At 71.4% G+C, this 113,935-nt stretch carries 93 protein-coding genes and 10 pseudogenes (1 of these 103 cut by a window edge); 52 read left to right on the forward strand and 51 right to left on the reverse strand.

Annotated elements, in window-relative coordinates; genetic code table 11:
• On the forward strand, positions 1-723 hold the 3' portion of the coding sequence (locus tag ACZ60Q_RS11225; RefSeq protein ID WP_469631675.1) for a DUF1206 domain-containing protein. The gene continues 120 nt to the left of window position 1, outside the view; only the last 723 of its 843 coding nucleotides appear in the window; the start codon falls outside the window, past its left edge; its stop codon occupies positions 721-723.
• Positions 724-887: 164 nt separating this feature from the next.
• Here the strand turns inward: ACZ60Q_RS11225 and ACZ60Q_RS11230 are convergent.
• Positions 888-1,539: pseudogene (locus ACZ60Q_RS11230) on the reverse strand (aminotransferase class V-fold PLP-dependent enzyme); the annotation flags it as partial.
• Positions 1,540-2,133: 594 nt separating this feature from the next.
• Between ACZ60Q_RS11230 and ACZ60Q_RS11235 the strand changes: the two are divergent.
• Genes ACZ60Q_RS11235 through ACZ60Q_RS11260 form a run of 6 tightly spaced genes read left to right on the forward strand, consistent with a single transcriptional unit; the run spans position 2,134 to position 18,255 of the window.
• Entirely contained in the window at positions 2,134-3,075 is a 942-nt protein-coding gene (locus ACZ60Q_RS11235; protein ID WP_469631678.1) for a sterol desaturase family protein, read from the forward strand.
• A 42-nt stretch (positions 3,076-3,117) separates the two neighbouring features.
• A complete protein-coding gene (locus ACZ60Q_RS11240) occupies positions 3,118-12,570 on the forward strand; it encodes a non-ribosomal peptide synthetase/type I polyketide synthase (protein ID WP_469631681.1) in 9,453 nt (3,150 codons plus the stop codon).
• A complete protein-coding gene (locus ACZ60Q_RS11245) occupies positions 12,560-14,242 on the forward strand; it encodes a phytoene desaturase family protein (protein WP_469631683.1) in 1,683 nt (560 codons plus the stop codon). The genes ACZ60Q_RS11240 and ACZ60Q_RS11245 overlap by 11 nt, the downstream gene beginning before the upstream one ends.
• Positions 14,239-15,963, forward strand: a complete 1,725-nt coding sequence (locus ACZ60Q_RS11250; RefSeq protein WP_469631685.1) for a phytoene desaturase family protein — start codon at positions 14,239-14,241, stop codon at positions 15,961-15,963. The genes ACZ60Q_RS11245 and ACZ60Q_RS11250 overlap by 4 nt, the downstream gene beginning before the upstream one ends.
• Positions 15,960-17,015, forward strand: a complete 1,056-nt coding sequence (locus ACZ60Q_RS11255; protein ID WP_469631688.1) for an MDR family NADP-dependent oxidoreductase — start codon at positions 15,960-15,962, stop codon at positions 17,013-17,015. Before ACZ60Q_RS11250 ends, ACZ60Q_RS11255 begins: the two co-directional genes overlap by 4 nt.
• A gap of 46 nt (positions 17,016-17,061) precedes the next feature.
• The gene (locus tag ACZ60Q_RS11260; protein ID WP_469631690.1) at positions 17,062-18,255 is read left to right on the forward strand and encodes a cytochrome P450; all 1,194 of its coding nucleotides are present in this window, start codon (positions 17,062-17,064) and stop codon (positions 18,253-18,255) included.
• On the opposite strand, the gene ACZ60Q_RS11265 is transcribed toward ACZ60Q_RS11260, so the two are convergent.
• On the reverse strand, positions 18,245-19,207 hold the full coding sequence (locus ACZ60Q_RS11265; protein WP_469631692.1) for an alpha/beta hydrolase: 963 nt from the start codon (positions 19,205-19,207) through the stop codon (positions 18,245-18,247). The two genes, ACZ60Q_RS11260 and ACZ60Q_RS11265, sit on opposite strands and share 11 nt — an antisense overlap.
• A 466-nt stretch (positions 19,208-19,673) precedes the next feature.
• On the opposite strand from ACZ60Q_RS11265, the gene ACZ60Q_RS11270 reads away from it, so the two are divergent.
• The gene (locus tag ACZ60Q_RS11270) at positions 19,674-20,951 is read left to right on the forward strand and encodes a pyroglutamyl-peptidase I (RefSeq protein ID WP_469631695.1); all 1,278 of its coding nucleotides are present in this window, start codon (positions 19,674-19,676) and stop codon (positions 20,949-20,951) included.
• Between the two features lie 646 nt (positions 20,952-21,597).
• Positions 21,598-21,945 (forward strand): annotated as a pseudogene (locus tag ACZ60Q_RS11275) (transposase family protein); the annotation flags it as partial.
• A 173-nt stretch (positions 21,946-22,118) separates the two neighbouring features.
• Here ACZ60Q_RS11275 and ACZ60Q_RS11280 read toward each other — a convergent pair.
• The 6 genes from ACZ60Q_RS11280 to ACZ60Q_RS11305 all read right to left on the reverse strand — a co-directional run bounded on the left by ACZ60Q_RS11280 (position 22,119) and on the right by ACZ60Q_RS11305 (position 28,235).
• Positions 22,119-22,469, reverse strand: a complete 351-nt coding sequence (locus ACZ60Q_RS11280; RefSeq protein WP_469631697.1) for a MerR family transcriptional regulator — start codon at positions 22,467-22,469, stop codon at positions 22,119-22,121.
• Positions 22,470-22,491: 22 nt separating this feature from the next.
• Positions 22,492-23,445, reverse strand: a complete 954-nt coding sequence (locus ACZ60Q_RS11285; RefSeq protein WP_469631700.1) for an aldo/keto reductase — start codon at positions 23,443-23,445, stop codon at positions 22,492-22,494.
• A gap of 415 nt (positions 23,446-23,860) precedes the next feature.
• Positions 23,861-24,415 carry a 2OG-Fe(II) oxygenase family protein gene (locus ACZ60Q_RS11290; protein ID WP_469631701.1) on the reverse strand — a complete coding sequence of 185 codons (555 nt, stop codon included), beginning with the start codon at positions 24,413-24,415 and terminating at the stop codon, positions 23,861-23,863.
• 111 nt (positions 24,416-24,526) lie between these two features.
• A complete protein-coding gene (locus ACZ60Q_RS11295; RefSeq protein WP_469631704.1) occupies positions 24,527-25,594 on the reverse strand; it encodes an ABC transporter ATP-binding protein in 1,068 nt (355 codons plus the stop codon).
• Positions 25,591-27,156 (reverse strand): ABC transporter permease, encoded by a 1,566-nt coding sequence (locus tag ACZ60Q_RS11300; protein ID WP_469631707.1) that lies wholly within the window; start codon positions 27,154-27,156, stop codon positions 25,591-25,593. Before ACZ60Q_RS11300 ends, ACZ60Q_RS11295 begins: the two co-directional genes overlap by 4 nt.
• A 20-nt stretch (positions 27,157-27,176) precedes the next feature.
• On the reverse strand, positions 27,177-28,235 hold the full coding sequence (locus ACZ60Q_RS11305) for an iron ABC transporter substrate-binding protein (RefSeq protein ID WP_469631710.1): 1,059 nt from the start codon (positions 28,233-28,235) through the stop codon (positions 27,177-27,179).
• Positions 28,236-29,251: 1,016 nt separating this feature from the next.
• Here ACZ60Q_RS11305 and panD point away from each other — a divergent pair.
• Positions 29,252-29,677: an aspartate 1-decarboxylase gene (gene panD / locus ACZ60Q_RS11310; protein ID WP_469631712.1), complete on the forward strand. Its 426-nt coding sequence runs from the start codon at positions 29,252-29,254 to the stop codon at positions 29,675-29,677.
• A 659-nt stretch (positions 29,678-30,336) separates the two neighbouring features.
• Here the strand turns inward: panD and ACZ60Q_RS11315 are convergent.
• The 5 genes from ACZ60Q_RS11315 to ACZ60Q_RS11335 form a co-directional block, all read right to left on the reverse strand.
• On the reverse strand, positions 30,337-31,734 hold the full coding sequence (locus tag ACZ60Q_RS11315; protein ID WP_469631715.1) for a type III PLP-dependent enzyme domain-containing protein: 1,398 nt from the start codon (positions 31,732-31,734) through the stop codon (positions 30,337-30,339).
• A gap of 93 nt (positions 31,735-31,827) precedes the next feature.
• Positions 31,828-32,625 carry a family 1 encapsulin nanocompartment shell protein gene (locus tag ACZ60Q_RS11320; RefSeq protein ID WP_469631718.1) on the reverse strand — a complete coding sequence of 266 codons (798 nt, stop codon included), beginning with the start codon at positions 32,623-32,625 and terminating at the stop codon, positions 31,828-31,830.
• Entirely contained in the window at positions 32,625-33,698 is a 1,074-nt protein-coding gene (locus ACZ60Q_RS11325) for a Dyp-type peroxidase (protein WP_469631721.1), read from the reverse strand. The genes ACZ60Q_RS11320 and ACZ60Q_RS11325 overlap by 1 nt, the downstream gene beginning before the upstream one ends.
• 355 nt (positions 33,699-34,053) lie before the next feature.
• On the reverse strand, positions 34,054-35,493 hold the full coding sequence (gene gndA / locus ACZ60Q_RS11330) for an NADP-dependent phosphogluconate dehydrogenase (protein ID WP_469631723.1): 1,440 nt from the start codon (positions 35,491-35,493) through the stop codon (positions 34,054-34,056).
• A gap of 128 nt (positions 35,494-35,621) precedes the next feature.
• Positions 35,622-36,155, reverse strand: coding sequence for a DUF5709 domain-containing protein (locus tag ACZ60Q_RS11335; protein WP_469631725.1), 534 nt, complete (start codon positions 36,153-36,155; stop codon positions 35,622-35,624).
• Positions 36,156-36,538: 383 nt separating this feature from the next.
• On the opposite strand from ACZ60Q_RS11335, the pseudogene ACZ60Q_RS11340 reads away from it, so the two are divergent.
• The 3 genes and pseudogenes from ACZ60Q_RS11340 to ACZ60Q_RS11350 form a co-directional block, all read left to right on the forward strand.
• Positions 36,539-36,616: pseudogene (locus ACZ60Q_RS11340) on the forward strand (hypothetical protein); the annotation flags it as partial.
• 49 nt (positions 36,617-36,665) lie between these two features.
• Entirely contained in the window at positions 36,666-36,809 is a 144-nt protein-coding gene (locus tag ACZ60Q_RS11345) for a hypothetical protein (RefSeq protein WP_469631728.1), read from the forward strand.
• Positions 36,810-36,898: 89 nt separating this feature from the next.
• Positions 36,899-38,482, forward strand: coding sequence for a carboxylesterase/lipase family protein (locus tag ACZ60Q_RS11350; protein ID WP_469631731.1), 1,584 nt, complete (start codon positions 36,899-36,901; stop codon positions 38,480-38,482).
• A 228-nt stretch (positions 38,483-38,710) separates the two neighbouring features.
• Here ACZ60Q_RS11350 and ACZ60Q_RS11355 read toward each other — a convergent pair whose 3' ends face one another.
• Positions 38,711-39,073, reverse strand: a complete 363-nt coding sequence (locus ACZ60Q_RS11355; protein ID WP_469631734.1) for a hypothetical protein — start codon at positions 39,071-39,073, stop codon at positions 38,711-38,713.
• Between the two features lie 95 nt (positions 39,074-39,168).
• Here ACZ60Q_RS11355 and sigJ point away from each other — a divergent pair, with 95 nt between their 5' ends.
• Positions 39,169-40,119, forward strand: coding sequence for an RNA polymerase sigma factor SigJ (sigJ, locus tag ACZ60Q_RS11360; RefSeq protein ID WP_469631736.1), 951 nt, complete (start codon positions 39,169-39,171; stop codon positions 40,117-40,119).
• Here the strand turns inward: sigJ and ACZ60Q_RS11365 are convergent.
• A complete protein-coding gene (locus ACZ60Q_RS11365) occupies positions 40,080-40,655 on the reverse strand; it encodes a GNAT family N-acetyltransferase (RefSeq protein ID WP_469631738.1) in 576 nt (191 codons plus the stop codon). The two genes, sigJ and ACZ60Q_RS11365, sit on opposite strands and share 40 nt — an antisense overlap.
• 570 nt (positions 40,656-41,225) lie before the next feature.
• Here ACZ60Q_RS11365 and ACZ60Q_RS11370 point away from each other — a divergent pair.
• From ACZ60Q_RS11370 to ACZ60Q_RS11385, 4 genes and pseudogenes are all read left to right on the forward strand, one after another.
• Positions 41,226-42,371 (forward strand): S1 family peptidase, encoded by a 1,146-nt coding sequence (locus tag ACZ60Q_RS11370; RefSeq protein WP_469631741.1) that lies wholly within the window; start codon positions 41,226-41,228, stop codon positions 42,369-42,371.
• Between the two features lie 218 nt (positions 42,372-42,589).
• Positions 42,590-42,823 (forward strand): annotated as a pseudogene (locus tag ACZ60Q_RS11375) (discoidin domain-containing protein); the annotation flags it as partial.
• 213 nt (positions 42,824-43,036) lie between these two features.
• Positions 43,037-43,798, forward strand: coding sequence for an isocitrate lyase/PEP mutase family protein (locus tag ACZ60Q_RS11380; protein ID WP_469631744.1), 762 nt, complete (start codon positions 43,037-43,039; stop codon positions 43,796-43,798).
• Positions 43,799-44,113: 315 nt separating this feature from the next.
• Positions 44,114-45,460 carry a transglycosylase family protein gene (locus ACZ60Q_RS11385; RefSeq protein ID WP_469631746.1) on the forward strand — a complete coding sequence of 449 codons (1,347 nt, stop codon included), beginning with the start codon at positions 44,114-44,116 and terminating at the stop codon, positions 45,458-45,460.
• Here ACZ60Q_RS11385 and ACZ60Q_RS11390 read toward each other — a convergent pair.
• Positions 45,430-46,626, reverse strand: coding sequence for a DMT family transporter (locus ACZ60Q_RS11390; protein ID WP_469631748.1), 1,197 nt, complete (start codon positions 46,624-46,626; stop codon positions 45,430-45,432). The genes ACZ60Q_RS11385 and ACZ60Q_RS11390 overlap by 31 nt on opposite strands.
• A gap of 244 nt (positions 46,627-46,870) precedes the next feature.
• Here ACZ60Q_RS11390 and ACZ60Q_RS11395 point away from each other — a divergent pair, with 244 nt between their 5' ends.
• Entirely contained in the window at positions 46,871-47,575 is a 705-nt protein-coding gene (locus tag ACZ60Q_RS11395; protein ID WP_469631751.1) for a (2Fe-2S)-binding protein, read from the forward strand.
• A gap of 36 nt (positions 47,576-47,611) precedes the next feature.
• Here ACZ60Q_RS11395 and ACZ60Q_RS11400 read toward each other — a convergent pair whose 3' ends face one another.
• Both ACZ60Q_RS11400 and ACZ60Q_RS11405 read right to left on the reverse strand, forming a co-directional pair.
• On the reverse strand, positions 47,612-47,974 hold the full coding sequence (locus tag ACZ60Q_RS11400) for an STAS domain-containing protein (RefSeq protein WP_469631754.1): 363 nt from the start codon (positions 47,972-47,974) through the stop codon (positions 47,612-47,614).
• A gap of 221 nt (positions 47,975-48,195) precedes the next feature.
• Positions 48,196-48,711 (reverse strand): MarR family winged helix-turn-helix transcriptional regulator, encoded by a 516-nt coding sequence (locus tag ACZ60Q_RS11405; protein ID WP_469631756.1) that lies wholly within the window; start codon positions 48,709-48,711, stop codon positions 48,196-48,198.
• An 86-nt stretch (positions 48,712-48,797) separates the two neighbouring features.
• Here ACZ60Q_RS11405 and ACZ60Q_RS11410 point away from each other — a divergent pair, with 86 nt between their 5' ends.
• Entirely contained in the window at positions 48,798-49,973 is a 1,176-nt protein-coding gene (locus ACZ60Q_RS11410; RefSeq protein ID WP_469631758.1) for a PP2C family protein-serine/threonine phosphatase, read from the forward strand.
• A gap of 25 nt (positions 49,974-49,998) precedes the next feature.
• On the opposite strand, the pseudogene ACZ60Q_RS11415 reads toward ACZ60Q_RS11410, so the two are convergent.
• A pseudogene (locus tag ACZ60Q_RS11415) lies at positions 49,999-50,172 on the reverse strand (winged helix-turn-helix transcriptional regulator); the annotation flags it as partial.
• Between ACZ60Q_RS11415 and ACZ60Q_RS11420 the strand changes: the two are divergent.
• The 3 genes and pseudogenes from ACZ60Q_RS11420 to ACZ60Q_RS11430 all read left to right on the forward strand — a co-directional run.
• A pseudogene (locus ACZ60Q_RS11420) lies at positions 50,166-50,453 on the forward strand (RidA family protein); the annotation flags it as partial. The pseudogenes ACZ60Q_RS11415 and ACZ60Q_RS11420 sit on opposite strands and share 7 nt — an antisense overlap.
• 124 nt (positions 50,454-50,577) lie before the next feature.
• Positions 50,578-50,763 (forward strand): hypothetical protein, encoded by a 186-nt coding sequence (locus ACZ60Q_RS11425; protein WP_469631761.1) that lies wholly within the window; start codon positions 50,578-50,580, stop codon positions 50,761-50,763.
• Positions 50,764-50,960: 197 nt separating this feature from the next.
• Entirely contained in the window at positions 50,961-51,944 is a 984-nt protein-coding gene (locus ACZ60Q_RS11430; RefSeq protein WP_469631764.1) for a hypothetical protein, read from the forward strand.
• A gap of 90 nt (positions 51,945-52,034) precedes the next feature.
• On the opposite strand, the gene ACZ60Q_RS11435 is transcribed toward ACZ60Q_RS11430, so the two are convergent.
• From ACZ60Q_RS11435 to ACZ60Q_RS11445, 3 genes are read right to left on the reverse strand one after another with little or no spacing between them, the layout of a single operon-like run.
• Positions 52,035-52,613: a GerMN domain-containing protein gene (locus ACZ60Q_RS11435; protein ID WP_469631765.1), complete on the reverse strand. Its 579-nt coding sequence runs from the start codon at positions 52,611-52,613 to the stop codon at positions 52,035-52,037.
• Complete coding sequence (locus ACZ60Q_RS11440) at positions 52,610-54,082, reverse strand: sensor histidine kinase (protein WP_469631768.1); 1,473 nt, start codon at positions 54,080-54,082, stop codon at positions 52,610-52,612. Before ACZ60Q_RS11440 ends, ACZ60Q_RS11435 begins: the two co-directional genes overlap by 4 nt.
• Positions 54,079-54,783 carry a response regulator transcription factor gene (locus ACZ60Q_RS11445; RefSeq protein WP_469631770.1) on the reverse strand — a complete coding sequence of 235 codons (705 nt, stop codon included), beginning with the start codon at positions 54,781-54,783 and terminating at the stop codon, positions 54,079-54,081. Before ACZ60Q_RS11445 ends, ACZ60Q_RS11440 begins: the two co-directional genes overlap by 4 nt.
• 155 nt (positions 54,784-54,938) lie before the next feature.
• Here ACZ60Q_RS11445 and ACZ60Q_RS11450 point away from each other — a divergent pair, with 155 nt between their 5' ends.
• The 4 genes from ACZ60Q_RS11450 (at position 54,939) to ACZ60Q_RS11465 (ending at position 58,786) form a co-directional block, all read left to right on the forward strand.
• Positions 54,939-55,754 (forward strand): polysaccharide deacetylase family protein, encoded by an 816-nt coding sequence (locus ACZ60Q_RS11450; protein ID WP_469631773.1) that lies wholly within the window; start codon positions 54,939-54,941, stop codon positions 55,752-55,754.
• Positions 55,755-55,898: 144 nt separating this feature from the next.
• A complete protein-coding gene (locus ACZ60Q_RS11455) occupies positions 55,899-56,747 on the forward strand; it encodes an SGNH/GDSL hydrolase family protein (protein WP_469631776.1) in 849 nt (282 codons plus the stop codon).
• A gap of 125 nt (positions 56,748-56,872) precedes the next feature.
• Positions 56,873-58,114, forward strand: a complete 1,242-nt coding sequence (locus tag ACZ60Q_RS11460) for an acyltransferase family protein (RefSeq protein ID WP_469631777.1) — start codon at positions 56,873-56,875, stop codon at positions 58,112-58,114.
• 309 nt (positions 58,115-58,423) lie between these two features.
• Positions 58,424-58,786, forward strand: coding sequence for a hypothetical protein (locus ACZ60Q_RS11465; protein ID WP_469631780.1), 363 nt, complete (start codon positions 58,424-58,426; stop codon positions 58,784-58,786).
• A 266-nt stretch (positions 58,787-59,052) separates the two neighbouring features.
• Here ACZ60Q_RS11465 and ACZ60Q_RS11470 read toward each other — a convergent pair whose 3' ends face one another.
• The 5 genes from ACZ60Q_RS11470 to ACZ60Q_RS11490 form a co-directional block, all read right to left on the reverse strand.
• Positions 59,053-59,526, reverse strand: a complete 474-nt coding sequence (locus ACZ60Q_RS11470; protein ID WP_469631783.1) for an ATP-binding protein — start codon at positions 59,524-59,526, stop codon at positions 59,053-59,055.
• A 96-nt stretch (positions 59,527-59,622) separates the two neighbouring features.
• The gene (locus tag ACZ60Q_RS11475; protein ID WP_030089012.1) at positions 59,623-60,066 is read right to left on the reverse strand and encodes a response regulator; all 444 of its coding nucleotides are present in this window, start codon (positions 60,064-60,066) and stop codon (positions 59,623-59,625) included.
• Entirely contained in the window at positions 60,063-61,682 is a 1,620-nt protein-coding gene (locus ACZ60Q_RS11480; RefSeq protein ID WP_469631785.1) for a sensor histidine kinase, read from the reverse strand. Before ACZ60Q_RS11480 ends, ACZ60Q_RS11475 begins: the two co-directional genes overlap by 4 nt.
• A gap of 1 nt (position 61,683) precedes the next feature.
• Positions 61,684-62,919 (reverse strand): PP2C family protein-serine/threonine phosphatase, encoded by a 1,236-nt coding sequence (locus ACZ60Q_RS11485; RefSeq protein WP_469632727.1) that lies wholly within the window; start codon positions 62,917-62,919, stop codon positions 61,684-61,686.
• 116 nt (positions 62,920-63,035) lie between these two features.
• A complete protein-coding gene (locus tag ACZ60Q_RS11490) occupies positions 63,036-63,938 on the reverse strand; it encodes an RNA polymerase sigma factor SigF (RefSeq protein ID WP_469631787.1) in 903 nt (300 codons plus the stop codon).
• Positions 63,939-64,192: 254 nt separating this feature from the next.
• Here ACZ60Q_RS11490 and ACZ60Q_RS11495 point away from each other — a divergent pair, with 254 nt between their 5' ends.
• Positions 64,193-65,680 carry an SDR family NAD(P)-dependent oxidoreductase gene (locus tag ACZ60Q_RS11495; protein WP_469631790.1) on the forward strand — a complete coding sequence of 496 codons (1,488 nt, stop codon included), beginning with the start codon at positions 64,193-64,195 and terminating at the stop codon, positions 65,678-65,680.
• A gap of 358 nt (positions 65,681-66,038) precedes the next feature.
• Complete coding sequence (locus tag ACZ60Q_RS11500; protein ID WP_469632793.1) at positions 66,039-66,215, forward strand: hypothetical protein; 177 nt, start codon at positions 66,039-66,041, stop codon at positions 66,213-66,215.
• Positions 66,216-66,231: 16 nt separating this feature from the next.
• On the opposite strand, the gene ACZ60Q_RS11505 is transcribed toward ACZ60Q_RS11500, so the two are convergent.
• Genes ACZ60Q_RS11505 through ACZ60Q_RS11515 form a run of 3 tightly spaced genes read right to left on the reverse strand, consistent with a single transcriptional unit; the run spans position 66,232 to position 68,694 of the window.
• The gene (locus ACZ60Q_RS11505; protein WP_469631793.1) at positions 66,232-67,686 is read right to left on the reverse strand and encodes a lipase maturation factor family protein; all 1,455 of its coding nucleotides are present in this window, start codon (positions 67,684-67,686) and stop codon (positions 66,232-66,234) included.
• A gap of 22 nt (positions 67,687-67,708) precedes the next feature.
• The gene (locus ACZ60Q_RS11510; protein ID WP_469631796.1) at positions 67,709-68,221 is read right to left on the reverse strand and encodes a DUF1990 family protein; all 513 of its coding nucleotides are present in this window, start codon (positions 68,219-68,221) and stop codon (positions 67,709-67,711) included.
• Complete coding sequence (locus ACZ60Q_RS11515; protein ID WP_469631798.1) at positions 68,218-68,694, reverse strand: YndJ family transporter; 477 nt, start codon at positions 68,692-68,694, stop codon at positions 68,218-68,220. Before ACZ60Q_RS11515 ends, ACZ60Q_RS11510 begins: the two co-directional genes overlap by 4 nt.
• Before the next feature lie 167 nt (positions 68,695-68,861).
• Here ACZ60Q_RS11515 and ACZ60Q_RS11520 point away from each other — a divergent pair, with 167 nt between their 5' ends.
• From ACZ60Q_RS11520 to ACZ60Q_RS11555, 8 genes are all read left to right on the forward strand, one after another.
• Entirely contained in the window at positions 68,862-69,989 is a 1,128-nt protein-coding gene (locus ACZ60Q_RS11520) for a DUF6777 domain-containing protein (protein ID WP_469631801.1), read from the forward strand.
• A 124-nt stretch (positions 69,990-70,113) separates the two neighbouring features.
• Positions 70,114-72,213 carry a SpoIIE family protein phosphatase gene (locus tag ACZ60Q_RS11525; protein ID WP_469631804.1) on the forward strand — a complete coding sequence of 700 codons (2,100 nt, stop codon included), beginning with the start codon at positions 70,114-70,116 and terminating at the stop codon, positions 72,211-72,213.
• 105 nt (positions 72,214-72,318) lie between these two features.
• Entirely contained in the window at positions 72,319-73,686 is a 1,368-nt protein-coding gene (locus tag ACZ60Q_RS11530) for a wax ester/triacylglycerol synthase family O-acyltransferase (protein WP_469631805.1), read from the forward strand.
• Between the two features lie 36 nt (positions 73,687-73,722).
• Positions 73,723-74,583, forward strand: a complete 861-nt coding sequence (locus ACZ60Q_RS11535; RefSeq protein ID WP_469631808.1) for an Fpg/Nei family DNA glycosylase — start codon at positions 73,723-73,725, stop codon at positions 74,581-74,583.
• Between the two features lie 73 nt (positions 74,584-74,656).
• The gene (locus ACZ60Q_RS11540) at positions 74,657-75,409 is read left to right on the forward strand and encodes a LytR/AlgR family response regulator transcription factor (protein ID WP_469631810.1); all 753 of its coding nucleotides are present in this window, start codon (positions 74,657-74,659) and stop codon (positions 75,407-75,409) included.
• Between the two features lie 86 nt (positions 75,410-75,495).
• The gene (locus ACZ60Q_RS11545; protein WP_047180039.1) at positions 75,496-75,858 is read left to right on the forward strand and encodes a hypothetical protein; all 363 of its coding nucleotides are present in this window, start codon (positions 75,496-75,498) and stop codon (positions 75,856-75,858) included.
• Positions 75,855-77,360, forward strand: a complete 1,506-nt coding sequence (locus tag ACZ60Q_RS11550) for a sodium/solute symporter (protein WP_469631813.1) — start codon at positions 75,855-75,857, stop codon at positions 77,358-77,360. Before ACZ60Q_RS11545 ends, ACZ60Q_RS11550 begins: the two co-directional genes overlap by 4 nt.
• Complete coding sequence (locus ACZ60Q_RS11555) at positions 77,357-78,547, forward strand: sensor histidine kinase (protein WP_469631815.1); 1,191 nt, start codon at positions 77,357-77,359, stop codon at positions 78,545-78,547. The genes ACZ60Q_RS11550 and ACZ60Q_RS11555 overlap by 4 nt, the downstream gene beginning before the upstream one ends.
• A 9-nt stretch (positions 78,548-78,556) precedes the next feature.
• Here the strand turns inward: ACZ60Q_RS11555 and ACZ60Q_RS11560 are convergent, their stop codons facing one another.
• Entirely contained in the window at positions 78,557-79,078 is a 522-nt protein-coding gene (locus ACZ60Q_RS11560; RefSeq protein ID WP_469631817.1) for a hypothetical protein, read from the reverse strand.
• 112 nt (positions 79,079-79,190) lie between these two features.
• On the opposite strand from ACZ60Q_RS11560, the gene ACZ60Q_RS11565 reads away from it, so the two are divergent.
• Complete coding sequence (locus tag ACZ60Q_RS11565; protein WP_469631820.1) at positions 79,191-79,388, forward strand: zf-HC2 domain-containing protein; 198 nt, start codon at positions 79,191-79,193, stop codon at positions 79,386-79,388.
• Here ACZ60Q_RS11565 and ACZ60Q_RS11570 read toward each other — a convergent pair.
• The gene (locus ACZ60Q_RS11570) at positions 79,322-79,894 is read right to left on the reverse strand and encodes a sigma-70 family RNA polymerase sigma factor (RefSeq protein ID WP_469631823.1); all 573 of its coding nucleotides are present in this window, start codon (positions 79,892-79,894) and stop codon (positions 79,322-79,324) included. The two genes, ACZ60Q_RS11565 and ACZ60Q_RS11570, sit on opposite strands and share 67 nt — an antisense overlap.
• A 267-nt stretch (positions 79,895-80,161) precedes the next feature.
• Between ACZ60Q_RS11570 and ACZ60Q_RS11575 the strand changes: the two genes are divergently transcribed.
• Entirely contained in the window at positions 80,162-81,361 is a 1,200-nt protein-coding gene (locus tag ACZ60Q_RS11575) for a CapA family protein (RefSeq protein ID WP_469631825.1), read from the forward strand.
• 14 nt (positions 81,362-81,375) lie between these two features.
• Here the strand turns inward: ACZ60Q_RS11575 and ACZ60Q_RS11580 are convergent.
• Positions 81,376-81,759: pseudogene (locus tag ACZ60Q_RS11580) on the reverse strand (universal stress protein); the annotation flags it as partial.
• 94 nt (positions 81,760-81,853) lie between these two features.
• Between ACZ60Q_RS11580 and ACZ60Q_RS11585 the strand changes: the two are divergent.
• Entirely contained in the window at positions 81,854-82,705 is an 852-nt protein-coding gene (locus tag ACZ60Q_RS11585) for a polysaccharide deacetylase family protein (RefSeq protein WP_469631827.1), read from the forward strand.
• Between the two features lie 55 nt (positions 82,706-82,760).
• Here ACZ60Q_RS11585 and ACZ60Q_RS11590 read toward each other — a convergent pair whose 3' ends face one another.
• Positions 82,761-83,423 carry a class F sortase gene (locus ACZ60Q_RS11590; protein ID WP_469631830.1) on the reverse strand — a complete coding sequence of 221 codons (663 nt, stop codon included), beginning with the start codon at positions 83,421-83,423 and terminating at the stop codon, positions 82,761-82,763.
• A gap of 325 nt (positions 83,424-83,748) precedes the next feature.
• Between ACZ60Q_RS11590 and ACZ60Q_RS11595 the strand changes: the two genes are divergently transcribed.
• Positions 83,749-84,231, forward strand: coding sequence for a hypothetical protein (locus ACZ60Q_RS11595; protein ID WP_469631833.1), 483 nt, complete (start codon positions 83,749-83,751; stop codon positions 84,229-84,231).
• Between the two features lie 91 nt (positions 84,232-84,322).
• On the opposite strand, the gene ACZ60Q_RS11600 is transcribed toward ACZ60Q_RS11595, so the two are convergent.
• Positions 84,323-84,880, reverse strand: coding sequence for a hypothetical protein (locus ACZ60Q_RS11600; protein WP_469631835.1), 558 nt, complete (start codon positions 84,878-84,880; stop codon positions 84,323-84,325).
• 171 nt (positions 84,881-85,051) lie between these two features.
• A complete protein-coding gene (locus ACZ60Q_RS11605; RefSeq protein ID WP_469631837.1) occupies positions 85,052-85,816 on the reverse strand; it encodes a bestrophin-like domain in 765 nt (254 codons plus the stop codon).
• A 969-nt stretch (positions 85,817-86,785) separates the two neighbouring features.
• Between ACZ60Q_RS11605 and ACZ60Q_RS11610 the strand changes: the two genes are divergently transcribed.
• Positions 86,786-87,604 carry an SAM-dependent methyltransferase gene (locus tag ACZ60Q_RS11610; protein WP_469631839.1) on the forward strand — a complete coding sequence of 273 codons (819 nt, stop codon included), beginning with the start codon at positions 86,786-86,788 and terminating at the stop codon, positions 87,602-87,604.
• Entirely contained in the window at positions 87,601-89,775 is a 2,175-nt protein-coding gene (locus tag ACZ60Q_RS11615; protein ID WP_469631841.1) for a putative bifunctional diguanylate cyclase/phosphodiesterase, read from the forward strand. The genes ACZ60Q_RS11610 and ACZ60Q_RS11615 overlap by 4 nt, the downstream gene beginning before the upstream one ends.
• Positions 89,776-89,814: 39 nt before the next feature.
• Here the strand turns inward: ACZ60Q_RS11615 and ACZ60Q_RS11620 are convergent, their stop codons facing one another.
• On the reverse strand, positions 89,815-90,711 hold the full coding sequence (locus tag ACZ60Q_RS11620; protein WP_469631843.1) for a LysR family transcriptional regulator: 897 nt from the start codon (positions 90,709-90,711) through the stop codon (positions 89,815-89,817).
• 132 nt (positions 90,712-90,843) lie between these two features.
• On the opposite strand from ACZ60Q_RS11620, the gene ACZ60Q_RS11625 reads away from it, so the two are divergent.
• Genes ACZ60Q_RS11625 through ACZ60Q_RS11635 form a run of 3 tightly spaced genes read left to right on the forward strand, consistent with a single transcriptional unit; the run spans position 90,844 to position 94,206 of the window.
• The gene (locus ACZ60Q_RS11625; RefSeq protein ID WP_469632730.1) at positions 90,844-91,512 is read left to right on the forward strand and encodes a succinate dehydrogenase; all 669 of its coding nucleotides are present in this window, start codon (positions 90,844-90,846) and stop codon (positions 91,510-91,512) included.
• A 1-nt stretch (position 91,513) separates the two neighbouring features.
• A complete protein-coding gene (locus tag ACZ60Q_RS11630) occupies positions 91,514-93,463 on the forward strand; it encodes a fumarate reductase/succinate dehydrogenase flavoprotein subunit (RefSeq protein WP_469631846.1) in 1,950 nt (649 codons plus the stop codon).
• Positions 93,460-94,206 carry a succinate dehydrogenase/fumarate reductase iron-sulfur subunit gene (locus ACZ60Q_RS11635; RefSeq protein ID WP_469631848.1) on the forward strand — a complete coding sequence of 249 codons (747 nt, stop codon included), beginning with the start codon at positions 93,460-93,462 and terminating at the stop codon, positions 94,204-94,206. The genes ACZ60Q_RS11630 and ACZ60Q_RS11635 overlap by 4 nt, the downstream gene beginning before the upstream one ends.
• A gap of 87 nt (positions 94,207-94,293) precedes the next feature.
• Here the strand turns inward: ACZ60Q_RS11635 and uvrA are convergent, their stop codons facing one another.
• The 3 genes from uvrA to ACZ60Q_RS11650 all read right to left on the reverse strand — a co-directional run bounded on the left by uvrA (position 94,294) and on the right by ACZ60Q_RS11650 (position 98,340).
• Positions 94,294-96,708: an excinuclease ABC subunit UvrA gene (uvrA, locus tag ACZ60Q_RS11640; RefSeq protein ID WP_469631851.1), complete on the reverse strand. Its 2,415-nt coding sequence runs from the start codon at positions 96,706-96,708 to the stop codon at positions 94,294-94,296.
• Positions 96,709-96,812: 104 nt separating this feature from the next.
• On the reverse strand, positions 96,813-97,247 hold the full coding sequence (locus ACZ60Q_RS11645) for a nuclear transport factor 2 family protein (protein ID WP_469631852.1): 435 nt from the start codon (positions 97,245-97,247) through the stop codon (positions 96,813-96,815).
• A 40-nt stretch (positions 97,248-97,287) separates the two neighbouring features.
• Positions 97,288-98,340 carry an MsnO8 family LLM class oxidoreductase gene (locus tag ACZ60Q_RS11650; protein ID WP_469631855.1) on the reverse strand — a complete coding sequence of 351 codons (1,053 nt, stop codon included), beginning with the start codon at positions 98,338-98,340 and terminating at the stop codon, positions 97,288-97,290.
• 69 nt (positions 98,341-98,409) lie between these two features.
• Between ACZ60Q_RS11650 and ACZ60Q_RS11655 the strand changes: the two genes are divergently transcribed.
• Positions 98,410-98,898 carry a phosphatase domain-containing protein gene (locus ACZ60Q_RS11655; protein ID WP_469631857.1) on the forward strand — a complete coding sequence of 163 codons (489 nt, stop codon included), beginning with the start codon at positions 98,410-98,412 and terminating at the stop codon, positions 98,896-98,898.
• Here the strand turns inward: ACZ60Q_RS11655 and ACZ60Q_RS11660 are convergent, their stop codons facing one another.
• Positions 98,899-99,114, reverse strand: coding sequence for a dodecin (locus ACZ60Q_RS11660; protein ID WP_469631860.1), 216 nt, complete (start codon positions 99,112-99,114; stop codon positions 98,899-98,901).
• 203 nt (positions 99,115-99,317) lie between these two features.
• Between ACZ60Q_RS11660 and ACZ60Q_RS11665 the strand changes: the two genes are divergently transcribed.
• Entirely contained in the window at positions 99,318-100,574 is a 1,257-nt protein-coding gene (locus ACZ60Q_RS11665) for an extracellular solute-binding protein (RefSeq protein WP_469631863.1), read from the forward strand.
• Positions 100,575-100,865: 291 nt separating this feature from the next.
• On the opposite strand, the gene egtD is transcribed toward ACZ60Q_RS11665, so the two are convergent.
• From egtD to egtA, 4 genes are read right to left on the reverse strand one after another with little or no spacing between them, the layout of a single operon-like run.
• A complete protein-coding gene (gene egtD, locus ACZ60Q_RS11670; RefSeq protein ID WP_469631866.1) occupies positions 100,866-101,828 on the reverse strand; it encodes an L-histidine N(alpha)-methyltransferase in 963 nt (320 codons plus the stop codon).
• Positions 101,825-102,580 (reverse strand): ergothioneine biosynthesis protein EgtC, encoded by a 756-nt coding sequence (gene egtC / locus ACZ60Q_RS11675; protein ID WP_469631868.1) that lies wholly within the window; start codon positions 102,578-102,580, stop codon positions 101,825-101,827. Before egtC ends, egtD begins: the two co-directional genes overlap by 4 nt.
• Positions 102,580-103,983: an ergothioneine biosynthesis protein EgtB gene (gene egtB, locus ACZ60Q_RS11680; protein WP_469631871.1), complete on the reverse strand. Its 1,404-nt coding sequence runs from the start codon at positions 103,981-103,983 to the stop codon at positions 102,580-102,582. Before egtB ends, egtC begins: the two co-directional genes overlap by 1 nt.
• On the reverse strand, positions 103,980-105,443 hold the full coding sequence (gene egtA, locus ACZ60Q_RS11685) for an ergothioneine biosynthesis glutamate--cysteine ligase EgtA (protein ID WP_469631873.1): 1,464 nt from the start codon (positions 105,441-105,443) through the stop codon (positions 103,980-103,982). Before egtA ends, egtB begins: the two co-directional genes overlap by 4 nt.
• 146 nt (positions 105,444-105,589) lie before the next feature.
• On the opposite strand from egtA, the gene ACZ60Q_RS11690 reads away from it, so the two are divergent.
• On the forward strand, positions 105,590-106,411 hold the full coding sequence (locus tag ACZ60Q_RS11690) for a TIGR02452 family protein (RefSeq protein ID WP_469631876.1): 822 nt from the start codon (positions 105,590-105,592) through the stop codon (positions 106,409-106,411).
• A gap of 61 nt (positions 106,412-106,472) precedes the next feature.
• On the opposite strand, the gene ACZ60Q_RS11695 is transcribed toward ACZ60Q_RS11690, so the two are convergent.
• Positions 106,473-106,940, reverse strand: a complete 468-nt coding sequence (locus ACZ60Q_RS11695; RefSeq protein ID WP_469631878.1) for a type II toxin-antitoxin system PemK/MazF family toxin — start codon at positions 106,938-106,940, stop codon at positions 106,473-106,475.
• 145 nt (positions 106,941-107,085) lie between these two features.
• On the opposite strand from ACZ60Q_RS11695, the gene ACZ60Q_RS11700 reads away from it, so the two are divergent.
• Both ACZ60Q_RS11700 and ACZ60Q_RS11705 read left to right on the forward strand, forming a co-directional pair.
• Positions 107,086-108,108, forward strand: coding sequence for a LacI family DNA-binding transcriptional regulator (locus ACZ60Q_RS11700; protein WP_469631881.1), 1,023 nt, complete (start codon positions 107,086-107,088; stop codon positions 108,106-108,108).
• A 55-nt stretch (positions 108,109-108,163) separates the two neighbouring features.
• Positions 108,164-108,436 (forward strand): hypothetical protein, encoded by a 273-nt coding sequence (locus ACZ60Q_RS11705; RefSeq protein ID WP_469631884.1) that lies wholly within the window; start codon positions 108,164-108,166, stop codon positions 108,434-108,436.
• A 132-nt stretch (positions 108,437-108,568) separates the two neighbouring features.
• On the opposite strand, the gene trxA is transcribed toward ACZ60Q_RS11705, so the two are convergent.
• A complete protein-coding gene (gene trxA, locus ACZ60Q_RS11710) occupies positions 108,569-108,967 on the reverse strand; it encodes a thioredoxin (protein ID WP_469631887.1) in 399 nt (132 codons plus the stop codon).
• A gap of 126 nt (positions 108,968-109,093) precedes the next feature.
• Between trxA and ACZ60Q_RS11715 the strand changes: the two genes are divergently transcribed.
• On the forward strand, positions 109,094-110,539 hold the full coding sequence (locus ACZ60Q_RS11715; RefSeq protein ID WP_469631889.1) for a dihydrolipoyl dehydrogenase family protein: 1,446 nt from the start codon (positions 109,094-109,096) through the stop codon (positions 110,537-110,539).
• Between the two features lie 709 nt (positions 110,540-111,248).
• Here ACZ60Q_RS11715 and ACZ60Q_RS11720 read toward each other — a convergent pair.
• The 4 genes and pseudogenes from ACZ60Q_RS11720 to ACZ60Q_RS11735 all read right to left on the reverse strand — a co-directional run.
• Positions 111,249-111,473 (reverse strand): annotated as a pseudogene (locus tag ACZ60Q_RS11720) (IS701 family transposase); the annotation flags it as partial.
• Between the two features lie 146 nt (positions 111,474-111,619).
• A pseudogene (locus tag ACZ60Q_RS11725) lies at positions 111,620-113,067 on the reverse strand (ISAzo13 family transposase).
• A 52-nt stretch (positions 113,068-113,119) separates the two neighbouring features.
• A pseudogene (locus tag ACZ60Q_RS11730) lies at positions 113,120-113,724 on the reverse strand (helix-turn-helix domain-containing protein); the annotation flags it as partial.
• Positions 113,725-113,777: 53 nt separating this feature from the next.
• Entirely contained in the window at positions 113,778-113,921 is a 144-nt protein-coding gene (locus ACZ60Q_RS11735) for a hypothetical protein (protein ID WP_469631891.1), read from the reverse strand.
• Positions 113,922-113,935: the final 14 nt, after the last annotated feature.

Consider the following 113,935-nt stretch of genomic DNA (forward strand, 5'->3'; position numbering starts at 1 on the left):
GTGGGTGCCCTGGCCCTGCGGATCGCGTTGCCCGGAGGCGATGGGAAGCAGGCCGATCGGGGCGGCGCGATCGGAGAGATAGCTGAGAAGCCCTTCGGGGAGATCCTGTTGTGGGCGCTGGGCATCGCCCTGGTGGGGATGGCGCTCTGGCGGCTGTCCGAGGCACTGTTCGGCGCGGCCGGTCCCGACGGCCGACAGGCCACCAAGAGGGCCATGGCGGCGGGCCGTTCCGTCTTCTACGGGTTCGTCGCCTACTCCGTACTGTCCTTCGCCGCCGGTGATCCGGGAAGTGGGGGCGGATCGTCCGACCAGCAGTCGAAGGACATCACCGCCAAGGCGCTCGGCTGGCCCGGGGGCCAGTGGATCGTCGGGATCGCCGGTGTGGGAGTGGCCTGCGCCGGTGTCTGGATCGCGGTCCGAGCGCTCCTGCGGAAGTACCGCAAGCATCTGAAGATGTCCGAGACGTCCCAGTGGGTCCGCCGGGCGGTCGCCTTCACCGGAGTCTTCGGCGGAACGGCGCGCGGCATCGTGTTCGCCACAGCGGGAGGATTCGCGGTGGCCGCCGCGATCGAGCACCAGCCGGACAAGTCCAAGGGCATGGACGACACCCTGCGCTCCTTCGCCGACACCCCCGTCGGCCCGTGGCTCCTGGTGGCCATCGCCCTCGGCCTGGTCGCCTTCGGTGTCTTCTCCTGGTTCAACGCCCGCTACCGCAAGGTCTGAGCGCCTCCCCGTCCGAACTGTCCGCCCGCCGCCGCGGATACACCGTCGCCGGCCGGTGATCGGCTGGGAGTACGCCGCCTAGTCGCCCGCCCCCGGCGCACCGGACCCGACGTGGTGGACGCACTGGCGAACCCGGTGCGCGGTGACCGCAGCCGCCCGGGCCGTCACCGCAGCCAGGCCGACCATCCCGTCACAAGGCGCTCCACGTCGTCCGTGTCGTTGTACGCGCAGAGCCCGACGCGCAGGCCGCCGCTGTCACCGAGTCCCAGGTGGCGGGAGGCCTCCAGGGTGTAGAAGGAGCCGGCGGGCGCGTGCACCCCCGAGGGAGCGGTAGGCGTCGGCCGCGTCCCGGCCGTCGAAGGGGAGCAGCAGGGCGGGGGTGCGTTCGGCGGCACGGGAGTGGACCGTCACCCCGCCCAGTTCGCCCACAGCATCCTCGATGCTCTTCCGCAGCTCCCTCTCGTGGGCGCCGATCGCCGCGTACGCCGACCGCAGCCGCATCCGGCGCCCGCCCGCCGCAGCCACGCCGGCGCCCAGCCCCGCGAGGAAGTCCACCGCCGCGCGCCCCCGCCCGCTCGGCCGCGCACACCCAGGGGCGGATGTTGGCCTCGCGGTCCAGTCGGCTGACCACCACCTCGTCCCCCGGGCTCCAGGCCCTGGACAGGGTGCGCGAGAAGTCGTAGGTGAGCTGGGTGGCGCTGCGGCCGAACACGATCCCGCGCGGTCCGCGCCCAGCAGATCCGCCATCGCCTGCCGGAACCCGCGGACGATCTCCTCCGCGTTCACCTCCCCGGGCAGGGCGGCGCCCCTGATCGACAGGGGCCCGCACGTCATCGCTGTCATCATCGCAGGGCGGTGCCCCGCGGTGGAAGGAGCGGGAGCCCTCGGGAGGATCAGGAATCCTGGGAGGAGCGGTAGTCCTCGGGAGGGGCGGGAGCCTTCCGGCGGAGAACCGCTTCGGGGGGAGCTTTCGGGGGTGCTGGTTCCGCGCCCGGCGCACCGACCTTCACCGAATGCGCGCCCGGGCGTGTGCCGGTGTCCGGCGCGCCGGAATGCGCCGTCTTCAAGCGTCGCGATGATCCTACGAAGAAATTGTTCGCACAAGTGAACTCGCCTCGGTTGTGCGATCACTCTCGCATTCTCTCCTGGATGAATGCGCCGGACCATTTCTGTGAGCCGGTCGCGATTAAAGCCGTGGGAACGGGAAATAGATGATCTGGGCTGATGGGTCGGGGGCATCGGTTCACGCCACGGCCGAATTCCATGAGGGTCGGGTGTCTGAAAGTCGCCAGTGCGGGGGCCGTGGCCGCCGCCCGGAGTTTCCTGTCACGTCCCAGGGTCTGCCCTGGCCTGCTCTGATGCGATGTGAAGGTCTCTCTCCCCGTTGCTGTCACTTGTGGAGGGTCACGGATGGACGAGCATGAGAGCTCTGCCGATGGCGAAATCTATTCGCCCGCCTTTTCGGTTGGCCGGAAGGCGAGGGGCGGTATTTCCCCCGTCCGGATCCTCCGTGTCCTCGCCTACCCGGTCCTTCTCCTCTCGGTCATATCCGTGGGTATGGCCTCGCTGTCGCTGCGGTGGGATCCCGCGTGGGTCAGTTCGCTTTTCCTGATCGGGGTCATCGCCTATCTGGCCCTCCTGGAGCGGCTGATTCCTTATGACCGGAACTGGCACCCCGGTAAGGCTGAATGGCGCTGGTACGGCGTCTACTTCCTGCTCACCATGGCCGGAAGCGGACTGGCGCAACTACTGGTCGCGCTGGTCGTCGGCCTGATCTCGCCGGAGGAACCGCTCCGCAGCCTCTGGATCGAGATCCCGGGCGCGCTCCTCGCCGGATCGCTCGTCAGCTATCTGGTGCACCGACTGGGTCACCGGAACGCACTGCTGTGGCGACTGCACGGAGTGCATCACGTGCCGGACAAGGTCAACGTCGCCAACAACGGCGTCAACCACGTGCTGGACATCGTCCTGGCACAGAGCCTCGTCCAACTGACGCTGGCCCTCGTCGGATTCTCCCGCCCCGCGGTGCTGGTGGTCGGGCTCTTCGTCGCCGCCCAGGGCTACTTCGTCCACGCCAACATCGACGTCCGCATCGGACCGCTCAACCATCTGCTGGCCAGTCCCGAGCAGCACCGCCTGCACCACAGCACCGATCTGTCCGAAGCCGGCCACTACGGCTCCGACCTGTCGTGCTGGGACCGCCTCTTCGGCAGCTTCACCTGGTACCCGGGCCGTGAACCCGCCTCCGTCGGCCTGCACGACCCCACGTCCTTCCCCGGCACCGGCGAGATTCTCGCCGCCCTCCTGCACCCCTGGCGACGCCGACCGGCACCGGGCCGCCCGCCGGAGTGACCACCGCCCCCTGACGCTCCACCACGACTTGAGGAGTTCGACATGGCCGACGCGAACAACCGGGCGTTACGGAACAAGGTGGCGATCATCGGGATGGGCTGCCGCCTGCCCGGCGGCGCCTCGGACCACCGCACGTACTGGCGCAACCTGGTGGAGGGCAAGGACTGCATCACACCCACACCGCCCGACCGGTACGACGTCAGAACGCTCGGCAGCCGGTTCCGGGACAAGCCAGGGCGCCTCGTCGGCGGCCGCGGTGGATATATCGACGGCTTCGACGAGTTCGACCCCGCGTTCTTCGGCATCAGCCCCCGCGAGGCCGATCACATGGATCCGCAGCAGCGCAAACTGCTCGAAGTGGCCTGGGAGGCCCTGGAGGACGGCGGCCAGCGGCCCGCCGACCTCGCCGGAGGCAACGTCGCCGTCTACGTCGGCGCGTTCACCCTGGACTACAAGATCCTGCAGTTCGCCGACCTGGGCTTCACCTCGCTGGCCGCCCACACCGCGACCGGGACCATGATGACGATGGTGTCGAACCGCATCTCGTACTGCTTCGACTTCCGTGGCCCCAGCCTGTCCATCGACACCGCGTGCAGTTCCTCCCTGGTCGCCGTCCACCTGGCGTGCCAGGCGCTGAACAACGGCGAGAGCGACCTCGCGCTGGCCGGCGGCACCCTGCTCCACATGGCCCCGCAGTACACCATCGCGGAGACGAAGGGCGGGTTCCTGTCGCCCGAGGGCCGCTCCCGTACGTTCGACGCCGCCGCCGACGGCTACGTACGGGCCGAAGGCGTCGGGCTGGTCGCGCTGAAGCGGCTGGACGACGCCGTACGGGACGGGGACCGGATCCACGCCGTGATCCTCGGCAGTGGCGTCAACCAGGACGGCCACACCAACGGCATCACCGTGCCCAACCCCGACGCCCAGGTCGACCTCATCCGCCGGGTCTGCGCCGAGGCCGGTATCACCCCCGGGGCGCTCCAGTACATGGAGGCGCACGGCACCTCGACCCCGGTCGGCGACCCGATCGAGGCGAGCGCCCTGGCTCGCGCGCTGGCCATCGGGCGGGCCCCGGGCGCCCCCGCCTACGTCGGCTCGGTCAAGACGAACATCGGCCACACCGAATCCGCCGCCGGGATCGCCGGGCTGATCAAGACCGTCCTGAGCATCAAACACCGCACGATCCCGCCCCACATCAACCTGGAGAACCTCAACCCCGCCATCGACCCGGCTACCCTGCCCTACGAGATCCCCACCCGGCCCACGGCATGGCCCGAACACGAAGGGCCCGCCCGCGCCGGGGTCAACTCCTTCGGATTCGGCGGCACCAACGCCCATGTCGTCCTGGAGGAGGCCCCGAGGACCCTGCCGGACATCCGCCCCGCCCCGCCCGCCGGGCGACGCTGGAGCATCCTGCCCCTCAGCGCCCGCAACCCCGACGCCCTGACGGAGATGGCGGCCGGCATCCGCGGCGAACTGGCGGGCGACAACGGCCCGGTCGTGGACCTCGACGACCTCGGCCATACGCTGGCCCACCGCCGCCAGCACCTCCCCGAGCGGCTGTCCGTCGCCTACACCTCCCGCGAATCCCTCGACGAGGCCCTGGCCGCACATGCGCGCGGCGAGGCCCACCCCCGGGTCGTCCATGGCCGTGCCCGGGACGGCGCCGACCGGCGGCTGGTCCAGGTCTTCACCGGCATGGGCCCCCAGTGGTGGGGCATGGGACGCCAACTGCTGGAGGAGGAGCCGGTCTTCCGGGACGCCGTCGCCGCATGCGACCTGGCGCTGCGGGAGTTCGCCGACTGGTCCCTGATCGAGGAGATGACCGCCGACGAGTCCGTCTCCCGGATGGGGGAGACCTGGCTCGCGCAGCCCGCGAACTTCGCCGTGCAGGTCGGCCTCGCCGCCCTGTGGCGGTCCCACGGGGTGGTCCCCGACGCTGTGGTCGGCCACAGCACCGGAGAGATCGCCGCCTTCCACGCGGCGGGCGTCTACTCCCTGCGGGACGCGGCCAGGATCGTCGTGCACCGCAGCCGCCTCCAGCAGACCCTGGCCGGCACGGGCGCCATGCTCGCCGTCAGCCTCTCGGAGGACGAGGCGGAGCGCCGGGTGCGCCCCTACAGCGACCGGGTCTCCATCGCCGCCGTCAACAGCCCCACCGCGATCACCCTGGCCGGGGACGAGGCCGCGCTGACCCTGCTGGCCGAGGAGTTGCGGGCCGAGCAGCAGTTCGCGAAGTTCCTCACCGTCGAAGTGCCTTACCACAGCTTCGTGATGGAGCGGATCAAGGACGAACTGCTCGCCGAACTCGCACCGTTGGAGCCGCGCCCGGCCCAGCTGCCGCTGTATCTCACGGGCGTCGAGGGAACCGCCCGGGGCGAGGAACTGGACGCCGCGTACTGGTGGAAGAACGTCCGCGAGCGGGTGCGCTTCCGCGCCGCGGTCGACCGCATCGCCGACGACGGCCACCAGGTGTTCCTGGAGATCGGCCCACACCCGGTTCTCGGCCACGCGATCCGCGAATGCCTCGACGCGGGCGGTACGAGCGGACTCACCCTGCCCTCGATCCGCCGCCGGGAGAACGAGAGCGAGCGCTTCGCCGTCTCCCTCGGCTCGCTCCACAACCTGGGCGTCGCCATCGACTGGAGCGTCCTCCAACCGGCCGGCCGGCCGGTCACCCTGCCCCGCCACCCCTTCCGGCGCGACCGCCACTGGACCGAACCCCGGCCCGTCGCCCAGGTCCGGCTCGGCCACCGGGACCACCCCCTCCTGGGCCGCCGCACCGACCGTACCGAGCCCACCTGGCAGGCCCGCCTGGACACCGAGGACCTGCCGTACCTCGCCGACCACCGCATCCAGGACACCGTGGTCTTCCCCGCCGCCGGCTATCTGGAAATGGCAGCCCAGGCCGTCCTGCGGCTCACCGGCGGCACCACCGCCGTCCTGGCCGACATCGATCTGCGCAAGGCGCTCTTCCTGCCCGACGGCGAGGACCGGACCGTGGAGGTGTCGCTCTCCCTGGAGAACGCCGCCTTCACCATCGCCTCCCCGACCGGGGAGGACGGGGAGAGGGCCGTGCACGCCGGCGGGATCGTCCGCACCGGGCAACGCCGCCGCACCGCCCCGCCGCTCGACGCCCCCGCGATCCGCGCCAGGTCCCTCCGACGGCTCGAAGGCCCCGACTGCTACACCGCCCTGGCCGCCCTCGGCTACCACTACGGCCCCGCCTTCCAGGCCATCGAAGAGGTCTGGATCGGCGCCGGAGAGGTACTGGCCCGGATCCGCCCACCCCGGGCGATCGGCGACGACGCCGCCGGCCACCACCTCCACCCCGTCCTCCTCGACGCCTGCTTCCAGGCCCTGCTGACCCCGATGATCCTGGAAGGACCCGCACCGGACACCGGGATCAGGCTGCCGCTCTCGTTGGACGAGGTCGCCCTCGAACCCATCGGCGACCAGCCCTTCTGGGCCCACGCCACCCTGCTCCCCGGCGACGCCGACACCACCATCGGGAACATCGCCCTGTACGCCGACGACGGCGCACCGCTCGGCCGAGTCCTCGGCTTCCGAGCCGCCGACGTGGAGAAGGCGGCCACCGCCGTCGCCCGGACCACGATCGACTCCTGGCTCGCCGAACCCGTCTGGACCGACTGCCCCGCACTACCCGCCGAGGACGCCGAGGACCTGACGAGGGACGTCAACGACGATGACGTACGCGGCGAATGGGCGGAGAGCGCGACCGATCGCCGGCCGGTACCCGCCACAGCGGCACGGGACCACGACTGGCTGGTCCTCGCCGACACCGGGGGCGTCGCGGACGCCTTCGCCGCCCTGGCCGCCGCCCGGGGCGAACGCTGCCGCCTGGTGCGCCGGGGCGCGGCCTACACCGCGTCCGCCGACGGCGCCACGTTCACCGTCGACCCCGCGTCCGACGCCGATCTGCGCCGCCTCCTCGCCGACCTGGACCGCGACCGAGGCCCCTTCCGGGGTGCCGTCCTGCACCTGTGGAACCTCGACGCGCCCGCCCTCGCCGGGTGCGACCGGACCTCCCTCCACGACCACACCGGCGCGGGAGCGTACTCACTGATCGCCCTCGCCCGGCTCCTTCTCGCCCGGGACACCGGAGGCCGCCTGCACATCGTCACCCGCGGCGCCCAGCCCGCCCTGCCCGGCGAGGGTCCCGAACCCCTCGGGGCACCCGCCTGGGGCATCGGCCGTGTACTGCGGCACCAGGAACTGATCGAACACCCCGGCAAACTCATCGACCTCGACCCCCGGCGACAGCCGGGCCCCGACGGCGACCGGGCCGAGGCCCAAGCGCTCCTCGGCGAAGTGCTCAGCGACGACGAGGAGGAGATCGCCCTGCGCGACGGAGGTCGCCGCACCAGCCGCCTGCGCCCCGCCGAGAACCTGACCCGGCCCCTGCCGCTGCGTCTGCGGGCCGACGGAAGCTATCTGGTCACCGGCGCGTTCGGCGCGCTCGGCCGACTGCTGTGCCGCACCCTCGTACGCCGCGGGGCCCGTCGGATCGTCCTGGTCGGGCGCACCCCCGTCCCGGCCCGGGAGAAGTGGGCCGGGACCGACCCCGCCACCGCCGAGGGCCGGGCCGTGGCCCTCCTCCGTGAACTGGAGGCGCTCGGCGCACAGCCCGTCCTCGCCACCCTCGACATCACCGACGAGGACGCCCTGGCCGGCTGGCTCGACGCCCACCGGCGCAGCGGGGCGCCACCCGTACGCGGGGTGTTCCACCTCGCGGGACAGGTCCGCGACACGCTCGTCGCCGACCTGGACCGGGCCGCCTTCGACGCCGTGCACGACCCCAAGACCGTCGGCGCCCACCTCCTGCACCGGCACCTTCGGGACGAACCCCTCGAACACTTTGTGCTCTTCGCCTCGATCGCCTCGCTGCTGACCACGGCGGGTCAGACCAACTACGCGGCGGGCAACGCCTTCCTGGACGCGCTCGCCCATCACCGCCGCGCCCAGGGACTGCCCGCGCTCAGCCTGGACTGGGGCCCCTGGGCCACCGGAATGATCGAGGAACTCGGCCTGGTCGACCACTATCTGCACAGCCGCGGCATGAGCTCACTGTCCCCGGACGCCGGCATGGCCGTGCTCGAACGTGTCATCGGTCAGGACCACGCCCAACTGGTCGTCGCCACCGTCGTCGACTGGCCCGTCTTCCTCGCCTGGTACCCGTCCCCGCCGCCGCTGGTCGCCGACCTCGCGGCAGCCGCCGCCCCGTCGGCGGACGCCGCCTCGGGCAACGGATTCCTGGACACCTTCCGCGCCGCCGACGAGGAGGCCCGCCGCGCCCTGGTCGCCGAGCGGTTCGCGGCGCTCTCCGCCACCGTGCTGCGCACCGGCACGGACCGTATCGACCCCGCCACCGGACTCGGCGAACTCGGGCTCGACTCGCTCCTCGCCATGGAGCTACGGGCCCGGATCCACGCCGAACTCGGCGTCGCCCTCCCCGTGGTCGCCCTGCTCAGCGGCACCTCGGCCGGGGAGCTCGCCGCCCAGCTCCACGACGGCCTCACCGCCCTGGCCTCGGCCGACGCCCCCGACGGGGCCCCAGGAGCGGTCGAACTCCACAGCGACGAGCGGCAGTACCCGCTGACGCAGAACCAGAAAGCGCTCTGGTTCCTCAAACACCTCAACCCGGACGGCTACGCGTACAACATCGGCGGGGCCGTCGAGGTGAACGTCACGCTCGAACCGGACCTGATGTTCGAGGCCGTCCGGCGGCTCATCGCCCGGCACCCCGCGCTGCGCACCAACTTCCTCCTGGTGGACGGGCAGGCCGTGCAGCGGGTCTCCGAGGGCGCCGCGACGGACCTCGCCCTCTTCGACGTCCAGGGCGAGGACTGGGAGTCCATCCACGCGACGATCATCCAGGAGTACCGCAAGCCCTACGACCTCGCCCACGACCCACTGGTCCGCTTCCGGCTCTTCAAGCGGGGCCCGGACCGCTGGATCATCATGAAGGCCGTCCACCACATCGTCTCCGACGCCATCTCCACCTTCACCTTCATCGAGGAACTCCTCGCGGTCTACGAGGCGTTGCGCCGCAACCAGGAACCCCATCTCCCACCGATCGAGGCCCGCTACCTCGACTTCCTCAACCAGCAGAACGCCTTCCTGGCCGGCCCCGGGGCGGCCGGCATGCTCGACTACTGGCGCGCCCACCTGCCGGCCGAGGTCCCGCTCCTGGACCTGCCCGTCGACAAGCCGCGTCCGGCGGTCCAGACCCACAACGGGGCCTCCGAGTTCTTCGTCCTGGACGACGCCCTCAGCGCCCGCGTCCACGCCCTGGCCCGCGCCCACGGCGTCACGCCGTTCATGGTGCTGCTGAGCGCGTACTACCTCCTGCTGCACCGCTACTCCGGGCAGGACCACATCGTCGTCGGCAGCCCGGTGACCGGCCGCACCCGGCAGGACTTCGCCGCCGTCTACGGCTACTTCGTCAACCCGCTGCCCCTGCACGCCGACCTGTCCGAGGACCCGACCGTCGCCGAACTGCTGCAACAGGTCCGCCGGACCGTGCTCGGCGGCCTGGACAACCAGGAGTACCCCTTCGTCCTCCTCGTCGAGGAGCTGGGCCTCCAGCACGACCCCAGCCGCTCCGCCGTCTTCCAGGCGATGTTCATCCTCCTCACCCACAAGGTGGCCACCGAGCAGTACGGCTACCGCCTGGAGTACATCGAACTACCGGAGGAGGAAGGGCAGTTCGACATAACGCTGTCCGCCTACGAGGACGAGGCCGAGGGCCGTTTCCACTGCGTGTTCAAGTACAACACCGACCTCTTCCTCCCCGAGACCATGCGTCGTATGGCCGCCCACTACACCCGGCTCCTCGACCGGATGACCCGGGTACCGGGCGAGCAGCCCGCCTCCCGGCTGCGGATGCTCGGCGACCGGGAGCGGGAACGGCTCGTCGGGGAGTGGAGCCGCCCCGCCCCACTGCCCGCCGGACCCGGCGAGGAGCCGTACATCCCGGTCCAGGCGCTGATCCGCCGCATCGCCGCCGAACACCCCGCGGCCGTCGCCGTCACCATGCCCACCGCGCACGGCGGGGCGCACCGGCTGACCTACGCGGAGCTGGACCGTCGGGCGGCCGACACCGCCGCCCGGCTGCGGGCGCTCGGCCTCGGCGAGGGCTCGGTGGTCGTGCTGTGCCTGGACAAGTCTCCCGAGCTGATCGTCGCCCTGCTCGGTGTGCTCAAGGCCGGCGCCGCCTACCTCCCGCTCCGGCCCGACCAGCCCGCCGACCGGCTCGCCCGCCTCGTGACGAGCACCGGCGCGGGACTCGTCCTCGTCGCGGACGACGCCGCTCCGGAGCAGACCGGGGCCCTGACCGTCCCGACACTGACCCTCGCCGCCCTCGCGCACACCGAACCGCACCCGGACGGACCGCCACCCGGGACCGACCCGGACGCACCCGCCTACATCATCACCACCTCCGGATCCACCGGCCGCCCCAAGGCAGTACGCGTCAGCCACCGCAACCTCGCCTCCGCCCAGGCCGCGTGGCGCGCGGAGTACCGGCTGGATACGGACGTCCGCGTGCACCTCCAGATGGCCGAACCGTCCTTCGACGTGTTCACCGGCGACCTGGTGCGCGCCCTGTGCTCGGGCGGCACCCTCGTCCTGGCCGACCGCGACCTCCTCTTCGACACCACCCGGCTCTACCGCACGATGCGACAGGAACGCGTCGACTGCGCGGAGTTCGTGCCCGCCGTCGTCCGCGGACTGATGGACCACTGCGACCGGGACGGGCTGCGGCTGGACTTCCTGCGGCTGCTGGTGGTCGGCTCGGACGTCTGGAGCGTGGGGGAGTACCGCCGGCTCGCCGAGCTCTGCGGACCCGGCACCCGCCTCGTCAACTCCTACGGCCTCACCGAGGCCACCATCGACAGCGCGTTCTTCGAGGGGCCCGTCGACGACCTGGAGCCCGGGGCGATGGTCCCGATCGGCCGGCCCCTGCCGGGCAGCACCCTCCACGTCCTCGACATCCACGGCGAACCCGTCCCGCCCGGCGTGCCCGGCGAACTCTGGATCGGTGGCGACGGTGTCGCCCTCGGCTACGCCGGGGACCCCGAGCAGACCGAGGAGCGCTTCGTCACCCGGACGCTCGGCCGGGCCGCCGACGCCCGGCCCGAACGGCTCTACCGAACCGGCGACATCGCCCGCTGGGACGCGCACGGCCGGGTCCATCTGCTCGGCCGCACCGACGGCCAGGTCAAACTGCGCGGTCACCGTATCGAGATCGGCGAGATCGAGGCGCAGCTCGCCCAGTGGCCCCCGCTCGCCCGTGCCGTCGTCACCGTACGCACCGACACCGGGGGAGACGCGGCGCTCTGCGCCTACTGCGTACCGGCGCCCGGCGCCGCCCTGGACGTCCGGGCCCTGCGCCGCCACCTGGCGCGCTCGCTGCCCTCGTACATGATCCCGTCCCACTTCACCGAGGTGCCCGCCCTGCCGCTGACGGCCAACGGCAAGGTCGACACGGCCGCCCTGCCCGCCCCCCGCGCCGAGGCGGGGAACCGGCCGCACGAGGAACCCGTGACGCTGTACGAGGTCAGCGTCGCCCGCCACTGGAAGACCCTGCTCGGACGCGAACAGGTCGGCCTGGAGGACGACTTCTTCGAACTCGGCGGCAGCTCGATCAAGCTCATCGAACTCCTCCACCACCTGCGCACCGAGTTCGGCGTCGGCGTCCCCGTCAGCAGGCTCTACCAGGTCACCACCCTGCACGGCATGGCCGCGACCGTGGAGGACGTCCTGCTCGGTACGACCGCCGACGAACTCCCGAGCCTCACCTTCAACGCCGGACAGGCCCCCGCTCTCTTCTGCTTCCCGCCCGCCGGCGGCCACGGGCTCGTCTACCGGGGGCTGGCCGCACAGCTCCCCGACTACTCCGTCACCGGCTTCAACTACCTCCCCGGCGACGACAAGGTCACCCGGTACGCCGACCTGATCGAGGCAGACCGGCCCGACGGCCCCTACCTGCTTCTGGGTTACTCCCTCGGCGGCAACCTCGCCTTCGAGACGGCCAAGGAGCTGGAGCGGCGCGGCCGCCACGTCGCCCACGTCGTCATCCTCGACTCCCGCCGCATCCTCACCGCCTACGAACCGGACGCCTCGGGCATCGCGGCCTTCGAGACCGAACTCGCCGAGCACGTCCGCAAACACACCGGATCCGAGGCCGTCGCCCGCGAGACCCTCGCCCACGCCGCCGAGTACCTCGCCTTCAGCGGTCGCACCCCCAACACCGGCACGGTCGCCGCGACGGTCAGCGTGATCACCGACGAGGAGAAGGCCGCCCTCTACGCCGCCGGCGAGCACGGCACCTGGCACGGCAGCTCCACCGACGCCACCGCCGTACTGCGCGGCTCCGGCATCCACGCCGACATGCTCGACGCCAAACACCTGCCCCGCAACGCCGAGCTGGTGCGCTCCGTCCTGAGGGGAGACGCGGCCCATGGCGGATGACGACTCCACCGACTGGACCAGCAGGGAACGCGCCCCGGGCACCCCGCCCCGCGTCATCGTCATCGGCGCGGGCGTGGCCGGCCTCTCCACCGGCGTCTACGCCCAGATGAGCGGAGCCAGGACCCGCATCTTCGAGAAGCACGTGCTGCCCGGCGGCTGCTGCACCGCCTGGTCCCGCGACGGGTATCTCTTCGACTACTGCATCGAGTGGCTCATCGGCACCGCCCCGGGCAACGACGCCCACCGGGTGTGGAGCGAACTCGGCGCGCTCGACGGCAAGACGGTCACCAACTTCGAGCTGTTCAACAAGGTCGAGGACGCGTCGGGCCGGTCGGTGACGTTCTACAACGACCCCGACCGCCTGGAGGCCCACCTGCTGGAGGTCTCACCCGCCGACGCCCCGCTCATCCGGGCCTTCGTCCGGGACCTGCGGCGCTTCATCGACATCGAGCTGTACCCGTTCCTGACCGCGCCCGCGCTGCGGACCGTACGGGAACGGGCCCAGACCCTGCGCACGGTGCTCCCCGCGTTCCGGCTGTTCTGGCGGACCGCGGCCACCCCGATGCACGTGTTCGCCGACCGGTTCCAGGACCCGCTGCTGCGCAAGGCGTTCCGCAACATCTTCTTCCAGGACCCCGAGGGCTTCCCGATGTTGCCGTACCTCTTCAACATGGCGGCCGCCCATCACGGCAACGCGGGCTTCCCGCAGGGTGGTTCGCTCGGCCTCGCCCGCTCCGTCGAGGAGCGCTACCGGAGCCTGGGCGGAACGATCACCTACCGGGCCCGCACCGAACGGATCCTGGTCGAGAACGACCGGGCGATCGGCATCGAACTCCGCGGCGGAAGGAAGTACTTCGCCGAGCACGTGGTCTCCGCCTGCGACGGCCACACCACCGTCTACGGACTCCTGGGCGGCCGGTACACCGGCCCCCGGATCGACAAGCTCTACACCGACCTCCTCCACCGCCCGGGCACCCTCTTCCCCGCCGTCGTCTCCGCCTTCGTCGGCCTGCGCGGCGAACTGGACCCTGCCGAGGCGCACAGCACCACGCACCTCCTCGGCCCGGACGACGCGGCCCACCTCCCCGGAGCCCTCCAGGACAGCCTCGTCGTGCAGGCACGCTCCCGCTACTCCGGCGGCTTCGCGCCGCCGGGCCACTCCGTCCTGCACTGCACCTACTTCAGTGACTACGCCCACTGGAAGAACCTGCGCACCAGAGACCGCAAGGAGTACCGCCGGCGCAAGCGCGAAGTCGCCCACTTCGTGCGCGACTTCCTGGAACGCCGAACCCCCGGCATCGCGGAGCGCATCGACATCGTCGAGGTCGCCACGCCCGCCACGACCCACCGCTACACCGGCAACCTCAACGGCTCCATCCTCGCCTGGAAGGCGTTCTCCGACGCCGACGACGTCGCGGCACGCCTCGTCGGCAAGGACCGGATGCGGCTGCCGGGACTGAGCGGCTTCTCCATGGCCGGACAGTGGGTCGGCATGGGCGGCCTGATCCGCGCCGCCTCCACCGGCCGCTTCGCCGTCCAGTACCTCTGCCGTGAACTGGGCCTGGAGTTCCGGGCCTGGGAGAGCAAGGGCGCCGAACCCTGGCATCCCGGGATGCTGGGGCACCTGCCCCAGCTCGACCGGTGGTCCGCACGGGAGAGCGAGGGCTCATGAGCGGCGGGACGAACGGGCCCCGGCCCGGCGGCACCCGCCGGCCCCGGGAGACGATGATCATCATCGGGGCCGGTCTCGGCGGGCTCTCCACCGGCTGCTACGCCCAGATGAACGGCTACCGCACCCGCGTCCTGGAGATGCACGAGATGCCCGGTGGCTGCTGCACCGCCTGGGATCGCGGCGGCTTCACCCTGGACGCCTGCGTCAGCTGGCTCCTCGGCAGCGGCCCCGGCAACGAGATGCACCAGATCTGGCTGGAGCTCGGCGCCCTCCAGGGCAAGGAGATCCGCCACTTCGACGTCTTCAACATCGTGCGCGGTACGGACGGCCGGGCCGTCCACTTCTACTCCGACCCCGACCGGCTCGAAGCCCACCTCATCGACATCTCGCCCGTGGACGCCCGGCTGGTGCGGAAGTTCTGCGCGCAACTGCGCAGCTTCCGCAAGGCGCTTGCGGTCTACCCCTTCCTCAAGCCCGTCGGACTGATGGGACGCCGGGAGCGCTGGCGGATGCTTGCCTCGTTCCTGCCGTACTTCAACTCCGTACGCACCACGATCACCGTCCTGATGAGCGACTTCTCCGCGAAGTTCAAGGACCCCCTCCTGCGACAGGCCTTCAACTTCATCCTCTACGAGAAGCACCCGGCCTTCCCCGTCCTCCCCTTCCACTTCCAGCTCGCCTCGCACGCCAACCTCTCCGCCGGAGTCCCCGAAGGAGGCTCCCTCGGTCTCGCCGAGTCGATCGAGGCGCGTTACCGCCGGCTCGGCGGCGAGGTGTCCTACAACACGAAGGTCGAGACGGTGATCGTCGAGGACGACCGGGCGGTGGGCGTCCGGCTCAGCGACGGCCGGGAACTGCGCGCCGACATCATCGTGTCGGCCTGCGACGGCTACACCACGACCATGAAGTTCCTTCAGGGCAAGTACCTGGGCGAGGACTACCGCAAGCTCTACACCGAGACCATCCACGAACCCGGCATGGTCTTCCCCGGCTACTTCACCCTCTTCCTCGGCCTCTCCCGCCCCTTCCCCGACGGAGACCCCTGCACGACGTACCTCCTCGACGAGGCCACGGCCGCCGAGCTGACCGGCATCCGCCACGCCAGCATCAACGTCCAGTTCCGCAGCCGCCACTACCCCGAACTGTCCCCGGACGGCACCACCGTCGTCTACGCCACCTACTTCTGCGACATCGCCCCCTGGCGTGCCCTGGACGAGGGCCCCGAACAGATCACCCGCACCCGCGGCGGACAGGAGCTGCACACCCTGCCCGTACGGCACGGGCGCGGCTACTACGCGGCGAAACGGCGGGCCCGCGAAACCCTCGTCGGCTTCCTGGAACAGCGCTACCCCGGCCTGCGGGACGCGATCGTCGTCCGTGACGTCTCCAGCCCCCTGACCCAGGTCCGCTACACCGGCAACTACGACGGGACCGTGCTGGGCTGGCAGCCCTTCGTCGAGAGCGGCGAGACCCTCGAAGAGCTGGTCAAGAAGCACGGCCCCGGCCTCCCCGGCCTCCGTGACTTCTACCAGTCCGGCGTCTGGGCCACCACCGGCGGGCTCATCCGGGCCGCCGCCGCCGGACGCCACGTCATGCAGTTCGTCTGCCGCGACGACGACAGGCCCTTCACCGCGTCGCTCGACCTCACCGCACCACCACCGACCCACCGGGTCATCCCCGTACCCGCCCGCCCCGCCGCACCGACGCAGAGGAAACCATGAAGATCGCGAAATGGGTGGTCCGCGAACACGTCGAAGGAGTCCCCGACGTGGACCGCGTCTACGAGAAGGTCGTCGAGAACATCGACGTCACCCTCGCCCCCGACGAGATGCTCCTGCGCACCCTGTACGTCTCCGTCGACCCCTACCTCCAGGGCATCGCCCTCGACACCCCGATCGGCCGGCACATGGGCGCCGACTCGATCATGGAGGTGGTGGAGGCGGGCCCCCGTGCCGCCCACCGCGTCGGCGACCTCGTCCAGGGCTTCGGCGGCTGGCGCACCCATCTGATCTCCACCGGCGTGCCCGAACTCTGGCAGACCGGAACCTTCCCCATGGTCTTCCCCGCCTACCGCAGGCTCGACCCCCGGTGGTACGACGACGCCCTGCCGCTGCCGACCGCCCTCTCCGTGATGGGCGGCCCCGGCATGACCGCCTGGGGGACCCTGACCAAGTACATGACGATCAACCCCGGCGAGACCCTCGTCATCAGCGGGGCCTCCGGCTCGGTGGGCGCCCTCGTCGGCCAGCTCGCCGCGCTCGCCGGCGCCCGGGTGATCGGCACCACCTCGTCCCCGGAGAAGGCGGACTACCTCACCGGGCTCGGGTTCGACACCGTGATCGTCTACCGCCACGGGGACGGCGCGGACACCGTCCGCGCGGCACTCGCCCGGGCCGCCCCCGACGGCGTCGACCGGTACTTCGACAACCTCGGCGGCGCGGTCACCGACGCGGTGTTCTCCATGCTCAACATCGGCAGCCAGGTCGCGGTGTGCTGGCAGTGGGCGACCCAGGTCGGCAAGGAGAGCACCGGGCCGAGGCTCCTGCCCTATCTGATGTTCCCGCGCGCCACCGTCCGCGGCATCTTCTCCCTGGAGTGGTTCACCGAACAGAACTGGCAGGACCTGCACACGGAGCTGGGCGGGCACGTGCGGCGCGGCGAGGTCGCGTGCGACCACACCCTGCACCACGGCTTCGACAGTATCCCCGCCGCCTACGGCAGCCTCTACGGCGACCGGGCGGCCAACCGCGGAAAGGTCCTCGTCGAACTCTGAGCGAGGCCAGCTACCCGGCCCCATCCAACGCCCCTGCCCAGGAGGCATGTTGACCATCAGCGATCCCAAGCGACCGGCCCCGGAGCCGATGCACCGCCTGTTCTTCGAGGAGCCCGGCCCGCCCCGCCCCGCCGAACTGCCGGACGGCGGCCCGGCCTGGCTGGTCAGCCGGTACGACGATGTCCGCCAGGTGCTCTCCGACCCGCGGTTCGGCCGGGCCCAGCTGTACGCCACCGACGCGCCCGCCCTCTCCGGCGTACCCGACCTCGTGAACGACCCCGACCTGATGTTCAACCAGGACGGCCCCGACCATCTGCGGCTGCGCCGCACCCTGCGGCGCGCGTTCACCCCGAGGGCCGTCGCCCGCTGGCGACCGTGGATCGCCACGATCGTGGAGGAGCTCCTCGACCGGCTGGAGACGCGGCAGCAGCCAGCCGACGTGGTCGCGGAGTTCACCCTCCCGCTACCGGCGGCGGTGATCAGCCGCCTCATGGGGCTCGACGAGTCCACGTGGGACCGGATGAGGCACTGGAGCGAACACGCCTTCTCCGACGGCACCCACGAGGGCGAACAGGTGGCATCGGTACTCAAGGATTTCAGCGCGTTCGGCGCGGACCTCCTCACGGAGCGGCGCCGGACCCCGGGCGAGGACCTGATCAGCAGTCTGGTCGCGGCGGCCGACGAGGAAGGGGGCGTCCCCGAGGCCCAGTTGGTCAGCCTGGTGTGCGGCCTGGTCGTCGGCGGACACGACAGCACGATGACCATGCTGGGCAACGCGCTGTTCTACCTCCTGGGTGAACGCCGTGAGACCTGGCCCCGCCTCGGCACCGACGAGGAGGCCGCCGGGCGCCTTGTGGACCGCCTCGTCCACCTCGTCCCGCTGGGCGACGACCGGGGCAGCACCCGCCACGCCGCCGAGGACGTCGAGGTCGGCGGGGTGATGATCCCGGCGGGCGCGATCGTGCTCGCCGACTGCGGCATGGCCAACCGCGACCCGGAGGTCTTCCCGCCCGCCACCCTCTACGACCTGTACGCCCCGCTGGAGTCCCCCACCCTCTCCTTCGGTGCCGGCCCCCACTACTGCCTCGGCGTCTGGCTGGCCCGCACGGAGCTCCAGCTCGCCCTGCACCACCTGGCCGCCCGCTTCCCGGACCTGCGTCTGGCCGACCCCATGGACACGGTCGCGTGGCGGACCGGGACGACCTTCCGCAGCCCGCAGCGGCTCGGCGTCAGATGGTAGGGCCGCCGAGGGCCCGCCGCAGCACCGCTATCTGCTCGGCGGCGGCCCTGCGCGGGAGGGAGAGGTGGGGGAGCGTCCCGTCGAACCCGTGGAACGCCCCCGGCCACAGATGGAATTCGGTGGACACCCCGGCGGCGACCAGCCGGAGCGCGTACCGCGCGCACTCGTCACGGAACACCTCCAGCTCCCCGACGTCGACATACGCGGGAGGGAGCCCCGACAGATCGGTGGCGCGGGCCGGGGCCGCGTACGGGGGAACCTCGTCGCCGCCCGAGAGCGGGCCGAGCAAAGCAGCCCAGCCGTAGAGGTTGTTGGCGCGCGGCCAGCTGACGGCCTCCGTGAACTCCCGGCTGGACTCCGTGGTGTTGCGGTCGTCCAGCATCGGGCAGAGCAGGAACTGCAGGACGAGGGGCGGCCCGCCGCGGTCCCGGGCGATCAGGGCCGTGGCGGCCGCGAGGCCGCCGCCCGCGCTGATCCCGCCGACCGCGAGCCGCTCCGGGTCGACGCCGAGCGCCTCCGCCTGCTCCGCCGTCCACCGCAGGGCGCGGTAGCAGTCCTCGACGGGCGTGGGATAGGGGTGCTCGGGCGCGAGCCGGTAGTCCACGGACGCCACGGCGCACCCGGCTTCCTCGACGTAGGCCGAGACCCGGGCGTCGTTCATCTCGGGCGTGCCGAGCACCATGCCGCCGCCGTGGATCCACACCAGGCAGGGCAGCGGCCGGGACGGGGCCTCGCGCGGGCGGTAGAAGCGGACCCGGACGGGGTCGGGGCCCGGCAGCAGGTGATCGGTCACCCGGACGCCCTCGGCGGGCGGCGGGAAGGCACTGTCGGCATGGGCGGCGCGCAGGGCGGCCAGCTCCTCGCGGTCCAGATGGTGCAGGACGGTGGGCGGCAGCGGCTCGGCGGCGAGTGCCGCGGCCATCTCCGGGTCCAGACGAGGGTCTTCGGGCATGGGGGGAACGTTCCTCGGGGTGGACTGCGGCAAACAGAGAAACGGTGACAAGGAGAGGGACAGCCGGGGTGCACCGGCTTCGTCCGGCGCCCCCGGCCGCCGTCAACCGCGTACGAGGGCGGGCGACATGGTCGGTGAGGTGGCTGACGTCGTCCGGCTCCCGCCCGTTCACGGTGGCGTGGCCCAGGCCGGTGAGCCCTTCGTCGGTCGCCGGCTTCAGGGTGACGACGTTACGGCCGCGTCGGTCGCGGCCCGGCGGGCATCTCCGGTACCGCCCGGGCGCGAGGAGGCGGCGTGTGCGGCGGAGGCCGAAACGGGCCCCGCGCCGCCGGGACCCCGCCGAGGCGTCGGGTGCGTTCTGCGTGCTCCGTCCCCTTCTCCCCGTGCTTGGACAGTTCCTGCCCTATGGCTTCGCCCCCGGCGGTGCCGCGATACTGCGACGAGCCGTTGACCCGAAAGGACCCACGTGACGCACCAACTCTCCGTGACCACCAGGCTCGGCCTCGGTGGCGTGGCGCTCCTGCTCGTCCTCGCGGGCCCCGCCCTGCCCGCCGCCGCGTCCCCGGCGGACACCGCTCGCACCCCCACGGAGAGGTCCGTCGAAGAACAGCGCCTCGATCGGGCGGCCCCGCAGGAGATCCTGCGGAGCAGCGGATTCGACTCCTTCGCCCCACGCTTCGAGCGTGCCCTGCGGAGCTCCCGCGGTTACGCGCAGGCCGAGCGGACCGTGACCCGCCACGCCTCGGAGCTGTGGCGGCGGGCCGTGGACCGCGCCCAGGGCCGAGGGCCCGCCACGGGCGATCCGAGCCGGGGCGATGACCGCCCGTTGTACTGGGCCCGACTCGCTCTCAGCCGCGAACTACACGCGTGGCAGCCCCGGTTCGGGCTGACCGGTGAGCAGCGCAGGACGTTGCGCACTGCCCTGGAAACCTCCTCGCGCGGCCAGGACGACCTTCGCTTTCCGGGCCACCGGGTGAAGCGCGTCCTCGTCACCGGCTTCGACCCGTTCACGCTGGACAGGGACGTCCGGATCGGTAACCCCTCGGGCGCGAGCGCGCTCGCGCTGGACGGCACCCTGGTGCGGACCGCCGACGGGCCGGCCCGGATCGAGACCGTTGTCTTCCCGGTGCGCTGGACGGACTTCGCGGAGGGAACCGTCGAGCGGGTCCTCGCCCGGCACCTGCCCCACCTGGACCTGTTCACCACCGTCAGCCAGGGCCGCCAGGGCCGCTTCGACGTGGAGCGCACCAACGGCGCCTGGCGCGGCGGCTTCCCCGACAACGAGAACGCGTCGAGCACCGGGACCGTCCCCGTCGACGACCCCGGCTCGCAGCCGCAGTGGACGACCACCACACTCCCGTACCGACAGCTCACCGCAGCGGAAACGGGCCGCTTCCCGGTGTATGACAACACCGAGGTCACCGAGATCCCGGCGGGCGGCACCCAACCGGTGGCCAGGCCGGACGGACCCACGCCCGGCTCGTCCTCGCGGGCCGGAGGCGGCGGTGACTACCTCTCCAACGAGATCGCCTACCGGGCCACCCTGCTGCGCGACCGGCTGGGGCTTTCGAAGCTGCCGGGCGGTCATCTCCACACCCCGGTACTCCAGTTCGGCGCGGAGAACACGAACCCGCGGACGGGCACGGTCACCGACCCGGACTTCGAGCGCAACCGGGCGGACATCGTGCGCCAGGTTAGGGAGCTGGTGAGGACGGCGGTGGGGAGCACGGCTCCACGCCCGTAGCCCTCGTCACGCGCGGCCGGCCGGACGCATCAGCGACTGCGGCGGTTCGATCAACGTAAGGAACACCACCAGGACGGAAGCACAGGAACAACAGCCCCTCCCTCGAGTCGTGTCGCCGCAGGAGTGGCTCGCCGCGCGCCGTGAGTTCCACGTCGAGGAGAAGGTGTCAGCCGTTCCCGGGACGCCCTCAACGCCCAGCGCCGCGAGCTCCGCATGATGGCTGTCGGTTCTTGCCGGAGATGCGGTGGCCCCGGTTCTTGTGGCCGACGGTCGGGCGGCGGAGACGGATCTCGGTACTGCCGACGACGCCGGTACTCCCGGTCGCGCCGAGATGGTCGACGACCTCGGCCAGGGTCCGCGGCCGGTGGTCCGAATGCGTGGATGGCCCACAGGGAGTGACACCGGAATGTGACGCCCTGAGCCTTTTCCAACCAGGTCGCGGCAGTCACGAGTGGGACGCTCCTGCGCAACGACGAAACTCCTGGTAGACGGTGTCACGACCAAGATTCACCGTGCTGCCAGGAGCCTCGCGTGCTTGTCCACCGGTCGTCGATCGACCTGTCCAGTCGCATCCTGCGGTATCCGGACGGACAACTCACCTCCCGGCGGCAGGAGACCGGTACGCGGTGGCGACGACTGACACCCGTTCGGACGGCTGCTCCGGGCCTCGCCGGCTCTGCCCGGATCGACTCACGACCTGGCCTCCGCACGCCACCACGGGATCATCGAAGCCCTCGCCGACGCGGACCTCAAATGCTGGGCGGACAAGGCGTACCAAGGAGCCGGCGGACCTGTCCGGGTGCCCTTTCGCGGCCGTCGCCTCAAGCGATGAAAGCGTCATCACGTCAGTACCCACGCCAAGATCCACTGCCTCGGTGAAAGCGCCATGGCCACCCTCAAGGGCTGGCGCCTCCTGCGAAAGCTCCGCCGCAGCACAAACCGGATCACGGATGTGGTGAAGGCCGTCGCCATCCTTCACCACGTCTCCACGTGAGGTTGGAAAAGGCTCCCTACGCTTTCCCGCGGGATGTGGTGAGCCCTTCGTATGGTTGACCGAGTCAGGGCCCGGGCGGTGTGTCACTGCCGCGACTTCGGACGGCGAGGGGGTTCGGGATGGTGGGCGGTGGGCGGTGGGATGGGCGTGAGCTGAGTGCGGGCCCTCTGTGCTCAGTTGTAGTAGGCGATCTTGTCGTCGAGGACTTCCATGGCCCGGGACAGCGCCGCGACGCGCTGCTCCAGGGCGGCACGGCGCTCGCGGAGGAAGGCGACCCGGTCCTGCGCAGAATGTTCGGCGCGCAGGATGGCGACGAACCCCCGCAGGTCCGCAATGCCGAGGCCGGCCTCCCGAAAGCACGTGACCAGACCGATCCAGAAGACGTCGTCCTCGGTGTACTCCCTGCGTCCACCGGGGGAGCGCCGAATCGGGCCGATCAGCCCTTCGCGCTCGTAGTAGCGCAGCGTGTCGAGGGAGACGCCGGTGCGGTCGGCAGCTGCTGCCGGAGTGAGGAGGGTGGTCACGGGGTTCCTTTTCTGACCGCTGCTACCGCGCTTCGGCGAAGCGCGTCAGGTGCTCGTCGCCGAGCCGCACACGGCGTGCGGCGAGTGCCTCCTCGATCTGCTCCACCCGGCTCGCGCCGACGATAGGGTCGATCCCCTGCCGCATCAGCCATGCGAGGACGACCTGGTTCCTCGTGGCCGACAGTTCGCCGGCCACGTTGTCCAGGACCGAGAGCACCCGGGTGGTACCGGGGTGATCATAAGTCTGCGGAAGCGGTTTGTCCGCGCGCACGTAGGAACCCCACATCAGCGAGCTGTACGACCACATGGTGAGCCCCTCCGACTGCGCGAGGTCCAGGTCCTCGTCGGCGAGCAGGCGATGGCCGGCTTCCGCGAGGGAGGTGAGCGGGCGCGGCTGGACGAGTGAGTGGCGCAGTTGCAGGGCCGTCCACGGTTCTACGCCCTGCTCCCGCGCGAGCGACCGGGCGCGCTCGACGCGCCAGGCAGCGTGGTTCGCCGCCCCGACCCGCAGAGCCGCTCCCTTAGTGACCAGCTCGCCGAAGGCACCGACGGTCTCCTCCAGCGGCACGGTGCGGTCCTCGGCGTGGGCCCAGAGGAGATCGACGTGATCGACTCCGAGACGCGTCAGGCTCTCCTCGATGCCGGTTCGTACGGCGTGGGCGGATAGTCCTTCGGCGCTCTGTGGCCAGGAGTGCGGGACGAGCGGATTCTGTCGGACCTTCGTCGCGATCCGCACCGCGTCGCGCGCGCCGGGGCGGGCGCGGAGCCATGCGCCGATGACGCGCTCGCTGGCGCCGCCGACGCCGCTCGAATCGCTCCAGAAGGAGTAGCAGTTCGCGGTGTCGAGCCAGACACCCCCTCCGGCGACGAAGGAATCGAGGATCGCGAAAGCGTCGTCCGGGCCGACGCGGGTGCCGAAGTCCATCGTGCCGAGGATGAGCTGGGGGTCGGTGGTGTTGATGTCCATGCCCCTCATCCTCGGATCTGGAGCGCGCTCCAGGTCAAGTGTTGTGGAAACACATCGGGACCTGGCCTCCGGTAGTCGCCGCGTGTGACGACCGCCCCACGGACGGCAATCCTGGGCGCCCGGCCCACCACACAGGTCAACACTGAGGCGCGCCGCGGCTGCCGTGCAGCTCAGCTGGCCGATGGTGACAACAGCAGTGCCTTCGTGCTGCTGGTGACAAGTACCACGCCGACCAGGTGACAACTGCCGTGCCTCGCCGCGCCGAAACCGCATATCGGCAGCGGCCGTTGGTGATGCCTATCGTGCCTCGGCGCATTACTTTGGCGGGCCGAGTATTCGTTGCCTGATGCGGCGGCCCTCGTCGGTTTCTGGCCTGCCGTACGGCAGGCCAGGACGGCGGGATCCGTTGACCTTGCCGGGGTGGTCAGCTGCCGAGAATCGACCTCAGCACGGCTATGTAGTCGGGGCCGGTGTTCAGCGGTGCGTACGCGGGCGGGTCCGCCGGACCGGTCAAGGCGTCCAGGGGCCTGACGACGACACCGTAGTCGGGCCGGTGCTTGTACCGGATCGACATCCGGTCACGGTGCACCGTCCTGACCCGGTGCGGGGCCGCCCGGTGCAGCCCGTTCGACCACCGCTGCACATAGTCGCCGAGGAAGAGGAACAGCGCGCCGGGAACGATGGGGACCTCCAGCCACTCACCGTCGCGGTCACGGACCTCAAGTCCCGGTTCGTCCTGGTCAAGGATCGTCAGCAAGGACAGGTCGATGTGCGGCGACATCGCGTATCCGGCACCGGAGCCGATATCGGAGGGGTGACTCGCCCCGTAAGTGATGGTGCGGGTGTCGTCGCAGGTGGCGGTCGGCAGGGTCGCCTGGGCGGTGACGGCGGCGGTCCACCGTTCGTCGGCGGTTGCGTCCGGTGCCCGCTCGGCGCCCGGTGGGTCAGCGGCGGGGTCCGCTGTCCGACCCGGCGTCACCTCACGTCGCTGATAGCGATCTTCTCCCGCCCGCCTGCCGCGCTCGGGTTCCGCACCGCGTCCACCTCGTCGGCGCCCTCTACGAGAACCTCGACCATCTCGGTGCTGTCCTCAAACGCCGTGCGTGCTGACCTTCACGGCAGGGTGGAAGCGGGTTGTGCCGGTGATATGGATGCCGGATTCGTCGCCGGGGCGGACCGTAAGGAGGGCGGAGGTGCGGACGGTGACAGGGATGTCCACGGCCGGGACGTCGAGCAGTATCAGGGCGTCGTGGCCGTGGTAGCGGATCTCGCTCACACGGCCCCGGGCCGTGGACCCCTCCGGGGAGGTGAGGCGGAGCTGTTCGGGGCGCAGGGCCACCGTGCCCCGGGCGGTGCCGGTGACCGGGGGCCCGGACAGGGGGACCCGGCCGAGTGCGGTCACCGCGTGGCCGGACTCGGCGGTGGCCGGCAGGACAACCGCGTCGCCGACGAAGGCGGCCACCCACTGGTCGGCCGGGTGGGCGTACAACTCCTGCGGGGTGCCGGACTGGACGACTCTGCCGTCGCGGATGACGGCGACCCGGTCCGCCGTCGACAGCGCCTCCTCCTGGTCGTGGGTGACGAGCAGGGCCGTCGCCCCGGCGGCCCGCAGTGCGCCGCGGACATCGGAGCGCAGGCCCGCGCGCAGGCCGCTGTCAAGAGCGCTGAACGGCTCGTCCAGCAGCACCAGCGCGGGGCGCGGCGCCAGCGCGCGGGCCAGGGCGACCCGCTGTTGCTGACCGCCGGACAGCTCGTGCGGCATCCGCTCGCCGTACTCCCCGAGGCCCACCAGCTCCAGTAGTTCGGCGGTGCGGGCCCGGCGCTCGGCCCGGCCCGCAGAGCTGAGGCCGAAGGCCACATTGCGGGCGACACTCAGATGCGGGAAGAGCGCGCCCTCCTGGGCGACGATCCCCACGCCGCGTCGCTCCGGCGGGACCTGGACACCCGGTCCGCTGACCGTGCGCCCGCCGACCGCGACCTCCCCCGCGTCGGGGGCGAGGAACCCGGCGACCACCCGCAGCAGGGTGGTCTTCCCGCAGCCGGACGGGCCGAGCACAGCGGCCAGCTCACCCTCCGGAACCGTGAGGTCCAGCCCGTCGAGCACCCGGACGCCGCGCCTGTACGAAGTCGTCACCGAGGTCACGCGCAGTCCGGTCATGAGCGCCTTCCGAGGAGATAGGAGGGGATCGCGGCGAGCAGCACGATGGCCGCCGCATAGGGGGCGGCCCCGGCGAACGCGCCCGCCCCGGTCTCGGTCCACAGCCGGGTGGCCAGGGTGTCGGTACCGGTCGGGCGGAGCAGCAGGGTCGCCGGCAGCTCCTTCATGATCACGACGAAGGTGAGGGCGGCCCCGGCCCCGATCCCGGGAGCCGCGAGCGGCACGGTGATCTCCCGCAGCACCCGCAGCGGGGAGCGGCCCAGAGAGCGGGCCACCTCCTCCAGGACGGGCGGCGACTGGAGAACGGCCGCGCGCGCGGAGGCGACGGCCACGGGGAGGAACAGCACCACGTACGCGGCGATCAGGAGCGGCATCTCCTGGTAGAGCGGATAGGCGTACCGGACCGAGAAGAACACCAGGGCGAGGCCCACGGTGATCCCGGGCACGGCATGGCCCGCGTACACGGACTGTTCGAGAAGTCGCGCCGCGCGTCCCCGGTGCCGGGCGGAGAGCACCCCGACCGGCAGGGCGAGCAGGGTGGTGACGGCGGCCGCCATGGCGGCGACGGTCACCGTGGCGACCGTCGCGGACCACAGCCGCTCGGAGTTCCAGTCGGCGGAGTTGCCGATGGTGAGCCAGTAGCCGAGGGTCGCCAGCGGGAACGCCACGGTCGCGGCGGCGACCGCGCCGGCCCAGGCCAGCGCGGGAACCGTCCACCGGCCGAGCCGGAGCCGGCCGGGCGGGCGCGCGCTGCCGCGGCCGGTGCGGGCATGGCCCGCCCGGCCCCGGGTGCGGTTCTCCGCCAGCACCAGCAGCACGGTCATGGCGACCAGGACACAGCCGAGAACGGCGGCTGGGGTCCGGTCGAAGCTCGCCTGGTACGAGGAGTGGATCGCCCGGGTGAAGGTGTCGTACCGGGTGATGGACACCGAGCCGAAGTCGGAGAGCGCATAGAGCGCGACGAGGATCGACCCGCCGGCCGCGGCGGGTCGCAGCTGGGGCAGGGTGACCCGCCAGAAGGTGCGCAGCGCACCGTTGCCGAGCGAACGCGCCGCCTCCTCCTGCGCGGGGTCGATGCCGCGCAGCGCGGCGGCCACCGGGAGAAAGACGTAGGGGAAGCAGGCGCAGGTCAGGGTGATCGCCGCGCCGGGCAGCCCGGCGAGCGAGGGCGCGGCGGAGATCCAGGTGAAGGCCGCCACATAACTGGGCACGGCCAGCGGCAGGGTGGCGAGAACGGCCCACGCCGAGCGTCCGGGAAGGCTGGTGCGGACGGTCAGCCAGGCCAGGGAGACCCCCAGCACCAGACAGCCGGTGACGACGATGGCGGTCAGCCCGAGGCTGCGGCCGAGGAGCTCCAGGGTCCGCGCTTCGGTGATCAGGTCCCAGGCGTACCCCCATCCGTGTTCCAGGGCGCGCACGCCGAGATACCCGAGCGGCAGCAGCGCGAGGAGCGCCGCCGCCGTGGCCGGGAGCAGCAGGACGAGGGGCGGACGCCGCCGTCCGGCCACCGCGAGGAACGCGGCGACAGGACGGCGGGCGGTCCGTGAACCATGAGTGCTCATACGAACGGAATGCGGAGGGGTCAGACCATTCCGGCTTCCTTGAGCATGGTGAGGGTCTCCTGGAGGGACTCCAGCTTGCCCAGGTCGATCTCCGGGGCGTCCAGCGAGTCGAGCGAGGGCAGGCCCTTCACCGTGCTGGTGACACCGGAGGCCAGCGGGTACTCGGAGGTCTCCTCGGCGAAGTACGTCTGCGCCTCGGCGGAGAGCAGGTAGTCGACGGCCTTCTCGGCCGCCGCGCTCTGCCCGCCGTTCTTGAGGACACCGACGCCGGCCGCGTTGATCAGCGCGCCCGGGTCGCCGCCCGGCAGGAAGTGGATCTTGGCGTTGACCTTGTCGGCGCCGACCTCGGCGACCTTCTCGTACCAGTAGTAGTGGTTGATCAGGCCGAGGGAGACCTCGCCCTTGTCCACCGCGTCCAGGACCACACCGTTCTTGGCGTATGCCTTGGCGTCGTTGGCCTTGAGGCCCTTGAGCCACTTGAGGGTGACGTCGTCGCCCTCAAGGACGCGCATACCGGTGACGAAGGCCTGGAAGGAGGCGTTGGTGGGCGCGTAGCCGACCTTGCCCTTCCACTCGGGCTTGGTCAGGTCGTGCACGCTGTCCGGGGCCTTCTCGGCCTTCTTGGGGTTGTACGCGATGACGCGCGAGCGTCCGGAGACGCCGACCCAGTCGTCCTCGCCGCCGCGGAAGGCCGCGTCCACCTTGTCCAGGGACTTCTGGGGGAGCTTCGCCAGCATCTTGGCCTGCGAGAGCGCGCCGAGGGCTCCGGCGTCCTGTGAGAAGAACAGCCCGGCCTTGGTGCGGTCGCCCTCCTCCAGGATCTGGGCGGCGAGCTCGGCGCTGTCGCCGTAGCGGACCTCGACCTTGGTGCCGGTGGCCTTCTCCAGCTTGTCCAGGATCGGGGAGATCAGCTCCTCGTTGCGGCCCGAGTAGACGACCAGCTCGTCGGAGCCTTCCTTCGCCTTGGTCGCACCCTTTTCGTCCTTCTTGTCGTCCGTGCTGCCGCAGGCGGCGAGGACGGGAAGGAGCAGCGCGGAGAGCGCGAGCGCGGTGCCGCGGCGGATGGACGGGCGTGACATGTGAAGCCTCCTGAACGGCCCGCGGGAGCGCCGGATTGCGAGAGCACGCCGACGACGACACGGGACTACTGCGGAACCCCATAGAAATATGGTGAGGCTTGCCTAAATGTCAATTCCGGCCACTGGCCCTTACTCGGGGGTGGTAGCGGTTTCGCGGACTTCGGTGATCAGAAGGGCAACTGGGCTCTGCGTGGAGATGATTGGGCCCTGAAGGGCAGTCGAAAAGGCTGCCCCGAGTCGGAAGTGTGGAGCATGGGAAAATATAGGAAAACGCCTTAAAGGGGCAAAGGTTCTGGTCCTCGGGACTGGCTCAGTTCATTCGCAGTGCCCGAAAGAAGTCCGGCTGTTCTCGAGTCGTGACCGGACATGGCGCGTCAGCCGCCGATCCGCTGTGCCGGTGCCGGCGCTGTGGGCGTAGTCCGCTCCAGGCTGAGAACCCGCCTTCACGATCGATCCCGTCGAGACGCTGAAGATTGCAGGGGAAGCGGCAAAGCGCTGGGTGGCGTCCTGACATTTTGGACGGTTCAACCGGTCCAGGCAGGGCCGGTGGGTGTTCGGGGACCGGGAGGGCCCCCCGTTCCGTGTTGCTCTGAACAGCCGTCGGACGGGCCGTGGTCATGGGCATGGGCATGGTCATGGTCATGGTCCCGAGAGTCGGTGGCTTCACTGAACCGTGATTCGTTGCTGGGTTGCCGTGCCAAGCTCCCGCGCGGCCGGTCCTCCGGTAGCCGTGAGTATGCAACCGCTGCCCGCTCGTCGATGTGATGGCGATCACAGGTGCTCGGCGAGAGAGCTGTGCGGGCCTCTGTAGACGTCCCGGTGGAGCGTGGAGCGTGGAGGGTGAGGGGAGCCCTTTGGTGTTGCCTGACGAAGCATCAGGGAAGTCGGCAATTGGTCAGCATGAGTCCTGAGAAGCCTGGGGAACGCTGCCCGGACATGCGCCTCGTTGTAAGGTGAGGAAACAGCCCTTGACCTGCAAAAACGCAGGCAGGGAGCCTAGGGTCAGGAGTACCTCGATGATACGTACGATGTTCAAGTCCAAGATTCACCGGGCCACCGTCACCCAGGCCGACCTGCACTACGTCGGCTCCGTGACGATCGATGCCGCCCTGATGGAGGCCGCCGACCTGCTGCCCGGTGAGCTGGTCCATATCGTTGACATCGACAACGGCGCCCGCCTGGAGACGTACGTCATCGAGGGCGAGCGCGGCTCCGGTGTCATCGGGATCAACGGCGCGGCCGCCCACCTCGTGCACCCCGGTGACCTGGTCATCCTGATCAGTTACGCACAGGTCGACGACGCGGAGGCCCGTACCCTCGTGCCGCGGGTCGTGCACGTGGACGCGGGCAACCGGATCGTGGCGCTCGGTGCTGACGCCTCGGCGCCGGTTCCCGGGACCCGTACGGAGCGGAGCCCGCAGGCCGTCGTAGCAGGCGGCTGAGGCCGGCGTCCGCGTTTCCGGACGAGCGCCGTCCACGCTTTCGCATCGATGGCGCCGGTCGCGGATCCGGACGGATCCGGCCAGGTCCGGGCAGCTCGCCGGAGTCCTGCCCCCTCTGGACGGCCCGGCACACATCGGCTCGCGCCGCTGCCGCTGGACGCATGTGTGGACTCGGCAGGCGCGGGCAGCCGCTCCGGGAGACGGTGGAGGAAAGCTCCAGCTGTCCATTTCGTACCGTTGTGGAGGATCGCGATGACCCACCCGTACCCCGACCCCGTACCGCCTTCGCCGACGCCTCCGCCCGTACCGGGCCCGCCCACTCCGGTGCCCAGCCCGCCGCCCGTGCCGCCGGGCCCCGGACCGGTGCCGCCCGGACCCGCGCCCGACCCGATCCCGCAGCCGCCGGCGCCGGGCCCGGATCCCGTACCGGATCCGGAGCCGCAGCCCGCCGGGACATGACCGGCGGCCGGGTCCGGTCCAGGCCGGCGCCGGTGCTCGGCCGGGCCGTTCGGTCGGGGTGAGGAGTGCCCGGGCCGTGATGTACGGCCCCGTTCTCCGCAGGCCCGCCCCGCGGAGAACGGGGCCGGCGATGTCCGTCGGCCGGCCGGCCGCACCGCCCGGGGCGGCCGGCCCGCCTCGGCCGTACCGGGCCCGTCCGCTCAGTCGCCCGGCCCGATCAGCGCGTCCGCGTGCGCGAGACCGCTTTCCGCCGCGATGTCGTCCAGCGACTGAGCGTCCCGCACGGTCACGAATGTCACCGGTCCGTCGTGTCCCGGTCCGTGGTCTCCCGGACCGTCCTCCTGCCCCGCCACCGCCCGGAATCCGTACACCGCGGGACGGGGCAGACTGTTGTACGCCCACGGGGTGGAGAAGTAGTACGCCCCCGTGTCGTACAGCACGACCACATCGCCCTCGGCCAGCTCCGGCAGCTCCCTGCCGTACGCCACCACGTCCCCCGCGAAGCAGCACGGCCCCGCGATGTCCTGCGCCAGCGAGGGCCCGCCCTTGGGAGTGCCGTCCGGGCCGAACGCCCCGATCCGCAACGGCCAGGCGTCGGGCATGAGGACGGTACGGGTGGCGGTCTGCGCTCCCGCGTGGGTGAGCGCGATCCGGCGGCCCCCGGCGTCCTTCGTGTACTCCACCCGGGCACCGATGAACCCGTTCTTCGCCAGCAACGACCGGCCGAACTCCGTTACCAGGGAGTAGCGGCCGGAGAAGAGGCCGGGGGCGGCCGCCGTCAGGGCCGCCACGTAGTCGGCGTAGCCGGGGCGCACGGTCTCGTCGGCGAAGTTGACCGGAAGGCCGCCGCCGATGTCCAGGCTGGTGACCTGTCGGACGCCCAGCGTGGCGTTGATCTCCTCGGCCAGCTCGTACGTCTGTGCCACCCCGCCCGCGATCAGCTCCAACGGGCAGCCCTGGGAGCCCACATGGGCGTGCAGCCGGGTCAGCCACGGTCGCTCCCGGAAGGCCCTCACGATCGCCTCGCGGGCCCCCGGGTCGCGCAGCGCGACCCCGAATTTCGACGTGTCGGTCGCCGTGCTCATCGGCCCGATCGAGCCACCGCCCACCTGAGGGTTGACCCGCAGTCCGAGGACCGATGCGGTGTCCGGGTTGCGGAGGGCGTCGATGCGGCCTAGTTCGTCGAGGCTGTCGGCGTTGACGGCGACGCCGAGGGCGAGCGCCAGCCGGATCTCCTCGCGGGTCTTGGCGGGGGAGTCCAGGACGATACGGGACGCGGCGAACCCGGCCTCCACGGCCAGCCGCAGTTCACCGGGGCTCGCCACCTCGCATCCCATCCCGCGACCGGCGAGCAGCCGCAGCACCGGTACGAGGGAGCAGGCCTTGGCCGCGAAGGTGTGCAGCACCCCGGGCGTCGCGGCGAAGGCGTCGTGCAGGGTCCGGACGGAGGCGCGCACGCCCTCCGTGTCGATGAATCCGGCGACCGGGCCGGCCTCGCCCAGCAGCCCCTGCCCCACGGCCGCCCGGACGACGGCGTCGAAGCGGGCGGCCGGTGGTGCCGAGCCGCCCTCGTGGTGCGCGGAAGTCGTCTGCGTCATACGGCCAGAGTCCCTGATGGTGGCCCCCAGGTCTTCGGCGGAACGGGGGCGCCCGGTCGCCCGGCCACGCGCCGGTGAGCGCCCCCGGAGAGATCAGGCGATCAATCCGACCACGGCCTCCGGCGTCAGCATCCGGAAGGTGAAGGCCTGCTGGAAGTAGAGGTGGACGCTGGTGGCGTCGTGGTCCGCGTAGCCGATCGACAGGTCCTGACCGAGGCAGAGCTCGAAGTCTCCGCCCCGGGTGGAAAGGAGCACCCCGCCCTTGACCGCGGGCGCCCACAGGATCTCGTCGTCCACCAGGCGGCTCAGGTGCGTCTTGACCGGATACCCGTGGTCCGAGGTCTCGGCCGCCTCGGTGAACGCGTCCGCGCCGAGCAGCAGCCGGTACGGTCCGTCGACACCGGCCAGCCGCAGCCGCGTCACGGCCTGGCTGACCGCCACCGGATAGTCCCGCGCGTCGGCGGGCAGCGGCAGCGGATCGTGCGAGGAGCCGTCCCGCAGGCCGGTGATCCCGGCCGCCCCGTACCCGTCGATGATCGCCATGTCCTCGGCGAACGCACAGGTGCGGGCCGCGTCCTTGACGGGCTGCCAGTCGCTGTCGGCCGAGCCGCGCTCCACGTCGTCCACGGCCTGGCGGGCCACCGTGAACGGCACCCGCCACTCGATGACCGGCGTCGACGTGCGGGCCCGGGCCACCACGTCCGGGGTGGGCGGATCGATGTCGGTCAGATGGCCGTCGCCCACGGCGGCCAGCGTCGGACCATCCGGCTCGGACACATCGACGACGCGACGGCCGACGACATGACGGCGGAAGGTGCGCCGGGCCTCCTCCTCGATCTCGACCCAGGCGGACGGAGTGACCGGCGCGAGTTCGCGGTGCAGATTGTTCATCACTGGGAGCTTTCTCGCAGGCTGCCGATGCGCAGCGAACCGTGGTCCGCCCCGGCCGCGAGAGGCTCCTGCCGGACCGGTGCGGGCACCGGTTCCGGCCGGTCCCCGGTGCGGGTCAGGACGGGCGGGGGCGGCGGAGCGTCGAGGAAGTCGGCGCGGGGGGCGAAGAAGAGGGAACCGGTGACCGCCGTGGAGAAGTCGAGGATACGGTCGTGCGTCCCGGGCGGATCGCCGAGGAACATGTTGCGGAGCATCCGCTCGGTCACGTCGGGATCGGCGGCGTACCCGATGAAGTACGTACCGAACTCGCCCTTCCCGAAGCTCCCGAACGGCATGTTCGCCCGCAGGATGTCCCGTTCGGTGCCGTCCGGGTCGGTGATCGTGTTGAGCACGAGGTGGGAGTCGGCGGGCTTCTCGTCGTCGGGGAACTCCACGTCGTCCAGCTTGGTGCGGCCGATGACGCGTTCCTGCTCCTCCACGGAGAGCGCGTTCCAGGACGTCAGGTCGTGCAGGTACTTCTGTACGACGACGTAGCTGCCGCCCTCGAACCCCGGGTCGTCCTTCGCCCCGACGAGCGCCGCCGAGCGGGCGTCGTCGCCCACCGGGTTCTCCGTACCGTCCACGAAGCCGAGCAGGTCCCGGTGGTCCAGGTAGCGGAAGCCGTGCGTCTCGTCCACGATCCGCAGGGCGCCGCCGAGCTTGTCGAGCAACTGGGCCGCCCACGCGTAGCAGACGTCCATCCGCTCGGCCCGGATGTGCAGCAGCACGTCGCCAGGGGTCGCCGGGGCATGGTGAAGAGGCCCCCGCAGCTCCGGGAACGGGTGGAGGCGAGCCGGGCGCGGCCCGGCGAAGAGCCGGTCCCAGGCGCTGGAGCCGAAGCCGGCGACACAGGCGAGAGCGGACTCCGGGTACCGGAAGCCGAGCGACCGGGCGACGGCCGCGAGTTCCGGCAGCACGTCCCGCACCGCGTTCTCGCCGCCCGGCTCGATCGTGCCGACCAGGAACAGCGCCGCGTTGGTCAACGGAGCCACGACGGGCTGGACGGAGACGGGGTCAGGGACGGCGTCGGGCATGCGCGCACTCCACTACGACGGTGTACGGACGGCGGTGAATCGACGGTGGTGGACAGTCGGGGCCGGGCATCACGATGAACAGGGCTCGCAGCCACTAACCCACGTCCCGTCCCCGGCCGCACGCCGGGCGCGCCCGGCCGGGGGAGCGCACGGGCGCATGGCGAGCGAGCAGTGGCGCGCCGCGGACGGGGCGATCACCCCGGGACGCTCCGAGTACCAGCGCGGTCGCATCGAGGCCCACGCCACCACCAGGCTGAACGGAGACATCGCGCACCTGCCGGCACCCGAAGGCCGGGACACCGAGACGGACGGGAGTGCGTCACAGACCGTACCGACGGCGTCGCCCGCGGGCGCGTCACCTTTCGACTTCGGTCCTGTCACCGCCCCAGAGGGTGTGGAACGTGCCGTCGCGGTCGGTGCGGTGGTAGGTGTGTGCGCCGAAGTAGTCGCGCTGGCCCTGGGTGAGGGCGGCGGGGAGACGTTCGGCTCGCAGCGAGTCGTAGTAGGCGAGGGTGGCGGCGAAAGCCGGGGTGGGGACGCCCTGGGTGACCGCGGTGGCGATCACGGTGCGCCAGTCTCCCTGTGCGGCGGCGATCTCCTCCCCGAAGCTCTTGTCGGCGAGGAGACTCGGCAGCCCGGGCCGGGCTGCGTAGGCGCTCGTGATCCTGTCGAGGAACGCGGCCCGGATGATGCAGCCGCCGCGCCAGATCGAGGCGACCTCGCCGAGATCGATGTTCCAGTCGTACTGCTCGCTGCCGGCCGCGATCTCGTGGAAGCCCTGGGTGTAGGCGACGATCTTCGAGGCGTACAGCGCCTGCTCGACCTGGTCGGCGAATGCCGCCGCCTCGTCCTTGCCGAGCTTGTGAGCGGTCGGTCCGGCCAGATGGCGTGAGGCGGCACGGAGGTCGGCGTGACCGGAGACGGAGCGGGCGAAGACGGCCTCGGCGATCCCGGAGACGGGAACACCCAGGTCGAGGGCGATCTGCACGGTCCAGCGGCCGGTGCCCTTCTGTTCCGCCCGGTCGAGCACGACGTCCACGAAGGGCTTCCCGGTCGCCTCGTCGACATGCGAGAGCACTTCCGCGGTGATCTCGATGAGGTAGGACTCCAGGCGCCCGGTGTTCCAGGTGCGGAAGGTGTCCGTGATCTGCGCGGGGGAGTACCCGGCCACGTCGCGGAGCAGGTGGTACGCCTCGCCGATCAGTTGCATGTCCGCGTATTCGATGCCGTTGTGCGTCATTTTCACGAAGTGCCCGGCTCCGTCGGGGCCGATATGCGTGACGCACGGGGTGCCGTCCTCGGCCTTCGCGGAGATCTTCTCCAGCATCGGCCCGAGGGAGTCGTACGACTCCTCGCTGCCGCCCGGCATGATGCTGGGTCCTTCGAGCGCGCCCTCCTCGCCCCCGGAGATGCCGGTGCCGACGAAGTGGATGCCCTGCTCGCGCAGCTCGCGCTCCCGGCGGCGCGTGTCCTCGAAGTGCGCGTTACCTCCGTCGATGATCACAGCGCCGGCTTCGAGGAGAGGCGCGAACTCCGCGATCACCGCGTCCGTGGCCTCCCCGGCCTTCACCATGATGACCAGGCGCTGCGGCCTTTCCAGGGCCGCCACGAAGTCCTCGGCGCTCTCGGTCGCGATGAAATCACCCTCGTCGCCGAACCGTTCGACGAGTTCACGGGTGCGAGCGGCTGTGCGGTTGTGCAGAGCGACGCTGTATCCGTTGCGGGCGAAGTTCCGGGCCAGGTTGCGTCCCATGACGGCAAGTCCGGTCACGCCGATCTGAGCAGTGCCGCTCATCTGTGTGCTCCTGGGGATCCGAGTACGTTCGGTGCGTTCGGCCTTCGTGGTGCATGGTGCGTTTGGGGCAGGGGTGTACGGGCCCGGGGACAGCCGTGTTCAGGGCCGGGCGCTCGCCGACGGGCCGCTCAGGGCGAGGGCGAGGCGGACCCCCCACCGGTGGCGGGTCCGGTTCCGGGGCCCGGACCGGCCTCCAGGGGCGCTTCGTCGTCCCCCGGCTCGGGGATCACGTGCATCGCGGCCTCCTCGGCCGACGCCGCCGCACCGTCGATGCCCACGTCGCTGGCGGTGAGGGTGGCCGGGACACTTCCGTCCGCCTGCTGGGTCAGCCGTCCGGCGCGGGCGACGCCGACCTCGTCGTCCCAGGGCTCGCCGTCGCCGCCCGCCAGGTCGCCCACGCCGTCGCCGGCGGTACCGTCCGGCTCGGGCACTTCCCTGGTCAGCCGGGCTTCCAGGGACTCGCCGGTGTGCCGCTCGTTGCCCGTGGTACCGAGGCCGTCGACCACCCAGGGGCGGTCCGGCGGTGCGTAGCCCTCGTCCAGCGGGTCTCCGGTGCCGGACGGATCCATGAGAGTGTCCCCGGCATCGAGCTGTTCGTCGGGGTCGGAAGCCTCGGGTTCCTGGGGCTGGTAGACGTCGTCCCCCCAGTCGGTGTCGCTCATGGCGCGTCCTTTCCTCCGGGAGTACCGAATGCCGCTGTCCCCTGTACGCAATTCCACTCCGGTCCTGCTCCGGCCGCAAAGGGAAGATCGGATCTCGGGGCCCGGACCGGGCGTCGCGGACCGGTCCGTATGCAGGTCGCGGCCCGTTCGCCGCACATCCGGAGAGCCGGGCCGGTCCGGGGAGTGCGGGCACAGATCGTTCGAATCGGCCATGAGGCCGGCCGCCGGGATCACCGGGATCACCGGGCTCACCGGGAGCGTGGTGACGACCACCCGACCGGTGTCGACGGCACGGGCCGCTTTTCCCACGACGGCCGGGCGACCGGTTCGCCTTCGAGGACCCGGCGGGCGAGACGGTCTCATGGACGTTCGTCGGCGTCCGTGGAGTCGACGACGAGGCTCCGGAATCGGCCGTGCGGAAGAACCTCAGCACCGTCCGGCTGGTTGACAGCACACCCTGACGCCCGACCCCCGGACCGGGGCCTTTCCCACCGCACGTACACTCGGCCCATGGGACGCGGCGCCGAACCGGGGTTACGCCCGCACCAAGCCGCCTCCGCGCTGCCCCCGGCCGCCACCCGTGCGGCTGTGCCCCCGGCGCCCGAGGACGCGGCGTCCGGAACGGGCCGTACCGCACTGCACGGCCACGGTTAGCGGTCCACGCGGCGGTTCCCGACCGCAGTAGCCCGGCGATCCCGGCCCCGGCGAGCGCCGGACGGAGCGGCAACGGAGGAGCGGGAGCCATGGACGTCTTCACGACGAAGTCCGGGAGGGTACGGGGGCGACGCGCCGCCCGGGACCGCGGCATCGTCGCCGTACTCGGACTTCCTTACGCGGCACCGCCGTTCGGCGTCCGTCGGTTCCGGGAGCCGCAGCCGGTGGAACCCTGGGACGGTGTGCGGGACTGCACCGCCTTCGGGCCGGTGGCCCCCCAGTCGGCCGAACTGCCGGGCGCGCCGACCTGGGCGCCCGGTGACGAGGACATCCTCACGCTGAACGTCTGGACGCCCGCGGACGGGCCCGGCGACCTGCCCGTGCTGGTCTGGATCCACGGCGGCGCGTACGTCTTCGGGTCCTCGGCCCAGCCGGACTTCGACGGCACGGCACTGGCGGGCCGGGGGCTCGTCGTCGTCACCCTCAACAGCCGCCTCGGCTTCGAGGGGTTCGGCCACGTGCCGGAACGCCTGGACGCCGACAGCGGCATGTCTGTGCCCGACGTCGACGTTGGCATGCCTGTGCCCGATGCCGACAGCAGAGCCGCGGCCTTCCCCGACAACAGGGGTCTCCTCGACCAGATCGCCGCCCTGGAATGGGTCCGGGACAACATCTCCGCGTTCGGCGGCTCGCCCGACCGGGTCACTCTGGCCGGACAGTCGTCGGGCGCCACCTCCGTGGCCTGCCTGACGGTGGCCGACCGGGCGCGCGGCCTGTTCCGCCGCGCCGTCCTGCACAGCGCCGTCAACGCCTTGGCCACGGTGGAGCAGGCGTCCCGCACCACCGCCGAGGTCGCGGCGGCGGCCGGGGTGCCCGCCACGCGCGACGGGCTGCTCGCCGCCCCGCCCGAGGCCCTCGTGGCCGCGACGGACCGGGTCTGCGAACGGTACGCACAGGACCCCGGCTCGGGGCGGCGTCACTACGACCCGGCGATCTACGGCCCGGTCGCCGACTGCGTCCTCCTGACCGGTGACCCGCTGGAGGCACTGGCGGCCGGAGCGGGCGGCGCGGTGGAGCTGCTGGTCTGCCACACCACGGAGGAGTACTGGCTCCTGGACGCGGTCGGCAGCAGTGCGAAGATCACGTCGGAGGAGCAACTGGCCTCTTTCGCGACCGACTTCGGGCTTCCGGTATCGCTCGTCGAGGGCCACCGCGAGCGTCTGCCGGACGCGTCGGTTCTCGATGTCTACCTGTCCCTCTACTCCGGCCTCCTGTTCGCCGAGTACAGCACCCGCCTCGCCGAGGCGCACGCACGGGCGGGCGGGCGGGTCTTCCTCGCCCGCTTCGACCGCCGCCGGGACCCCGCGGGGCGGCGGGTGCGCGCCTGGCACTGCGCGGACATCCCGTTCGCCTTCGGCAACCTCCACGAGGAGAGCGTCCACTTCCTCGTCGGTGGCCCGCCCGGCGCGGCCGACCAGGAACTCTCCCGGCGTATGACCCGTGCCTGGGCCGGGTTCGCCGCCCATGGCGACCCGGGCTGGGCACACCTCGACGGGGCCGCCGGGAGCGGGGCGACGGTACGGATCTGGCGTACGGCGGCGGAAGAACCCGGGGCGGAGCACGACTTCCGCGATCTGTGGCGTACGGCCGGACTGCCGTCGCAGGCGCCCTGAGGGTCCCTCGTAAGATCCACCGTCCCGGCAGCGGCGGGCCCCGCCGACGCGAGCCCGGGGCCGGGCTCCCCCCTGCGCGGGGCCGGGCCGGGCTCTCGTCCCCCCGAAGCCGCCCGAGTGGACCGGCCTGCGGCCCGCGTGCCGTGCCCCTCACACAGGAGCAGGGCGTGACCGCATCGCGGACACGGCACGGTTCTGGCCGCCTCTTCCCGTGCTCCGCGGCGCATCTCAGCGCCGGGCAAGGGCGAGCAGGCTCAGCCCGAACATCAGGACTCCCAGGGGGAGATGGACCAACGGGAGGTGCGCGATGCCGACCACGACCTGGACCGAGGCCAGGGCCAGGAAGCCGGACGCGTGCAGGACGGGCCGGGGCGAGCCGCCACCCGGCCTCCAGGCCAGTACCGCCGCGAGCACGTACAGCATCGACGCCCCGTACATCACCCGTGCGCCGACGCTGTGGAGCGTCTCCCCGTAGGGCGAGGTCAGCAGCAGTCCGGAGGAGACCGCTTGAAGGAAGATCGTCAGAGTCTGCAGGGCGATCGCGATCCGCAGAAACGAGAACGCGCGCCGTGTCGGCACCGGAGTGGCCATGCCACGCCCCTTTCCGCCCGTGGGCAGTCGATCGATAGGGTTGTACCAACCTGACGACGCGGGCCGGCGGAAGGTAAGGCGAGGGGGTCGGGAGCATGGGGGCGGAAGGGGCGGGCGCCGAGGGGGCGGCCGGTGAGCGCGGCCGACTGCTCAACGTGGCCTACCGGTTGCTCGGGTCGCTCACCGAATCCGAGGACGCCGTGCAGGAGGCCTTCGCACGCTGGTACGCACTGCCGCGGAGCCGGCGGGACGACATCGCGTCGCCCCCCGCCTGGCTGACGACGGTGACCGGCCGCATCTGCCTGGACGTGCTCGGCTCGGCGCGGGTCCGGCGCGAACGCTACGTCGGCGCGTGGCTGCCCGATCCGCTGCCCGACCCCGTCGAACGCGGCGAAGGCCGAGGCTCCGACCCCGCCGACCGGATGGTCCTGGACGAGTCGGTGACCATGGCCTTCCTTGTCGTCCTGGAGACGATGACCCCCGCCGAGCGCGTGTCGTTCGTCCTGCACGATGTCTTCCGCTACCCCTTCGCGGAGATCGCCGACGTCCTCGGCCGGACCCCCGCCGCCTGCAAGCAGCTCGCGTCCTCCGCCCGGCGGCGGGTGCCCGACGCGGGGACTCCGGTGGCGGCGGACGCGCGGCCCGATGTGGTGCGGCGCGTCAAGAAGGCGTGGGAGAGCAAGGACATCGCGGCCCTCGTCGACCTCCTCGACCCGTCCGCCGTGATGACCACCGACGGCGGCGGTCTCGTCGGCGCCGCCCTGCGCCCGATCGAAGGAGACGCGCGTATCGCCTCGTACATGGTTGCCGTCGCCGACCGGGCCCCGGGGCTGGAACTCCTGGAGCGGTCGGTCAACGGTGCGCCGGGCCTGGTGGCTCTGCGGGACGGTGTCGTCCTGACCGTCGCCTCGTTCGACGTGACCGAGGGTCATGTCGCCCGGATCTGGGTGGTCCGCAACCCGGAGAAGCTGCGGCCGTGGGCGTCCCGCCAAGTCGACGATCGCCTCTACTCGCGCAGGTCGAGCCGCATCAGGACGCGAGGGTGACCGGCCAGTACCGAGGTGGTATCGGCGGCGTGGGCGAACCCGGCGCGCTCGAAGTTCTTCCGGATCCCGGGGTACGCCATCGTCAGGTCGACCTTGGCGTCACCGTTGTCGAGCGGGTACGCCTCGATCGCCGGCGCACCGTGGGCGCGGGCGAACCCGACCGCACCGGCGATCAGGGCGTGCGAGATCCCTTTCCCGCGATGACCGGGGCGAACCCGGATGCACCACAGAGACCAGACCGGCAGGTCGTCGACGTGCGGGATCTTTCGGCTGCGGGCGAAGGAGGTGTCCGAGCGAGGCGCCACGGCGGCCCAGCCGACCGGCTCGTCGCCGTCGTGGGCAATCACCCCCGGCGGGGGCTCCGCACGGCACAGTCCGGCGACGTACTCACCGCGGTCCGGACCGCGGAGCTCGGTGTTGAGCTTGGACGGAATCCGGTAGCTCAGGCACCAACAGACATGTGCGCCGGGTGACTTCGGGCCCACCAGGGTGCGAACATCCTCGAATACCGAAGCCGGACCAACTGCGATAGTCATGGCGCCACGATGCCACGACACACTCGGTGACGCCCGCGGGGAACCGCTCGCGCCCTCGCCGGGCGCGAACACGGGCGGGTGCCCTCGCCGAACGCGAACCGGGGTCCCGGGGTGCCCCGCCCTCGGTGCGGCGGCAGCCGCAGCGCCTCGGAGCCTTCGCGCACGTCGTGCACGAGCCGGATCCTCCCCACCGGACTGCCGTGCTTGTCCGTGGTCACCAGGGCCGCGTCGTCGTTGTTGAGGCACCGCCCGCGAGCGTCCGGCCCGGGGCGGAACAGGACGTAGCCGCTCCGCCGGTCGACGCGGCCGCCCCCGCCCCCGCCTCCGTTCCCTTGACCGTAGGACCCGTGCCTGCGGGCAGGATGAGTACGCCTGATCGACCCGGCACGCGGCATCCTCGAGCACCGCTTACCAGCCCTTTCCGCCATTGGCATGGACCTGATCATCGAACTCCGCTACAGTCCGGGACGGCACATCTGAGAGCGCTCTCAAGCGGCACGATCAGCATGCGCTCCCGGACGCCTCCCGTTCCACCCCCACGTCGCTGGAACAACAGGAAGGGTCACTCCCTTGAGACATGCAACCGTGTTACGGACCGGCCTGTCCGCACTCCTGCTCCTCGGTGCCTGGGCCGCTGCCGGTCCGTCGTCAGCCTCCGCCGCCCCCGCCGGTTCCGCGGAGACCCCCGCCTCAGCGGCCCTGCTCACCGCTATGCAGCGCGACTTCGGCCTCACCGAGGGCGAGGCCGTCGCGAGGCTCGCCGACGAGAAGGCGGCCACCGCCCTGGAGCCGAAGGCGCAGCGCGCCGCGGGTTCCGCCTTCGGCGGGTCCTGGTTCGACGCGAAGACCGGCAAGCTGGTCGTCGCCGTCACGAACGCCGAGAAGGCCGAGGCCGTACGGGCCGCCGGCGCCGACGCCCGGCTCGTCGAGCACTCGGCCGAGCGGCTCGACGCGGCGAAGGCCCGCATCGACGCCCTGCCCGCACCGTCCGGCGTGAGCAGCTGGCACGTCGACCCGGCGACCAGCAGCGTCGTCGTGAACGTCGTCGCCTCCGAGAAGCGTGACAACGATGTCCGGTCTTTCGTCGCCAAGGCCCGTGAGGCCGGCCCCGTGACCGTGGAGATGACCGCCGAAGCGCCGGGGACCTTCGCCGCCGGAACGGTCGGAGGTGACCCGTACTACACGGGCAACGTCCGCTGCTCGATCGGCTTCTCCGTCCACGGCGGCTTCGTCACCGCCGGGCACTGCGGCGGGGCCGGCCAGTCCGTACGTGGCTGGGACGGCTCGGCCATCGGCAACTTCCAGGGCTCGTCCTTCCCCGGCAACGACTACGCCTGGGTGAACGTGGCCAACGGCTGGTGGACCGTGCCGGTCGTCATCGGCTGGGGCACCGTCTCCGACCAGCTCGTCCGCGGCTCGAACGAGGCGCCGATCGGTGCGTCGATCTGCCGCTCCGGCTCCACCACGCACTGGCGCTGCGGCAACGTCCTCGCCAAGAACGAGACCGTCAACTACAGCCAGGGCGCGGTGCACCAGATGACCAAGACGAGCGTCTGCGCCGAGGGCGGCGACTCCGGCGGCTCGTTCATCAGCGGCGACCAGGCCCAAGGCGTCACCTCCGGCGGCTGGGGCAACTGCTCCGGCGGCGGGGAGACCTGGTACCAGCCGGTCAACGAGATCCTCAACCGGTACGGGCTGACCCTGCACACCGCGTGATCCGGGGGAGTCGTCCCGCCGTCCTCCCCGGTGGGGCGGCTCCCGCCGACGGGTGAGGGTGAGGGCGCCGAGGTCGCGAACGGCCCGGGCGCCGGATCCCGTCGGCCCGGAAAGTATGAGTGGGCGGTCCCGCCGTACGCGGGGCCGCTCGCTCGTGCGTGCTCCCGGGGCGCTTCGCCCCCGTCGCCCAACAGTCCTCGCGCGCTGCATCGTTCACAGACAACAGCCCGCCGGTCATCAGCGGGATGACCGTTGACAACGCCTCAGCCGTCCAGGCGGGCAAACCGTTCACGTTCAGCGCCTCCGTCTCCGGCCCGGACGGCGACGCGCTCACCCACCGGGTTCTGGTCACCTCCAAGTACATCGACGACAGCGGTCAGTTGGTGGACGCGGCCTTCACCGATCGGGGTGACGGCACCTTCCAGGTGACCGCGCCGGACAAGCTCGGAGTCTCGCTCTACGAGTTCGGCGTCCACCGGAACTGATCCGGCAGGGCCGCGAAGCCCTCCGAGCCGCCCCATCCCCGCTGTCGGCCCGGAGAGAGCCCGTGGCGGCCACGGACATCCGTGGCCGCCACGGGCTCGTCATGGCGACGGCAGCCCGTATATGCGGCGGCACCCCGTCGGCACGTTGTTTTCCGGCGTTGCGGGGGTAGCGTCCTCGACATGGACCTTCGTACCACCGTCGAGCGCGCTCAGCGCCTCAAGCAACTGCACGCCGACCACAAGCCGCTCGTGCTGCCGACCGTCTGGGACGTCTGGTCCGCGCGGACGGCAGCTGATGCCGGGTTCCCCGCGCTGACGGTCGGCAGCCATCCGCTCGCCGACTCCCGGGGGGCCGCCGACCAGGAGGGACAGACCTTCGAGGAGGTGCTCGCCGCCGTCCGGCCGATCATCGCGGCGGTCGACATCCCGGTCTCCGTGGACCTGGAGGCGGGTTACGGACAGAAGCCCGCGGATCTCGTCGCCGGTCTCATCGAGGTCGGCGGTGTCGGCCTCAACATCGAGGACACCGTCCACTCGGAGGGCGGACGCCTGCGCACCACGCAGGAGCACGCGGGCTACGTCGCGGGCCTGCGAGCGGCGGCCGACGACGCTGGGGTCCCGGTCTGGGTCAACGGGCGCACCGACCTCTTCCTGCACGCGGAGAACGCCTCCGGCGTCCTCGACGAGGCCATCGAGCGGCTGAAGGCCCTGGAACAGGCCGGTGCCGACAGCGTCTACCCGGTGCGCATCCAGGACGACGACGAGCTGCTCGCGGCGGTGACCGCCGCCGTTGCCGTCCCCGTGAACTCCACCGCCCATCCCGTCAAGCACGACCTCGAACGCTTCCGCCGCCTCGGCGTCGGCCGGATCACCTACGGCCCCCTGCTGCAATTCGCGATGTCGGACGCGATGAAGGACATGCTCGGGCCGTGGACTCCTTAGGGCCCTTCGCCCGGATGCCGTCCCGCGACGCGGCGCGATAACCCTCCCGCCGCGGCGTGCGATTCGCCGCGGCCGGAGGGTGGCCGGAAGGAACGGGCAGAGGCGCTGGCGCGTGGTCAGGTGGCCGGCCGCCCGCGCCACGTCCTCCAGGGTGGGCGCTCCGGCGGAGCGGAAGTTCGCACCCGGCGGGTTGGTCGGAATCCGGCCACGGACCGGCCAGGGGTGGCCGAGTATCACGTTTTGCTTGTGATCAGCCACGGTGCGGACCTACGTTGCCCCTTGCGAGATGACCCAAAGCCAGTGGGGGAGCCACGTATGGCCGCGAACGGACGGCACCGCAGATACCAGCCGAGCCGGATCAACCGTGCCTCGCTCACGGTGACGGTGGGCGGCGCGGGCATCGCGCTCCCACTCATCACCGCGGCCTCGGCGGGGGCCGCACCGGTCGAGGTCTGGGAGAAGGTCGCCGCCTGCGAGTCCAGCGGCGATTGGACGGTCAATACGGACAACGGCTATTACGGCGGGCTGCAGTTCAGCGGCTCCACCTGGGCGGCCTTCGGTGGCACGCAGTACGCGCCGCGCGCCGACCTCGCCACCCGGGACCAGCAGATCGCCATCGGCGAGAAGGTGCTCGACGGCCAGGGCCCCGGTGCCTGGCCCACCTGTTCCGTACGGGCGGGGCTCACCCGGGGCGGGGACGCTCCCGGGACCGCCCCGGAGGCCGGGACCGAAGCGCAGAGCGCCGGAAGCCGGACCGTCCGGGCCGCGGCCCCGCAGAGCGCGCCGCCCAGGAAGCTCCAAGCGCGTCCCGAAGCGGCGACGCCCACCCATGTGCCGGGCAAGCGCGATTCGTACACCGTCGCGAGCGGCGACTCCCTCTCCGGTATCGCGTCCGCCCAACGGGTGCGCGGCGGTTGGCAGGGCCTCTACGCGGCCAACCGGACCGTGGTCGGGGGCGACCCGGACCTGATCCTCCCCGGACAGCGGCTGAGCCTCGACCAGAGCCGAGTACCGAAGACGGGGGAGGGGAAGAGCTCCCCAAGCCCCGAGCGGAAGACCGCCCCGAAGCCCTCCGCGGCCACGCCCGAGGCGAAGAAGGCGGACCAGCCCAAGGACCGGCCCAAGGCTGAGCCCACCAAGAAGGCACCCGCGCAGGCCGCGCCCAAGAAGGAAGCCCCCGAGCAGCGGGCGCCCAAGAAGGAAGCACCCAGAAAAGAAGCGCCGAAGGAGCGGCCCGCTCCGGAGCGCGCCGTGAAGCACTCCGGATTCAGCGCCCCGGTGTCGGCCGGCACAGGTACTCCCTACCGGCAGGCCGGCGGCTGGTCCAGCGGCTATCACACCGGGGTGGACTTCCCCGTGCCCACCGGGACATCGGTGAAGTCGGTGGCTCCGGGCCGCGTCGTCTCGGCCGGCTGGGCCGGAGCGTACGGCTACGAGGTCGTCATCCGGCACAGCGACGGCAAGTACAGCCAGTACGCCCATCTCTCCGCGCTCCACGTGCGCGCGGGGCAGTCGGTCTCCGGTGGGCAGCGCATCGCCCGCTCCGGCTCCACGGGTAACAGCACAGGACCGCACCTGCACTTCGAGATCCGTACGGGTCCCGGCTACGGCTCGGACGTCGACCCGCTCGCCTACCTCCGGGCAGGCGGCGTCAGGGTCTGAACCGTCCGCTCGGAGCGGGAGCGCCGCAGGGTGGCTCCGCCGCTCCGCCGCTGTTCCGTGAGCGGGCCCGGCGCGCCGAACTCCACCCGCGGCACCGCCTGCCCCGGCGGCAGGGGCGACGACATGCGCGTCATGGGCAGCCGCCCCGACGCGGGTTCCGGCACGACCGGTGACGGCCCGGGGTGTCCGTCCTCCACGACCGGTGACGGCGAGGGCCGTCCGTCCTCGTGCCCTTCCGGTCCGGGGACCGCGTCCCCCGGACCGTAACCGGCGGCCTGGCCGGCGCGCCGCGTGCCGGGAGTCCACGCTCCGGCGTCCGTGCGCGGCTCCTGGGCGTGCTCCGTGCGCAGCCGCTCCCGCGTCAGCATGATCAGGCCGCCGGCGGCCAGTATCCCGCAGGAGAGGGCCAGGACGGTTCCCGGGACGCCGTGGCGGAAGTGCTCGCCGAACAGCGTGATCCCGATCGCGGCGGCCACCACCGGGTTGACCACCGTCACCGTCGCGAGCGGAGCGGTGAGGCCCGCGCCCCGGTAGGCGGCCTGGGAAAGGAACAGGCCCACCGCCGCGAGCCCGGCGATCACCAGCAGTGGCAGCGCGCCCGAGCGCACCGATCCGGACGTCCACTCCACGGCGACGGTCTTGGTGAACACCGAGGCCATGCCGAACGCCACTCCGGCGCCGGTGGCCAGGACGATGCTGCGCAGGACCGGCCGGCGCAGCGTACGTGCGAGCACGACGAGCGCGCCGACGGCTCCGAACGTCACCGAGGCCAGCAGCACCTGCTCGGGACCGTCCAGAGTGTGCGGCTCGGCGTTTCCCGTGAGCGCCAGCAGTCCGCCGAGCCCGGCCGTCGCCATCAGGGCGCCGCGCCAGGCCGTCGCCCCCGCCCTCCGCCCGACGAACAGGGCCGCCATCGGCAGCGCGAAGACGATCGTCAGCGCGCCGAGCGGCTGGACCAGGCTGAGCGGACCGTACGCGAGCGCCACCACGTGCAGGACCGCACCGGCCCCGTTGAGGAGGACGGCGACCCACCACACGCCGTTGCGCAGCAGGGCATGCAGGGAGTGGTCACAGGTCGCGGCCACGCGCTCCTGGATGATCGCCCCGGCCGCGTAGGCGACCGCGGAGATCAGTGACAGCAGCACGGACAACGCAAGGGAACTCATGTACACCACGATGTCCCGTCCGGGGCCCCACGTCGTCGTCCTTGAGACTGCATTTCGGCCTACTGCCCCAGTAGTACGCCCGACGGACCGACGTCCTCCTCCCGACGGTAGTCCTCTCGCCCCCAGCCGTCAGAAGTTACCGCCCGGCGGATACGGTGAGCCGCGAGGACGACACCGCCGGTGTCCGTAAGGACGATCACGGGAGCGGGCCCGGAGGCGGGCCGGGAACCGAGGGGGACGGGGCATGGACCTGGTGCTACTGGGATCGGTCGGGGGATTCTTCGCGCTGCGGACCACAGCGGTGCCGGGCGGTGGGCACCGTCCGCTGCGGGAGTTGTACGCGGGGGACAACGGCCCTCTCGCGGCGCGTGTCGACAAGGTCGCGGACCGCCTCGCGGCCCCCGAGCGCAGGGTGGCCGCCTCCATCGCCCATCTCGGGCTGGCCGCCCGGATCTGGTCCCTCGCGCTGGGCCCGGCCGCGCTCTTCGGGCGGATCCCCGCACTGACGCCCGACGCCCTCCACTGGGACCCGTCGGCCACCTCGCCGGACGATCTGTGGCTCGCGGGGATGTCCGAGCTGCCCGGCACGGCGGCCCGGATCCGCGAGGAGGTCCAGTACGGGCATCTGGACCCGCTGTCCGAGGCGTTCCGGCGCGACGGCAACATCTCCCCGCAGCTGCTGCGGGGAAACGCGGGGTCCGCGCTCGCCGGAGCCGTACGTGAACTCGTCGCCTTCGCGCGCGCCCACGACCGGCCGGACGTGGCCGTACGGGCCCGCACACTGGCGGCCGAGCTCTTCGACGACGAGGCACTGCGCCGCACCGGGGCCCCGCACGGTCCGGCGTTCCGGAGGCGCAGCTGCTGCCTGTACTGGCGCTGCCCGGGCGGTGGGCTGTGCGGGGACTGCGTGTTCGACCGGGCGCCCGGGCAGGGGGCGCAGGGGCGGTAGCCGTCCCTCCGCCCCTGCCCGGGCGGCCCGAGGGCGTCAGGAAGGCAGTACGGCGTCGATGGCGGCGTCCACGGACGGCAGGACGGGCAGGGCGCTGTCGAGGCCGATGATCTCGATCAGGCGGCGCATGAACGGGGACGGGGCGGCCAGCCGCAGCCGGACGCCCAGAGCGGTGTGTCCCTGAAGGAGCACATTCACCGTCGTCGAGTCCGCGAAGCCGACGCCGGACAGGTCCACGACGACCGGGCCGGAGCCGTCGTCGGCCGCCGAGGCCAGGGCGAGGCCCAACGGCGTGACGCTGTCGATATCGAGGTCACCCGACACGGTGAGGACCAGGGCGTCCCGCTCCTGTCGGGTGGTGATTCTGACGGCTCTGTCTTCGTTGGGCGATGAAAGCACGGAAGGCACCTCGGGCGGATCGGAAGGGGCGGAGAGCCGTTCTGCCGGACGGGTCGGCATGGTTCCGTCCCTGGTCGCGGCGGGGTACGGCATAACGATAGAAGTAACAGTTGCCATTTGACAACATTCTCCATCGGGTAACAATCTGATCCCCTACGGTTGCCCGGCCGGTCTGCCGAAGGCGGAGAACCGATGGATGCGGAAGCAGGAGCTGGATGGAGCTAGGCGCTGTCCGCGACATCATCGCGGAGTGGGGAGGCGGCTGTATCCCTTTGCGGGGAAAGGCGCTCCGAAGCGGCGGTGTGGAAGGCCGCGAGTCCCTCGGCGAGAGCGGCGAGGGCGGCGGGATCCATCCGCTCCAGCACGGCGTTCAGTTCGCCGGCACGCAGGGCCCGGTGTTCTTCCAGAAGGGTGCGACCACGCAGACTCAGCCGCAGTTCCACTTCGCGACGGCTGGTCGGGCTGGGCGCCCGCTGGACGAGCCCCATCGCCTCCATCCGGTCGCAGAGCCTGCTGACGGAGGGGGCACGCGAGCCCAGGGCTTCCCCCAGCGCCCGCAGATTGGTGCCCTCCTGCTTCTCGATCACGAGCAGGGCCCGAAGCTGGGAGGGCGATACGGTTCCCGAAGCGGCGGATTCCTGGCCCCGGCCCCACAGCACCTCCAGCAGCTCCGAGGCGGCGACGGCGTCGGCGGACGCCTGTTCGCGACCGCTCGGGCGAAATCCTCGGTGGGGCATTCAGCCACTGTGTCACCCGTCAGGCCTGCTTGTCAGCCCGGCCCCAGCCCCTACCACGTCGCAGGACGAAGATTGCGCGAGAGACCGTGAACAGACGAACGGACATCGAGGCCGCCGTACGGGCCGCAGCGCCGCACGCCCTGCTGGCCACCCTGCGCACCAAACTCAGCAGCGCCTACGGGGCCCTCGCGGTGGAGCTCCACCTCGCCGACTACGGTCTGCGGGTCCTTAAATCCCTGGACCGGCCCGACGACGAGAACGAGCCCCTGTCCCTCCACAACAGCCCCGAGGGCCGGGCGTTCGGCAGTCAGGAGCCCCGCGAACAGCAGGTCCGGCACGATGACGCCGTCGACCACCACCTGCCCGTGACCGTACGGGGCGAGCGGCTCGGCATCCTCACCGTCCGGCTGCCCCAGGCCCTGTCCACCCCGGAGCTGGTCGGCGAGCTGACCCACATGGCCGACCTGCTGGGCCATGAGATCCTCGTCGCCGAACGGGACACCGACCTGTACCAGCGCGCCCGGCGCACCACCCGCCTCACCCTCGCCGCCGAGATGCAGTGGCAACTGCTGCCCGCCCGTGCCTGCACCGCCGCCGAGTTCGCGATCGGGGCCCAGCTGGAGCCCGCGTACGCCATCCACGGCGACAACTTCGACTGGGCCGCCGATGCCGACGAGCTGACCCTCGCGGTGACCAACGGCATGGGTGAGGGCATACAGGCCTCCCTCCTCACCAATCTCGCCGTCAACGCCCTGCGCAACGCCCGCCGGGCCGGCATCGGTATCGCGGACCAGGCGGCCCTCGCGGACCAAGCGCTCTACGACCAGCACCGCGGCGCCTCCCACGTCTCCACGCTGCTGCTCCGCTTCGAGCTGGCGACCGGGCGGGTCGGCGTGGTCGACGCGGGATCGCCGCAGCTGTGGATGCAGCGTGGCCGGGAGGTCCGTCGGATCGGACTGGAAGCACAACTGCCGCTCGGCATGTTCGAGGAGTCGCAGTACACCGTCCAGGAGTTCCACGTGGAGCCCGGCGACCGGCTGCTGCTGCTCAGCGACGGCGTCTACGAGGCGGTGTCCCCGCTGGGCGAGGCGTACGGGGAGCGCGCGCTGGCCCGCGCCATCCAGTCGACACGGCTGCTTCCGGCCGCCACCGTGCCGCGCGCGATGCTCGGCGAACTGGCGGAGTACCGGGGCGCGGAGACACTCGACGACGCACTGGTGCTGTGCCTGGACTGGTTCGGCCGGCCGGACGACGGGGGCTGAGCCGGCCGACCCCGATCGACAGGCCTCAGGCGTCGAAGGCGCGGCGGGAGGCCTCGATGTGACCGATGTGTTCATGGGTCCAGTCGCACATCACATGGACCGTCCGGCGCAGGCCCTGCCCCGGCTCCGTGAGGGTGTACTCGACCCGCGGGGGCACGGTGGGGTGCACACACCGCTCGACCAGTCCGTAGCGCTCCAGTCGGTGCGGGCGACCTCGCCGCACAGATCGAGCAGGTGTACGTCAACATCGGCACGGCCCTCGCCGCGGTCGGCGGCACCTTCGACGACGTGGCGAAGCTGACCGCGTACGTCGTCGACTGGACGCCCGAGAAGATGCCCGCGTTCCTGGAGGGCGTGGACCGGGCCGCCGCGAGACTGGGCACCACGCCCGTAGCGCCCGGCACTCTGGTGGGCGTCGCGGCCCTGGACATCCCCGAGCACCTGGTGGAGGTCGAGGCCACCGCCGTGCTCGACGCCTGACAGGAGAACCCGGTGCCGAACGGGCGGACGACAGGCGGCGCGGCCTCATCCTCACACTCGGGGATCTCGGAGGCCGTCTGGTTCAACTGCCCAGGGTTCGCCAGGGGGTGGGCCGCGGGATGTCGTGCTGGTCGAGGCAGCTCTGGAGGGCCGTTGCCTTCCGGGCGCGCCGGCCCTCGCCGCGGGCTTCGACCTCGGCCACCCGGACCCGATGCGCACCCTGCCGGTGGGCGGACAGGCCCGTCTGGCCTGCCCCGACACCGCAGCCGCGCCACTGCCGCACCCGCACCGCTTCAGCCGCCCTGTCTGATCTTCACCGCTCCGGTCGCGGCGACCGGGGGAGCGGGCTCCCGGCAAAGGTCAACCGTGCGTGCCCTGTTCGCCCTTTCCGGTGGCTACTTCCCGGAAAGGGCGCCTGATGGTGACACACGGTGATAGATGTAACTCTGAGTCATGGATCGCGAGCAGTGCGAGCCGTGCGAAGTGTTGTCTGCTGGAGGTAGAAGAGTGTCACGTCAGCTTCAAAGGCTGGGAGTTCTCGCCCTCGCGGCCCTGGTGTTCTCCGGTCCCGCGGTTGCTCCCACCGCGGCGGTAACCCCGTGGCCGGTCACCGCGAGCGTCCATGCGCAGACTGTTCGGACGAGCCCGTCGGCCGTCGAGGACCCCGGATTCCTCAAGAGGCGTCAGGAAGCCCAGGCCCAGGGGCTCATCGACGCCGACGGCAGGGTCCGGGGAAGTCAGAGCGAGGGGGGCCGGGCCTGGCCACGTGATGACACGGGATACGTCATTCAGCCCCGGGACCTGGAATTCCTCGGGCTCACGCGGCAGCAGGTCGGGTGGTGGCGCCAGTTCCGGGCGCCGTTGGGCACGACTCCTCAGCAGTTCACGCGTATGTCGTCGTCCCTGTTCACGGTCCTGTGCTCCGCCTGCGAGCGTCCCCAGGACTACGACGTACGGCTCCAGGGCTCGTGGGCGTTCTTCTTCTCGGGCCGGCACAAGGACTTCCCGACCGAACGGGACCTGACGGGGCAGCCGGTGGCGCTGGAGAGGTTCCAGGCGTGGATGGGTTCCACGCCTGCCGGTGAGCGCCCGGCCCGCCGCCCCTTCGACGCGTTGCACAAACTGGGAATGCTCGGCGAGAACGGAATGCCGGTCGGACCCAGCGACGGGGACTTCCAGATCTCGTCCGACGTCATGGTGGCCGCGGCGCGAGCGAAATGGGATGAGCTGAAGAGCGAGGGAAAGCTCAGTGAGGGAGATCTCCGGAAGGGATTCATCCATCACCAGTACAACTTCGTCAACCGGACGGCGGTCCGGGAGGCGTTCCCGGACCTGGAGAAGTGGGCGACCGTCTGGGAGGAGCGGCTGGGGCGGCCCATCGCGCCTTCACTGTTCCCCAGCTCCGGACCTCCCGACACGTCTCAGCAGGGAACCGGGGTGTCCACCCATTTCCGGAACTCCGACTGGGTGGTGACACCTTCGCAGCGCTGATCCTGATCCGGACCTGCTCGGTGGACGGCCGCGAGGAAGGGCCCTGGTCACAGGAGCCCGACCGCGCGGCCGGCCCGAGTGGGCCGGCCGTCAGTCGGTGACGGGTGTGACGGTGCCGTTGGGGCCGCAGCGGACGGTCCAGGGGTTCTCGGAGGGGGTGAGGTTCTCGTGGATACGGATGTCGGTCCGGGGGGCGGGCCTGTCGCCGGGGACGTGGGCGTGGGCGGCGGTGCAGGCGATCTGGGCGACGGCGTTGACATCGAGGTCGCCGGTGCTGACGTCGCGGGGGACGAAGACGTCGACGGCTCCTTCCCCGGTGGTGGCGGTGAGCTGCCCGGCCATGGGGGGCACTTGGGTGGTGAGTCCGCGTTCGCGTTCGGCGGGGGTGGGGCCTTCCAGCAGGAGGTCGAGGGCCTGCTGCGGGACGAGGGGCCGGTCGGTGGGGCGGTTGACCGCGCGGATGCCGTACGGGCCGACGAAGTACAGCTGAACGGTGCGGGCTTCGGTACCGGGCCGCGGGATGCCGGAGGCCGCCGGCCCCGCGGTCGTGGGGCCGGCGGCGGTGATGCCGCAGTTGGTGGCAGCCACCGCGGTGAGCACGGCCATCAGGAAGGCGCGGGCGGTCCGTACCGCGCGACGGGTGAGGCGGGCGTGGGAGTGGCTGTTCATCGGATGTCCGGCACGGTGGGGGCGAGAGGGAGGGTGAGGGTGAAGACGGCTCCGGCGCCGGGAGCGTTGGCGGCGGTGAGGGTGCCGTCGTGCAGGAGGGCGTTCTCCCTGGCGAGGGCGAGGCCGAGGCCGCTGCCTTCGGATCGGGTGCGCGCGGCGTCGGCTTTGTAGAAGCGTTCGAAGACATGAGGGAGTACGTGGGGGGAGATGCCGGGGCCGCGATCGGTGACGGTGAGGACCGCCCGGTGGTCTTCGGCCCGGATACGGACGGTGACAGGTGGCAGGCCGTGGCGCAGGGCATTGCCGACGAGATTGGCGAGGATGACGTCGATGCGGCGGGGGTCGGCGTGAACGGGGACGGGGGTGGCCAGGTCGGTGGTGACCCGTCCGTCGCTGTCCCAGCCGCGCAGCTGGAGTGTCTTGGTGACCAGGATGCCCAGGTCGGTGTTCTCGGATCGCAGGGGGGCGGTCCTGGCGTCGAAGCGGGACACCTCCATGAGGTCCTCGACCATCCGTGCGAGCGTGCGGGTCCCGTCGCTGATGAGACGGACGGCGTCGGCGGTGTCCGGCGGGAGGGTTCCGCCGGCGGCGTCCTCGTCGAGGACTTCGGTGACGGCGATCATGGCCGCGAGGGGGGTACGGAGTTCATGAGCGACATCGGCGGCGAAGCGGCGTGCGCCCTCTTCCATGCGGCGTAGTTCGGCGTCGTCCTTCTGAAGGGTCGCGGCCATGGTGTTGAAGGTGCGGGTGAGGTCGGCGAGTTCGTCGTGGCTGTCGGCTTCGAGGCGGGTGCCGAGTTCTCCGGCGGCGATGCGCTCGGCGCCGTGGTGCAGCCGTCGCACGGGACGCAGAACGCGGCGGGCGGCGAAGAGAGCGGGGACGAGGGCGAGCGCGAGGGCAGGGACGGCTCCCGCCTGGGCTGCGGTGACCAGGGCCGCGATGTCGTTCTGTTCGGGGGTGAGGGGGAAGGTGGCGTAGACGGTCAGTCCGGAGGGCTTGCCCGCGCTGTCGGGTGCGGCGGGATCATCGGCGTACGCGACGGGCATGGCCAGCGCGAGCCTGGGACCTCCGTCGTGGTCGGTGCGCTGGAACGCGGCCTTGCCGTGGTTACGTACGGTCGCGCGGAGCGCCTGCGGTACGGCTGGGGCAGTTGGTGCGGTGGAGATCAGCGGGCCTTCCTGGTAGACGGCGGCGGAGTGCCAGGTGCGGGAGCCGCCGGCCTGGTCGAGCTGACGGGTCAGCGCGCGCAGATCCGCGGTGCTGGGCGGGAAGGGCAGGCCGGGGGCGAGGGAGTCGAGCTGGGCCCGCAGATCGGCGACGGCGCTGTGCTGGGTGCGGTCGAGGATCGAGGAGCGGGCCTGGAGGAAGGTGATGCCCGCCGTGAGCAGGGAACCGAAGGCGACGGCCAGGAGGAAGGTGACGACAAGCCGGACTCGCAGGCCGCGTGGGACGCGGAGCCGGAGGGTCATGTCACGGGCCCGAAACGGTAGCCGAAGCCGCGGACGGTCTGGACGTACACCGGCGCACGCGGGTCGTCCTCGATCTTGGCGCGCAGCCGCATCACACAGGCGTCGACGAGACGGGCATCGCCGTAGAAGGAGTGCTCCCAGACCTGTTCCAGGAGCTGCTGGCGGCTGTAGACCTGGCCCGGAGCCGCGGAGAGGAACAACAGCAGCTTGAGTTCGGAGGGGGCGAGGGCGAGTTCGGCGCCGTGCCGGGTCACGATGAGCGCGGTACGGTCCACGGTGAGATCGCCGTGGACCTCCCCACCCGCCGTGGCGGTCGGGGAGGACGCGCCGTCCGGTGCGGGGGCGACGCGGCGCAGGACAGCCTTGATCCGTGCTTCCATGACCTCCCCGCTCGCCGGTTTGACGATGTAGTCGTCGGCGCCCGCCTCCAGCCCGACGACCATGTCGATGTCGTCCCCGCGGGCGGAGAGGATGATGATCGGGACCTGTTTGCTCTCCCGGATCCGCCGGCAGGTCTCCAGGCCGCTCATCCCGGGCAGCATCAGGTCGAGCAGAATCAGGTCGGGCCGGTGGCGTTCCAGGGAGAGCAGACCGGTCTCACCGCTGCCCGCGACCTCCACCTCATGACCCCGTCGTTTCAGGGCGAGGGTGACACCCTTCTGGACGGCGAGGTCGTCTTCGATGAGCAGGACTCGTGGCATAGCGGGGCACATTTCTTCGGCGGGTCTCGGGTCCTCGGTGCCCTTCGGGGCTCTGTGACCAGGATGCTCGAAGCGTATGACCTGCAGTTCCGCTTTTCATGATGAAACGATGACGGCCTGCCATCTTGGGCAGCCCGGCAGGTTTCGTTCAGGGCATGGGCATCACACAGCACAGCAGGAGTGACCACGAATCCCGGCGGGCCGGCGTCGTGCGCCCGGCACTGGCCGCAGCGGTGGTCCTGGTCCTGGCCGGCACGGCGGCCGTCGCTCTCCTGGACGGCGGACACCCCGCTCGGTCCGTCGCGCGTGGGACGGACGGGCAGGGCGAAGCACACCGGGTCGACCCGACCCTGCCACCGCCTTCGGTGGACATGGCCATCGTCCGGGAGTCGGAGAACAAAGGGAAAGCCGTCAACATCACGATCGACGACGGCCCGCACCCGCGCTGGACCCCCCAGGCTCTGGACCTTCTCCGACGGCACGACGCCAAGGCCGTCTTCTGCGTGACCGGCCCCAGCGCCGCGGCCCATCCCGCTCTCGTACGGCGGATCCTCGCCGAGGGGCACCGGCTCTGCAACCACTCCGTCAGCCACGACACCGCGATGGACGGCAAGCCGGTCCCGTACCAGAAGAAGGAGATCGTGGACGCCCAGCGGATGATCGACCAAGCGTCCGGGGGTGCGCGCGTCCACTACTACCGGGCGCCCGGGGGCGCCTTCACTCCTGAGAGCCGCCAGATCGCGGCCGCCCACGGCATGCGCAGCCTCGGCTGGAACGTCGACCCGGGCGACTACGAGCAGCCCGGCACCGACCGGATCGTCGGCGCCGTCCAGAAGCAGATCCGCAAGGGCCCGACCGTTCTCCTCCACGACGGCGGCGGCGACCGCGCCCAGTCGATCGAGGCCCTGGAACAGCTCCTGCCCTGGTTCACCGAAGAGGGCTACGCCTTCAGCTTCCCCCGGGCCGGCTGACCCGGTACTTCCCGGAGCGCCCGACAGCCTCCCGCGCACCTGCCGTGACCAGGGCACGCGCCGGGTATGACCGTATGTCGCCCATACCGTGACGAATCGGTGACAAGCATCCCATCCCACCCTACGGAAGACTCTTCTGAAGACATGAACACCACCAGCACCAGCACCCGTGTCACCTCCCGCACCGTCGGCGCCCGCACGACCCACGTCCCCCGCCGCACCGCAGGCCTCGCTCTCCTCGTCGCCACGGCTGTCCTCGGCCTCACCGCCTGTCAGGAAACCACCGCCAACAGCCGTCCCGCGGAAACCGGGAACCCTCCGCAGGCGGCCGAGAACTCAGGGAAGAGCGACACCAAGCCGCGCCGACTGCTGTGGATGGGCGACTCCATCGGCGAGACCCAGGCCCCCGCCCTCGGCGCCGCGATACGGGCGAGCGGGGCGGAATTCACCTCGGTCGCCTCGGCGGGAGGCGGTGGCGTGATCGGTCAGACAGCCGCCTCGACCTGGGAAACCCTCCCGAAGAAGCTGAAGTCCTTCAAGCCCGACGTGGTCGCCTACCAGATCACCAGCTACGACTGGGGCACCCCTGCCGAACAGCGCACCGGGTACGAACGCCTGGCCAAGACGGTGAACCGCGCGGGAGCCGACCTCCTCCTCGTGTCCGCCCCGCCCTTCCGGCTCGATGACTTCTACAAGCCGCACAAGGCCGCCATCACCTCGGCTCCCCACTCCGCCCGGAAGATCGCCGACACCTACCCGGACACCGTCGGCTTCCTCGACGCCTCGGCCCTGTGGGGCAGCGACAGCGACAGCCCCCGGGCGCAGCGCGGCAAGGACGGCATCCACTCCTGCCAGCAGGGATCGGCTGCCTTCGCCACGTGGTTCGGCGAGCAGCTGAACAAGCGGTACTCCTTCGCCCCCGCCGCCGTGGACCAGTGGGCCACCGGCCCCTGGACCGCCAACAAGGTCTACGGCGCGATCGGCTGCGCGTAGCCCGGCCACGAGCGGAAGGACCGCCCACCCGGCGGGCACACACCGCTCCCCTCCCCCCCCTCCGTCAGGAGGCGGTTACGGCCTTCAGGGCCGGGGCCGCCTCCCTGCCCCGCAGGAAAGCTCCCATGCCCGCGCAGACGACAACCCGGCGCTCCCACCGCCGTCCCACCACCGCCGGCCACCACCACATCGCTCCCCTGGACGGGCTGCGCGGCGTGGCCGTCCTCGGCGTACTCCTCTTCCACGCCGGCCACTTCGGCGGCGGCTTCCTCGGCGTGGACCTCTTCTTCGTCCTGTCCGGCTTCCTCATCACCGGACTGCTCCTGCGCCAGGCGCGGACACCCGACGGCCGGATGGGCCTCACCGCGTTCTGGGGACACCGCGCCCGCCGGCTGGCGCCCGCCCTCTTTGCCATGATCGCCGGAACCCTCCTTCTCACCTGGGCCTTCGGCAGCCCCGCCCTGCTGCGCCGCGCCCTCGACGACACTCCCTGGGTCATCGCGAACCTCGCCAACTGGCACTTCATCGCCGACCGGGTGGGCTACTGGCAGTCCGCCGACATCCAGGTCTTCGGCCATCTGTGGAGCATCGCCGCCGAGGAGCAGTTCTACTTCGTCTGGCCGCTGGTTCTCGCCCTGTTGGTGCGCGGCGGCGGCAGCCCCGACCGCAGGGTCGCGGTGACGGCGGGGACCGGGGCCGCCCTGTCCCTCGCCCTCATGATCACACTCGCCGATCCGGCCGATACGACCCGTGTCTACGAGGGCACCGACACCCGGGCCTTCTCCCTGCTCCTCGGCTCACTGATGGCCACCGCACCGGCCACCCGTCTCCTCTCCCGACTCGGCGCCCGCGCGGCCGGCTGGTGGAGCCTGGCCCTGGCCTGCGGCATCGGGGCCTACTGGATCTTTTCTGACGGCCAGAACACCCCCGGCCTCTTTCACGGCGGACTCTTCCTCCACGCCCTGGCCGCCGCTCTCCTCATCGCCTGCCTCGCCCGCGCTCCCCGCACCCCTCTCGGCCGTGCCCTGGCCACACCCCCACTGCGTCGGCTCGGGCTGGTCTCCTACAGTCTCTACCTCTGGCACTGGCCGGTCTTTCTGCTCCTGGACGAGGAGCGGCTCGGCCTCACCGGCTGGCCTCGTACGGCCGTTCTCCTTACTGGCTCCCTGGCCGTCGCCTGGCTCTCCAAGATCCTGATCGAGGATCCGATCCGGTACCGGGCGAACTGGGCACACGGCCGCACCGGCGCCGTTGCCCTCCTCGTCTCCCTCATCGCCCTCGCCGCCCTCTGGGCGCTGATGCCACGACCCCAGACCGGAGCCGGGACCGTCGACATCACCCGCCTGCACACCCGGCCCGGCACCTGACGGACGTATGAACAGGCTGCGGCACGGGGCCTTCCGCCCGTCCGGCGGAGATGCCGCGATCCACACCGAACCCGGAAGGCCCAACTCCGTTTCGGGACGCTTCGACCGAGCCCCGGTGTGGACGGTGTCCGCGCGGGTGGCACGAAGACGCGCGGGGGGCATGGGGATGCGCGGGTGGCACGAAGACCGGCAGGGAGTACGGCAACGCGCCGGACGTTCACCCGCACGAGCGACTGTCACGCTGCGTGTGTAAGTCGATACTCAAAGTGTTCGGGGGGCTCGGGGCTCTCCGGCGCGAGAGGAGTCATCATGGCCGCAGTCGAATCTTCCGCCACCGAGGTGCCGCGGATCGCAGGCAGTTCGCAGGCCGCAGACAGAGACCAGGGCCTCGCGGCGATCGGCGGCAACGTCGGCGCCGTGTGGCGGGGGTGGTGGACGTGGACCCCGGGCAACGGGACGTTCAACCTCCAGATCCCCTGGAGCGTCATCGGGATCAACTCGACGGTCGTCATCACGGCCTCCGAGATCGATGGCAACGGGAACCGGTTCGTCGGCGCGGCGCCCTTCCAGGTGTCGAGCATCGCCCCCGGCAGCGGACTGGTGACGTTCAAAATCAACATCGGCTGGAGCAGCCCCCTGCCGATGCGTACCGACGTCCTCGTCTTCAACTGAGCACCGTTCTCCGACCGCCCCGCTCGCGCGGGCCGGGGACCGCGCCGATCCGGTGACGCCTGCCGGCCCGCGACGGTGACCTGTCGGTTCCGTGGATTCGTAGCCGCCACCACGCTGACCGTATGAGGCCCCGGGCGCCATGCCCGGGGTCTCTCTGTGCGGTGCCGTTCCGCCGGAACGCCGCGATGGCCGCCAGGGCGCGCGGTGTGGAGAAGCGCGGCAGCGCCGATTCGGCTTGACGATCCATAGAAGCTTCGGAGTCCAGCTCAGGTGCTGAGCTGGAACTCCGCCCGGATCCGCTTGCCCACCGGTACCCGCTCGGCCGTGAGCCGGTCGCACAGGGCCACCACGATCTCCATGCCGTGACCGCCGAGCCGGGACGGGTCGGGGGCGTACAGCACGGGCATCGCGGTGCTGCTGTCGTACACCGTGACACTGATGAGCTGTGCGTTGCCCTCCAGCTCCAGGAGGTAGGGGCCGTGGCTGTAGCGGTCGGCGTTGGTGACCAGCTCGCTCACGGCCAGCATCAGGTCGCTGCGTGTGTGCTCGCCGATCGGGGCGAGGCGCTCCACCGCGAGTCGCGTCAGGAAGCGGTCGGCGAGTCCACGGGCCAGCGCGATACAGCCCGGCTCGCCGTCGAAGACCTCGGCGCTCAGCAGCACATCGGCGCAAGGCGGTACCTCGGCGGAAGCCAGCCCCTGACCCGGATCTTCCGGTGGGGAGGTGACCTGTTCGTTCATGTGCTCCAGCCAGGGGGCCGCAGTGAGGTCGGAGACCTTTTCCGCCAATCGTCTACCCCTGGCGAACGATCCCACTCCAGGAGATCCGGACCGATCCTACGCACGTCCGGGCAGCCGCACCACGGTCACGAAGAACTCGTCGATCTGGCGCACCGCCGCGATGAACTGATCGAGGTCCACCGGCTTCGTCACGTACGCGTTGGCGTGGAGTTTGTAGCTGCGCAGAATGTCCTCCTCGGCCGAGGACGTGGTGAGCACGACCACGGGGATGAGGGAGAGTTCGGGGTCGCCCTTGATCTGTTCCAGCACCTGCCGGCCGTCGTACTTGGGCAGGTTCAGGTCCAGCAGCACCAGGTCCGGGCGCGGGGCCTCGGTGTACTCGCCGCGCCGGTAGAGGAAGTCCAGTGCCTCCTGTCCGTCGCGCACGACGTGCAGCGTGTTGCGGATCTTGTTGTCCTCGAAGGCCTCACGGGTCATCAGCTCGTCGCCGGGGTCGTCCTCGACGAGCAGGACCTCGATGGGCTGGACAGGGGTGTTCACGAAGGATCTCCCGGCGCGCTGGTGAGCAGGGCGGGAGCGAGCAGCTCCGCCGTGGTGTGCGTGGGCGCCTCGGGCGCCACGGGCAGAGTGAAGTGGATGCGGGTGCCTTCGCCCGGTTCGGGATCCAGCCAGATCCGGCCACCGTGGAACTCGATGATCTTCCGGCAGAGCGCGAGACCGATGCCCGTTCCCTCGTACTCGTCACGGGCGTGCAGCCGCTGGAAGATGACGAACACCTTGTCCGCGAATTCGGGCGCGATCCCGATCCCGTTGTCCGACACCGTCAGGTGCCAGTCCTCCTCCTCGCGTACGCAGTCGACCGAGATCCGGCACGGGACGCCCTCCCGGCGGAACTTCACCGCGTTGCCGACGAGGTTCTGCCAGACCATGGTGAGCGCGGTCGCGTCCCCGAGTAGTCCGGGCAGGGACTCCGGCCGCTCGATCACCGTCCCCGACTCCTCGATCGCGAGGGTCAGATTGCCCAGGGCGCGGTCCAGGGCCCGGTCCAGGGCGACCGGCTTCCAGCTCTCCTGTACCCGGCCCACCCGCGAGAACGTCAGCAGGTCGTTGATGAGGACCTGCATCCGCTTGGCGCCGTCCACCGCGAAGGCGATGTACTGCTTGCCCCGGTCGTCGAGTTCCTCGCCGTACCGCTTCTCCAGGAGCTGGCAGAAGGACGCGACCTTGCGCAGCGGCTCCTGGAGGTCGTGCGAGGCGACGTACGCGAACTGCTCCAGCTCCGAATTGGAACGGCGCAGCTCCTCCGTCTGCTCCGCGAGCAGCGCCTCGCGGTCCTGCGCCTCGGCCAACTCGTCGGCCAGGCGCCGCCGCATGTCCTCCACCGCCCAGGCCACGGCCTGCACGTCGGACGGCCCCTTGATCTCGATGCGCGTTCCGAAGGCCCCCGACCTGACGTGGTCCGAGGCGGCGCGCAGCCGGTTCAGCGGTACGCCCACCACCCGGTGGAGCAGCAGGCTCAGCGCCGCCACGGTCAACACGAAGACGGTGACCAGCGCGGTCAGCACCCGGTCGCGGGTGGTACGCGCCGAGCCGAGGTCGGTGCGCGCCTGGTCGCGGGCCTCGGCGAGATGCCCCTGCTGGGCGCCGTACGCCTGCCGCAGCTGGTCGAAGTCCGCCTTGCTGCGCTGCAACCGGGCGGAGGTGGCGGCCTCGCTCGGCCCCTGCTCCCGGACCGTCGCGATCAGTGGCTCGGCCTTGGTCCGCCGCCACTGCTCGGCGGCGGAGGCGATGGTGTCGAGGTCGTCGGCGTACCGGCTGCCGGGGCCCAGCAGGCGCCGGACCTGCGCGAGGCGCTCCTGCTCGGCGGCCTTCCCCGCCTCGTACGGCTCGAGGAAGGAGTCGTCGCCGGTCAGCGCGAATCCCCTGATCCCGGTCTCCTGGTCGAGCAGGGAGTTCTGGAGCTGGAAGGAAGCGGATCTCGCGGGCTGGATGCGGTCCACCAGTTCGGTCGTACGGTCGGAGATCCGGGCCAGCACGAGCCCGCCGATCACCAGACAGACGCAGACCACCACGATGAATCCGCCGAGTATGAGATGGACCCAGTTCTGCACGGACAGCCGCGCGGCGAGGCCGCTCGGCGCCGGTCCCTTCGTCATGTCACCGCTCATCGGCTTCCGATCCCCAGCCCAGATGCAGAACGGCCACATCGTCCGCGAGGCCGCCATAGGGGGCGGCCCCCTCCGCGGCCCCCGCGACCAGGGCGTCGACGAACGAGCGGGCGGGCAGCTGCCCGTTGGCCCGTGCCATCGCCAGCAGCCCTTCCTCGCCGAGGCGGCTGTCGGGTCCGTCGCGCCCCTCGAAGAGCCCGTCCGTGAAGACCACGAGACCCGCACCGGGCGTCAGCGGGATGTCGACCGTCGGCCACCGGCCGGCCCCGGGCAGCAGTCCGAGCGCCATGCCGCCCTCGGGCTCGACCCAGGTCACGTCCGTACCCTCACGCAGCAGCAGGCCGGGATGACCGGCCCGCAGGACCTGCGCGTGCCGCTGCCCGGGCGGGAACGCCAGCGAGGTGACGGTGGCGAACACGTGCGAGTCCGAGCGCTCGGCGACCAGGATCTCCTCCAGCAGGGCTATCTGCTCGGGGTGTGACGTACCGCACAGCACGGCGGTGCGCCAGGCCACCCGCAGGCACACGCCGAGTGCCGCCTCGGCGGCACCGTGCCCGGAGACATCGCCGATCACCGCGTGGACCGTGCCGTCCGAGGTCTGCACGACGTCGTAGAAGTCACCGCTCAGCAACCCGTGGACGCGCCCCGGCTCGTAACGGGCGCGCGCCCGGAAGCGGTCGTCCCGCAGCAGGGGAACAGGCAGCAGCCCGCGCTCCAGCCGGGCGTTCTCCTGGGCGATCAGGCGGTTGGCGCGCAGCGCGGCCGCGGCCCGTTCCACTTCCTTGCGCTGTAGGGCGTAGCGGACCGCGCGCGAGAGCACCTCCGGGCCCAGACGGCCCTTGACCAGGTAGTCCTGGGCGCCTCCGGCGACCGCCCGGAGCCCGGTTCCGGACTCCTCCAGACCGGTGAGGACGACGATCGCGGCGTCGCTGTCGGACTCCAGTATCTGGCGCACGGCGTCCAGGCCGTGGACGTCGGGGAGGTGCAGGTCCAGGAGTACGCACACCGGGGTGGTGGCCGCACGCAGGAAGGCGCGCGCCTCGGCCAGGGTCTTGCACCAGGTGAGGGCGGAATCCAGCTCGCTGTCGGCGAGCATCTCCTCGACGAGCAGCGCATCCCCCGCGTCGTCCTCGACGAGCAGGATCGACGCGTTCAGGCTCCACAGCGGGCCCTCGGGATGGAGCGAGGCGCCGACCTGCTGGGAGGGAATTCCGGAGATGCCCACAGGAAGCGGCGCTGTGCCCACGCGCGACTCGGTCAACCCTCCACCCCCTCGTGCGACGGCGCGGTTCGTCCGGCCTGATCGTCACGAAGCATAGGCGAGCGAAGGGACCCGCAGGCTCATGCCTCGACGCTCATCCCCCTGCGCAGCTGCTGGACGATCCTGCTGAGCAGTCGCGACACATGCATCTGGGAGACACCCAGCTCCGCGCCGATCTGCGACTGCGTCATCTCCGCTCCGAACCGCATCTGCACGATCCGGCGCTCCCGGTCATCCAGCTGGTCGAGCAGCGGGGCCAGGGTGTGCAGGTTCTCGACGGTCTCCATGGCCGGATCCGTCTCACCGAGGACATCGGCGTACGCCCGCTGCTCCTGGCCGGAGTCGCTGTCCGCGGAGGGGGTGTCGAGCGAACCGGCCGAGTAGCCGTTGGCGGCCACGAGCCCCTCGATGATCTCCTCCTCGGGGAGGTCGAGGTGGGCGGCCAGCTCCTTGACCGTGGGATCGCGGTCGAGCTCGGCGGAGAGCTGCTCCTTCGCCTTGGCGAGGTCCACCCGCAGCTCCTGGAGCCGCCGCGGCACATGCACCGACCAGGTGGTGTCGCGGAAGAAGCGCTTGATCTCCCCGACGATGTAGGGCACGGCGAAGGTGGCGAACTCGACCTCACGGGACAGGTCGAAGCGGTCGATCGCCTTGATCAGGCCGATCGTGCCGACCTGGATGATGTCCTCCGAGTCGTCGCCGCCGCGGTTGCGGAACCGGGAGGCGGCGAAGCGCACCAGGGAGAGGTTCATCTCGATCAGGGTGTTGCGCGCGTACTGGTGCTCATGGGTGCCCTCCTCCAGGACCTGGAGCCGGTCGAAGAAGATCTTCGACAGGGTCCGTGCGTCCTTGGGGGCGACCTTGCCGGCGTCCTCGACCCAGGGCAGCTCTCCGGTGGTGACGTCCGCTGTCCGCGCACCGGTCCGGCTGTCGCTGTCGCTCAGCGGCGTGGTTCCGGTGGCTCGCGCCGACATCGCCGTCATGGTGTCGCCCTCCCTGGTGCCCAATGTGTCGGACGGTCGCCTGCCCGGTCCTCGCGAAGTCATGCGCCCCTTTCCCCGTTTCTTTTCGGCGGCTCTTTCCGGGCCGGCTCCGCCGGAGGCCACTCGTATGCCACTCCTGCGCCGTCCGTACGCCGCTCGAACAGAGCAGTGGCCCGCGCATGGCAAACTTGGGCGGGGTGTTTCGGCCTGCGGTGATCCATGATCCGCGGCGAGAAGATGACAGAGGAACGGCAATGACGGTGACAGAGGACAGCCCGGAGTTCGCTCCCGGAATCGAGGAGTTCGGTCCCGGTATCGGCCCGGAGCGGCTGGCCGTCTGCCTGAGCGTGCTCGACGAGCTCGACCGGATCGAGGTGGACCACCCGGACGCCATCGCCGTCCGCCGTGCCACCGCCGGGATCTACCGCACCGTGAAGCAGCGCCGCCGCCAGGAGCGCCGTGCTGCCAAGACCGCCCACGACCGGGCCGTCACCGAGGCCACGGCGACCGGTTCGGCCGAGCGCATCGACGACGAGACGCAGGGCGTGCTGCCCTCCTCCTCCGCCCGGGCCGAGATCGCGGGCATCCTCCAGCGGCCCCGGTCCTGCTACATCTGCAAGACGCGGTACGTCGAGGTCGACGCGTTCTACCACCAGCTCTGCCAGTCGTGTGCCAAGGAGAACCGCTCCCGCCGCGACGCCCGTACCGACCTGACGGGGCGCCGGGCGCTGCTCACCGGCGGCCGGGCGAAGATCGGCATGTACATCGCGCTGCGGCTGCTGCGGGACGGCGCGCACACCACGATCACCACCCGCTTCCCCAACGACGCGATCCGCCGCTTCAAGGCGATGGAGGACAGCGACGAGTGGATCCACCGGCTGAAGATCGTCGGCATCGACCTCCGTGACCCGGCCCAGGTCGTCGCGCTGGCCGACTCGGTCGCGGCCGAGGGTCCGCTGGACATCCTGATCAACAACGCGGCCCAGACCGTGCGCCGCTCCCCGGGGGCCTACAGCGAACTGGTCAACGCCGAGTCGGCTCCGCTGCCCACAGGTGAACTGCCCGTCGCCGAGGTCATCGGGACCTTCGGCAGCGGTACGGTCGACCGGGTCGCCGCCCTGCCCGCCGCCCGCAAGGGGAAGGGCCTGAGCGCCCAGGACGTCACGGACCTCGCCCTGGTCACCGGCTCCGCCTCGCCGGCCCGGATCGCCGCGGGCACCGCGATCGACGCGGGCGGTCTCGTCCCGGACCTGCACGACAGCAACAGTTGGATCCAGACGGTGGAGGAGGTCGAGCCGATCGAGCTCCTGGAGGTTCAGCTCTGCAACTCCACCGCGCCGTTCATCCTGATCAGCCGACTGCGTCCGGCGATGGCGGCGACCGCCGCGACCCACGCGTACGTCGTGAACGTCTCGGCGATGGAGGGCGTCTTCAGCCGCGGCTACAAGGGTGCGGGCCACCCGCACACCAACATGGCCAAGGCCGCGCTCAACATGCTGACGCGCACCAGCGCCCAGGAGATGTTCGAGAAGGACGGCATCCTGATGACGGCCGTGGATACCGGCTGGATCACGGACGAGCGGCCGCACCCGGACAAGATGCGCCTCGCCGAGGAGGGCTTCCACGCGCCCCTCGACCTGGTCGACGGCGCGGCCCGGGTCTACGACCCGATCGTGCGCGGTGAGGGTGGCGAGGCCCTCTACGGCTGCTTCCTCAAGGACTACGCCCCCGCCAACTGGTAACCCGAACGGCTCAACCGGCCCGTCGGCCCCGTGTGACGGCCGAGAACCCGGCCCAGGATGTTCCCTGGGCCGGGTTTTCGTTGTACTCGGTGGCCGAAAGTGACCTACCGCTCACATTCGATCGAGCGCAATGACGCTCATTTGGTTACGCTGAGACGGACGGACGCCATCGAGGGGCCCACGAAGGTTCCCCGACCGTCCTGGGACATGGCCGGTAACCCGGCCGCTGTTCCGCCCCGAACCGGCGCCACCGCGACCGACATATCCCCATCTCTGCCCCGCGCGGGGCGGTCGCGCCCCGGCATCGCCGCCGGAGCGGCGGCGACACCCCCCGCGACGCGACACAAAGGAGTGCGCGGTGACGACACCGGAACTGACCGAGCGCGAAATGCGCCCCGCCGAACGGAACGCGGGACGGCCCGGCCGCCCCGACAAGCTGCGGAACATCGAGGTCTGGGCCAGAGCGGCCCCGATCCGGCTCGCCGGATACGAGGACGACCTCGCCGAGCCGCACATCCTGCCCGGCATCGACTGAGGCACCGACCGACCGCTCAGCGCGTCCCGCGGCCCGTCTCCCCGCCCTCCCGCTTCGGCGGCAGCGACCGGGAGACGGGCCGCAGGAACTCCCGGACATAGGTGCGGTGCCACCAGCATCCGGTGGCCCGCAGTTCCCGTAGCCCGGTGAACCGGTAGCGGAACACCCGGGCGCGCACCTGCCGGGGCGGTCCGTCCGGGAAAGGGTTGTGCCCGAGCAGCCGGAGCGTGTCCCGGTCGCCCTCCAGCAGTCGCTCGGCGAAGGGCCCGAACCAGGGGCGGGCGTAAGCGGGGGAGAGTGCCGCGAACCACATCATCCAGTCGAGCCGCAGATGGTACGGGGCGTACAGGCGCGGCAGCCGCCGTGGATCGCCCGGCTTGCCGCGGAAGCCGTACTCCCGCCACTCGGCCCCCTCGCGCGCCACCGGGTCGGCGTTGCCCTCCACCACGACCTCCAGCCGCATCCGGCTGATGGAACCGAACGCGCCGTAGGTGTTGACCAGGTGCAGGGGATCGTAGGACCGGTTCATCGTCTGCCGTCGCGAGAGCAGATTGCGCACCGGGCGGTAGCTGAGCGCCAGCACCAGGGCGGTGACCGCGATGACGAGCGCCTCGTACCAGAGGGGCGGAGCGGCCTGCTCCGGAGGCGGCCCGGCCAGGGGGGTCCAGTCGATCGCGGAGAGTGCCAGCGTGATGGTGAGCCAGTTCAGCCAGGCGAAGTTCCCCGACAGGACCAGCCAGAGCTGGGTGAGGACCATCAGACCGGCCGCCGCACTCGCCACCGGCTGCGGGGTGAACAGCAGGAAGGGGACCAGCAGTTGTGTGAAGTGGTTGGCGGCGGCCTCGATCCGGTGCACGGGCCTGGGCAGATGGTGGAAGAACCAGCTCAGTGGCCCCGGCATCGGCTGGGTCTCGTGGTGGAAGTCCAAACAGGTCAGCTCCCGCCAGCACACGTCCCCACGCATCTTGATCATCCCCGCGCCGAACTCCACCCGGAACAGCAGCCACCGCAGCAGCCACAGCACCAGCACCGGGGCGGCCGTGTCCCCGGTGCCGAGGAAGACCGCCAGGAACCCCGTCTCCAGCAGCAGCGACTCCCAGCCGAATCCGTACCAGACCTGCCCCACCTGGACGATCGACAGATACAGCGCCCACGGCAGCGCCCACAGGAGCATGCCGCCCCACAGCGGCAGCAGCCCGTCGAGACCGGCGATCAGGGCCACCGAGACGGCGCAGCCGCTCCAGGCGACGACGGCGAAGAAGCCGTCCGAGTAGTGCAGCCGGAAGAGCCCCGGGGCGGCGCGCCAGGGCGTGCGCCGCAACAGTTCGGGAACGGGCAGCATGCCGCGCTCGCCGATCAGCGCCCGGAACTGGAGCGCGGCGGAGAGGAAGGCGACCAGATAGACCACGGCCAGAGCCCGCTGGAAGATCAGCCGGCTCAGCCAGTAGCCGTCCGAGGTGAACCATTCCATCCCTGCCAGTATCGGCCAGAAGTCAGCTCGCGGCGACGATCCGGCGCAGAGTACGGCCGAGCCTGCGCGCGTACCGGCGCTGTACGAGCGGCACGAGCGGTCCGGCGAGCCGGGTGTACCAGGAAGCGGGGCGCGAGAACGCCAGCACCGTGAACCACACGGCGCCGTCGTCCGCGAGGTCCACCACGAAGCACTCCTCGCCGCACTCCGGATGCCCGGCGAGGGTTCCGTAGGCGAAGCCGGTGCGGCCGTCCTCCCCGTACGCCGTCCAGACCACCTCGCAGGGGGCCGTGAAACGCAGCGGCCCCAGCCCCAGCGAGACCCGGACGTTGCCGCCGGGCTCCGCGCGGCGCCCCGGAGCCTCCACCCGCGCCCCCGAGGCGCGGTGCATCCGCCACTCCGTTATCGCCGCGCCGGCGGCCGCGTAGTGGGCCCCGCCCCAGCCGACCCGGGTGCGGTGGTGGAGGTGGTGGTAGCCCCGGGGGAGCGGGCCGAGGCGGGTCGCCCCGACCTCCGGGTAGCTGAGGGCGCTCATGCGGTCCTGCCTCCGGTGCGGTCGGGTCCTTCGGTGCGGATGCGCCGCCAGGCGAGCAGCGAGCAGAGCGCGAAGCCCAGCGCGTTGCCCAGGCCATGGGTGGCGGCCATCCAGGTCAGGGTGGGGTGGGGCAGTCCGGTCGCCTCGCCGAGCGCCCAGCTCAGCGCGAGCGGCATCGTCGCCACGAGGACGGCGGCGGAGGAGAGCAGCAGGAGCCGCGTCGTCAGGTCCCGGTCGCGGACCGCCCGGCGCGGGGCGTGCAGGGCGAGCAGGACGGTTCCCAGCGCGTAGCAGCAGGCGAGCGCCGTGGCCGCGGTGGAGCGCGGCAGCCAGAGGGCGACGGCGCCGGGCACGGCGAACAGGGGCCAGAGCCGCCGGATCCGGTCCAGCTCCGGCTGTCCGGTCAGCCGCAGCCCCGCCGGCACGACGACGAGCATGCCCAGCATCACGATGGCGTTGACCAGTGCGGACACGACTTCCCCCAGCTTTGAACGTGTTCAAGCCCCGAAAGTGAGAGTAGAGGGTCTATTGAACGCGTTCAAGATGGGGGTGGCGGCCGGCTGTCCGCTTGCGGGACCGTGCCCGGTGCGGCACAGATGGTGACACCCATCCGTTCCCCAGGGACAGGCAGGAGAGCTCTGTGCGCTCACCCAGGCGTATCCGGCGTACCGTGCTCGCCGCACTGTCCGCCGGGGTGGTGTTCGCCGTCGCCGGCTGCGGAGGCGGCGACGACCGCACGGCGAAGGGCACCACGGGCACCGCGGAGGCCAGGGACGTTCTCCTCCAGCCGCTCGCGTCCGCCGGCCCCGGTCCGTTCACCGCGTCCACGGCGCGGGCGGTCGCCTCCTCGCCCCCTACCGGCGCACCGGACGCCGAACCGACCTCCGCCACCCGGACGGTCCATCCGGTCTCAGGCGCCGTACCGGGGCTCTACGGCGGCACCCGGTCGGCCGCCGCCTGCGATGTCGAACAGCAGGCCGCCCTCCTTGTCGGCGGCGAGGACAGGGCGCGCGCCTTCGCCGACGCGTCCGGCGTCGAGGCCGTGCAGATTCCGGGCTACCTGAAGTCCCTCACCCCGGTCGTCCTGCGCGCCGACACGCAGGTCACCAATCACGGCTACAGCGCCGGCTCGGCCACCGCCTTCCAGGCCGTGCTCCAGGCGGGCACCGCCGTCCTGGTCGACAGCCGGGGGATGCCCCGTGTGCGCTGCGCCTGCGGTAACCCGCTGGGTGCGCCCGTGGTCGCCGACGGGCGGGTCGCCCACCGGGGGGAGCGCTGGCCCGGCTACGACCCGGCGCGCGTCTTGGCCGTCGAGCCCGGCGTCAAGGCGGCCACCAGCCTGATCATCGTGAACGCCGTCGACAACACCTGGATCGAGCGGGCCATGGGCGACAGCGGCGGCCGCGACCGCACCCCGGAGGACCCGCCGCCGTTCGAGCCCGACGCCGACCTGCTCTTCCCGTCGCCGGGCCGTCCCTCGGAATCCGCGCCCCCGGATCCCACTCCGCCCGGGCCCGCCCCCTCCGGCCCTTCCGAGCCGGGGGAGCCCACGGACCCCGGACCTCCGGAGCCGTCGGACGACTTCGATGGCACGCCGCCGGAGGGGCCGTGGGAGTACGAGGAGGAGGGTGACCCGGACGTCGCGCCGGAGCCGACCCAGGTCTTCCCCGCGGAACCGGACGGGCCCACCGGACCCGACGGACCCGACGAGCCCGGCGGGCCGGACGAGCCCATGGAGGCGGGCCTCGACGACGTGTTCGCCGGCTGACCGGGCCGGACGTCAGAGGTTCGCGCCGTGTCGACGGAGTCCGCACAGGCGCCGCCCGGCACCGTGCGGACCGGTCGGGATATCGGACAAGAAGAATCGGATAGATAATGACAGAGTGGCCCACATGGATGATCGGGTAGCGGGTGCCCTGCCACTCCCCGACGACTGGCCCGCCCACCCGGACCTCAGCCTCGCCCTGAACCGTATGGGCAGCTTCGACTGGGACCTTGACACCGGCCTCATGCACATGGACCGGGCCGCCCTCGACGTGTTCGACCTGACCGCGGACGAGTACGACGGCCGGCCGGCCTCACTGGCGCCGCGCGTACCGACGGACGAGGCCCAGCGCCTGGACGGGATGGTCTCGCAGGCCCTGAAGAGCGGGCGTACCAACTACGGCGCGTACTTCCGTATCCAGCGGCGGGACGGCACGCTGCGCTGGACCCACACCCAGGGCTTCGTCCGCCGGGACGGGACCGGCCGCCCCCGCCGCATCATCGGCATCGTTCGCGACGCCACCCAGGAACTGGCCGACTCCACCGCCCGACGCGAGCTGGACGAGGACCGCCGCCGGCGCACCAGCCTGGTCGAGGGCACCACGGCCGCGCTGGCCCACGCCCGTACGGTCAAGGACGTCATCGCCGTCCTCAAGAACTCCCAGGGGCTCGCCCACCTCGGAGCCACCAGCCTCGTCATGGGCCTGCTGGAGTCCGGCCGCATCCACCTCGTGGCCGACGGCCCCAAAGGCGCGTACGTCCCCGGCACCCGGTACACCCGGGTGGACGAGCAGTACCCGATGAGCGAGGTGGTGCGCACCCTGACCCCCCGCTTCATCGAGTCCGCCGACGACTTCGCCGCCTCCTATCCGATCCTGTGGCCAGATATCAGCCGCCTCGGAATCACCTCCGCCGCCTACATGCCGCTGATCGCCCAGGCCCGCCCGATCGGCGCACTCGGCCTCCTCTACCAGGACAAGGGCGGCTTCACCGCCGACGAACGCAATCTGCTGATGGCGCTCGGCACCTCGATCGCCCAGAGCCTCCAGCGCGCGATGCTCTACGAACAGGAGCACGACCTCGCCGAGGGCCTGCAACAGGCGATGCTGCCGCGCCGGATCCCGGCCGTGCCCGGGGCGCAGGTCGCCGTCCGCTACCGATCGGCCCGCCTCGGCCGGGACATCGGCGGCGACTGGTACGACCTGATCCCGCTGCCCGGTGGCCGGGTCGGCGCCGTCATCGGGGACGTCCAGGGGCACGACACCCACGCAGCCGCCGTCATGGGGCAGCTCAGGATCGTCCTGCGCGCGTACGCCGCCGAGGGGCACAGCCCCGCCACGGTCATGGCGCGCGCCTCCGTCTTCCTCCACGAACTGGACACCGACCGCTTCGCCACCTGTACCTACGCCGAGGTCGACCTCACCACCGGCGTCGTCCAGGTGGTCCGCGCCGGACACATCGACCCGCTGGTACGGGACGTGGACGGGAGCTGCCGCAGGATTCCGTCCGAGGGCGGCCTGCCGCTCGGCCTCTCGGCGGAGTTCGGCCGGCTGGAGTATCCGGTCGGCACGGTCGAACTGGACCCAGGCCAGACGATGATCCTGTTCACCGACGGACTCGTCGAGCTGCCGGGCTCCGACCTCGACGAAGGTATGCAACTGCTCACCGCCCTTGTCACCAACGGCCCCCAGGAACTGCAGGAGCTGGCCGACCGGCTCTGCGACGCCGTCGACGGGCGCGGTGGCCAGGACGATGTCGCCCTCCTGCTGCTGCGCCGCCGGGCCGCGCACGCCCCGCAGCCGGGCGGCCGACTCCAGCAGGACGTCGCCCAGAACGACCCCGAGGCGCTGAGATCGTCACGGCACATGATCCGGGCCGCGGTCCGGGCCTGGGGAGCGAAGGACCGGGCCGACGAGATCGAGCTCGCGGCCGACGAACTGATCACCAACGCGCTCATGCACACCGACGGCGGCGCCGTCGTGACGATCCGGGTGCTCGCCGGAACCGAGCGACGATTGCGCGTCGACGTCGAGGACCGCTCCAGCGCACTGCCCCGGCGTCGTGACGCGGGGGAGTCGGGGGTGTCGGGGCGCGGCCTGATGCTGGTCGACCGGCTGGCCGACGTCTGGGGCGTGGAGTCCCGGGGCAGCGGCAAATGCGTGTGGTGCGAGTTCCTCATCCCGGCACGCCGACCTTCCGAACGAGAGCGACCGGCCGCGACTCCGTAACAGTACGTAACATGTCTGTGCTTGACCGTGACCGACCGTGAAGGATTGACTGCGGGGGAGCGGCCGCACCCCGGCCCTGCCGCCTTCGATGACATGAGGCCCCCGTTGGGTACCGAGCTCCTCGCCCCGCTCGACCTCGCCTTCTGGCACCTCGAATCGGACGCCCATCCGATGCACCTCGGCGCGCTCGCCGTCTTCGCATCGGCGCCCGGCGCCGGTCCGGGGCGGATCCTCGGCCTGCTCGGGACCCGCGCCGCCGCGATCCCCCGGCTGCGCATGTGTGTGAGGGACGTCCTGCTGCCGGTCGGCGGCAAGGCCTGGACGGTGGACAAGGACTTCGACGTGCACCGGCACGTCGAGCACGTCGTCGTGGACGACGGGGACTTCATGGCCGGGGCCGGCCGGCTGGCCGGCGAACTGATGGAGCGACCGCTCGGGCGCGGGCTGCCGCCCTGGCGGATGTACCTCATCGGCGGCGCGGAGGGCGGGCCCTTCGCCGTCCTGGTCAAGCTGCACCACGCCCTGGCCGACGGGATGCGGGCGGTCGCCATCGGGTCCGGGATCTTCGACGAGATCGCCGCCGTCACCAACGCCCGCACCGCGGCCCGGGGCCGCCCCGCCGTCCCGCCCCGCTCCTGGCTGCCCGACCCCCGGGAGATGGCGGGCATGGCCCTCGGCCGGATCGGCGAGGTCGGCCGGGCGCTCGGCGTGGGGGCCTCCGTCGTCCGCGCCGGCCGCCTCGACCTGCGCGGCGCGACCGCCTTCACCGCACCCTCCAGCGGCACCCGCCGCCTGGCCACCGCCGACCTGGACGCCGGGGACCTCCAGCGGATCCGGCGGGCCGAGGGCGGCACCGCCAACGACATCCTCCTCGCCGTCGTCGCCGGTGCGCTGCGCCGCTGGATGGCCGGGCGCGGCGAGCCGCTGCCCGCCGCCGACCCGCGTGCCCTGGTCCCCGTCTCCCGCCGCCGGCCCGGTGGCTCCTCCGCCACCGGCAACCGGCTCTCCGCCTATCTGCTCGACCTGCCGGTCACCGCGGCCGACCCGCGCGAGCGGCTCCGGGCGGTCCGGACGGCGATGGACCACAACAAGGCGGCCGGCCCACTGAAGGGAGCCGGGGCCGTCGCCGTACTGGCCGACCAACTGCCACCGCTGGCCCACCGGTTCGGCGCACCGCTGGCGGCCAACGCCGCCCGCATGCTGTTCGACGTGCTGGTCACCAGCGTGCCGCTGCCCCGCTCCGCGCTCTCGCTGGGCGGCTGCCCGCTGACCGCCCTCTACCCGATGGCGCCGCTGGCCCGGGGCCAGTCCCTGGCGGTGGCCCTGACCACCTACGGCGGTCGGGTGCAGGTGGGACTGGTGGCCGACGGCAAGGCACTGCCCGACCTCGACCGGCTCGCAGCCGCGGTCGAGGAGGAGTTCACGGAGTTGGGCGCTGTCATCACCGGCACGGACCGCACACCGGTGTCCTGACAGGCAGCCGCCCACCGGCTGCGGCAGTCTTGAGCCATGCCCGAACTACCCGAAGTCGAAGCCCTGCGGGCCTTCCTCGACGACCACCTGGTCGGCAAGGAGATCGCCCGCGTCCGCCCGCTGGCGATCAGCGTCCTGAAGACGTACGACCCGCCGCCGACCGCCCTGGAGGGCGAGACCGTCACCTCGGTCGCCCGCCACGGCAAGTTCCTCGACATCGAGGCGGGCGGGCTGCACCTGACCACCCACCTCGCCCGGGCCGGCTGGCTCCGCTGGAAGGACTCCTTCCCGGCCGCCCCGCCCCGCCCCGGCAAGGGGCCCCTTGCCCTGCGCCTGGTGACCGTCGACGGCGACGGCTTCGACCTCACCGAGATGGGCACCAAGAAGCGCCTCGCGGTCCACCTCGTCCACGACCCCATGGACGTCCCCGCAATCGCCCGCCTCGGCCCGGACCCCCTCGCCCACGCCTTCGACCGCGACGCGTTCGCCACGCTGCTCGCCGGGGAGCGCCGCCAGATCAAGGGCGCGCTGCGCGACCAGTCGCTCATCGCCGGCATCGGCAACGCCTACAGCGACGAGATCCTGCACGTCGCGAAGATGTCCCCGTTCAAACGCACCGCCGACCTCGACGAGGACGACGTCACCCGCCTGTACACCGCGCTGCGCGGCACCCTGGAGGACGCCGTCGCCCGCTCCAGCGGGGTGGAGGCGGGGAAGCTGAAGGCCGAGAAGAAGACCGGGATGCGGGTCCATGGGCGTACCGGAGAGGCCTGCCCGGTCTGCGGGGACACCATCCTGGAGGTCTCCTTCAGCGACTCCTCGCTCCAGTACTGCCCCACCTGCCAGACCGGCGGGAAGCCCCTCGCGGACCGCAGGCTCTCCAAGTTCCTGAAGTGAGTCCGCGAAGCGCGTTCCCGAAGTGACCGCCGCTGCCGCCGGCCGCCCACCGCACCCCCTAAACTCCGGCCTCATGCTGCGCGTACTCGCCGTCGACGACGAACAACCCGCCCTGGAGGAACTCCTCTACCTCCTGCGCGCCGACCCCCGTGTCCGCAGCGCCGAGGGCGCCACCGGTGCGACCGAGGCACTGCGCCGCATCGGCGGCGCGGTGGACGCGGGCCCCGACGATCCGTCCGCGATCGACGTGGTCTTCCTCGACATCCACATGGCCGGGCTCACCGGCCTCGACGTCGCCCAGCTCCTCGCCGGATTCGCCGCGCCCCCGCTCATCGTCTTCGTCACCGCGCACGAGGGCTTCGCCGTCCACGCCTTCGACCTCAAGGCCGTCGACTACGTCCTGAAACCGGTCCGCCGCGAACGCCTCGCCGAAGCCGTCCGCCGGGTCGCCGAACAGGTGGGGGACCGGTCCGCACCGGTCCACGACAACGCGGGCGACCAGATCCCGGTCGAGTTGGGCGGCGTCATCCGTTTCATCCCCATCGACGAGATCGCGTACGCCGAGGCGCAGGGCGACTACGCCCGCCTGCACACCGCCACCGGCAGCCATCTCGTCCGCATCCCGCTCACCACCCTGGAGGAGCGCTGGCGCTCCCGGGGCTTCGTCCGGATCCACCGCCGCCACCTCGTGGCGCTCGGCCGGATCGACGAACTTCGCCTGGACGCGGGCAGCATGAGCGTGCGCGTCGGGGAGGCCGAGCTGGCCGTCAGCCGCCGCCACACCCGAGCCCTGCGCGACCTCCTGATGCGCCAGGATGGCCGCTGAAGCAGTGCGCGAGGCCGCCGCTGACCTGGGGAGACCTTCCGCGATCCCTTCCCAGCACCACCTGCGGACGCCTACACTCCGAGCCCATGTCCGCAGAGCCATCGCCCCGGCGCGAAGTGGTCACGGGGGAGCCGCGGCGGGTGCGCCCGCTGCCCCGCTACCGCACCCAGTCGGAGATCGACGAGCAGACCGCCCTCGGCGGCGCCTATGTGCGCTCGCTGATGCGCGGCCAGCTGCGCGCCGGGCTCACCGTCTTCGGCGTCCTCGCCCTCGTCGCGGGCACCCTGCCGCTCCTGTTCGCCGCGCTGAACAGCTCCGCCCTCGTCTGGGCGGTGCTCGGCTTCGCCACCTACCCGCCGCTCACCCTGGCCGCCTGGTGGTACGTCCGCAGGGCCGAGCGCAACGAACGCGACTTCGCCCGGCTGGTGGAGGGCCGTCCCGCCCCGTGAGCACCCCCGACCACATGGCGTCCTGGGTGGCGGTCGCCCTCGTCGTCCTCGCCACCGTCCTCGTCGGAGGCTTCGGCCTGCGCATCTCCCGTACGACCTCCGACTTCTACGTCGCCTCGCGCACCGTACGGCCCCGTCTCAACGCCGCCGCGATCAGCGGCGAATACCTCTCGGCCGCCTCCTTCCTCGGCGTCGCCGGGCTCGTCCTCGTCCACGGCCCCGACATGCTCTGGTACCCGGTCGGCTACACCGCCGGATACCTGGTGCTCCTGGTCTTCGTCGCCGCCCCGCTGCGCCGCTCAGGGGCTTACACCCTGCCGGACTTCGCCGAGGGACGGCTCGAATCACGGCAGGTCCGACGACTGGTCAGCGCACTCGTCGTCGGCGCGGGCTGGCTCTACCTCGTGCCCCAGCTCCAGGGCGCCGGGCTCACCCTCAAGATCCTCACCGGCGCTCCGGGCTGGCTCGGCGACGTCCTCGTCGCCACCGTCGTGACCGCCGCCGTCGCCGCGGGCGGCATGCGCTCCATCACCTTCGTCCAGGTCTTCCAGTACTGGCTGAAGCTCACCGCGCTCCTGGTCCCCGCCCTCTTCCTGGTCCTCGCCTGGCAGGGCGACGGCCGCCCCCGGGTCAGCTTCGACGACCAGCTCGCCGTCTTCCGCGCCGACCATCCGCTGTACGCCACATACGGGCTGATCGTGGCGACCTTCCTCGGCACCATGGGCCTGCCCCACGTCGTCGTCCGCTTCTACACCAGCCCCAACGGCCGCGACGCCCGCCGCACCACCGTCGCCGTCCTCGCCCTGGTCGGCCTCTTCTACCTGCTCCCGCCGATCTACGGCGCGCTCGGCCGGCTCTACACGCCCGAACTGCGATACGGAGAAGACGCGGACGCCGCCGTCCTGCTGCTGCCCGCCCGTCTCATCGGCGGACTCGGCGGCGACCTCCTCGGGGCGCTGATCGCCGGCGGGGCGTTCGCCGCGTTCCTGTCCACCGCCTCCGGGCTCACCATGGCGGTCGCCGGAGTCATCACCCAGGACGTCCTGCCCTCGCGCGGGGTACGCCACTTCCGGCTCGCCACCGTCCTCGCCATCGCCGTACCGCTCGCCGGTTCCTTGCTGGTGAGCCGGGTGCCGGTGGCCGACGCGGTCGGCATGGCCTTCGCCGTCTCCGCCTCCTCCTTCTGCCCGCTGCTCATCCTCGGCATCTGGTGGCGGCGGCTCACCCCGCCCGGGGCCGTCGCGGGGCTCCTGCTGGGCGGCGGCTCCGCTCTCGTCGCGGTGGCCGTCACCGTCAGCGGAGCCGTACGCCCGCCGGGCTGGCCGCACGCCCTGCTCGCCTGGCCCGCCGTCTGGTCCGTCCCCGTGGGGTTCCTCGCGATGATCCTCGTCTCGCTCGCCACACCGGGGCGGATACCCCCGGGCACCAACGCCGCCATGACCCGCTTCCACCTCCCCGAGGCACTCTCCTCGGCGCGGTCCGCCGCTGGGCGGGAACGATGACCGGGGCCGCGATCGCCGCTCTCGTCGTGCCGGCCGTGCTGCTGCTCGGCACCGGATATCTGCTGGGCCGCCGCACCGCCCGACCGCTGGGCCCCAGCGACGTCGGCACGCCCGTCGAGCACGCCACGTTCGAGACCCTGCACACCGCGTCGCTGGCCGCCCCGCCGCTGCGGGCCGGCCTCACCGAGGAGAGCGCCCGGCGTGCCGCCCGCCGGCTGCGCTCCCTCCTCGGCACCGACGCTCTCTGCCTCACCGACCGGGAGCGGGTGCTGGTCTGGGACGGCGCCGGGCAACACCACGGCAAAGGCGTCATGGAGCATCTGAAGGTGCTGCTGGAGAACGGGCGGGGCACCGCCTTCGACAGCGGCTGCGCCGACCTCGACTGCCCGCTGCGCTGGGCCGTCGCCGTCCCGCTCACCGTCGAGAACCGGGTCCTGGGCGCGCTCGTCGCCTACGCCCCGCGCGAGTCGGCGGTGCTGGCCCGGGCGGCGGGGGAGGTGGCGCGCTGGATCTGCGTCCAGCTGGAACTGGCCGAGCTGGACCGCTCCCGCACTCAGCTCATCGAGGCCGAGATCAAGGCCCTGCGGGCGCAGATCTCTCCGCACTTCATCTTCAACTCGCTCGCCGCCATCGCCTCGTTCGTCCGGACCGACCCCGAACAGGCCCGCGAACTGCTGCTGGAGTTCGCCGACTTCACCCGCTACTCGTTCCGCAGGCACGGGGAGTTCACCACTCTGGCGGATGAACTGCACTCCATCGACCAGTATGTGTCCCTCGTCCGTGCCCGCTTCGGTGAACGCCTCGCCGTGACCCTCCAGGTCGCCCCCGAGGTGCTGCCGGTCGCCCTGCCGTTCCTGTGCCTCCAGCCGCTGGTGGAGAACGCCGTCAAGCACGGCCTCGAGGGGGCGGTCACCCGCAGCCGCATCACCATCAGCGCCCTGGACGCCGGCTCGGAGGCCGAGGTGGTCATCGAGGACGACGGAACCGGCATGGACCCCGAACGGCTGCGGCAGATCCTGCGCGGCGAGGGCGGAGCCTCCACCGGCATCGGGCTGCTCAACGTGGACGAGCGGCTGCGGCAGGTCTACGGCGACGACTACGGCCTGGTCATCGAGACGGGGGTCGGGGCCGGCATGAAGATCACGCTGCGGCTGCCCAAGTACCGCGCCGGGGTGCACGGTTCCTGAGCGAGGGGCTCAGTGCAGGTGGACGGCCAGATGCCCCAGCGGCAGCCCCAACTGCCAGGCGGGTGTCCACACGCGGACCTCCTGGTCGCCCTCCGGACCGGCCGCGGCGTCCCACGGAGCGGGGCCGATCGCGTCCAGGTCCGCCGCGAGCAGTTCGGTCTCCTCCAGCCAGCGCCAGGCCGCCAGCGCCAGCGTCAGATCAGGGTCGCCGGACTCGGCGTTCCGTCCCGCCTCCGCCTCCGCCAGCCGTTCGCAGATCCAGGCACGCCAGGTGCACCCGTACGCCGTGAGCATCCGCAGCTCGTCGACCCGCGGTGCGGGCAGGACCCCGGGAAGGGGAGCGTCCCGGGGGATCCCGCACAGGAACATCGTCAGCGCGAGGGCGTCGCGCCCCGCCCGGAACTCCAGTGTCGTCGGCTCCATCAGATCGCCGGTCCGTAACAGGTCCTCGGCGAGGTACTCGGTGGACAGCCAGACCATCGGTACCTGGAGCCCGTTCCCACCGGTCCCATCCGTATCCTCGGGACGCATCCCGTCTCGCCTCTTCCCTTGCTCGGTGCCGGGCTTCACGCAGCATTGAACCGGGGGCGGGCGCCCCGCGTGGGCAGAAGGGGAGGATCGCCCAGGAGATGCGAGGCAGTGAATGAGTGTCGACCCCGGTGACGACCCGCATGTGCGCCTGCTGCTGGGCGCGTACGTCCTGGATGCTCTGGACGCCGAGGAGACCTGTCGGGTCGCCCGTCATCTTCAGGGCTGTGACGGCTGCGTCCGGGCCTATGTGGAGGTGGCCGAGGCCTCCGCCCTGCTGGCGCTGCTCCGGGCGGAGGACCTGCGGGAGTAGCCGGGCAGCGTCCGCGCGAGGACCCGCAGGGCGTAGTACGAGCGGGACTTGACGGTCCCCGCGGGGATGCCGAGTGCCTTGGCCGTCTCGCCGACGCTCAGCCCGCGGAAGTAGATCTGCACCAGCACCGCACGGTGTTCGGGGCTGAGGGTGCGGACCGCTTCGCGGACGTCCAGGGTGCGGACCGCGCGGTCCGCGGTGTCCAGGGCGTCCGGGGTGCTCTCCAGCACCGTGTCGCTTACCTCGACGGGCCGGGCCTGTCGGGAGCGCCGCGCGTCGATGGCGAGGCGGCGGCCCACGGTGAACAGCCACGGCCGCATCGAGTCGTAGGGCGCGTCGAAGGCCTCGGGGTGCTGCCAGGCGCGCACCAGGGTCTCCTGCACCAGGTCCTCGGCCCGCTGCCGGTCCCCGAAGGTCAGGCCGAGGAGGAAGTGGAACAGCGCGGGGCCGTGCTCCCGCTGCAACTCGGCGAGGGTCCGTTCATCGGTCGTCGTGGTGGTTTTCATGGATGCCCTCTCCGCCGCGGCCCCTGGCGGCTTCGTTGCCGACGTGGCGTATACGAACGCATTCGGCGGCTCGGGAACAGGCGGTGCGCCGAGGCGTGCGACGAGCGGTCGCTCAGTGCGGCGAATGGTGCGGTGAACGGTCGAGGGGCCATCGGGGTCGGCCGATACGACCAGTTCAGCTAGGTATGCGGCAATGCTCCTTGCTTATGCGATATGAAAATATGTGTAGTCGGGTGGTCGCAATCATCCGAACATGGAGTCGAGCAGATGACGCAGCGCATCCGACCGGGCGCCATGGCCGCCATCGCCCTCCTGCTCGCCGCGGCCACCGGCTGCACCGGGCAGCAGCTCACGGCCCCCGTGCCGAGCGGACCGCCCGCCGCCGCCCGGGGCGCCGGCGGCCAAGACGCCGAGGGGCCGCGCCCGTTCACGCTTCTCGCCGCGGGCGACATCCTGCCGCACTCCTCCGTGATCGACCGTGCCGCCGTCGACGCGGGCGGCGCGGGCCATGACTTCGCCCCGATGCTGGCGGGTGTCGCCCCGGTCGTCTCCGGCGCTGACCTGGCGTTCTGCCATATGGAGACGGTGTACGGCGAGGAGGGCGGCCCCTACACCGGCTACCCCAGCTTCACGTCGCCGCCCGAGATCGCCGCCGCCCTGAGCGCCACGGGGTTCGACTCCTGCTCCACCGCCTCCAACCACACCCTCGACGACGGGGTCGAGGGGGTCCGGCGCACGCTCGGAGCCCTGGACAGGGCAGGCGTCCGGCACGCCGGCTCCGCGCGCACCGCCGCCGAGGCCGCCCGGCCCACGATCCTGCCCGCCGGACCGGGAAAGGGCGCGGCCAAGGTCGCCCACCTCGCGTACACCTATGGCACCAACGACTTTCCGGTGCCCGCCGACCGGCCCTGGACGGTCAACGTGACCGACGAGCGCGGAATCGTCGATGAGGCCAGGGCTGCCCGGCGGGCCGGCGCCGACGTCGTCGTCCTCTCCGTCCACTGGGGCACCGAATGGCAGGACGAGCCCGACGCGGAGCAGTTGGAGCTGGCCCGGCGGCTCACCGCGTCCGCCGATGGGGGCCGCCCCGACATCGACCTGATCATCGGCACCCATGCCCATGTGCCGCAGGCGTACGAGAAGGTCAACGGCACCTGGGTCGTCTACGGGATGGGCGACCAGATCGCCGGAGCGATGATCAACTACGAAGGCGTCCAGGATCCGCGCGGCAACCAGAGCTCGATGGGCCGCTTCACCTTCGCGCCGCCCGCTGACCCCGGCGAGCGCTGGACGGTGAAGAAGGCGGAGTTCGTCCCGCAGTGGTACGACACCGTCACCGGACGCGCAGTCAACCTCAACACCTCCCTCGACGAGGGGGCCGAGCACCTCCGCGAGGTCCGTGACCGCATCCGCGCCGTCGTCCTCGGCCGGGGAGCGGAGGACGACGGGCTCCTCATGGGCAGGTGAACGCTCTTCTGCGACACCACGGTGACCGGCCGGCGCCCTGCCTTCACCAGGCGCACGGCCACCGGACCGATGAAGCGGCGCCCGGTCGACTCCGACGCCCCGACCCCCACCGCGTCCGGTTTCACCTCGTCGGCCGCCGCCACCGGTCCGTTGAAGGTGTCGCCCCGGACGGTGTGGAACTCCCGGCGCATGTCCCACGCGTCACTGAAGCGCTCGGTCGCCGCGCGGATCTCGGCGACCAGGTCCTCCGCGACCTCGCCGGTGGTGTCGCTCATCGGCGCGCCCAGTGCCGCGCCCAGTGCCGCGCCCGCCGTCATGACGGGCTGGACGTACACCAGGGCCGGCATGGTGTTCCGCCGACGGGCCGGGTCGACGGCGTAGGCCGCCGGCTGGCCCGATTGAAGATGAACATACTGCGTCGATCGTGTACAAAACGGGCAAAGCTCGGTGTCGGCGGCCGGAGCGGACGTCCGGCCGTGCGAGCAGTTGGCCATGAGAAGTGATCACACCGGACCCGAGCGCCGTACCCTGCTGAGGGTCGCCCTCGGCCTCGGAACCGCCACCGCCGTGCACCTGATCGCCGCCGATCCGGCCGCTGCGCCCGGCCGCCCCGCACACGCCGCGGACACCCCGCCCGCCGCGGCCGCGGGACCCCCGGGACACGTCAGGGGCCGGCCCTCGCCGTACCGGCTCGAACCCATGACGGCCGGCACCCCGCCCCGGTCCGGACCGGCCGGGCCGCCCGTGCGCGTCCGGCCCATCGAGCATCTCCCCGAGATCGGTCACTCGATGGTCCTGAGCTTCGACGACGGCCCCGACCCGCTCTACACCCCGGACATCCTGGCCATCCTGCGCGAGCACCGGGTCCGCGCGATGTTCTTCGTCTGCGGGGAGATGGCCGACGGCAACCCGGACCTGCTGCGCGAGATGGCCGACGACGGGCATGTGGTGGGCAACCACTCCTGGTCCCACCCGCTGATCCCGAAGCTCTCCCGCCCCGCGATCCGCGACGAACTCGGGCGCACCAGCGAGGTGGTGGACCGGGCGCTCGGGGCCCCGCCGCTCTGGTACCGCGCCCCCTACGGCGCGTGGAACCGCAACTCCTTCGAGATCGGGGCCGAGTTGGGAATGGAGCCCATGGCCTGGACCGTGGACACGCTCGACTGGAAGGCGCCGGGCACCGGCACGATCGTCCGCCGGGTGCTGGACGGAGCGGCGCCCGGCGTCGTCGTCCTCTCGCACGACGCGGGCGGCGACCGCTCGCAGAGCGTCGCGGCACTGCGCCGCTATCTGCCCCGGCTGCTGGACTCCGGCTACCGCATCACGGTGCCGCACCGCCTCTGAGGCGAGGAGCGCGCTCCTCGCACGCCGGGGCACCGTCGTGCGGGGAGCGCCGTTGTCAGCGGGTGTCGACGAGCCGGGCGAAGACCACCACGTTGCCGTCGTAGCCGCCCGCCTTGGAGTAGCCCCCGCCACAGGTGATGACCCGCAGCTCCGCGTGGCCGGTGTCGCCGTACACCTGGGGGCCGGGGAAGTCGTCCTTGGAGAAGACCTCCACCCCGTACACCTCGAAGATCCCGACCCGGCCGTCGTAGCGGGCGACCTCGACCCGGTGCCCCTTCTGGAGCGAGCCGAGGCCGTAGAAGACCGCGGGCCCGGACATGTTGTCGACGTGACCGACGACCACGGCGGTACCGCGCTGGCCGGGGGCGATGCCGTTCTGGTACCAGCCGGCGAGGTTGGGGTCCTCGGCGGGCGGGGCGTCGATCCACCCGTTGGCATCCAGGTCGACGTCGATGATCGGGGCGTCGATGTCGACGGACGAGACCTTCACCCGGGAGGCCGGGGCGTACGGCAGCGGCTGCACCGGCTCGCCCTCCACCGGCGGCCCCGCGGCGTCCGTGCCCAGGTCCAGCGAGGCCGCGGCCGCGGGCTGCGGGGGGCCCGCCTCCCCGAACTCCGTGCCGTTGCGCATGAGGGCGAGGCCGCTGAGCAGCACCAGGGCGACCGCACCCCATGGCACACGTCTGGTTCGCTCGGCGCCGGCGTAGTCCCTGCCCATGGTTCTCCCTTCGTCGCGACGCTGTGAACGTTAGGGGCGCTGCTTCCGGGCGGCGATCAGAGAGGGGCGAACGGGTGGCGGCGGTTCGGGACCCTGCTGGATGACTGCCCATCGGAGTAATGAGCAGATAAAAGTTCTGACGGCCTGTGACCTGCGTATCCGTCAGATCCGAGCGATTTCGTGCGGCGTGTCGCGTCACCGGGGTGGAGCAACGCCGAAGTGCGATCCGTCGATCCGCTGGTGAGTGTTGGTCATGGGAGGCGTTCTCGTCGAACCACCCCGGGGGACAAGCTCCTGGGGGCGTTTCCCGCTGGAGGTTCACACCATGCGTGTCTCACGCGCTCTCGCGGTCACCGCGACCGCTTTCGCGGCCGTCGGGCTGGCGGCCCCCATGGCTGCCGCCACCAACGGCCCGGTCGACGTCGCCGTCAACCCTCACTCCGTCCACCAGGGCGGCACGCTGAAGATCACCGCGCGGGGCTGCGGTCACGGCGGCAAGGTCTGGTCGAACGCGTTTCCGGCGACCAGCCTCTCGGCGGGTGGCGGCACCAACTACGCCCATGCCCGAGTCCGGAACCACACCACGCCGGGTCAGTACCACCTCTCCGTGAAGTGCAGTGACAACGACCGGATCGCTACGCACAAGTTCACTGTGCTCGACGGCCGCGGCGCGCAGGGCGGTCTCGGCGGCTCGATGGGGCCGAGCTCGGTGGAGATGCAGGTCGGCGGCGGCCTGGTGGCCGCGGCGGCCGTCGGCGGCGCGGTCTTCCTCGTCCGGCGTCGGCGGACGAGCCATGCGGCGTTCTAAGGCGTCGAACCTCCCGCCCGGCCCGATACGCCCGTCGCCCCAGGTCCTGGTCCAGGACCCGGGGCGACTGTCGTGCGCCGCATGCTCGCCGTCAGTGGTGGCGGTCGGCGGTGCGGCGGCGCGCGAAGTAGAGGGCGCCCGAGGCCGCCACGGCCACCAAGGCCGCTCCGGCGGCGACCTCCACCGTGTCGATGGAGCCGGAGCTTCCGCCGAGGCCGCCGCGTACGCCGCCCGGCACGAGTGTCGTCGAGCTGGCGGTCGGAACGGTGGTGGGCGTCCGGGTGGGGGTGCTCGTGGCGCCGCCGGTGACCGTCAGGTTGACGTTGCGGGAGGTACCGGTGGAGCCGCACGCGAACGTCACCGCGTACACGGCTCCCCGACGGGCGTCCGTGTCGATGGTGGCGGTGGCCGTCGTGGAGCCGCTCGGGATGGTGGTGGTGTCGAATATCCCCGAGGTGACGGTCGTCTCCCCCGCGCAGCCGCCGGCGCCGAGGGTGACCCGGCCGCCCGGTGCGATGACCGACGGGGAGATCGTCGGATTGAACGTGCTGGTCGCCCCGTCCGGCGCGGCGTGGGCGGCGGACGGGGCCAGCAGGGTCAGGGCACCGGCGCCGAGCAGGGCGAGCGGTGCGACACGTATCGCGCGCATGGTGGATCCTCCGGGTTCGCCGAGGGGCAGCTGCGGAACCAATTTCCACATAGCAGGAAAAATGCACCTCGATGCCCGACACGCTAGGAGCGGTCCCCCCGGCCCGCGATCGGGGTCCGGCGAATGGGTCAGCGGTGTCCCCCGACCGGCTCACCGGCCGGGGGCGCGGTCTCAGCGGGCAGCCCCCGGGAACATGTCGAGGAACGGGTCCGCGGTGGCCGAGATGCCCCGGCCGAAGGGCGCGTCGAAGTCCCAGATCAGAAAGAGCAGGAAGGCGATCAACGCGCTGAACAGGCCGGCCAGGAGCAGTTCGCGGAACGTTCTGCGGATCTGGAGGGTGAAGATCAGCCCCACGGTCACCAGCGCCCCGATGATCAGCCCGAACCAGACCACCCCCGGCATCGTCTCCCCGGCGTTCTGCCCGCGTGAGCTGCGGGCGTCGTCCACCGCCGCCACCTGGTCGACCAGCGGCTGGTAGGCCTGTCCCTCGTGATCGGTCTTGGGCACGTATTCGGTGACGTCCGCCCGCACCTTGTTCAGCAACTGGGTGCCGCGCTCGGTGAGCGTGTTCCGCTCGGACATCACCTTCCACTCGTCGTGCACCACATGGCTGACATAGGCGTCCACGTCCGCATGGATGCGGTCGCGGACCTCCACCGGGTAGACGGAGGCGCGCGACCGCACCTCGTGCAGCGCCTGAGCCTCGATGCGTACGGACTCCTGGGCGGCGCTGCGTCCCTCCCAGACCCCGGCGATGGCGAGTCCCAGGACGATCGCGTAGACCACGCCGATCATCATCGTCATGTACTCGATGACGTCGGGTGTCTCGGACGGGTCGTCGTCATCCCCGATCCGCCGGTTGTTCAGGACGGCGATGGTGAGGACGACCGCGCAGGCGGACGCCATGGCAATGCTCAGTACGAGCCATTCGGACATGCATCTCTCCTGGTCAGCGGGATGATCGCGGCCGCAGTACGGCAGCGGCGAACACCGCCGGGGCGGTGATGAGCAGAGTCAGGGACACCAGCGACGGTCCGCTCCGCGGCTGTTTGCGGGCCGGTTTGCGGTACGTCGGCAGTGCGACGGGCCGGGGGCGCGGTGGCTCGGTCCGCTCCGGGGACTTCGGCGAGAGCGAGGGCTTGGGTGGCGGTGCGGGCGCCGGTGGTGGTGGCGGAGTAGGCGCAGGCGGGGGAGGCAGGGGAGGCGGCGGGGGAGGAGGCGGCGGTTCTGCGTCCACCGTCGGTGGCGGTAGCAGCGGCGGAGGCGGAGGCGGAGGAGAGGGCGGAGGAGGGGGTGGCGGTTTCGGCGGTGGCGGTGGTGGTGGCTTCGGCTCGGAGACCGCGACGCAGCCCCCGTCCCCCGCCACGGCGACCGAGGAACCGCCGTCGCCGATCGAGGCCACCGCGCAGCTGTCCGCGGTCGCGGGCAGCGGTACGGCTGTCAGCCAGAGAAGTGCGGCGGCCGTCGTGAGCCGCGCTATGCGTGATCCGTACACGTCGGGGAGCATGATCCACGCAGCCGCACGACACGCGATAGCCGCCGGTGATTCCCCTGATCGTGCGGATAATGGGCCAATCATGTTTGCGCGGTTGACTCCAACCGCGCCCGGTATGCCGTTTCCCCCGATTCCGAGCGCGTCGGTGCCCGCGGTGATCGGGCCCGGTCGAACACCGCCCAGGAGCCCCAAGTGGCCCCGAACCGCCGGGAAACGGCGTCCTGAGTGCCGGTCCGTCGCCGCCCGCCTACGCGCAGCGACGGATCGGCCGCGGATGCCACCGGAGTGTGACCAATAACGGATCGCTAATTTCCGTTTCCACTCGCTCTCCTGGCGGCCGATCAGTAGCCTCTGGTCAACACTGACCATGAACATGGCCGGATCGCCGTGGCGACTTGTTGGAGACATCGATGGAGCGTCCCGCCTGGGCACCGCAGGGCATTGACCTTTCAGTGCCAAGCGTGTCCCGCATGTACGACTTCTATCTGGGCGGATCGCACAATTTCGAGGTGGACCGGGAAGCCGCGCGCAAGGCCATGGAGTTCCTTCCGGGCCTTCCCAAGATCATGCAGGCCAATCGCGCCTTTATGCGCCGGGCCGTCCGCCATGCCGTCGGCGCCGGCATCGACCAGTTCCTGGACATCGGCTCCGGTATACCGACCTTCGGCAACGTCCACGAAGTCGCCCAGGCCGCCGACCCCGCGGCCAAGGTGGCCTACGTCGACCACGACCCGGTCGCCGTCGCCCACAGCCGGGCCGTTCTGGAGGGCAACGACCGTGCGGTCATCGCCGCCGCCGACCTGCGCCGCCCCAAGGAGATCCTGGCGAACCCGGAGATCACCGGACTGCTCGACCTGGACCGGCCGGTGGCGCTGCTGCTGGTCGCGGTCCTCCACTTCGTGGAGGACGCAGACGACCCGCGCGCCGCGGTCGCCGAACTGCGCGAGTCACTGGCCCCCGGCAGCCTGATCGTCCTGACCCACGCCTCGTACGAGGGCATCCCGCTGCCCAAGGAGGAGGCGGCCGGCACGGTCGGCGTCTACCAGAACATCCGCAACCCGCTGATCATGCGTTCGCGCGAGGAGATCGGCCGGTTCTTCGAGGGCTACGAGATGGTCGAGCCGGGACTCGTGTCGATGCCCGAATGGCGGCCCGACACCCCGCAGGCGCCGGAGCAGGAAGACCCGTACGCCTTCTCGGGCTTCGCAGGGGTTGGGCGCAAGGCGTGAGCATTCCCGCCCAGGCGTCCGGGGAACCGGACGCGGAACCTGACGGTCCGGAAGGCCGGCTCCGCAGATTCGCCAGAATCTGGAGCCGTGCCATCTTCCCCCTGACGGCCACCTCTCTCACCCGGCCGGAATTCGAACAGCATCTGCTGCCCCTGGCACGCGAGCTGAACGGCATCCTGCACGCCCACCCCTTCGACGCCTCGCCCGCCCAGCGGATCGGCGAGGCACTGATCGACGCGCACTGCACCGAGCCCGACGCCCTCAGCTCCACCCTCGGCGTCGTCGACTCCTACCTCGTCCTGTACTGCGGCGGCAACGGACCCGGCGTGTTGTCCACCGAGGACGGCCGGGCCCGCTGCGCTCGGATGCAGCACACCCTCGCCGCCGGCTTCACCGGGGCCCTGCGCGAGCGCACGCTCGCCGAGCAGGAGGCCATCGCCCGCTCGGCGCTGACCGCCCGCTCGGACGCGGAACAGGCCCTGCACGCCACGGAGGCCCGGTTCCGCGCGGTCTTCAAGGACGCTGCCATCGGCATCGGCGTCGCCGATCTGGACGGCAACATCCTGGAGATCAACGACACCCTCACCAAGATGTTCGGCGGGCTGGAGAACCACGTCCGCAGCCACAAGGTGAACGAGTGGGTCCATCCCGAGGACTCGCCGCAGGTGTGGAAGTACTACGACGAGCTGGTACGCGGCGAACGCGACCACTACCGGGTCGAGAAGGCGTACTACCGCAACGACGGCACCGTCCTGTGGACCAACCTCACCGTTTCGCTGCTGCGGGACTCCGAAGGCCGTCCCGAGTACCAGCTCGCGCTGATGGAGGACACCACCGAGCGGCGGCTGCTCCATCTGCGGCTGCGCTACGAAGCCACCCACGACGCGCTCACCGGACTGCCCAACCGGACCCTGTTCTTCGAGCGTCTGGAGAAGGCCCTCGCCGCCCGGGAGGGGATCCGCTTCGGCCTCTGCTACCTGGACCTCGACGGTTTCAAGGCCATCAACGACAGCCTCGGCCACGCCGCCGGCGACCGCCTCCTGGTCGAGGTCGCCGACCGGCTCCAGAGCTGCGCGACCGCGCCCGGCGAGATGGTCGCCCGGCTCGGCGGCGACGAGTTCGTCGCGCTGACCACCGGCCCGGACACCGCCGACGAGGTGGACGAACTGGCCGGCCGTATCCTGAACGCGCTCGCCTCCCCCATCCGCATCGACGGCCGTGAGCTGACCGTCCGCGGCTCGATCGGCGTCGTCGAGGGGCCTTCCGGGGAACGCAGCGCCGCCGAGGTGCTGCGCAGCGCCGACATCACGATGTACCGGGCCAAGGCGGCGGGCGGCAACCGCTACCAGCTCGCCGACGCCGAGGCAGACGCGCGCGCCATCACCCGGCACGGGCTGACCACCGCGCTCCCGGCCGCCCTGGACCGGGGTGAGTTCTTCATCGAGTACCAGCCGCTCGTGCACCTGGGCGACGGCACGGTGCACGGCGCCGAGGCGCTCGTACGGTGGTGCCACCCGCAGCACGGGGTGCTCGGCCCCGACCGGTTCATCCCGCTCGCCGAGCACACCGGGCTCATCGTGCCGCTCGGGCGCTGGGTGCTGGAGGAGTCCGTACGGCAGGCGAACTTCTGGCAGGAGCGGCACAGTGACGGAGGACCGCTCCGGATCAACGTCAACCTCTCGCCGACCCAGCTGCACCACCCCCGCCTCGTCGCCGAGACGGTCGACGTACTGGAACGGTCCGGTCTGGAACCGGGGGCGCTCTGCCTGGAGGTGACCGAGTCCGCCCTGATCGGCGCCGACGACGATCTCCTCAAGCCGCTGCGGCAGCTCGCGGAGATGGGCGTCGACATCGCGCTCGACGACTTCGGCACCGGCTACTCGAACCTGGCGAACCTGCGCAGGCTGCCGGTGAGCGTGCTCAAGCTGGACCGTTCCTTCACCCGGGGCATGCAGCAGCACCCGGCGGACCCGGTCGATCTGAAGATCGTCGAGGGCATCGTGTCGCTGGCCCACAGCCTGGAGCTGGCCGTCACGGTGGAGGGCGTGGAGACAGGCGCCCAGGCCGAGCAGCTGCGGCTGCTGGGCTGTGACACCGCCCAGGGCTGGTACTACGCCCGGCCCGGGGCTCCGGACCGCATCCACTCCCTGCTGATGGCGGACGCGGTCTGAGCCCGGCCGGGGCGCGGAGGTCCTTCGCGCCCCGGCCGGTCAGCCGGGGGCCGGTCGATACTCCAGCAGCATCCGCTGGAGTTCGCGCGCGGCCCGGGGCGGAGCCACGTCGCTGCGGTGCGCGAGGGCGATCGTGCGCCGCAGCCCGGCGCCGGCCAGCGGAGTCATCCGCAGGTCGCGGCCCGCCCGGGCGGCGGCCATGCTCGGCACCACGGCTATGCCGAGCCCCGCCCGTACGAAGCCGAGCACCGCGTCCATCTCGCCGCCCTCGACGGTGAACGTGGGCTCGAAGCCCTCCGCGCGGCACGCGGCCACGGTCAGCTCCCGCAGGTTGTACCCGTGCCGGAACATCACCAGCGGCGCCCCCTCCAGATCCGCGATCCGGATCCGGCCGCCCCGTCCCGGGGGCGGCTCCGCCGCCGAGGACACCACCACCAGGTCCTCGTGCAGCAGTTCCACCGTGGTCAGCGCGGGGGAGGCGGCCGGCATGGGCAGCACCACCAGCGCCAGGTCGAGAGCGCCCCGCGCCAGCTGACGCACCAGGTCGTGCGAGCCGCCCTCCTCCAGCAGCAGCCGCACCCCCGGGTGCCGGTCGTGGAAGGCGCGCAGCATGTCCGGCAGCAGCCCGGTGCACAGGCTCGGCGTCGCTCCCAGCCGTACCCGGCCGCTGCGCAGCGAGACCAGCTCCTGGACCTCCTGCCGCGCTGTCTCCGCGTCGGCGAGGATCCGCCGGGCGAGCGGCAGCAGTGCCTCGCCCGCGTCGGTGAGGGCGATGTTGCCCCGGGCCCGGCTGAACAGATCGGCGCCCAACTCCGTCTCCAGCGCCCGGATCTGCTGGGAGAGCGAGGGCTGCGACACATGAACCGCCTCGGCGGCCCGGGTGAAGTGCCGGGCTTCGGCGACGGCGACGAAGTAGGTGAGCTGTTGGAAGTGCACCCTCCGACGGTACCGGCTGTCGATAGTGAACGCCTATGGAGATGAGCCAGAGCATGTCTTGGACTGATCGGGCCGTTCGCCCCTACCGTCGTGTCCATGGCATTGGCAACGCGGACGGACCGACGGCCGTCGATGACGCGTACGCTCTGGGACTCGACCGTCGGCAAGAAGACGATCATGGCCGTGACCGGTCTGGTCATGCTCGGATATCTCGTCGCCCACATGGTGGGCAACCTGAAGATCTTCTTCGGACCCGGAGAGTTCGACGGGTACGCACACTGGCTGCGCACCATGGGCGAACCGGTACTGCACGACGAGTGGGCACTGTGGCTCGTCCGGGTGGGGCTGGTCGTGGCCGTCGTGCTGCACGGCGTCTCGGCGTACCAGCTGAGCCGGCGCGGCATCAGGGCGCGCCCGGCCACGTACGTCCACAAGAGGCCCCGGGCGAGCTACGCCACCCGGACCATGCGCTGGGGCGGGATCATCCTCGCGCTCTTCATCGTCTGGCACATCCTCGACCTGACGACCGGTACCGTGCACACCGGCTTCGAGGCCGGGCGCCCCTACCAGAACGTCATCGACACCTTCTCGACCTGGTACGGAAACGTCATCTACATCGTCGCCGTGCTCGCCATGGGCCTGCACGTCCAGCACGGCTTCTGGAGCGCCGCGCAGACCCTGGGCGTCGGCAACGCGACCCGTGACCGCATCCTGAAGACCCTCGCCAACCTCCTCGCGGCAGTGCTGACAGTGGGCTTCATCTCCGTACCCGTCGCCGTCATGACCGGAGTGGTGAGCTGACATGCCCGACTACACGCAGTACCGCACGGGCGAGCCCGTGGCCGACACGAAGGCCCCCGACGGCCCCGTCGCCGAACGCTGGGACACCCGCCGCTTCCAAGCGAAGCTCGTGAACCCCGCCAACCGCCGCAAACACACCGTCATCGTCGTCGGCACCGGGCTGGCCGGCGGAGCGGCCGGCGCCACACTCGCCGAACAGGGCTACCACGTCGTCCAGTTCTGCTTCCAGGACTCACCCCGGCGCGCCCACTCGGTGGCCGCCCAAGGTGGCATCAACGCCGCGAAGAACTACCGCAACGACGGCGACTCCATCCACCGGCTGTTCTACGACACCGTCAAGGGCGGCGACTTCCGCGCCCGGGAGTCCAACGTGCACCGGCTCGCGCAGATCTCCGTCGAGATCATCGACCAGTGTGTCGCCCAGGGCGTCCCCTTCGCCCGTGAGTACGGCGGTCTGCTCGACAACCGCTCCTTCGGCGGCGTCCAGGTCTCCCGTACGTTCTACGCGCGCGGCCAGACCGGACAGCAGCTCCTCCTCGGCGCGTACCAGGCGCTGTCCCGGCAGATCGCATCGGGCGGCGTCGAACTCCACGCCCGTACCGAGATGCTGGACCTGATCGTGGTCGACGGCAAGGCGCGCGGCATCGTCGCCCGTGACCTGGTCACCGGGAAGATCGACACCTACTTCGCCGACGCGGTCGTCCTGGCCACCGGCGGCTACGGCAACGTCTTCTACCTGTCGACCAACGCCATGAACTCCAACGCCACCGCGATCTGGCGGGCACACCGGCGCGGCGCGTACTTCGCCAACCCCTGCTTCACCCAGATCCACCCGACCTGCATTCCGCGCACCGGAGACCACCAGTCCAAGCTCACGCTGATGAGCGAGTCGCTGCGTAACGACGGCCGCATCTGGGTCCCCCGGGCCAAGGGCGACGACCGCCCGCCCAACAAGATCCCCGAGGACGAGCGCGACTACTACCTGGAGCGGATCTACCCCGCCTTCGGGAACCTGGTGCCCCGCGACATCGCCTCCCGCGCCGCCAAGAACGTCTGTGACGAGGGGCGCGGCGTCGGCCCCGGCGGACAGGGCGTCTACCTGGACTTCGCCGAGGCCATCGGCCGGATGGGCCGCAAGGCCGTCGAAGCCAAGTACGGCAACCTCTTCGACATGTACCAGCGGATCACCGACGAGGACCCCTACACGGTCCCCATGCGGATCTATCCCGCCGTGCACTACACCATGGGCGGCCTCTGGGTCGACTACGACCTCCGGACCACCGTCCCCGGCCTCTTCGCCATCGGCGAGGCGAACTTCTCCGACCACGGGGCCAACCGGCTCGGGGCCTCCGCCCTCATGCAGGGTCTCGCCGACGGCTACTTCGTCCTGCCCTCCACGATCAACGACTACCTCGCACGCAACCCGCACACCGACACCGTGGACGAGGGGCACCCCGCCGTCGCGGAGGCCGTGGCGGAGACCGAGGACCGCATCAACCTGCTGCTCTCCGTCGACGGCGACCGCACCCCCGACTCCTTCCACCGCGAGATCGGTGAACTCATGTGGGAGTACTGCGGGATGGCCCGCACCGAGGACGGTCTGCGCAGGGCGCTCGCGAAGATCCCGGAGATCCGCGAGGAGTTCTGGCGCCGCGTCAAGGTTGCCGGCACCGGCGAACAGTTCAACCAGTCGCTGGAGAAGGCGAACCGCATCGTCGACTACCTGGAGCTCGCCGAGCTCATGTGCCTCGACGCCCTGCACCGCGCCGAGTCCTGCGGCGGCCACTTCCGCACGGAGTCCCAGACCCCGGACGGCGAGGCCGAACGGCGCGACGAGGAGTTCTCCTACGCCGCCGCCTGGGAGTTCACCGCCACCGGCGACGCCCCCGTCCTGCACAAGGAAGACCTCGTCTTCGCCTACGTCCACCCCACCCAGCGGAGCTACGCATGAAGCTCACCCTGCGCGTCTGGCGCCAGCGAGACGCCGATACGCCCGGCGCCATGGCCACCTATGAAGTCGCCGACATCTCCGCCGACATGTCGTTCCTGGAGATGCTCGACACCCTCAACGAGGAACTCACCCTCGCCGGGGACGAGCCCGTCGCCTTCGACCACGACTGCCGTGAGGGCATCTGCGGCGCGTGCAGCCTCGTCATCAACGGCGACGCCCACGGCCCGGAACGCACCACCACCTGCCAGCTCCACATGCGGTCCTTCGCCGACGGCGACACGATCGACATCGAGCCCTGGCGGGCCTCCGCCTTCCCGGTCGTCAAGGACCTGGTCGTGGACCGCTCCTCGTTCGACCGGATCATCCAGTCCGGCGGCTACATCTCCGCCGCCACCGGCACCGCCCCGGACGCCCACGCCACCCCGGTGCCCAAGCCGGACGCCGACTTCGCCTTCGAGCACGCCGAGTGCATCGGCTGCGGAGCCTGCGTCGCCGCCTGCCCGAACGGCTCGGCGACGCTGTTCACCTCGGCGAAGGTCAACCACCTGGGCGTCCTGCCGCAGGGCGCACCCGAACGCGAGACCCGTGTCCTGGACATGGTGGCCCAGATGGACGCCGAGGGCTTCGGCGGCTGCACCTTGACCGGCGAGTGCGCCACGGCCTGCCCCAAGGGCATCCCGCTGCCCTCGATCGCCGCGATGAACAAGGAGTGGCTGCGGGCGACCCGCAAGGTCCGCCGCTGACACGAAGGTGAACCTCCCGCGGCCCCGGAGCCCCGAGCCCGGGGCCGCAACAGGATCACGGCGGTCCGGGATCGGAGCCCGTACGGGTCAGCGCCGCAGCGCCCTCGCCAGATACGGCGCCGTACGGCTCCCGGCTCCACCCGCCACCTCCGCCGGGGTGCCGGACGCGACGATCAGGCCGCCCCGCCCGCCGCCCTCGGGACCCAGGTCGATGACATGGTCCGCGCCCGCCACCACGGCCATGTCGTGCTCCACGACCACCACCGTGCTCCCGGCGTCGACCAGGGAGTGCAACTGCCGCATCAGCACCTCCACATCGGCCGGATGCAGTCCCGTCGTCGGCTCGTCCAGCAGATACAGCGTGTGCCCGCGCCGAGTGCGCTGGAGTTCGGCGGCCAGTTTGATGCGCTGCGCCTCGCCGCCGGACAGCTCCGTGGCGGGCTGTCCGAGCCGAAGATATCCGAGGCCCACGTCCAGCAGGGTGGCCAGCGCGCGCTCGGCGGCCGGCGTTCCGGCGAAGAAGGACGCCGCCGACTCCACGGTCAGATCCAGGACCTGGGCGATCGTCAGCCCGTTCAGGGCGACGTCCAGGGTCTGGGGGTTGTACCGTGCGCCGTGGCAGTCGGGGCAGGGCGTGTACGTGCTCGGAAGGAACAGCAGCTCCACCGAGACGAAGCCCTCGCCCTGGCACGTCCCGCACCGCCCGCCGCTCACGTTGAACGAGAACCGCCCCGCCGTGTACCCCCGCTCCCGTGCCGTCCCCGTCTGCGCGAAGAGCTTCCGTACGGCGTCGAACAGGCCGGTGTACGTCGCCAGATTGGACCGGGGCGTACGGCCGATGGGCTTCTGGTCGACCTGGACGAGCCGGTCCACCTCCTCCAGACCGGTGGCCGCCGCGCAGTACCGCTCATCCGGACCGGGCTCCTCGCCCGCCCGGCGGTCCGCCAGCACCCCGGCGAGCACCTGCCCGACCAGGGTCGACTTGCCCGAGCCGGAGACCCCGGTCACCGCCGTGAACACCCCGAGCGGGAACGCCGCGTCGACGCCCCGCACATTGTGCCGCTCCACGCCGGAGAGCCGGATCCACCCGGTCGGTGTGCGCGGCTCCCGAACCGGCGCGGGCCCCTCCTCGAACAGAAACCGCCGCGTCGCCGACTCCGGTACCTGGGCGAGCCCTTCGGGCGGCCCGCTGTGCAGCACCCGCCCGCCGTGCTCCCCCGCCAGCGGGCCGACGTCCACCAGCCAGTCCGCCCGCCGCACCACGTCCATCTGGTGCTCCACCACGAAGACCGAGTTCCCGGCCTCCTTCAGCCGGCCCAGCACCCCGAGCAGCGCCTCGGTGTCCGCCGGGTGCAGCCCGGCCGACGGCTCGTCCAGGACGTAGACCACGCCGAAGAGCCCCGACCGCAACTGCGTTGCCAGTCGCAGTCGTTGCAGCTCACCGGAGGACAGTGTCGGGGCCGTCCGGTCCAGGCTCAGATAGCCGAGCCCCAGCTCCGTCACCGTCCCGATCCGGGCCAGTAGATCGCCCGTCAGCACCCGGGCGGTCTCCTCGCCCCCCGCTCCCGCCCCGGACAGCACCTCGGCCAGCGCGGACAACGGCAGCCCGGCCAGCTCCGCGATGGTCCGCCCGGCGAAGGTCACCGCCATCGCCTCCGGCCGCAGCCGGCTCCCGCCGCACACCGGGCACGGGGCACTGGTCAGGAAGCGCTCCGCCTTCGCCCGCAGGGCCCGGCTCCTGGTGTCGGCGAAGGTGTGCAGCACATAGCGCCGCGCGCTCATGTACGTTCCCTGGTACGGGCGTTGGATCCGCCCCGCGTCCCGTACCGGATGCACCGTCACCACCGGCTGCTCGTCGGTGAACAGGATCCACTCCCGGTCCTTCCCGGGCAGCTCGCGCCACGGCCGGTCGACGTCGTACCCGAGCGCGTCCAGCACATCCCGCAGATTCTTCCCCTGCCAGGCCCCCGGCCAGGCGGCGATCGCGCCCTCCCGGATCGACAGCGAGGGATCCGGGACGAGCAGCTCCTCGTCCGTCCGGTGGATCCGCCCGAGCCCGTGGCACTCCGGGCACGCGCCGACGGCGGTGTTGGGGGAGAAGGAGTCGGAGTCCAGCCGCTCGGCCCCCGGCGGATAGTGGCCCGCACGCGAGAAGAGCATGCGCAGCGAGTTGGAGAGCGTTGTCACCGTCCCGACCGACGACCGGGCCCCCGGGGCGGAACGCCGCTGCTCCAGCGAGACGGCGGGCGGCAGCCCGGTGATCTCCCCGACGGCGGGCGCGCCCACCTGATGGATCAGCCGCCGGGCGTAGGGGGCCACGGACTCGAAGTAGCGGCGCTGGGCCTCCGCGTAGATGGTCCCGAAGGCGAGCGAGGACTTCCCGGATCCCGACACGCCCGTGAACACGGTCAGGGTGTCGCGTGGGATGTCGACCCGGACGTTCTTGAGATTGTGCTCGCGGGCGCCGCGCACGCGGACGTACGGATCGTGGGGGGAGTGCATGGGGCTCGGCTCCGTACGGGTGGGGTTCTGACGCCTGGCAGGACAAACAGTCCGATTCTAGGCGTCGGCGCCGGTGGAGGGCCCCCGGGATCAGGCAGCGCGCCTCAAGGTGTGCAGGCGCGGGCGACGGCCTCGGTGTCCCAGGAGAACGGCCGTACCTCGGTGATCCGGCCGTCCCGGACGGTGAGGGTCTGCAGGATGGGGAACGTCAGCTCCCGCGCGGTCGCCCGGGACACGGCGCGGACGGCCGTGCGCACCACCGAGGTCTCCCCGGTGGCCAGAAAGTCCTGTTCCACCAGGTCGAACACGGACCAGGTGTCGCTCATCACCCGGAAGAACCGCTCCAGGCCGGGATGCCCGCGCCAGACTCCGCCGTACGGGAGCCCCGCCGCCTGACGCAGGACCACATCGGGGGCGAAGCAGGGCGCCAGGAGGCCGAAGGAGGCCGTGCCCGGGCCGCCGACCGCCAGATAGCGTGCTTCGGCCGTGTACATGGCGGTGAGGACCGCCCGGGAGTCCGTCGTCGGAGAGTGCGTCATGTCTCCCAGCGTTCCCGGTCCTCGAGGTCGGGTCCGGCGGCTATCGGACGTCGAGGCTCCGCCGCGGAGCCCGTCCGTCGTCCAGGTCCCGGGGCCGGACGATCCGGGAGAGCCGCCGCAGCGAGTCCACCAGACCCTCCCGGTCGTACGTACTGGTCGTGACGAGCACCTCGTCCGCCCCGGTCTCCTCGATCGCCCGCTCCAGCTGCCCGGCCACCTGGTCCTCGGTGCCGTGGATATGGCCCTTGAGTCCCCGCTCGTACAGCGTCCGCTCCTTGGCCGTCATGGCGAGGGCATCGACGCGTTCGGCCGGGGCCAGCGGCGGAAATTCTCCGTGCGTACGGGAGTACGCCAAGGCCCACGCCTCCGGCACGAGCAGTCGGCGGGCCGCCTCCTCGGTGCCGGCGACGGCCACCGTGCCCGCGACGATCACCTCGGGCAGTTCGGCGCGGGCGGAGGGGCGGAAGTCTCGGCGGTAGACCTCGACGGCGCGCAGCACCTTCTCCCGGCCGCGCAGATCGCCGATGACGAGGGGGAGCCCGGCGGCGGCGGCGACCGACGCGCCCTCCCCGACGGCCAGGACGTACGCGGGGACGCGCAGGCCCCGTGCCGGTTGGGCGTGCACCCCGGGGTGGGCCTGCTGGGTGCCGTCGATCCAGCCGAGCAGTTCGGCGAGCCGTCCGGGGAAGTCCTCGGCATCCTCCTTGCCGTGGCCGAGCGCCCGGCGGACGCCGTCGGTGAACCCGACGGAGCGCCCGAGCCCCATGTCGATCCGGCCGGGAAAGAGGGAGGCGAGCACTCCGAACTGCTCGGCGACGACCAGTGGCCGGTGGTTGGGCAGCATCACTCCTCCGGTGCCGACCCGGATGGTGGAGGTCGCGGCGGCGACGGCGGCGGCCAGCACCGTCGGCGCGGACCCCGCGACCCCCGGCACGGCGTGGTGTTCGGAGACCCAGAAACGGTGGAAGCCGAGTGCCTCCGTCTCCCGGGCGAGGTCGACGGTGTCGCGCAGCGCCCGGGAGGCGTCGTGCCCCTCACGGGTGCGGGAACGGTCCAGGAAGGAGAAACGGGTCGAGGCGATCACAGAGCTCACGCCCTCTTCAACACCGCGGCTCCCCCAGGATTCCCGCCCGCCGGCCGACGGGCTTTCTAAGCTGGGGGAGTGGACAACGACACACGGCCGCTGGCCGTATTCGACCTGGACGGCACGCTCGCGGACACCGCCCACCGGCAGCACTTCCTGGAGGGCCCGAAGCGCGACTGGTCCGGCTTCTTCGCCGCGGCAGTGGAGGACCCGCCGCTGGCGGAGGGCGTACGGATGGTGCTCGCGAGCGCCGAGGAGTGCCGAATCGTCTACCTGACCGGACGACCCGAACGGTGCCGTCGTGACACCGTGCGCTGGCTGAGCAGTCAGGGACTGCCCGAGGGCACCCTGTTCATGCGGAGCAACGACGACCGGCGCCCGGCACGCCGGACGAAGCTGGATATCCTCCGGCGGCTGGGGCGGAAGGAGCAGGTACGCATGCTCGTGGACGACGACGAGCTGGTCTGCGACGCGGCCCAGGTGGCCGGATTTGCTGTGGTGAGGGCCCGGTGGGCCGACCCGTCGGCAGCGTTGAAGGATGCCCAGGAACGCGAGGGGCGTACCTGATCAGGTGCTTCCGTCAAGCCGGAAGCCCACCTTCAGGCCGACCTGATAGTGCGCGATTCGGCCATCTTTGATATGCCCCCGAACTTGATTAATCTCGAACCAATCGAGATTGTGCAACGTTTCCGCCGCTCTTGCGACGCCGTTCCGGATCGCCTCGTCCATGCTCTCCTCGGAGGTTCCTACGATCTCGGTGACCCGATAGGTGTGATTCGCCATTGTTTGTCTCCTCTCCTGTGACCACGTTGCCCCAATCCGAGGTCTCCCGCGAGGGGGAGGACGGGGCGAATCAGGATGAGCACCCGCCTTGACCTACTGAATGGTCCATACCAAAATTCAGCCAACCACCCGTGCGAGCGCCGCCCGCAATCCCCCCACACCGGGTCCCGATTTAGTTGTGCCGTTTCGCAGAAGGTGACCACGTGAAGAACCGCATACTGACCGGAGCCATCGCGCTTGTCTCATCCGTCGCACTCGGCGGATGCGGCCTCATACCGGGCTCGGGCAGCGGTGACCGCACGGTGACGGTCTGGCTGATGAAGGACAGCGTCTCACCCGGCTTCCTGGACAAGTTCACCCGCTCGTACGAGGAGGAGAACCCCTCGATCGAGCTGGACTTCAAAATCCAGGAGTGGGGCGGCATCGGCCCCAAGGTTCTCTCCGCGCTGGACGGCGACGACGCCCCTGACGTGATCGAGGTCGGGAACACCCAGGTCGCGCAGTACGCGGAGAGCGGCGGCCTGCGCGATCTGACACTCGAATCGATGCGCGATCTGGGCAGCGAGGACTGGCTGCCCGGCCTCGCCCAGCCCGGCAGCATCAACGGTGTGCAGTACGGCATCCCCTGGTACGCGGCCAACCGGGTGGTGATCTACAACAAGGAGATCTTCGAGGAGGCGGACATCGACTCCGTCCCGAAGACGCGCGACGAGTGGATCGCCGCCACCGAGAAGCTCAACAGAGCGGGCAACCAGGGCATTTACCTTGCCGGTCAGAACTGGTACGTGCTCGCCGGCTTCATCTGGGACGAGGGCGGCGAACTCGCCGACGAGAACGGCGGCGACTGGCAGGGCGCTCTGGACACCCCGGAGGCGCTGGCGGGCATGGAGTTCTACCAGGAGCTCCAGGCGCTCGGCGACGGACCCACGGACGCCGACGAGGAGAAGCCCCCGCAGACCGACGTCTTCGCCAAGGGCGACGTCGCCCAGATCATCTCGACTCCGGGCAGTGCCGCGCTCATCGAGCAGAAGAATCCCGAACTCAAGGGAAAACTCGGCTACTTCCCCATCCCCGGCAAGTCCTCGAAGGCCCCCGGCTCGGTATTCACCGGCGGCTCCGACCTCATCGTCCCGAAGAAGGCCGACGAGCGAACCGCCGGCATCGCCGTCGTCAAGGCGCTGGCGGGCGAGAAGTGGCAGGCGGAGCTCGCCCGTGGCATGAGCTACGTCCCCAACAAGCCGAGCCTCGCCCATGTCATCGAGGGCGACGAGGGCACCGCGGCGATGGCGGAAGGCGCCACCCGCGGCCGCGCCACCCCCAACTCGCCCCAGTGGGCCAGGGTCGAGGCGGAGAACCCGATCAAGCCCTACATGACGGCCGTGCTCGAGGGCGGGGACCCGGCCCGCGAGGCCAGGACCGCCTCCGAGCGCATCACCGCCATGCTCGCCGGCAGCGGCTGATCCCTCCCGGACGGAGTCCCGGGGTGCGACGTCCCGGACATGGCGTCCTGGGGGGAGATGGTGTCGCGGGGTACACGGCGTCCCTGGGGATGCAACCGTCGCACATCCTCGCCCCCCACGGCGGTCACCTCGAATCCAGCCGGTGACGGAAGAAGTGAGGGGCCGGGCTGTCGCACCCCGCGACAGCCCGGCAGCGTCCTTCGCCTCTTCCGCCCCCGGAGACCGCCGCCGCACCCTGGCCCGCAGAGTTCGAGCGGCCGTCCTCGAACCCGGAGACCCTCTCCGGTCCCGTCAGACCACCGCTGCCAGCGACAGGGCGAACCGGCCCGCCGAGTCCGTCCACCACTGAGTCAGCCGCATACCGGCGGTGGCCAGCTCCTCGCGGACGTCCTCCTGCCGGAACTTCGCCGACACCTCCGTACGCAGTTCCTCACCGGCCTCGAACGGCACCACGAGGTCCAGCTCCCGGATCTTGACGTTCAGCGCCCGGCGGGCCCTCAGCCGCATCTCGATCCACCGGTCCCGCGGATTCCACACCGAGAGGTGATCGAAGTCGTCGAGCGGGAAATCGGCGCCCAGCTCACGGTTGACGACGTTCAGTACGTTCTTGTTGAAGGCCGCCGTCACCCCGGCCGCGTCGTCGTACGCGGCCACCAGCGTCTCCTCGTCCTTCACCAGGTCCGTGCCGAGGAGCAGCGCGTCGCCGGGCGAGAGCAGCGAGCGCACCGAACGCAGAAACGTCGCCCGCTCCTCCGGCAGCAGATTGCCGATCGTGCCCCCCAGAAACACCACCAGGCGGGGCCCCGGTGTCCCCGGCAGGGCCAGGCCGCCGGTGAAGTCCGCGATCAGCGCGTGGACGGACAGCCCCGGGTGCTCGGCGAGCAGCGACTCGGCCGCCCCCGTCAGCGCGCTCTCGCTCACGTCCACGGGGACGTAACTGTGCAACTCGGGGAGCGCGTCGAGCAGATGACGGGTCTTCTCGGACGACCCCGAGCCCAGCTCGATCACCGTCCGGGCGCCCGACGCCGCGGCGATCTCCCCGGCACGTGCGGAGAGGATCTCCCGCTCCGCGCGGGTCGGGTAGTACTCCGGCAGCCGGGTGATCTCCTCGAACAGCTCGCTGCCGCGGGCGTCGTAGAACCACTTCGGCGGCAGGGTCTTGGGACGCCGGGTCAGGCCGCTCAGGACGTCGGCGCGCAGCGCCGCGTCCGTCGCGTCCACCGGCAGGGTGCGGGTCAGCAGGAAGGGACTCACGCGGTGGGCTCCTTGAGCGGGGTGAGCAGGACCTCCGTGGAGGTCGCGACCAGCAGGGTGCGGTCGGGGACCTCGCGCCAGAGCGGGTCGTCGTCGTACGGCTCCGAGGCGACCGCGGTGCGGCGGCCCGGCGTCGTGAGGTACCAGAGGGTGTCGCCCCAGGCGGTCGCCGTGATGGTCTCCCCGTCGGTGAGGAGCAGATTCAGCCGGGAGCCGGGCGCGGCGGCAGCGACCTCGCGGACGGTCTCCGCGACGGCGCGCGGCACATCGTCCCCGGCGTCGGCCCGGTGGCGGATCAGCGCCCAGATCAGCGCCGAATCATTGCGGGCGGCCAGCGACAGGAGCCTCTCGGCCGGCAGGGTGGCGGCCACGTCGGCGAGTGAGCCGGGCCAGCCCCGCACCATTCCGTTGTGGCTGAACAACTGCCGCCCGCCGGTGTACGGCGCGGCCGCGGCCTCCCCGTCCGCACCCGCCTCGGTGGCATCCCGTACGGCGGCGAGCAGCGCGGTGCTGCGTACCACCCGGGCCAGATCGGTGAAGGTCTCGTCGCCCCATAGGGGACCCCTGCGGCGATAGCGTCCGGGCACCGGGTCCCCGTCCGCATACCAACCGACCCCAAAACCATCCGCGTTCACTGTGCCGTAACGCTGGAGGCGCGGCGCCCAGGACTGCCGCACCAATGCGTGCGGAGGTCGTAGGAGAATGTCGCCCAGCGCCACCGGCTCGCCCACGTAGGCGATGTGACGGCACATCAGATATCCCTTGCGGTGCGGAATCCGGAGAAGATCTGCCGTCTTGCCGGAAGGTCCCAGTTGCGGAAGGTGCCCCGGCAGGCGACCTCACCCACGGCGAACGAGCCGCCGCGCAGCACCTTGTGCCCCGGCCCGAAGAACACCTCCGAGTACTCGCGGTAGGGAAACGCCACGAACCCCGGATAGGGCAGGAAATCGCTGGAGGTCCACTCCCACACGTCGCCGATCAACTGCCCCGCCCCGGAGGGCGACCGTCCCGCCGGATACGCCCCGGACCGCGCCGGGCGCAGGTGGCGCTGCCCCAGGTTGGCACGCTCCGGCGTCGGGTCCTCGTCGCCCCACGGGTAGCGCCGGGAGCGGCCGGAGGCGGGATCGTGGCGGGCGGCCTTCTCCCACTCGCTCTCCGTGGGCAGCCGCCGCCCCGCCCAGCGGGCGTACGCGTCCGCCTCGTACCAGCTGACGTGCAGCACCGGCTCGTCCTCCGGAACCGGCTCGCTCACCCCGAACCGGCGGCGCAGCCACTGTCCCGCCTCCCGCCGCCAGAACAGCGGTGCGGACAGAACGTGTTCACGGACCATGGCCCAGCCCTCGGGTGCCCACCAGCGTTCGTTCCGGTACCCGCCGTCCTCGATGAAGCGGAGGTAGGCGCCACAGGTGACCGGCGAGGCGTCCAGGCGGAACGCCGCCACGTCGCACCGGTGCGCGGGCCGCTCGTTGTCCAGGGCCCACGGCTCGGTGGAGGTGCCCATCGTGAACGGGCCCCCGGGGATCAGGACGTCGTCCGGGAGCGACGTCGCATCGCCGGGCGGGGGCGGGGCGGGCGCGGTGAGCACCGCTGGCCCCGCGCGCAGCTGATGGGTGATCAACATCGTCTCGTCGTGCTGCTGTTCGTGCTGGGCGATCATGCCGAAGGCGAACCCGGCCCGCTCCAGCGGATGGCCGCCCTCGTGCAGCGGGGCGCCCTCCAGCAGGTCCAGAGCCCGCCCCCGTACGTCGGAGGCGTACGTCCTGGCCTCGGCGGGCGCCAGCAGCGGCAGCGAGGGGCGCGCGGCGCGCGAGTGCTCGAAGGCGTTGTACAGCCCGTCGATCTCCGGGCGCAGCGCCTCCCGGCCGCCCACCGCGCGCAGCAGCCACTGCTCCTCCTGGTTGCCGATGTGCGCCAGGTCCCAGACCAGCGGCGACATCAACGGTGAGTGCTGGGCGGTCAGTTCACCATCGTCCACACTGTCGGTGAGCAGCGCGGTGCGCTCGCGCGCGGACAGCAGGGCGTCGAGGGCCCGCCGCCGCAGTACCTCCGGATCGATGCCGGGCGCGACGGGGAAGCCGGTCGAGGCGGTGGAGGCCGCCGGATCGAAGGCGTCGGAATGCTCGCGATGCCGGGTGCCTTCACGGTGGCCGGTCATGCGGAGGCCGCCTTTCCGGGGCGTGGCGGGACCGGCGGGGCCGTCGGCAGGACCGTCGGCGGGCCGGAGACAAGGCCCTCACGACCGCGCGCCGCGGGCCGGTCGACAGGCCCGGCCGGCTCAGCGAGACCCGTCGGCGGGATGGGATCGGTCGACGGGCCCGGGCCGGTCAGCAGGCCCCAAAGGGTCAGGTCGCCGGGGTCCGGCAGGTCGTCGGCCGGACATCGGCCCCGGGCGACATAGCGGTCGGTGAAGGCGGCCACGCTGTCGCGCACCGCCCCGCTCGCCCCCATCCGCTCCAGCGCCGGGAGCGCCGCCTCGAAACAGACGGTGGCCGCCGCCCGCAACTCCGGATCGGCGAGTCCCTCACGGGCGGCCGTCGTCCAGAGCGGATTGCGTGGTGCGGCAGGTGCGCCCGCCGTCTCGGCCAGCGGCTTCACGACGCGGTACACGGTCTCGGCGGCCTGCGGATCGTCGAACAGGGCCGTGGCGACGGCGAGCGGCACCAGCCACCCGTCGGGCCCGCTCTGCGCGTCGATCATGCGCAGTTCGAGATGACCACGCGGCCGGATCGGCGGGAACATCGTGGTGAGGTGGTAGTCGAGATCGGCCCGCACCGGCGGCCGGGGCGAACCGGTACGGATCCACTCGCGGAAGGTGAGCCCTTCCGGCACGTCCCACGGGCCCGCCTCGCCCCGGATGCAGAGCACGGTCGTGTCCAGCACATGCGCGGCCCAGGCCTCGCGCGGGGCGTGCCCGGTGCCCGGCGCGAGGGTCCGGCCCGGGTCGAGGTCGGCCCACAGCGACTGCCGGGTGGAGCGCCAGCCGGTCCGGCGGCCCTGCTGGAACGGCGAATTCGCGAACGCGGCCACCAGGACCGCGCCCAGCAGGTGCGCGAGCTGCCAGCGCCGTCCGTAGCCGAGCGGTCCCGGCTCCTCCTCGCCCGCGTCCAGGCAGACCTGGACCGACGCGGAGGTGCACATCATCGCCCGCCCGGCCGGCCCCGCACGGTCCAGAACGGCCTCCATCGCCTCGTAGCGCGGCTCCCGCAGTCTGCGGCGGGGCGACTGCCACGGATCGACACCGAGCCCGACCGGAGCGAGCCCCGCCGCGCCGAGCGTGGCGCGGACCGCCGCCAGATCGGCCGCGGTGGTGTCGACGCACTCCATGAGAGAGCCCGCCGGCTGTGAGCTGAGCTCCAACTGCCCGCCCGGCTCGAACGTCAGCGCCGCGCTCAGCGGCAGCGCGCGAACCGCCTCGACGGCGCTGTCCAGCCGTTCCTGGCCGACCGGAAGGTCAGGCCGTTCCCGGTCGTGGACGAGCCATTCGAGTTCCACCCCGACGGTTCGAGGCGGGCCCGTCTTGAAACATATGCCGCGCAGCAAATCCTCTGCCCCGCTCTCGTCGAGGGGGACGGCGCCCGGGCGTGCGCCGGTCGCGCCGGAAATGTCCAAGCCCATGAGAGCCTCCTTCTCAGCCGCTTACCTACCAGCCAAACCCGTTCCCGGGGATCGCACAAGGGTGCCCCCGAGCCAAGGAAATCCGGTTGCGCCCAAGGCCGGGTACCCATCAGCATGCCCCGTATGCACCACATGGGGGAGCGCCGGTGAGCGCGCGGCTGCGCGGCATCGCGCGCGGGACGGAAGCGGTGGTCGAGGCCGGGAGGTATCGCAACGCGGCAGGTCAGGACGTGTCCATCGCACGGGCCGTGACCGCCGCACTGTCCGGCACCAGGCTCTACGGACCGGACCCGGTGCCCGTCGCCGCCCTGGACACCGACCGCACCCCGCACATCGAGGTCACCGGCGAGAGCAGCCTCGCCGCGGCCCGCCGCATGACCGGCGAGGCCCCCGGCCGGGTCGCCGTCCTCAGCTACGCCTCGGCCCGCAACCCCGGCGGCGGCTACCTCAACGGCGCGCAGGCCCAGGAAGAGGCACTGTGTCGCGGCTCGGCCCTCCACGCGACCCTGCTGCGCGCCCCCGAGTACTACGCGCACCACCGCACCGAACGCAGCGCCTTCTACACCGATCGGGTGATCCACTCGCCCGGGGTGCCGGTCTTCCGCGACGACCGCGGGGCGTTCCTGGACGCCCCGTACACCGTCGGATTCCTCACCTCGCCCGCGCCCAACGCCGGGGTGATCCAGCGGCAGACCCCCGAGGAGGCCCACCGCGTCCCGGCGGCACTGGCCTCCCGCGCCGAACGCGTGCTGGAGGTCGCGGCCGTACGGGGCTACCGCGGACTGGTCCTGGGGGCCTGGGGGTGCGGGGTCTTCCGCAACGACCCGGGTCAGGTGGCGGAGGCGTTCCGGGTGCTGCTCGGTGAGGGCGGCCGGTTCGGCGGCCACTTCGAGCGGATCGTCTTCGGGATCCTGGACCGTGACCCCGACTCCGCCGTCCGGGCCGCCTTCGCCCGGACCTTCACGTGACCCGGGGACCGGCGTCCGGACGGTGCCCGGCGGGCCGTACCACTGCCCGCAGCCTCGCCGCTCAGCTCCAGCCGTACCGCTCGCGCAGCCGCCCGGCGACCCGGTCGAACCGCTCCCGGTCCAGGGCGCACGCCTCCCGGCGCATGCCGTCCTCGTGGACCCGCAGCACCCGGTCGAGTCCTGCCCAGGACGGCCGCCCCGAGCTGTCCCAGGGGCCGGCGCCCAGCGCCACCCAATCGTTCTCCCGGTCGTGCTGCTTGCTGGACAGCTGGACGGCGAGCAGCGTGCCGGCCTCCTCGCGGGCCACGACGAGCACCGGCCGGTCCTTCCCACGCCCGTCGTTCTCCTCGAAAGGCACCCAGGTCCAGACGATCTCACCGGGGTCGGGATCGCCGTCTCGATCAGGGGCGTAGGAGGTACGCACGGAATCCACGTCGTCGGGATCGGCCTGCGTCGTGGCGGTCGGCCCACTGCTGCCGGGCACGTCAAAGGGGTTGTCGGAACGGTACGCGCTGTCGTGGAACGTCATCGCAACACCGTAGAACCTTCACCGCCCGATCCTGGGAGCGGGGCGTCGGGCCGGGGCCGCGGGGCGCCGTTCCGGCCACCGTGACCGGACCTGCGGGCCCCGGGCCGAAACCCGATCCCACGGGTCTGGAAGACTGCCCGACGCCATGAGCCAGTTACCCAAGCAGCCCGCCGAAGTCTCCGTTCCGACCAGCGCCGATGTCGCGCGCCTCGCCGGAGTGTCCCGGGCCACCGTGTCGTACGTACTGAACAACAACGCCACCGTCCGGATCAGCGAACCCACCCGACGCCGGGTCAGGGAGGCCTCACTCCAGCTCGGTTACGTTCCGCACGCGGCTGCCCGCAGCCTGCGCGCCGGACACAGCCGCATGGTCCTGCTGCCCTCCGGCCACATACCGGCGGGACCACTGCACCAGTACTTCTTCGAGGAACTCCAGTCCGGGCTGCGCCGCCTGGACTACACCGTCGTCCAGTACGGCAGCGTCGGTCTCACCGCCGACGAGGCGGCCACGGCGTGGGCCGAACTGCGGCCCGTCGCTGTCGTCGTACCACCGGGGATCGCCCTCACCCCGCACGGCACAGGCATCCTGACCCGCTCCGGCGCCAAGGCGGTGATCACCCTGGGCCCCGGCCCGGTGGCCGGAGCGCACGGCCTGGTCATGGACCAACGCCAGGTCGGCGCCAGCGCGGTGGAACACCTGCTCGCCCGCGGCCGTCGCCATATCGGCGTGGTCATGCCCCAGGAACCGGGCCGGGCGCCCTTCTCCGAACCCCGCCTCATCGGGGCACGTCGCGTCGCCGAACCGGCGGGGGCCCGCGTGTGCCCGCTCCCGCTGCGGTACGAGGAGGAGTCCGCGCACCAGTTGGCCGCCCGCTGGCCGGAACTGGGACTGGACGCGGTGTTCGCGTACGACGACGAGTACGCCATGCTGCTGATGCGGGCCCTCCAGGACGCGGGCGTGAACGTGCCCGCCGACACGGCGGTGATCGGCGCCGACGACTCCCTCATCGGAAGGCTGCTGCGTCCCCGGCTGAGCACCGTCCGGATGGAGCTCGCCATGCCGCAGCCGTTGGCCGAGACGATCGACCGCATGCTCCAGCACCCGGGCGGGCCACCGGTCCATCAGGACCTGCTCCGCACCAGCGCCGTGCACCGGGAATCCAGCTGACCGCCTCCGGTGCGACGACATGCGCGACGCGCGGCGGATGTCTAGCGTCGGAGGCATGAGCCACCCGCAGAGTTACGAGCTCCTCCTGATCCCCGACCACAGCAGGACGCGGACCGGAGCCCCCGGCCGGCCGATCCGGTCCGCGGTCGTCGCCGCCACCGGCGAGAGGGGGGCCTCGGGCTACCCCCGGTACGCGGGCGAGGGCATGGAGGCGGACGTCGACCCGGAGACCCGGACGGTGGAGGCCGTGCTCATCGACGGCGAGGAACTGGACTACGGCATGTCGGTCCGCGTCGCCGGGGCCGAGGGAGAGCGCCCCGCGTCCTGAGAGCGGGAAGGCCGGGGCCCGGAAAACCCTGGCTCCACGTGCTCCGGGCACGATCGAGGGCCCCGACCGCGTACACCGTTTCCACGGTGCCGGTCAGGGCCCTGGGCCATACCGTGCGTCGGGCCGACGGGACTACGGGGTCTCCGGCTGCCCCTGGCCCGCCTCGGCCGCCCGCTTCTGCTCCTCGACGGACTTGCGGACCTCGTCCATGTCCAGATTCCGGGCCTGCCCGATGACGTCCTCCAGAGCCGCCTCGGGCAGCGCGCCGGGCTGCGAGAAGACCGCGACGTTGTCGCGGACGATCATCAGCGTCGGAATGGAACGGATCTCGAAGGCCGCCGCCAGCTCCTGCTGCGCCTCGGTGTCGACCTTGGCGAAGACGAGATCGGGGTGGCGCTCGGAGGCCGAGTCGTAGACCGGCGCGAACTGCCGGCAGGGGCCGCACCAGGAAGCCCAGAAGTCGATCAGAACGAAATCGTTGTCGCTGACGACCTGATCGAAGTTTTCCTTGGTGAGCTCGACGGTGCTCATACGGGTGATACCTCTTCCTCTGCCGGTGGAGTCCTGACGGGTCCACTCCGGCACAACGGTGACTGCACTTGCGCTATTCCGCCTGCCCATGTGGCCGGGGCACACACCCGCGAGGACACTGTTCCCATGACTGATGCAGGGAAGAATCCCGAGCCCTCGCCGTACGACGTAGTGGTCATCGGCGCAGGTCCGGTGGGGGAGAACGTGGCGGACCGGGCCCGCGCCGCCGGGCTCTCCGCAGCGGTGGTGGAGTCCGAGCTGGTCGGCGGTGAGTGCTCCTACTGGGCGTGCATGCCGAGCAAGGCGCTCCTGCGCCCCGTCGTCGCCCGCGCCGACGCCCGCCGGGTGCCGGGACTGAGCGCGGCGGTGCAGGGCCCCCTGGACGTGGAGGCCGTACTCGCCCACCGGGACGAGGAGACGAGCCAATGGAAGGACGACGGCCAGGTCGCCTGGCTGGAGAGCGTCGGAGCGGACGTCTACCGGGGTACGGGCCGCCTCACCGGTCCCCGCGCGGTCACCGTCACCGCCCCCGACGGTACGGAGCGCCGGCTCACGGCCCGGCACGCCGTCGCCGTCTGCACCGGCTCCCGGGCCGTGGTCCCCTCCCTCCCCGGCGTCGAGGAGGCCCGCCCCTGGACCAGCCGCGAAGCCACCAGCGCCAAGGAGGCTCCCGGTCGGCTCGTGATCGTCGGCGGGGGAGTCGTGGGCGTGGAGATGGCGACCGTCTGGCAGGCGCTGGGCTCCGAGGTGACCCTGCTGATCCGGGGCAGTGGTCTGCTCCCGAAGATGGAGCCCTTCGCGGGCGAGCTGATCGCCGACGCCCTGACGGAGGCCGGGGCCCGGATCCGTACGGGCGTCTCGGTCACCGCCGTCCGGCGCCGCGCACCGGACGGACCGGTCACCGTCGACCTGGACGACGGCGACCGTATCGAGGCCGACGAGATCCTCTTCGCCACCGGCAGGGCTCCGCGCACGGACGACCTGGGCCTGGAGACGATCGGCCTCGAACCCGGCTCCTGGCTCACTGTGGACGACAGCTGCCGCGTCGAGGGAACGGACTGGCTGTATGCGGTCGGAGATGTCAACCACCGCGCCCTGCTGACTCACCAGGGCAAATACCAGGCCCGCATCGCAGGCGCGGCGATCGCCGCCCGCACCGGGAACGGCCCTTTGGACAGTGCCCCCTGGGGCGCCCACGCGGCCACCGCCGACCACGCGGCCGTCCCCCAGGTCGTCTTCACCGACCCGGAGGCCGCGTCCGTCGGCCTCACCCTCGCCGAGGCCGAACGCGCGGGCCACCGCGTTCGCGCCGTCGACCACGACCTCGCCTCGGTCGCCGGCTCCGGCCTCTACGCCGACGGCTACCGGGGCCGCGCCCGGATGATCGTGGACCTCGACCGGGAGATCCTGCTCGGCGCCACCTTCGTCGGCCCGGGCATCGGCGAACTCCTGCACTCGGCGACGATCGCGGTCGCGGGGGAGGTACCCATCGCCCGCCTGTGGCACGCGGTCCCGGCCTATCCGACGATCAGCGAGGTGTGGCTGCGGCTGCTGGAGTCGTTTCGGGGGTAGCAACCGCCGTTAAAGCCATACCGCGGTCGCCGGGTGGTGTGACACAGGGACCGGTAAGCGTGATGGTGGATCACCTGTTCCTCCGCAGGAGATCTGCGGCAGTGAGCTCGACCCGCTGGGTGTCATCGTCGAATCCGAACATTCGAGTAGGGAGGTTGAGGTACTCGGATTTCGAGGGATAGTGGAAGTAGAGGATCTCTCCGCACACCGGCGCCACATCCCTCATGATCGTGTCTTGGCAGGTTCCCAGTACGGTGATGCCGTGTTCCGTAGCGACGCTGCTAATCGCGGTGAGGACCTCACGCCGGTGCTCCTGGCCCAGCGAATCCCCAAGCTCATCGAGGATGAGGACTCTGCCCTGAGCGTTTGGCGCTGCGAGTAGTGCTGCGAGGACGAGGTTGATCGAGAAGAGTTTCTCCTGGGCGGTGTTGGTGACGGTGTCGTAGGGCAGAAGGGGTCCGTTCGGGTTGCGCTGCCAACGCGGTGTCACAGAACAGCGCCAGGTGTGATCGGTGTCAGAGGGTTGAGGTTCCCCCGAGATGCGGAAGATGATGACAGAGGGGCAGATGGTTCTCATGAGAGGAACATCGATCATGGCTGCCCCCAGGAAGTACTCGCTGGAGTTGCGTGAGCATGCGGTGCGGATGTATCGCATCTCGGATCCGAAGCCGCAGATCAAGAAGCTTGCCTCGACCTCGGCGTCCACCGGATCCCACTGGCACCATGACAGCAGCCGCTGCAACCCGTACGGGGTGTTGTGGGCCGCGTACTCGGCTTTTTGCCAGCTGTTCTTGCGGCCGACGGGGCCCAGCAGACCACGCACGTAGTCCTGCATCCGACGCCGCGGCTCGACCCTGCCGAACCGCTCGCCCACTCGCAGCAGCAACGCCTGCAACTTGGCTTCCCACAGCCCTACTTCGACATCACTCTCCATCTCCATGACTGGTTCAACGCACCCCGATCGGGTGAGTCGCGAACCTCCGCCCACCTGATGGAGCGTTAGCCCGCTAGGCTCCAGAAACACCCTGTGACCAGGACAAATGAAGAAGCACGACTGGAGTACTAAGGGCTTGCAGATCATTAACACGTCGTCTTGATCATGCTGTTGGGGTGGTCGCTCTGGGCTCGAACCCGGGCCTGGAGGGCTGTGAGGGCGGCGGGCGGGGTGACAGCCGGCGCGATGACGATGCCGTGCGCCTTGAGCAGCCTCCTGATCTTTAGCAGGGTGCGGTGCATGGCGGTCCGACTGCTGTCGAACAGCACTGCGAGAGGTTCAGCGGCCAGGGCGACCCGCAGGTGGAGCACGGTGGCCAGGACCTGGTTGGGGAACGCGAGCCGGGGCGGGCGGCCGCGCTGGGTATCGCCGTCTGGGGCCAAAGCCTCTGCGAGGTTGGCCAGTTGCTGTGGAGACATTCCGGTGAGCGTGGGGTCGGACAGCAGAGCTTGGTCCCATTGCTGGGTCGTCGTCTGCGAGGCCCTGGCCGCCGGGATGGTCGGGGCGGGCTGTGGGTGCAGGGCGTAATTCCAGTCGCCGTGGAAGACGTGCCGGGTCAGTGGCAGGGCGGCCATGTCCGCGTCGCCGATGTGGACTCCGGTGGGGTAGATGTTGGTGTCCAGCTCGGCCATGACACGCAGCCCGGTGCGGGTGGTGGTCGCGGCGATGGACTGGACGATGACTTCGTGGCTGGTCAGTGGGCGGCCGCGCCAGTTCATGGTGATATGCGAGAAGAGCCGGTGCTCAATCTTGTTCCACTTCGATGAGCCCGGCGGCAGGTGACAAACGGTGATCGTCAGTGCTGTTTCGGCAGCCAGCCGGGCGAGTTCGAGCTTCCAGGCCGGGTGCGGTAGCCGTTCGAGCCGCCCGCGTCGGCGGTGATGAGCAGTCGTGTCGCCTGCGGGTAGTCGGCCCGGCCCCGACCGGACCACCAGCGGCGGATCGAGCCGACGAGCTCCTTCTTCTTGGTGTCCACGCTGATCACCGGCTGGCCGACGTCCCGGTGATCGCGGGCCTGCTCGTTGAGATAACGGAACTGGGCATCCCGGTCCGGATGTTGGCTTCCCTCAATGGTCTTGGCGTTGCCCTGCAGGCTGAAGCCTTCCTCCCGCAGCAGGTCGGCAACGGTGTCTGCACTGAGTTTGTGACCGGCCCGGAGCAGCTCCCGTGCCAACATGCGGGTCGACTTCACCGTCCATCGCAGCGGCGACATCGGATCGCCCCGTTCGTCGGGCTCGACCAGCGCCAGCAGCGCCGGCCGCAGCCCCGGATCCAGATCCGCGACCCGCCTACGGCCCCCGCCAGGCCGCCGCACCCGACCCAGAGGTTCCTCGCCTGCCTCCAGCTCGAACACACCTTTGCGGACCGTGGTCTCACTGACCGCGGCAGCCCGCGCGACGGCCCGAACGCCGCCATGCCCCAGAGCACGCGCCTCCGCAGCCATCAACAGCCGCCGCTGCCGCTCGTCCAAGTGCGGCAGCAATACCGCAAGCTTCACAGCGAGTTGATCACGTGTCTCGTCCGGGATGTGCATACCACATCAACGATCCCCGGAACGGGAAGCAACACCTTGATTCACTGCAAGCCCTTAGGTTGAGGGGTCCGAACTCGTCCATGCAGAAGATGACTTCGGGTTCGTCGTCCTCGGGTATGACCTCGCCGTCGGCGATCGCATAGAGGTGTTCGACGCGGGCCTTCTTGGCCGCGTAGTCCGGATCACGGGAGGTCTTCCAGGTCTTTATGCGTTGAAAGGAGACGCCTTCCTCGCGGAGCAGGATGCGCAGGCCCTCGTGGCTGATGTCGTCGACCACCCCTCGGCGACCAGGACATCCACCAGCTTGGTCAGACTCCAGGTGGAGAAGGGCAGGTCGTGCTCGGTGGGCTTGGACTTGGCGATCTTCTTGATCTCGCGTCGTTCAGGCAGCGTGAACGTCTCCGGCCGACCACCCTTGTACTTCGGATACAGCGAGTCGAAGCCGTTCGTGTTGAAGTTGTGGATCACGTCCCGAACGCGGTCGTCGCTGGTGAACGACACCTCGGCGATCCTCGCCACCGGCATGCCCTGCGCGGACAGCAGCACCGTCTGGGCCCGCTGCCAGGTCACCACCGGCCCGGTGCCCCGGCGGGTGATCCGCAGCAGCCGCTGGCCCTCGTTGTCATCGATCTCACGAACCTGTACACGTCCAGCCACGTGATCATTCTGGCCTGGACCGCCGCGCAGGGAACCACTCACGCGGCAGACAATCACGAGGTAGACGTAGTCGGCGCGCGGGTCAGTTCGGCGTCGTACTGCTCGGCGTCGAAGTGAAAGGCCGGAGGGAGCACCTCATCAGCCGGTACCTGCCAGCCGGACCACTCCACGACCCCGCCGTGACGCTGCACGAACACGGACAGGTAGCCAC

The organism is Streptomyces sp. NPDC104313 (genome assembly GCF_055583985.1).

What these genes read in the sequence shown, in the direction of transcription:
- ACZ60Q_RS11235 (WP_469631678.1), top strand. Translation starts at nt 2,134, where the DNA reads ATGGACGAGCATGAGAGCTCTGCCGATGGCGAAATCTATTCGCCCGCC.
- ACZ60Q_RS11240 (WP_469631681.1), top strand. Translation starts at nt 3,118, where the DNA reads ATGGCCGACGCGAACAACCGGGCGTTACGGAACAAGGTGGCGATCATC.
- ACZ60Q_RS11245 (WP_469631683.1), top strand. Translation starts at nt 12,560, where the DNA reads ATGGCGGATGACGACTCCACCGACTGGACCAGCAGGGAACGCGCCCCG.
- ACZ60Q_RS11250 (WP_469631685.1), top strand. Translation starts at nt 14,239, where the DNA reads ATGAGCGGCGGGACGAACGGGCCCCGGCCCGGCGGCACCCGCCGGCCC.
- ACZ60Q_RS11255 (WP_469631688.1), top strand. Translation starts at nt 15,960, where the DNA reads ATGAAGATCGCGAAATGGGTGGTCCGCGAACACGTCGAAGGAGTCCCC.
- ACZ60Q_RS11260 (WP_469631690.1), top strand. Translation starts at nt 17,062, where the DNA reads ATGTTGACCATCAGCGATCCCAAGCGACCGGCCCCGGAGCCGATGCAC.
- ACZ60Q_RS11265 (WP_469631692.1), bottom strand. Translation starts at nt 19,207, where the DNA reads ATGCCCGAAGACCCTCGTCTGGACCCGGAGATGGCCGCGGCACTCGCC.
- ACZ60Q_RS11285 (WP_469631700.1), bottom strand. Translation starts at nt 23,445, where the DNA reads ATGAGGGGCATGGACATCAACACCACCGACCCCCAGCTCATCCTCGGC.
- ACZ60Q_RS11295 (WP_469631704.1), bottom strand. Translation starts at nt 25,594, where the DNA reads ATGACCGGACTGCGCGTGACCTCGGTGACGACTTCGTACAGGCGCGGC.
- ACZ60Q_RS11300 (WP_469631707.1), bottom strand. Translation starts at nt 27,156, where the DNA reads ATGAGCACTCATGGTTCACGGACCGCCCGCCGTCCTGTCGCCGCGTTC.
- ACZ60Q_RS11305 (WP_469631710.1), bottom strand. Translation starts at nt 28,235, where the DNA reads ATGTCACGCCCGTCCATCCGCCGCGGCACCGCGCTCGCGCTCTCCGCG.
- panD (WP_469631712.1), top strand. Translation starts at nt 29,252, where the DNA reads ATGATACGTACGATGTTCAAGTCCAAGATTCACCGGGCCACCGTCACC.
- ACZ60Q_RS11315 (WP_469631715.1), bottom strand. Translation starts at nt 31,734, where the DNA reads ATGACGCAGACGACTTCCGCGCACCACGAGGGCGGCTCGGCACCACCG.
- ACZ60Q_RS11320 (WP_469631718.1), bottom strand. Translation starts at nt 32,625, where the DNA reads ATGAACAATCTGCACCGCGAACTCGCGCCGGTCACTCCGTCCGCCTGG.
- ACZ60Q_RS11325 (WP_469631721.1), bottom strand. Translation starts at nt 33,698, where the DNA reads ATGCCCGACGCCGTCCCTGACCCCGTCTCCGTCCAGCCCGTCGTGGCT.
- gndA (WP_469631723.1), bottom strand. Translation starts at nt 35,493, where the DNA reads ATGAGCGGCACTGCTCAGATCGGCGTGACCGGACTTGCCGTCATGGGA.
- ACZ60Q_RS11335 (WP_469631725.1), bottom strand. Translation starts at nt 36,155, where the DNA reads ATGAGCGACACCGACTGGGGGGACGACGTCTACCAGCCCCAGGAACCC.
- ACZ60Q_RS11345 (WP_469631728.1), top strand. Translation starts at nt 36,666, where the DNA reads ATGGGACGCGGCGCCGAACCGGGGTTACGCCCGCACCAAGCCGCCTCC.
- ACZ60Q_RS11350 (WP_469631731.1), top strand. Translation starts at nt 36,899, where the DNA reads ATGGACGTCTTCACGACGAAGTCCGGGAGGGTACGGGGGCGACGCGCC.
- ACZ60Q_RS11355 (WP_469631734.1), bottom strand. Translation starts at nt 39,073, where the DNA reads ATGGCCACTCCGGTGCCGACACGGCGCGCGTTCTCGTTTCTGCGGATC.
- sigJ (WP_469631736.1), top strand. Translation starts at nt 39,169, where the DNA reads ATGGGGGCGGAAGGGGCGGGCGCCGAGGGGGCGGCCGGTGAGCGCGGC.
- ACZ60Q_RS11365 (WP_469631738.1), bottom strand. Translation starts at nt 40,655, where the DNA reads ATGACTATCGCAGTTGGTCCGGCTTCGGTATTCGAGGATGTTCGCACC.
- ACZ60Q_RS11380 (WP_469631744.1), top strand. Translation starts at nt 43,037, where the DNA reads ATGGACCTTCGTACCACCGTCGAGCGCGCTCAGCGCCTCAAGCAACTG.
- ACZ60Q_RS11385 (WP_469631746.1), top strand. Translation starts at nt 44,114, where the DNA reads ATGGCCGCGAACGGACGGCACCGCAGATACCAGCCGAGCCGGATCAAC.
- ACZ60Q_RS11390 (WP_469631748.1), bottom strand. Translation starts at nt 46,626, where the DNA reads ATGAGTTCCCTTGCGTTGTCCGTGCTGCTGTCACTGATCTCCGCGGTC.
- ACZ60Q_RS11395 (WP_469631751.1), top strand. Translation starts at nt 46,871, where the DNA reads ATGGACCTGGTGCTACTGGGATCGGTCGGGGGATTCTTCGCGCTGCGG.
- ACZ60Q_RS11405 (WP_469631756.1), bottom strand. Translation starts at nt 48,711, where the DNA reads ATGCCCCACCGAGGATTTCGCCCGAGCGGTCGCGAACAGGCGTCCGCC.
- ACZ60Q_RS11435 (WP_469631765.1), bottom strand. Translation starts at nt 52,613, where the DNA reads ATGAACAGCCACTCCCACGCCCGCCTCACCCGTCGCGCGGTACGGACC.
- ACZ60Q_RS11440 (WP_469631768.1), bottom strand. Translation starts at nt 54,082, where the DNA reads ATGACCCTCCGGCTCCGCGTCCCACGCGGCCTGCGAGTCCGGCTTGTC.
- ACZ60Q_RS11445 (WP_469631770.1), bottom strand. Translation starts at nt 54,783, where the DNA reads ATGCCACGAGTCCTGCTCATCGAAGACGACCTCGCCGTCCAGAAGGGT.
- ACZ60Q_RS11450 (WP_469631773.1), top strand. Translation starts at nt 54,939, where the DNA reads ATGGGCATCACACAGCACAGCAGGAGTGACCACGAATCCCGGCGGGCC.
- ACZ60Q_RS11455 (WP_469631776.1), top strand. Translation starts at nt 55,899, where the DNA reads ATGAACACCACCAGCACCAGCACCCGTGTCACCTCCCGCACCGTCGGC.
- ACZ60Q_RS11460 (WP_469631777.1), top strand. Translation starts at nt 56,873, where the DNA reads ATGCCCGCGCAGACGACAACCCGGCGCTCCCACCGCCGTCCCACCACC.
- ACZ60Q_RS11465 (WP_469631780.1), top strand. Translation starts at nt 58,424, where the DNA reads ATGGCCGCAGTCGAATCTTCCGCCACCGAGGTGCCGCGGATCGCAGGC.
- ACZ60Q_RS11470 (WP_469631783.1), bottom strand. Translation starts at nt 59,526, where the DNA reads ATGAACGAACAGGTCACCTCCCCACCGGAAGATCCGGGTCAGGGGCTG.
- ACZ60Q_RS11480 (WP_469631785.1), bottom strand. Translation starts at nt 61,682, where the DNA reads ATGACGAAGGGACCGGCGCCGAGCGGCCTCGCCGCGCGGCTGTCCGTG.
- ACZ60Q_RS11490 (WP_469631787.1), bottom strand. Translation starts at nt 63,938, where the DNA reads ATGACGGCGATGTCGGCGCGAGCCACCGGAACCACGCCGCTGAGCGAC.
- ACZ60Q_RS11495 (WP_469631790.1), top strand. Translation starts at nt 64,193, where the DNA reads ATGACGGTGACAGAGGACAGCCCGGAGTTCGCTCCCGGAATCGAGGAG.
- ACZ60Q_RS11505 (WP_469631793.1), bottom strand. Translation starts at nt 67,686, where the DNA reads ATGGAATGGTTCACCTCGGACGGCTACTGGCTGAGCCGGCTGATCTTC.
- ACZ60Q_RS11510 (WP_469631796.1), bottom strand. Translation starts at nt 68,221, where the DNA reads ATGAGCGCCCTCAGCTACCCGGAGGTCGGGGCGACCCGCCTCGGCCCG.
- ACZ60Q_RS11525 (WP_469631804.1), top strand. Translation starts at nt 70,114, where the DNA reads ATGGATGATCGGGTAGCGGGTGCCCTGCCACTCCCCGACGACTGGCCC.
- ACZ60Q_RS11535 (WP_469631808.1), top strand. Translation starts at nt 73,723, where the DNA reads ATGCCCGAACTACCCGAAGTCGAAGCCCTGCGGGCCTTCCTCGACGAC.
- ACZ60Q_RS11540 (WP_469631810.1), top strand. Translation starts at nt 74,657, where the DNA reads ATGCTGCGCGTACTCGCCGTCGACGACGAACAACCCGCCCTGGAGGAA.
- ACZ60Q_RS11545 (WP_047180039.1), top strand. Translation starts at nt 75,496, where the DNA reads ATGTCCGCAGAGCCATCGCCCCGGCGCGAAGTGGTCACGGGGGAGCCG.
- ACZ60Q_RS11555 (WP_469631815.1), top strand. Translation starts at nt 77,357, where the DNA reads ATGACCGGGGCCGCGATCGCCGCTCTCGTCGTGCCGGCCGTGCTGCTG.
- ACZ60Q_RS11560 (WP_469631817.1), bottom strand. Translation starts at nt 79,078, where the DNA reads ATGCGTCCCGAGGATACGGATGGGACCGGTGGGAACGGGCTCCAGGTA.
- ACZ60Q_RS11565 (WP_469631820.1), top strand. Translation starts at nt 79,191, where the DNA reads ATGAGTGTCGACCCCGGTGACGACCCGCATGTGCGCCTGCTGCTGGGC.
- ACZ60Q_RS11570 (WP_469631823.1), bottom strand. Translation starts at nt 79,894, where the DNA reads ATGAAAACCACCACGACGACCGATGAACGGACCCTCGCCGAGTTGCAG.
- ACZ60Q_RS11575 (WP_469631825.1), top strand. Translation starts at nt 80,162, where the DNA reads ATGACGCAGCGCATCCGACCGGGCGCCATGGCCGCCATCGCCCTCCTG.
- ACZ60Q_RS11585 (WP_469631827.1), top strand. Translation starts at nt 81,854, where the DNA reads ATGAGAAGTGATCACACCGGACCCGAGCGCCGTACCCTGCTGAGGGTC.
- ACZ60Q_RS11590 (WP_469631830.1), bottom strand. Translation starts at nt 83,423, where the DNA reads ATGGGCAGGGACTACGCCGGCGCCGAGCGAACCAGACGTGTGCCATGG.
- ACZ60Q_RS11595 (WP_469631833.1), top strand. Translation starts at nt 83,749, where the DNA reads ATGCGTGTCTCACGCGCTCTCGCGGTCACCGCGACCGCTTTCGCGGCC.
- ACZ60Q_RS11600 (WP_469631835.1), bottom strand. Translation starts at nt 84,880, where the DNA reads ATGCGCGCGATACGTGTCGCACCGCTCGCCCTGCTCGGCGCCGGTGCC.
- ACZ60Q_RS11605 (WP_469631837.1), bottom strand. Translation starts at nt 85,816, where the DNA reads ATGTCCGAATGGCTCGTACTGAGCATTGCCATGGCGTCCGCCTGCGCG.
- ACZ60Q_RS11610 (WP_469631839.1), top strand. Translation starts at nt 86,786, where the DNA reads ATGGAGCGTCCCGCCTGGGCACCGCAGGGCATTGACCTTTCAGTGCCA.
- ACZ60Q_RS11625 (WP_469632730.1), top strand. Translation starts at nt 90,844, where the DNA reads ATGACGCGTACGCTCTGGGACTCGACCGTCGGCAAGAAGACGATCATG.
- ACZ60Q_RS11630 (WP_469631846.1), top strand. Translation starts at nt 91,514, where the DNA reads ATGCCCGACTACACGCAGTACCGCACGGGCGAGCCCGTGGCCGACACG.
- ACZ60Q_RS11635 (WP_469631848.1), top strand. Translation starts at nt 93,460, where the DNA reads ATGAAGCTCACCCTGCGCGTCTGGCGCCAGCGAGACGCCGATACGCCC.
- uvrA (WP_469631851.1), bottom strand. Translation starts at nt 96,708, where the DNA reads ATGCACTCCCCCCACGATCCGTACGTCCGCGTGCGCGGCGCCCGCGAG.
- ACZ60Q_RS11645 (WP_469631852.1), bottom strand. Translation starts at nt 97,247, where the DNA reads ATGACGCACTCTCCGACGACGGACTCCCGGGCGGTCCTCACCGCCATG.
- ACZ60Q_RS11660 (WP_469631860.1), bottom strand. Translation starts at nt 99,114, where the DNA reads ATGGCGAATCACACCTATCGGGTCACCGAGATCGTAGGAACCTCCGAG.
- egtC (WP_469631868.1), bottom strand. Translation starts at nt 102,580, where the DNA reads ATGTGCCGTCACATCGCCTACGTGGGCGAGCCGGTGGCGCTGGGCGAC.
- egtB (WP_469631871.1), bottom strand. Translation starts at nt 103,983, where the DNA reads ATGACCGGCCACCGTGAAGGCACCCGGCATCGCGAGCATTCCGACGCC.
- egtA (WP_469631873.1), bottom strand. Translation starts at nt 105,443, where the DNA reads ATGGGCTTGGACATTTCCGGCGCGACCGGCGCACGCCCGGGCGCCGTC.
- ACZ60Q_RS11695 (WP_469631878.1), bottom strand. Translation starts at nt 106,940, where the DNA reads ATGACGTTCCACGACAGCGCGTACCGTTCCGACAACCCCTTTGACGTG.
- ACZ60Q_RS11700 (WP_469631881.1), top strand. Translation starts at nt 107,086, where the DNA reads ATGAGCCAGTTACCCAAGCAGCCCGCCGAAGTCTCCGTTCCGACCAGC.
- ACZ60Q_RS11705 (WP_469631884.1), top strand. Translation starts at nt 108,164, where the DNA reads ATGAGCCACCCGCAGAGTTACGAGCTCCTCCTGATCCCCGACCACAGC.
- trxA (WP_469631887.1), bottom strand. Translation starts at nt 108,967, where the DNA reads ATGAGCACCGTCGAGCTCACCAAGGAAAACTTCGATCAGGTCGTCAGC.
- ACZ60Q_RS11715 (WP_469631889.1), top strand. Translation starts at nt 109,094, where the DNA reads ATGACTGATGCAGGGAAGAATCCCGAGCCCTCGCCGTACGACGTAGTG.